Below are 115343 nucleotides of genomic sequence, written 5' to 3'. Positions count from 1 at the left end.
GGGTCGGAGAGGAGGTCGGCTTCCAGGAACGGCATGTGTGTGGGCATGTCTGATCACCTTGGGGTTCGTGGCGGATCGCCCGACGGCGGACCGGGCCGAGAGGCGCGGCCGACCGCTGTGCGGCGAGAGTTGGGTGGTCTTCGGGCTGTGCTCGCGGGCCGGTTGGGCACGGGTGACGGGCGGTGGCGTCGCGGAGCGGACTCCGCGAACGGGGTCTGGTTAACGGCCTGTTGTGTCGCGAGGGTGGGACCGGTGGTCACGGGGCCGCGCGAACCCCGGTTGGATACGGCCGGGGCCGGGACCGGTCAGGCCCGCCCTGAACAGTCCGTAGGTGATCCGGCGCTCGGCGGCCGCCAGGAGCTCGTCCCGCAACGCCCCGCCGCGCAGCACCGCGTCGGGGCCCAGCAGGCCCTCGACGACGGCCAGCGCGCCGGCGGTGTCGCCGTGGTGGAGGCGTTCACGGACCCCGGACAGACAGTGCGGACGCCGGTGCGCCTCGTCGATGGCCTGGAGGCAGGGCAGGGGGGTGCCGGTCAGCGCGACCAGCAGTTCCTCGCGCCGGATCTCGGCCCGGTCGTGATCCAGCGGTTGCAGGACGCCGTCGACCAGGCCGATCCGGTGCCGGTCGCCCCGGCACTCCACGATCCGGAGGCGGGCCGCCGGGTCGGGGGTCCGGGGGACGGCCACCGGGGTGTGCCCGGGTACGAGGGCCGCCGCGACCAGCGGATGCAGTCGCTCGGCATCGATCGCGCCGGTGCGGAGCAGGTGCAGGTCGGGCAGCACCCAGGTCGCCGCGTCGGGCAGGACCGGCAGCGGGGAGACGCCGCCCTTCGGCGCCGTTCCGATCCGCAGGCCGGGTGGTCCCTGCCGGGCCGGCGCCGGGGGCGTGTCCCTGTCCGCGCCCGAGCCCGTGTCCGGGTTCGGGTTCGGGTTCGGGTTCGGGTTCGGGTTCGGGTTCGGGTTCGGGTTCGGGTGGAGGGCCAAGTCCACGTCCAGGAGCAGCCGGTACCGGGATCCGAGTCGTACGGCGACCGGTCCGGTCGTCCGGCCCTCGGCACGCAGCAGGATCGCCGCCTCGGCCGCCCACCGGTCCACGGCACACCCGAGTTCCGCGGGCACGAGCCCGAGCGGATCGAGGTCCGTCGGCCGGGCAACGGCTGAGGAGACGTCGTCGCCGGCCCGGAACCAGAGGCCTTCGGCCCCGGACGGGAACCACGCTCCGTCGGGACCTGCCGGGGACCGAGGTTCTCCAGCGGGGGAGAACGGCGACCAGGGCGCGTCGCCATCGACACGGGACCGGGACCCGGGCCGTGACCGGAGCCCGGATCGCTCATCGTCGGTACCGGATCCGAGACCCGGCCCGGCGACTGCGGCCGCGATCCGAAGGCCGTCGGCGCCGGACCGGACCCGCAACTCGTCGGTCCTGCGCGCGTCCCAGAGGTGCCGGTGCAGGTCGAGACGGTAGCGTCGGCCGGGCCGGGCGTGGGGATGCCGGCGTGCTCCGTCGTCGAAGCACGGGCCGCGGGAACCGCCGTTCGGCGCCTGCCACAGCGCGAGGCTGATCCGCTGGCCGCCGTCGGCCCAGGCCGGTGGCGTGCGGACCACGAGGTGCAGCGGATGGACGGGGCCGGGCGCGGCCCGGTCGGAACGTACGGGCGTGCCGCCCTCGGGCGCGGCCCGGTCGTAGCGTGCCAGCGTCATGGTGATGCCGGGGCGCAGCAGTCCGTCGGGGCCGACGCGGGGCATGTGCCAGCGCAGCAGGTCGGGCGCCAAGTGGCGTAGGTCCGAGCGGACTTGGGATGCGAGGTCACGGCCGTGGGTCCGGGCCAGGGAGCGGAGGTCGAGGTCGGTGTCGACGCCCGCCGCGGCACACGCCCCCGCCCAGTCTCCGGATTGGCGGCGGGCGGTCGCGGTCTCGATCATGGAGGGCGGCACGGCGAAGTCCCGCACGCGCGGCCAGAAGGAAGCGAGGAGAGAGTCCTCGTACGCGGTCCGAGTGAGCATCAGCACTCACCTTGCGCGGACGGGGCCTCCGATCTGTCAGCGGAGTGGGTTGTCATCGCCGGGAGCATAGCCCGCTGCTCGGAGGGCTGTCAGGTGATTTCGACCGGGCCCCCACCGGCCACCGGTCCCCCCGCGGTGCCGGTGGTGTCGGTGCCGCCGGTCAGGTGCGGGGCCCCCTCGTCGTCCAGGTACTCGACCACGGCGAGCACCAGCAGGGCCACCACGGCGATCCAGACGGTGACGGCGGCCGTGGGGTAGTTCCAGATGAGCAGGGTGACGGCGGCGACCGCGACGACCGTCCAGTTGAGCCACGTCTTGGCCCGGTGCACCCAGGTCCCGACCCGTCCCAGATCGAAGCCCACCGCGTTGCGCACGGCGCCGATGCCGTCCCGCCAGGCGGCAAGGACCCGCGTGGCGGCCCGGCCGCTGCCGGTCAGCCAGGCGGCGAGGGCGACGACGATGCCGAGGGTGATCACCATGCGTACCGTCGTCCGCAGGAAGCGCACGAGGGTGTCGAAGACCGAGCCCGCGGCGGGCTGGGAGACCCCCGAGGGCAGGCCGTCGAGATAGATCCCCCGGAAGATCCAGAGCGCGATGCCGAGGACGGCTGCTCCCGCGGCCACCGCGAGTGCCGCCGTGACGAGGGCGCGGCGCCTGCGGATGGCGAGGAGCACACCGCCGGCCGCGAGGACCAGGGTGAGCACCGGCAGCCAGAACCCGACGATCTGCAGGAGCCGGTAGAGCTTCTTGGCCTTGCCGATGGACTCGGAGGTCATGACCGTGAAGTCGGTGTGCACCTCGGGGATCTTCGCGGCGATGCCGAGTCCCCTGTCGACGAGGGCCTGCTTGACGCGGTCGACGACGGGGGCGAGGTCGATGACGACGGCATCGTTGGTGAGTTTGACGGCCCCGCCACCCTTTCCGGTGAGCGCCTTGTCGACGGAGGCGTGGGCCGTCCTGTTGAGTTCGGTCCACAGGGTGGCGAACGCGTCGCTGCTGACGAACTTGTCCGCCGTGCTGTGCACGAAGTCGGTGAGGCCGCTGGTGATCGGACCGCTCAGCGGGCCGAGGGCCTTGGTCAGGCGGGGCCGGTCGGCGGGGGCGACGGAGGTGAGCAGCGACTCGATGTCGACGTGCTGCATGACGGCCTTCGTCACCCGGTCGGCGACGGCCTCCTGGACGTCGGGGTCGGAGGCGAGCGGCTTCATGGTGGACACGTAGCGGTCGGTGTCTCCGATCAGGTCGCTCGACCAGGCCGCCACGGCGCTGAGCGGGGTGAGCACGGCGGCGACGAGGATCAGCAGGACCGCGAAGAACGGCCGCACCCAGTGCCGCTGGCCTGTCGGGCGCCGCCGCTCCAGTTCCGCGACCCGGGCCCGCAGCTCGGCGATCTCCCGGGCGTCGTCGCCGTTCACGCCGCCTCCGCGGGGCCGGCCGCGGGACACGGCTGCCGTCGCGCGGACCGTTGACCGGCGTGTGTCCGGTCCATCAGGTCGTCCATGGCGCTCTCGTTCCGCTCGGTCCGCTGGGTGGTGTACGACGGCTACGCCGGCCCCTCCCCCGGCGCCGGATCGGCCACCGGGCTGAAGGGCCTCGTGGGTGCGGGTGCGTCACACCGCTGCCGTCACGTCGGGACGGCCGGAGCGGGGGACGGTTCAGCGCGGCTGCGGCTGTCGCGGGGACTGCGACGGTGACTGCGGCCGGGACGGCGACGGATGCCCGTGGGGCCGGTAGGCGGCGAGCGCCCAGATCACGAAGACGTCGATCGCGATCATGATCACGGACCAGATCGGCGCGTACGGCAGGAACATGAAGTGGAAGAGCATGCTCACCGCCGCCAGCGCGATACCGGTGACGCGGGCCCACGCGGCGCCCTTCAGGATGCCCGCACCGACGACGGCGGCGATCACGCCGACGACCAGCAGGATCCATCCCCAGCCGGTGAGGTTGATGCGGTACACGTAGTCGTCGACGCGTGTGTACACATCGTCCTTGGCGATCGCGGAGATGCCCTGGAGGATGTTGAGGACGCCGTTCACCAGCAGGAGCACACCCGCGAAGGTGACGCCGCCGGCCACCCAGGCGCCGTCACCCGACGGCGGCGGCCCGAGACCTCCGCCGGCGGGCGCCGCTCCGGACCACTGGTCTCCCCACAGCGGCATGTCGCCGCCGCTCGGCTGCGATCCCGTGCCGCCACCGGGCGGCGGGGTCGGGGGCTGCGAAGCGTCCTGGCTCATGCTCGACCACCTCGATGCGCTGTCGGCCGCTGGCCGTCCCCGGTGCGGGAGGCATCGGGGAATTCGAGCCTCCGCCGCCGTTCCCCGCCCCGCCAGAGGGCTGCCGCCGATCGGGTGACGGTACGACGACGGGCCTGCCGCCGACGGCAGGCCCGCACCCCCCGCTCCTCACACTCCGCTCCCCGCCCCTCGCCCTCGCCCCTCGCCTCAGGTGGCGTCCGCCTCGGCGTTCTGCCGGGTGACGAGGTCCAGTGCCCGCCCCAGCGTGGCGAGCCGGGCGTCGAGGGTCTCGCCGGCGGGGTAGAGACGGACGGTGTCGACGCCCGCGGCACGCCACACGCGGAGCCGCTCGCGGACCATGTCCTCGGTGCCGATCAGGGTCGTGCCGAGCACCATCTCGTCGGTCACGAGTCCCGCGGCGCCGTCCCGGTCGCCGGCCTGCCAGCGCTCGTGGACCTCGGCGGCGATGTCCGCCCAGCCCTGCCTGCTGTACGCGGCGTTGTAGAAGTTGGTGGTGGCGGAGCCCATCCCGCCCAGGCTGAAGGCGAGTTCCTTCTTCCGTCCCGCCACCATGGTGCGCAGCGTGTCCTCGTCCTCGGCGAACGCCACTTCGGCGCCCTGGCAGATGTCGAGGTCGGAGCGGGTCCGGCCCGCCGCCGCGAGACCCGCGTCCAGGTGGTCGAAGTACGCCTCCTTGGCCCCCTCGGGCACGAAACTGGTGCCCAGCCAGCCGTCGGCGATCTCACCCGTCAGCCGCAGCATCTTGGGCGAGAGGGTGGCGAGGTAGACGGGCAGGTCGTGTTCGGCGCGCATCGACAGCCGCATGGGGCGTGCCTCGCCACCCGGCAGCGGGATCGTGAACTCCCGTCCCTGGTGGTCGATCCTGTCCCCCGCCACGGCCTGCCGGACGATCTCCACGGTCTCCCGCATCCGGGTCAGCGGGCGCGCGAACGGCACGCCGTGCAGGCCCTCGATCACCTGGGGCCCGGACGGTCCGAGGCCGAGGAGGAACCGTCCGCCGGAGATGTTGGAGAGGGTGATCGCGGCGCGGGCGATGGCGGACGGGGTGCGGGTGCCGAGCTGGATGATGCCGGAGCCGAGCAGGATCCGCTCGGTCCGTGCCGCCAAGTAGCCGATGGGGGACGGCGCTTCGGAGCCCCAGGCCTCCGCGACCCAGCAGATGTCCATCCCCAGCTTCTCGGCCTCGACCACGAAGTCGACGGTCTCCCGCCAGTCGCCGCCGGACGCCTCGATCGTCGTGGAGGTACGCATCACACGCCCTCCCCTTCCGCGTCCTCCGCGCGCTCCCGGATCGCCTCGACGGTGCCCGTCATGCTCCGCTCGAACTCCCGCAGCCGCACGAACACGATCTTCTGCTCCTTGTCCGGCATCCGGTCGATCGCGTGGCAGAGGCCCGAACGGCCGGGCCCCATCCGCATCCACTGGGTCAGCTCGGTGCCGCCGTCCTTCTCCTCCAGGCCGAACCGCCAGACGGAGCTGGGATGTTCGGGGTCCTGCACCGCCCAGGCGAACGTGCGGTACGGATCGCACCGCACGATGTACGAGGTGGTCTCCCACTCCCCCAGCGACTCGTGCCGGCTGCGCCCCACGAACCGGGCACCGACCGAAGGGCCCGTCGCGTCGTCGAGCCACCGCACCGACTGGAGCTCTGCGCTCAGTTCCGGCATGAGCCCGATGTCGGAGACCAGCTCCCACACCCGCGGCGGTGGGGCGTCGATCCGTGTCCGCACCTCGACCGTCGGCTGGTCCGCGTAGCGCGCGCCCGTCCACTCCATGAGTTGCCCGGCCTTCCTCTCAGGTTCAGGAAATCTGCCCCAACAGGGCTCTGAGCTTGAGAGTTGCGTAGATGAACTGACCTGTCAAGGAAATCCGCCTCCGGCGCGCGGGCCGGGGGCGGCGGGGAAGAGGCACGTCGGGCGGGGAAGCGCACCGGGCTCGCGGTCGGTGAAGCGTCCGGTGAAGCGGACTCTCAGCCGGTGAAGCGGCTGCGGATGTCGGGCCGTTCCGCCAGGTGCGGCGGGTAGCCGGGGCCGAGGCGTGGCCGGGTGTCCTCAGCCGTCATCGGCTCCCCGCAGTCGGCGCACACCACGGCCGCCTCGCTCTCGTGCCCGCAGCGGTCGTGGTGGAAGACGACGGGCGGTCCCTGCTCACCGCTGAGCCAGCGGTTGCCCCAGCTGTTCATGGCGGCCAGTACCCCGAAGAAGTCGCGGCCCATCTCGGTGAGCACGTAGTCGTGGCGCACCGGCTCCGTCTGATAGGCCCGCTTCTCCATGAGCCCCTCGTCGACGAGCCGGCGGAGCCGGTCGGTCAGCGTGTTGCGCGCGATGCCCAGCTCCTGCTGGAACGCGTCGAACCGCTTGATCCCGTAGAAGGCCTCCCGCAGCACCAGTGGAGTCCACCAGTCGCCGAGGAGGTCCATCGTGCGCGCGATGGAACACGGCCAGTTCGCAAAAGAAGTCCGCCTCACGCATCCAGCATACGAGGGTCCAGGAAAAGGACCCAGCAGCTCGCACGGGGTGAATCGCGGCGAGGCACCGGATCCGCCTCCCCTCCTCACACGAGGCGCCTGATCTCTCCGCGCACCCGGTAGAAGCCGCCCACGGAGGAGTGCAGCGCGTCCACCACATAGCGAGCGCCGGGCTCGCGTATCGCCCGCGGGAACTGGACCTTCCAGGCGGTTTCGTACCCCTCCGAGACCACGTGGACCCGCACGCGTCCGCCCTCCTGGACGCATTCGACGAGTACGCCGTCCCCCGGCGCGGGGAGGACGCTGACCGTGGCGACGGACGCTGCGGTCGTCAGCGGTGCGTAGGTAGGCAGCGCCGCCGCCAGCTTGACGTCCGCCGCGACCGGGACGGTGCCGGACTCGGCGGCCCGGATGGCGCTCTCCGTCGCGTCGACGCAGGCGAGCGAACCGTCCGTGGAGACGATGTACAGCCGCTCGTCGCGGTATTGCATGGACAGCGCGGAGCCGCCACCGGTGCCGAGCTTCCACAGCCGGGTGCCGTCGGCCGTGAAGCAGTAGACGGAGGAGGCCGAGTCGCCCGCGAACACGTACTGGCCGCCGGGGGAAGTGGCGCACGAGTAGACGGGAGCGTCACAGAGATACGTGGCCTCGACCCGGCCGGTGGACTTGGCGAGCCGCTGGACCTGCCGCCGTCCGGTCCCCGCGTAGACCGCGTTCTCCTCCTGCCAGCCGAACAGCACGTTGCCGCCGGTGTCGGTGTGCCAGAGCAGGCCCGCGCCGTCCGCGGCGTACGCCGTCACCCCGCGGCTGTGCCCGTGGTACACGGCGTGGTCGTCGGCGCGCACCATCCAGGCGTGGTCACCTCCGGAGTTGCGCGACCACTGGAGCTCGTCCTCGTGGTCGATGACCGTCAGCCCGCCCCTGCGGTCGGACACGCTGAGCACGCCCGCGTGGATGTCCAGCCAGAAGATGTCGACCTCGGCCGCTATCTCGTAGGCCGCGAACGGCATCTTCGAGGAGAGGTCGTACACCCGGCCGTCGTCGCAGCCGGCGTAGATCCAGAAGTCGTCCGCCACCAAGCACTTGACGCCGTCGGGCAGTGAGTAGTGCGCGAGCACCTCGCCGGCGTGGCTCAGGGTGTACCCGTCGCCTTGCTGGTTGCCGACCCAGCAGCGGTCCTCGTCGACGTGGATACCGAACGCCGAGGCTCCCGTACGGAACCGCCACAGCACCGGTGCCGTGGCACGGGCCGTGGAAGGCGCCGACGTCACCTGCCGGCGCGTCACCGAACGCGCAGCGCGCTGTCCCTGGACCGCGGGCGCGTACCCCTTGCGGACCTTCTCCGCTATCTTCTTCGCCGCCGCGGCCCGGGCCTTGTCGGCGGTGGGGAAGCTGAAGGTCTGGCGCTGGCCGTCCACACCGATCCGGCCGTACCGCACGGAGACGGTGGTCTGCTCGACCGTCACCTCGTAGAACTTGTGGGCACCGCCGCTGTCCTGGGACAGCTCCAGATACGTCGTGTTCCCCGTCTCCCGCGCCTGCGCAGCGGACACAGCACACCCCTCCCCAAAGGCCCGGCCGGCCCACACGGGCCGTCTTCCAGTGACTCCAAACTAGAGGTCACCACTGACAACGGCGCCGAAGCGCGAACGGCCGAGGGGCTCCCCGGGTACCAACCCGGGGAGCCCCTCGATGGGCCACCAGCCGCGCGAACGGCGAGAAGACGATCACGTGCGGGACGCCGGTTCGCCCGCGGCGTCAGGGCGTGAGCAGCAGGCTGTCGCCGCGCTCCTTGGCCGCGGCGTAACGCCGGGCCACGTCCTGCCAGTTGACGACGGCCCACATGGCGTCGATGAAGTCGACCTTCTGGTTCTTGTACTGGAGGTAGAAGGCGTGCTCCCAGGCGTCGAAGACCAGGATCGGGGTCGAGCCCTGCCCGACATTGCCTTGGTGGTCGTAGACCTGCTCGACGATCAGGCGGCCACTCAGCGGCTCGTAGGCGAGGACGCCCCAGCCGGAACCCTGCGTGGTCGCGGCGGCCTTGGTGAGCTGCGCCTTGAAGCCGGCGAAGGAGCCGAAGGACTCGGTGATCGCGTCCGCGAGGTCGCCCACGCCGTCCGCGGCCAGCGGCTCGCCGCCGCCGTCGCCCGTCATGTTGTGCCAGTAGATGCTGTGCAGGATGTGCCCGGAGAGATGGAAGGCCAGGCTTTTCTCCAGGCCGTTGATGGACCCCCACGCCTCCTTGTCCCGCGCCTCCGCGAGCTGCTCCAGCGTGTCGTTCGCGCCCTTGACGTACGCCGCGTGGTGCTTGTCGTGGTGCAGCTCGACGATCTGGGGATTGATCACCGGTTCGAGCGCCGCGTAGTCGTAGGGAAGCTCCGGGAGCGAGTACACCGCCATGTCCAACATCCTCCGCCATAATTGCAATCAATGTGCAGTTGCACGCTAACAGCAAGAGAGGACCCAATGCAGGAGGGGCGCCGCTCGGGCATGCGGTGACGTCGGCCGTGGACGAGCACGCGCGCTTCGGCGGCGCCCTACGCGAGATCGCCACCGGGCCCGGCCCGCCTCGCCGCGTTCCGGCTGGCGGTCCGTCAGGCGCTGGACGACGTGGGGCTGCGACTGGCCGACGCTGGCGCCGTGGCCGTCGCCACGGTCGGGCCTGCCGGGCCGCGGGTCCGGCAGCCTGCCGTCAGTTCGTGTCAGTTCGGCTCGGCGGGCGCCGCCTGAGCGCTCCCGGCGGACCTGCGCCCGCGTGGATGAACCGCCTCAACCGCCTTACCGGGCGGGGGCGGAGAAGGTCAGCGCCCGCTCGACACTCCGTAGTACTGCAGGTCCTGCACGGTCGCCGTGCGCCGGGCGGGGTAGCGGGTCGTGACGGCTGCCGCGGTGTCGCCCGTGCGGCGGGCGATGACCTGGGTACGGCCCGGACTCAGCGGCAGGGCATGCGCGTTGACGCCGACCGGAGCCTGATAGGCGTGCGGCACGGAGCCCACGCGTGCGGACACGGAGGCGGGCGCGGTCAGGAAGGTGAGCAGCTCCACCTGGTCGCGCGGGCTCGCCGTGCCCGCGCGGGGCCGCATCAGCCGGGCCTGCTGGACGGCACCGCCGCCGGTGAACTGGACGCGGGAGGTGACGTACACGGTGTCGCGCACGATCCTCGGCCACGCGCCGGTCTTGAAGCGCGTGAGGTAGTACGAGGAGATGTCCAGGTACGTGTGGCCGTTGTGCAGCGAGGGCGCGAACTGGCTGCCCTCGGAGTAGTCGTTCCAGGTGGTGAGCTGCACCCAGTCCGCGCCGTCGGAGATCGCGTGGTTCCAGGTGGACCGCAGGGTGGCGGTGTTGCCGGCCTCGTCGTAGACGCCCTGGTTTGGCCGGGCGTCCTGCACGGACACGGCCTGCATCCACTTCTTGCCGAGCGAGTGGGCGAGCCGGACGTCACCGGGGACGTTGTCCTGTCGGGCGTAACTGCGGTTGCCCCAGGACGAGAAGGCGTGGCTGATGGGCGCGAAGCGCTCGGCGTTGGCGCGGAAGTTCAGGAAGACCGGGACGAGCGCGGTACGGACGCCGTGTTGGCGCAGCCGCGCGGTGACCTGGTTCCACCAGGCGGGGTCCTGGGCCTCGGCCTTGAACGGGGAGACCACGAGACGTCCGTCGGCCAGGCGGTACGCGGCGGGTGACGCCGCCAGCTCCGCCAACTGGTCGGCGAGCGTGCGCGGATCGGTGTGCAGGGAGGTCATGTCCGGCATGAGCACGATCCGGAAACCGGGGTCGACGCGGTGCGCGGCGCGCAGCAGCAGGTCGACCCGCTCGCGGTGGGGACCGGTCAGGGAGAGGAGGTCGACGGTGAAGCCGTCGATCCCGGCGTCCCGGGCGGTCCTCACCTCCCGTTCCAGGTTGGCGAGTTGCCAGTCACCGGTGGACGGGGTCACGGGTTCGGGCCGGTCGCGCAGCAGTCCGCCGTAGGCCGCGTGCTTGCCCTGTTCGCCCTGGGGTGTCAGGTAGTTGCGGGTGTAGTAGTCCCGGGACGCGGGCTGGTTGTCTAGGGAGAGCGGGTACGGCGTGAAGTAGTGCGCGAAGACCAGGTGGGGACTTGACCGCAGCACGTCGGCGGAGGGCTGGTCGAAGGGCAGCGCCGTGGCGTTCGCCCGCTCGGCGGAGGACGCGCTGCCCTGCCGGTCGAGGGCCAGTCCCGTGCCGGCGACGACTCCGATGAGAAGCAGGCCGAACAGGGCACCGAGCGCGGTGCGCCGCCGCCTCCCGGGAGACCTCCGGTGCTGGCGCGTTGGACGTGCGGGCTGATCCGTCATGGGTGTCCTCCGCGGACGCCGATGGGCCACCGGGGGCGAACTCTACTGCACGGCAGGCCTGTTGGGTGACAGAACGTCACCCAAGAGGCAACCGTGCGTGATCATCGCCGTGCGGTCAGGACGTCGTGGCACCGAGCCGGTCGACGTCGTGGGACTGGAGGTAGACGTCGAGGGCGTCCTCGCGCATCGCCCGCCACAGATCGGCGCCGGAGGTCGGGTCGAGAAGGACCACCGACTGGCCGGAGATGGTGTCGGTCCCCTTGGCCGGGGCGTTCATGAAGACCATGTTCCCGGGGCGGACCTTCTTGTTGTCCCAGAGCAGGTCGCGCAGGTCGCCGTCGCCGAGCCGGTCGTCGACGCTCACCGCGGCGGTGAGGTCGTCCAGCACCTCGCCGGCCTTGACCGGGTTCTTGAACGTGGACGGTTGCATGACCTTCGACAACAGCGTGCGCAGGAAGTACTGCTGACGGTGCGTCCGGTCGAAGTCGCCGCGGGCGAGGTGGTGCCGCTCGCGTACATAGGTCAGGGCCTGCGTGCCGTTCATGTGGCGGCTCGCGCCGTCCACGACGAGGTTCACGCCGCCCACGGAGTCGGTGAGCTTCTTGAACCCGTCCCAGTCGATGACCGCGAGATGGTCGACGCGCACCTTGGTGAGCCGCTGGACGGTGTCGATGAGGAGCGGCGGCCCGCCCCAGGAGAAGGAGGCGTTGAGCTTCGCCTTGCCGTGTCCTGGGATGTTCACCCACGCGTCCCGGGGCAGCGAGACGACGTACGCGCCGGAGTGGTCGGCCGGAAGGTGGACCAGCATCATCGTGTCGCTGCGCTGGGCCCCGTACTTCCACTCGGGCGCCTTGGCGTCACGGCCGGTGGTCGGCAGGTCGGAGCGGCTGTCGACACCGACGAGCAGGAAGGTCTGTCCGCCGTCGGAGGCGGCAGGCTGGGCCGCGGCGGGCACCTTCGGGAAGACCCCGGAGATGCGGTCGACCTTTCCGGTGTAGTGGTCGACGGCCCACCAGGCGACTCCGCCCATCAGCAACAGGGCCACCCCGAACAGCACGAGCGCCCCGAGGAGCACCCGTCGCGTACGGCTCCTGCGGCGCCGTGGACGCGCCGGAGGGGCGTCGACTCCCTTTGCCTGACCGTCTTCCGCCCGACCGTCCTCGTTCACCGGGTCGGATACATCCGAGCCCGTTCTGCCCAACTCGTCAGCCCGGTCCGCCGCTGCGTCCCGGCCCGTCACATCGGCCTCGGCCGTGTCCCTGTCCCCCACCACGTACCCCCCACCTCGCCCCGGCGCGGCCCCTTCCGCACCGGGCGCACACTGTAGCCAGCGCTTTCGACGATCGTACGGGTTTCCGGAAGTCCGGCGTCACGCAAGATCAACGGGCGGACCCGGGGCGCCATTTCGTACAGCTCGGCACTTCTCGGTGACGTTCACGTAAACGCTCACATGCGCACACAAGTTTGCCGTACTGTTCACCATCGTGCCGCATGTTCGACGAATAGGTGTTCGCGACATCCGGCGACTCGTGCAGCTGAATGTGCCTGGGGGGGTACATGTGGGATGTTCAGGCCACTGAATCCGACAGATCACGCAAAGCGCGCTCACGGGCGCGCTCATCACTTTGGATGGGACGCAAGTCCCGTTGGTATCTTCCCGCGTCGCTGATCACTGATCTCGTCGGCGCGGGCGTACCGGTCACCGTCATGTTCTCCACCGCGCGCCAGCCGTGGCCCGTGCCGAGCGGCATCATCGCCGGACTCGCCTGGGCGGGAGTCCAGTTGTTCCGCTCGCGGTACGCGGCGCGGACCATCGGGGAGAGCCGGGGCACCCTGCCCGTTCTTCACGACTGGTTCATCCTGCTGGGCGTGCTCGCGGTGGTGCACGCCTCGGCCGGGATCCGGCTGCGGGCACCGCTGTGCCTGGCGGCGTTGCTGCCGGCCCTGCTGCTCACCCTGTTGTGCCGCAAGGCGGTTCACCGTCACCTCGCCGCGGTGCGCCGCAACGCCCAGGCGGTGATCAAGGTCCTGGTGGTGGGCGAGGCCGCCGCGGCGGACGATGTCACCGCCCATCTCGCCTCGCGCACGGACCATCCGTACGTGGCGGTGGGTGCCGTGCCGGTGGGCTCGGGCCCGTTCGCCTCAGGCGTCAGGACCGGGGAACGCCTCGCCGCCACCGCACCGGAGGCATCGGCGGAGGACGCCAACCTGGTGATCAGCGCGGTGCACCGGCTCGGCGCCGACCTGGTGCTGGTCGTGCCCGGCGCCGCGACCTCCGGGGAGCGGCTGCGGCGGCTGTCCTGGGGGCTGCACGACGCCGGCATCGAACTGTTCGTCGCGCCCGGCCTGGTGGAGGTCTCCGTCAAGCGCCTGGAGACCGGATCGGCGGGCGGCATGTCACTGCTGCGCGTCGCCCCGCCCGTACGGGAGGGCATGCAGCCGCTGCTCAAGGAGGTGCTGGACCGGAGCACGGCTCTGGCGGGGCTGCTCGCGCTCGCCCCGGTGCTCCTGCTGGTCGCGATCGCGGTGAAGCTGTCCTCGCGGGGGCCGGTCCTCTACCTCCACGAGCGCATCGGCCGGTCCGGCCGACCCTTCGTGATGTGGAAGTTCCGCAGCATGCGGGTCGGCTCCGACCGGCTGAAGGCCGAACTGGCCGAGGAGAACGACAACGACGGACTGATGTTCAAGATGCGCCGGGACCCGCGGGTGACCCGGGTCGGCCACTGGCTGCGGCGCACCTCGCTGGACGAACTGCCCCAGCTCGTCAACGTTCTCAAGGGTGACATGTCCCTGGTGGGTCCACGTCCTCCGCTCGCGGACGAGGTGGCGCACTACACCCCCGTCGAGTGGCGGCGGCTCAGCGTTCGGCCGGGTATGACCGGCCTGTGGCAGATCAGCGGACGCTCGGACCTGTCCTGGGACGAAACGGTTCAGCTGGATCTCAGCTATGTCGACAACTGGTCCTTCACCAGCGATGTCGACGTCATGGCCCGCACGTTCCGCGCCGTCGTCGACGGCCGCGGGGCGTACTGAGAGGGCCGCCCGTGAGAGCACAGTTCCCCGGCGCGCGTCGCGCGCCGGGGTCCGTCGGCCCGTCGGGCCCGTCAGCCGTCGAGGCCGCCGCGCCAGTGGGCGTAGGTGGCGGCGATGCCGTCGCGCAGCGGGATCGCCGGCTTCCAGCCGAGGTCCGCGAGCCGGGAGATGTCGAGCAGCTTGCGCGGGGTGCCGTCGGGGCGCGTGGTGTCCCAGCCCGTCCTGCCGGTGAAGCCGGTGACCTCGGCCACCGTCGCGGCCAGTTCGCGGATGGTGAGGTCGTTGCCGCAGCCGACGTTCACCGGCTCGTCGCCGTCGTAGGAGCGCAGCAGCAGGGCGCAGGCGGCGGCGAGATCGTCCACGTGCAGGAACTCCCTGCGCGGGGAGCCGCTGCCCCACAGGGTGACCTCGTCACGCCCCTCGGCCGCGGCCTCGTGGAAGCGGCGGATCAGGGCGGGCAGGACGTGCGAGGTCTCCAGGTCGAAGTTGTCGCCGGGTCCGTAGAGATTGGTCGGCATGGCGCTGATGTAGGACGCGCCGTACTGGCGCCGGTAGGACTGCACCTGGACGATGCCCGCGATCTTCGCGAGGGCGTAGGCCTCGTTGGTGGGTTCCAGCGGCCCGGTCAGCAGGGCGTCCTCGCTGATCGGCTGGGGGGCGTGCTTGGGGTAGATGCACGACGACCCCAGGAAGAGCAGGCGGCCCACACCGGCGGCGTGGGAGCCGGCTATCACGCTGAGCTGGATCTGGAGGTTCTCCTCCAGGAACTGCACCGGCTGGGTGCTGTTGGCCATGATCCCGCCGACCTTCGCGGCGGCGAGCACCACGGCGTCGGGGCGCAGGTCGGCCAGTTCGGCCGCGGTGCGCGCGGCGTCGCGCAGGTCCAGTTCGGCGCGGGTACGGGTGAGCACCTCGTGCCCGTCGGCGGCGAGCCGGCGGGCCACGGCGGAACCCACCAGGCCACGGTGGCCGGCGACGAAGACACGGGCGCGTTCGGGCAGGAGCGATGCGGTCATATGCCGGATCATGCCAGGCGCCGCGCGGCTGGATCGCCCGTACCGGCAACTCTGCCGAAATTTCCTGTAGTTCATGACATGCGACCCGCGCACCGCGGGCGCACGGACCGGACCGGCCCTCTGGGCGGGTCCGGCAGGGAGGGGAACACCGCATGACCAAGACCGCGCTGATCACCGGCGTGACCGGGCAGGACGGCTCGTACCTGGCGGAGCTTCTGCTGGCGAAGGGATACCGGGTACACGGCCTGGTGAGGCGGTCGTCCAGCTTCAACACCGAGCGGATCGACCACATCTACCAGGGCCCCCAGGAGGCCGAGCGGCACTTCGTGCTGCACCACGCCGACCTCTCCGACGGGGTGGCGCTGGTGAACCTGCTGCGCGAGATACAGCCGGACGAGGTGTACAACCTGGGCGCGCAGTCGCATGTGCGGGTCTCGTTCGACGCGCCGCTCTACACCGGTGACGTGACCGGTCTGGGTGCGCTGCGGCTGCTGGAGGCCATCCGGGCGAGCGGGGTCGAGACCCGCATCTACCAGGCCTCGTCCTCGGAGATGTTCGGCTCGACGCCGCCCCCGCAGAACGAGGACACCCCCTTCCACCCGCGCAGCCCGTACGGCGCCGCGAAGGTCTTCGCGTACTGGACCACGGTCAACTACCGCGAGGCCTACGGGATGTTCGCGGTCAACGGCATCCTGTTCAACCACGAGTCCCCGCGCCGCGGCGAGACCTTCGTGACCCGGAAGATCACCCGTGCCGTCGCCCGTATCAAGGCCGGCCTCCAGGACCGCCTGTACCTGGGCAACCTCGACGCGGTGCGCGACTGGGGGTACGCGCCCGAGTACGTCGAGGCGATGTGGCGGATGCTCCAGCACGACGAGGCCACGGACTATGTGGTCGCCACCGGAGTCCCCGCCACGGTGCGGCAGTTCGTGGAGACGGCGTTCACCCATGCCGGGCTCGACTGGAACGAGCACGTGCGCTACGACCCCAAGTACGAGCGTCCCAGCGAGGTCGACGCGCTGATCGGTGACGCGTCCAAGGCCCGGAAGCTGCTCGGCTGGAAGCCCACCGTCCTGGTCGAGGAGCTATCGCGGATCATGGTCGACGCCGATGTGCAGCAGGTGGAGAAGGAGCTCGCGGGCGCCGTCGTGCGCATCGACCGCTGAGGCGGGCCACCCGCGAAGGAAGCCGGCCACCTGCGACAAGGAGGCCGCGCGCGTCCGGTGGGCATGCGGGGAGTCACGGGAACGCCGTGAACACCTTGAAATTTCCTACCAGATGAGTCAAGTGCGTTCCATGACGTGTCATGTACTCGTATGGTTCGCGAGCAAACAGTTCATGCGGCCCGTGCGGATCAGGGGAAACGCCGCCGGGCACGCCGAGGCAATGGGTCCGCAAGCGGGCCCGGAAGCCGGGGGGTTCATGCACAGATCCAGAGGGCTCAGCGCCGCCCTTGTCCTTTCCACAGCGGCAGGCCTGGGCCTGGTGGCCATGCCGCAACCGGCCGCAGCGCTCACCGCGCCGGTCGCCTTCACCGCCGACGACCTGCCGACCTGGCAGACCAACGGCATCGTGTGGGCGCTGGCGGAGGCGGGCGGCACCGTGTTCGCAGGCGGCACCTTCTCGCAGGTGCGTCCGCCCGAGGGGGGCAGCGGCACGGCGCAGAACGCGGTGAACTTCGTCGCACTGAACGCGGCGACCGGCAACCCGACGTCCTGCAACCTGTCCTTCACGATCGGAAGCGGCAGCGCGACGGTCCGTGCGCTCGCCGTCTCGCCCGACAAGAAGACGCTGTACGCGGGCGGTTACTTCGGGGCGGTCAACGGCACGCCGGTCAGCAGCCTCGCCGCGATCGACGTCGCCACCTGCACGCCCAAGGCGAACTTCCACCCGAGCGTCTCCGCCACCGTGCGGACGCTCGCGGTCACGAACGACACCGTGTACCTGGGCGGCGACTTCACCTCGGTCGGTGGCAGCGCGCACGCGCGGTACGCGGCGGTCGACGCCACCAGCGGCGCCGTCAAGCCCTTCCAGGCCGACGTCGACGAGCCCGGCCGGGCCGTCGCGGTCACCCCGGACGGCAACGACGTGATCCTCGGCGGTGACTTCTTCACCGTCAACGGCTCGAACTCGCACGCCCTGGCGGTCGTCGACTCCGGCACGGGCGCCAACGTCCGCACCTACCCGGGATTCATCGAGAACAACTCGGTGGTCAAGGCGCTCGACACGGACGCCACCGGCTTCTACACCGGCAACGAGGGCACCGGCGGCGGCGTCTTCGACGGCCGTATCGCGCTGGACCTGTCCACCCTGAACCAGCGCTGGCGCGACACCTGCCTGGGCGCCACCCAGGCCGTCAAGTCGTACCAGGACGTCGTGTACAGCGCCTCGCACGCGCACGACTGCTCCAGCGTCGGGGAGTACCCCGACGGGCGCCGTCACCACCTGCTCGCGGAGCCGACCTCCGGCACCAACAAGCTGGGCTGGTTCCCGGACACCAACGACGGTCTCGGCGAGGGCATCGGCCCGCGCGCCATGGCGATATCCGAGACCTCCGACAACAAGTACATGTGGGTCGGCGGCGAGTTCACCACCGTCAACGGCTCGGCGGCCCAGGGCCTGACGCGCTTCGCGGCGACCCCGGACGTCGGCGCGCCGACGGTGCCGTCGGCGAGCGCGGAGTCGGTCAAGCCGACCGAGGCGCACGTCCGCTGGCGGGCGAGCCTCGACACGGACGACACCAAGCTGACGTACAAGGTCTACCGCAACGGCGGTTCCACGCCGGTGTACACGGTCGACGGCGACTCCGTGGAGTGGTCGCGCCCGCAGCTGTCGTTCACCGACACCAACGTCACGGCCGGCTCCACCTACAGCTACCGGGTGACCGCGACCGACGGAGCGGGCAACGCCTCCGCGCTGTCCGCCACGGCCTCGGTGACGGTGCCCACCTCCGCCCAGAAGTACCCGGCGAAGGTGCTCGACGACGGCGCCAACCTGTACTGGCGCTATGACGAGTCCGCCACTCCGTTCGTCGGCGACACCTCGCCGGGCGACCAGAGCGGCATCCACGTCAACGGGCCCTCGCTGCGCCAGACTCCGGCCGCCGTGACCGGTCCGTCCACCGCCATCGGGTTCAACGGCACGGACCAGATCGTCTACAGCGACAAGCGCACCACGGTGCCGAGTCAGTACTCGATCGAGACCTGGTTCAAGACGACCACGACCAGTGGCGGCAAGCTCGTCGGCTTCGGCGACAACACCACGCGGGCCAGCGGTAATTACGACAAGCACGTCTACATGCGCAACGACGGCCGGCTGGTCTTCGGCGTGTGGACGGGCTCGGCCCGCACCATCACCTCGTCCAACGGTTACAACGACGGCTCCTGGCACCACGTCGTCGCCTCCCAGGGTTCCTCCGGGATGGCGCTGTACGTGGACGGCAGCCAGGTCGGCACGCTCGCCGAGTCCAACAGCCAGCCCTACAGCGGCTACTGGCACGTCGGTGGCGACAACCTCAACGGGTGGCCGAACCAGCCTTCCAGCAACTACTTCGCCGGGCAGATCGACGAGACCGCGATCTACCCGTCGGTGCTGAGCGCGGCCCAGGTGCAGAGCCACTACACCTTGGCCACGGCCCCGGCCGACAGCGTGCAGAGCGTCCGCGCGGCGGACGACACGTACGTCAACGCCGGTGCCGCGAGCACCAACTACGGCACCTCCACCTCGCTGGCGGTACGCGGCAGCGCGGCGTACGAGACGTACCTGCGCTTCGACCTGCCGGCGGCGCCGGCCGGAACCGTGCTCAAGAGCGCGCGCCTCGCCGTGAAGACGACCACGCTGTCCACCGCGGGCAGCACGGACGACTTCGCCGTACGGCCGGTGACCGGAAGCTGGACGGAGGCGGGAACCACCTTCACCTCCAAGCCCGCCCTTTCCTCGACCTCGGTCGGCACCCTCAGCGGGGCCACCGACCTGTCGACGGTCTACTCGGCGACACTCGACACCTCGGCGCTCTCCCCCGCTCTGGGGGGCAGCTACGGACTGGCGCTCACGAGCACCGGGACGGACGCGCTGTGGGTGTGGTCCAGTGAGGCGTCGGCCGCGGAGAACACCCCGCAGCTGGTGCTGACCTTCGGGGCGCCGTAACCCTCACGGCGTCCCCGTGGGCGGGGGGGGGGGGGGGGGGGGGCGCCCCCCCCCCCCCCCCCCCCCCCCCCCCCGGCCCTGCTGTCCTGCGCCCGCCGAGCGCCCGACCGGTCAGACGCGGCTGGGCTCGGCGTCCTCCGGGGTGACCTCCCGTCCGGCCGCGGACGCCCTGGGAGCTGAGGATGCCGTGGGTGCGGTGCGCAGGGAGACGAGCGCCGCCGCCAGGGACACCGCTCCCGAGATCGCGAAGCACCAGCCCAGGGACATCTGGCCCACCAGCAGGCCCACTCCGGCCGCGCCACCCGAACTGCCCGCGTTCACCGCGGTGTTGACCCACGCGCCCGCCTGGGTACGGAAGCCGGGCGGGGCGGCCGCGTCCGCGACCAGGTAGGACGTCGTGAGGGCCGGCGCGACGAAGAAGCCCGCACAGGCCACGGCCGCGGTCAGGGTCCCGAGGCCCGGGGCGAGGGCGGCGGCGAGGAGCGCGAGGCCCAGACCGCCCGCCGTCAGGGGCAGTCGTGCGCCCGGGGACAGGCGCCAGTCGACGGCGCCGTTGAGCAGGCCGCCCAGCGCGCTGCCCAGGGACAGGGCGGCGAGCACCCACGCCACGGTGTCGGTGCGGTGGTGGTGCTGTTCGACGAACGCCATGACCAGGAGGTCGACGGCGCCCAGGGACAGGCCGACGCCGAGCGCGACGACGACGGGCCGGGCGAGGGCGCGTCCGACCGGCCTGCGCCGCCCCGAATGCGCCGCCTTCCCCGTGGCCGGACGGACCCCGGCGACGGCCGGGGACAGGACGAACGCGAGGGTTCCCGACCAGACCAGCAGGGCGCTCAGCGCGACCGCCGCGGCGGGCGGCGCCCACTGCACGACCGCGCCGACGAGCAGCGGCCCGGAGACGAAGAGGATCTCCTCCAGGACGCCGTCGAGGCTGTACGCGCGCTGCAACAGCTTCTCGTCGGGGACCAGCTGGCTCCACACGGTGCGCATCGTGGGGCCGAGGGGCGGGGTGCAGGTGCCCGCGGCCACGGCCAGCGCGCCGATGGCGAGGGCCGGTGCGCCGGGCCGCCAGGCGGTCACCGCGAAGGCGGTGAGCAGGCCCGCGTAGAGCGAGGCCATGGGGATCAGGGCGCGGCGGGCGCCGTGCCGGTCGATCAGGGCCGCCCGGGCGGGCGACAGGAACACGCTCGCCGCGCCGAACAGGGCCATGACGGTGCCGGCCACGGCGTACGAGCCGGTGGCGTGCGTGGTGGTGAGCATCATGGCCAGCGAGACGAGGCCGTACGAGAGGCGGCCGGTCAGGGCGGCGGCGAAGGTGCGGCGGGCGTGGGGGATGCGCAGGAGCGCGGCGTACGAAGGCCGCGGGGATGACCCGGACATGGGTGTGGTTCCTCAACTGCGAGACGGGAAAGGGGACGCCGGAGTGCCGCGACGCCGGCCTCGGTGCTGCCGGTGCGTCGCGGGCCTGGACGGGCCCTATGCCAAGAGGAGGAACATGCGGCCAACGTAACAGCGGGCGCGGGGAGTCGGCCAGGGGATTCCCGGCCGCGCCGCATCACGGAGGGCGTGCCGGCGCGGAACCGCCTCGGGGCGGCCGGGTCCGGCATCGGAACCGGGTCTCCCCCCGTGATCGTGGCCGGGCAGCACGCAGGGCGCTCAGCGACCGCGGCCGGACGTCGGGGCAGGCTCCCCCGCGTCACCGCCGGAATGGCGGCCGGACCCTCGCGGCGCAGCGGCCCGGCGTCGGCACGTCCGCCCCCGACGTCGGGAGGCAGAGAACGGGCCGTCCCGTCGGGCGGGCGCGAACAACCCGCTCCAAGGGGGTCGTTCAGCTCTCCGTGAGGCCCTCGACGAGGGAGTCCGCCGCGCGGTAGGGGTCCAGTTCGCCGGCCACGATGCGTTCGGCGAGGGCGCTGAGGCGGCGGTCTCCGTGCAGGTCGCCGATGCGTCGGCGCAGGGTCGTCACGGCGATCGTCTCGACCTCCTGGGACGCCCGGGCCAGCCGGCGTTCGGCGAGGACGCCGTGCTCCTCCATCCACGCCCGGTGCTTCTCCAGCGCCTCGACGACCTCGTCGATGCCCTCGGAGCGGGCGGCGACCGTCTTGACGATCGGGGGGCGCCAGTCGCCCGGGCCGCGGGACTCGCCGAGGCTGAGCATGTGGTTCAGTTCGCGGGCGGTGGCGTCGGCGCCGTCGCGGTCGGCCTTGTTGACGACGTACACGTCGCCGATCTCCAGGATTCCGGCCTTGGCGGCCTGGATGCCGTCGCCCATGCCGGGGGCCAGCATGACGACCGAGGTGTCGGCCTGGCGCGCGATCTCGACCTCCGACTGGCCGACGCCGACGGTCTCCACGAGGACCACGTCGCAGCCCGCCGCGTCGAGGACCCGGATCGCCTGCGGCGCCGCCCAGGCGAGTCCGCCGAGGTGGCCGCGGGTCGCCATGGAGCGGATGTAGACGCCCGGGTCGGAGGAGTGGTCGGACATGCGGACGCGGTCGCCGAGGAGCGCGCCGCCGGAGAACGGCGAGGACGGGTCGACGGCGAGGACGCCGACCCGCTTGCCCTGCCGCCGGTAGGCGGTCACCAGCGCCGACGTCGAGGTGGACTTGCCGACGCCGGGTGACCCGGTGAGCCCCACCACGTAGGCGTTGCCCGTCAGCGGGGCCAGGGCCGCCATGACCTCACGGAGCTGCGGTGCCGCCCCCTCCACCAGGGAGATCAGCCGGGCCACCGCCCGCGGTCGCCCTTCTCTGGCTTGGGACACCAGCGAGGAGACGTCCTGCATCACAGCTCCGTTCACGAGAGATCAGGGTGGAACGCGTGTCAGGCCTTGGCTACCCGCACGATCAGCGCGTCACCCTGACCGCCGCCGCCGCACAGCGCGGCCGCGCCGACGCCGCCGCCGCGCCGCTTCAGTTCGAGGGCGAGGTGGAGGACGAGGCGGGCCCCGGACATGCCGATCGGGTGGCCGAGGGCGATGGCGCCGCCGTTCACGTTCACCTTGTCCGTGGACACCCCGAGGTCCTTCATCGACTGGACCGCGACCGCCGCGAACGCTTCGTTGATCTCGATCAGGTCGAGGTCTCCGGCCTCCAGGCCCTCCTTCTTCAGGGCGTGCAGGATCGCGTTCGAGGGCTGCGACTGGAGGGAGTTGTCCGGCCCCGCCACGTTGCCGTGGGCGCCGATCTCGGCGATCCACTCCAGGCCCAGCTCCAGCGCCTTGGCCTTGCTCATCACGACCACGGCGGCGGCGCCGTCCGAGATCTGGGAGGCGCTGCCGGCGGTGATGGTGCCGTCCTTGGTGAAGGCGGGGCGCAGCCTGCCGAGGGACTCGGCGGTGGTCTCGGCGCGGATGCCCTCGTCCTTGCTGAAGACGACGGCTTCGCCCTTGCGCTGCGGGATCTCGACGGGGGTGATCTCCGCCTCGAAGATGCCGTTCTTCTGGGCGGCGGCGGCGCGCTGGTGGGAGAGGGCCGCGATCTCGTCCTGAGCGGGGCGCTCGATGCCGAGACGGGTGTTGTGCTTCTCGGTGGACTCGCCCATGGCGATGTTCTCGAAGGCGTCGGTCAGGCCGTCGTGGGCCATGGCGTCGAGCATCTCGATCGCACCGTACTTGTATCCCTCGCGGGACTTCGGGAGCAGGTGCGGGGCGTTGGTCATGGATTCCTGGCCGCCGGCGACGACGACGTCGAACTCGCCGGCGCGGATCAGCTGGTCCGCGAGGGCGATGGCGTCGAGGCCGGAGAGGCACACCTTGTTGATGGTGAGGGCCGGGACGCTCATGGGGATGCCCGCCTTGACGGCGGCCTGGCGTGCCGGGATCTGCCCTGCCCCGGCCTGGAGCACCTGGCCCATGATCACGTACTGCACCTGGTCGCCGCCGATGCCCGCACGGTCGAGGGCGGCCTTGATCGCGAATCCGCCGAGGTCGGCCCCGGAGAAGGACTTCAGCGAGCCCAGCAACCGTCCCATGGGCGTCCGGGCGCCCGCGACGATCACCGAGGTCGTGCTGTTCGTTCCAGACATGAGGTGCGATCCCCTTACCGGCTTGCACAGCCGAGGAGTGAACGAGGGTTTACTGAGAATGTACTGAGCGGTAGGCCGCGCGTCATCCGGCCCGCAGTGTGATCGCGCGCACGTTGCGTAACCACGCCGGGAGCGCTGCACTGGCTGCATGCTGACGCGAATCGACCACATCGGGATCGCCTGTTTCGACCTCGACACGACTGTCGAGTTCTACCGTGCGACGTACGGCTTCGAGGTGTTCCACACCGAGGTCAACGAGGAGCAGGGCGTGCGGGAGGCCATGCTCAAGATCAACGAGACGTCCGACGGGGGTGCTTCCTACCTCCAGTTGCTGGAACCGACCCGGGAGGATTCGGCCGTCGGGAAGTGGCTGGCCAAGAACGGTGAGGGCGTGCATCACATCGCTTTCGGCACCGCGGATGTCGACGGCGAAGCGGCCGATATCCGGAGCAAGGGCGTCCGAGTGCTGTACGACGAGCCCCGGACGGGGTCGATGGGGTCCCGGATCACCTTCCTGCACCCCAAGGATTGTCATGGAGTCCTGACAGAACTGGTCACTTCGGCGACGGTTGAGTCACCTGAGCACTGACCTCCGTATATCTGGGCCGGTAGGGTTGGGGGCGGCCGTCACCTTCACGGGGGACGGCCGGGGTCCTGCTCGTCTTCGGGCGTGCGGGACCAAGGGCCGGGGTCCAGGTTTCGGGGGGCGAGCGTCGGGGCGACAGCCCGTGCTCCGCCGTTGATCTGACACCATTCCCCGGGGGCCCCGTTCAGCGGATGGACGGAGCTCGTTCGGAAAGACTTGCGACCAGGGGACGGATGGGACCGCGCAGTGCGGGGCTACGAACGCCAGGAGCGAGAGCCGGCGGCTGACGTCGACCACCTCTCTCGGTTCGAGGCCGAGATGGAACGGCTGAAGACCGAGCGGGAGAAGGCCGTCCAGCACGCCGAGGATCTCGGCTATCAGGTCGAGGTGCTGCGCGCCAAGTTGCACGAGGCGCGCCGCAGTCTGGCGACCCGTCCTGCCTACGACGGGGCGGACATCGGCTATCAGGCCGAACAGTTGCTCCGTAACGCCCAGATGCAGGCCGACCAGCTGCGCACCGACGCCGAGCGGGAGATCAGCCAGGCCCGCGCGCAGACGCAGCGCATCCTCCAGGAGCACGCCGAGCAGGCCGCCCGGCTGCAGGCGGAGCTGCACCAGGAGGCGGTCACCCGCCGCCAGCAGCTCGACCAGGAGCTCGCCGAGCGCCGGCAGACCGTCGAGTCGCACGTCAACGAGAACGTGGCGTGGGCCGAGCAGTTGCGGGCCCGTTCCGAGTCGCAGGCCCGCCGGCTCCTCGAGGAGTCGCGCGCGGAGGCCGAGCAGGCGCTGGCCGCCGCCCGTGCCGAGGCCGAGCGGGTCGCCTCGGAGGCCCGTCAGCGGCTCACGACCGACGCCGAGGCCGCCCGTGCGGAGGCCGAGGCGCTGCTGCGCCGGGCCCGTACGGATTCCGAGCGGCTACTGAACGCGGCGTCGACGCAGGCGCAGGAGGCCACCGACCACGCCGAGCAACTGCGCAGTTCCACGGCGAGCGAGTCGGACAACGCCCGCCGGCAGGCCACCGAGCTGAGCCGGGCCGCCGAGCAGCGGATGAGCTCCGCGGAGACGCGGCTGCGGGAGGCGCAGACCGAGGCCGACAAGGTGCTGTCCGAGGCCAAGGAGGCGGCCGCCAAGACGCTGTCCGCGGCCGAGTCGGCCAACGAGCAGCGCACGCGGACGGCCAAGGAGCAGGTCGCCCGGCTGGTCAGCGAGGCGACGAAGGAGGCCGAGACCACCAAGTCGGAGGCCGAGCAGCTCGTCGAGGACGCGCGGACGAAGGCCGAGACGATCGTCGCGGAGGCCGAGGAGAGCGCGCGCAGCCTCACCGCCGAGGAGACCGCCTCGCAGCTCGCGAAGGCCGCCCGGACCGCCGAGGACGTCCTGAACAAGGCGTCCGAGGAGGCCAAGCGGACGACGAAGGCGGCGGCGGAGGAGGCCGAGCGGATCCGCACGGAGGCGGAGACCGAGGCCGACCGGCTGCGGGCAGAGGCGCACGACATCGCCGAGGGGCTCAAGGGCACGGCGAAGGACGACACCAAGGAGTACCGCGCCAAGACGGTCGAACTGCAGGAGGAGGCGCGCCGGCTGCGCGGTGACGCCGAGCAGCTGCGGTCGGACGCGGTCGCCGAGGGTGAGCGCATCCGTGCGGAGGCCCGGCGCGAGGCCGTCCAGCAGATCGAGGAGGCGGCACGGACCGCCGAGGAACTGCTCGCCAAGGCCAAGGCGGACGCGGACGAACTGCGGCACGCCGCCACGGCGGACAGCGAGAAGGTCCGCACCGAGGCCATCGAGCGGGCGACCGGTCTGCGCCGGCAGGCCGAGGAGACGCTGGAGCGGACCCGCGCGGAGGCCGAGCGGCACCGTGCGGAGGCCGTCGAGCAGGCCGAGACGATCGCCGCGGACGCGGAGCGGGCCGCCGAGCGGCAGCGCGAGGAGACGGAGCGGGCCATAGAGGCCCGTCAGGCCGAGGCCGCCGAAGGACTCGCGCGGCTGCACACGGAGACCGAGGAGCGGCTGACGGCCGCCGAGCAGGCGCTGACGGACGCGCGTGCCGAGGCCGAGCGGATCCGCCGCGAGGCGGTCGAGGAGACGGAGCGGCTGCGGTCGGAGGCCGCGGAGCGCATCCGGACACTCCAGGCGCAGGCCGAGGCGGAGGCCGAGCGGCTTCGCGACGAGGCGGCGGCGGACGCGTCGGCGTCCCGTGCCGAGGGCGAGACCATCGCCGTGCGGCTGCGGTCGGAGGCGGCCGCGGAGGCCGAGCGGCTCAAGTCGGAGGCACAGGAGAGCGCGGACCGGGTACGGACCGAGGCGCAGGCCGCGGCCGAGCGGCTGGCCGTCGAGGGTGCCGAGACGCTGGCCGCCGCGCAGGAGGAGGCCGCACGGCGGCGCCGCGAGGCCGAGGAGACCCTCGGTTCGGCGCGCCAGGAGGCCGACCAGGAGCGTGAGCGAGCCCGCGAGCAGAGCGAGGAGCTGCTCGCCTCGGCGCGCAAGCGCGTCGAGGAGGCCCAGACCGAGGCCGTACGGCTGGTCGAGGAGGCCGACCGGCGGGCGAACGAAATGGTCTCGAGCGCCGAGCAGACCGCGCAGCAGGTGCGGGACGCGGTGGCGGGACTGCACGAGCAGGCGCAGGAGGAGATCACCGGACTGCGGTCGGCCGCCGAGCACGTGGCGGAGCGCACGCGCACGGAGGCGCAGCAGGAGGCGGACCGCGTCCGCGCCGACGCGTACGCCGAGCGGGAGCGCGCGTCGGAGGACGCGTCACGGCTGCGGCGGGAGGCGTCCGAGGAGACGGAGGCCGCCACCTCGCTCGCGGAGCGCACGGTCGCGGAGGCGATCGCCGAGTCCGAGCGGCTGCGTTCGGACGCCTCGGAGCACGCGCAGCGGGTGCGTACGGAGGCGTCCGACGCCGTCGCCAACGCGGAGCAGGACGCCTCGCGGGCACGAGCGGACGCCCGGGAGGACGCGAACCGGATCCGTTCCGACGCGGCGACGCAGGCGGACACCCTCATCACCGAGGCCGCGTCTGAGGCCGAGCGGCTCCAGACGGAGACGGCGGCGGAGGCCGAGCGGGTCCGCACCGAGTCGGTCACCAAGGCGGAGCGGCTCATCGAGGACGCGACCGGTGACGCGGAGCGGCTGCGTGCGGAGGCCGCGGAGACGGTCGGTTCCGCGCAGCAGCACGCCGAGCGGGTGCGTTCCGAGGCGGAGCGGGTCAGGGCGCGGGCGGCGGAGGAGGCCGAGCGGGTCACCTCGTCGGCGCGCGAGGAGGCCGAGCGGACTCTCGACGAGGCTCGTCAGGAGGCCAACAAGCGGCGCTCCGAGGCCGCCGAGCAGGTCGACACGCTCATCTCCGAGACGGCGTCCGAGGCGGACAAGCTGCTCACGGAGGCCCAGCAGAGCGCGCAGAAGACGACGGCGGACGCCGAGTCGCAGGCCGACACGATGGTCGGTGTGGCGCGCGGCGAGGCGGAGCGGCTCGTCTCGGAGGCGACCGTCGCCGGCAACACCCTGGTGGAACGGGCGCGTACGGACGCGGACGAGCTGCTGATCGGCGCGCGCCGGGACGCCACCGCGATCCGGGAGCGCGCGGAGGAGCTGCGGGACCGGATCACCTCGGAGATCGAGGAGCTGCACGAGCGGGCCCGCCGTGAGTCGGCCGAGGCGATGAAGAACGCGGGCGACCGGTGCGACGCGCTCATCAAGGCCGCCGAGGACCAGCTCGCGGAGTCTGAGGCGAAGGCCAAGGACCTGGTGTCCGAGGCGAACTCCGAGGCCAGCAAGGTGCGCATCGCGGCGGTCCGGAAGGCGGAGGGTCTCCTGAAGGAGGCCGAGCAGAAGAAGGCGTCCGTCATCGGCGAGGCCGAGAAGATCAGGTCCGAGGCCATCCAGGAGGCCAAGGCTGCCGTCGAGGAGGGCAAGCGGGACCTGGAGGTGCTGGTGCGCCGGCGGGAGGACATCAACGCGGAGATCTCCCGTGTCCAGGATGTCCTGGAGGCGTTGGAGTCCTTCGAGGCGCCGGGCGGCAAGGACGGTGGCGTCAAGGCCGGCGCGACGGTGGGGGCGCCCCGATCGGGTGGCAAGTCGTCGGAGAGCTAGCCAGAACCACCCATTCCGTGCTTTGGGCGGACCTTTGGTGCGGGGTCTGGCAAGCCATCCGGCAGCTAGCCACCCAAAAGGAGTGTCATTCTCCAGATCAAACACGTATCCGCTCGATGACACACCGCTTTGACCCCTAGGATTCCACCTATCACCTCACCGGTCTCATTCGACAGGAACCCCATGAGCGACACTTCCCCCTACGGCTTCGAGCTTGTGCGGCGTGGGTACGACCGCGCTCAGGTGGACGAACGCATTTCGAAGCTCGTCTCCGACCGTGACAGCGCTCTGGCCCGTATCACCGCCCTTGAAAAGCGCATCGAGGAGCTCCACCTCGAAACGCAGAACGCCCAGGCCCAGGTCAGCGACGCAGAGCCGTCGTACGCCGGTCTCGGCGCGCGTGTCGAGAAGATCCTCCGCCTCGCCGAGGAGGAGGCCAAGGACCTGCGCGAGGAGGCCCGTCGCGCGTCCGAGCAGCACCGCGAGCTCGCCGAGTCGGCGGCTCAGCAGGTGCGCAACGACGCAGAATCGTTCGCTGCGGACCGCAAGTCCAAGGCGGAGGACGAGGGCGTCCGGATCGTCGAGAAGGCCAAGAGCGACTCCTCGCAGCTGCGTTCCGAGGCGCAGAAGGACGCGCAGTCCAAGCGTGAGGAGGCGGACGCCCTCTTCGAGGAGACCCGCGCCAAGGCCGCCCAGGCCGCCGCGGACTTCGAGACGAACCTCGCCAAGCGCCGCGAGCAGTCCGAGCGTGACCTGGCGTCGCGTCAGGCCAAGGCCGAGAAGCGTCTCGCGGAGATCGAGCACCGCGCGGAGCAGCTCCGCCTGGAGGCCGAGAAGCTCCGTACGGACGCGGAGCGTCGCGCCCGTCAGACGGTGGAGACGGCCCAGCGTCAGGCCGAGGACATCGTCGCCGACGCGAACGCCAAGGCCGACCGCATCCGTTCGGAGTCCGAGCGCGAGCTGGCCGCCCTGACCAACCGTCGCGACTCGATCAACGCGCAGCTCACGAACGTCCGCGAGATGCTCGCGACGCTCACGGGTGCCGCGGTGGCCGCCGCGACCACGCCGGCCGAGGACGAGCCCATCTCGCGTGGGGTTCCGGCGCAGCAGTCCCGCTGAGCACACTGTTCGACACCAGGGCCCGCTCCCTCGTCGAGGGTGCGGGCCTTGTCGTACGGTCCGTCAGGTCGGTGCGGTGCGCGCGCCCCTCGGATGGCCGCGATTCTCGGGTGGCAGGCGCCGGGGGGCCGTCTTAGCGTGGCCGCATGATCGAGCTCGAGGGGCTGACCAAGCGGTACGGCGACAAGGTGGCGGTGAACAACCTGACCTTCGCCGTGAGACCGGGCATCGTGACCGGCTTCCTCGGCCCCAACGGCTCGGGCAAGTCCACGACGATGCGGATGATGCTGGGGCTCGACCGGCCCACCTCGGGCGACGTTCGGATCGACGGGCAGCACTACGACCGGTTGAAGGACCCCCTGAAGTACATCGGGGCGCTGCTCGACGCGAAGGCCATGCACGGGGGCCGCAGTGCCTTCAACCACCTGCTCTGTCTCGCCCAGAGCAACGGCATCCCGGCGGCGCGCGTCCACGAGGTCCTCGACACCGTCGGCCTCACCGGGGTCGCGAAGAAGAAGGCGAAGGGGTTCTCGCTGGGCATGGGCCAGCGGCTCGGCATCGCTGGCGCGCTCCTCGGCGACCCGCGGATCCTGATGTTCGACGAGCCGGTCAACGGTCTCGACCCCGAGGGCATCCACTGGATCCGCAACCTGATGAAGTCCCTCGCCACCCAGGGCCGTACGGTCTTCGTCTCCTCCCACCTGATGAGCGAGATGGCGCTGACCGCCGACCACCTCGTCGTCATCGGCCAGGGCAGGCTCCTCGCCGACACCTCGATGGCCGACTTCATCCGGCAGAACTCGCGCTCCTTCGTACGGATCCGCACCCCGCAACGGGAGCGGCTGCTCGACGTGCTGCACGACGCGGGCATCACCGTCGTCGAGACGGGCGGCGGTCCCCTCGAAGTGGACGGCGGGAAGCCGGAGCGGATCGGCGAGCTGGCCGCGCGGCACCAGATCGTGCTGCACGAGCTGAGCCCGCAGCAGGCGTCTCTGGAGGAGGCGTTCATGCAGCTGACGGCGGAGTCGGTGGAGTACCACGCGCACACCGGGCCACCCGAACCGCAGCACCCGCTCGGACCGCCCGACGGGTTCGGACCGCGGGACCCGCAGGACCCGCGGGGCGTTCCGGCGCCGCCCGGTCCGCAGGCGTCACCGAGCCCGCCCCCGGCCCCGCAGTGGGGCAGCGACTGGAAGAAGGGCTGACATGGCGGCCACCCAGGTCCTGAGGTCCGAGTGGACGAAGATCCGGTCCGTGTCGTCCACCGTGTGGACACTGAGTCTCGCGGCGGTCGTCACGATCGCGCTGGGCATCCTCATCTCGCTGCTGTCGAAGAACGAGTTCGACAACCTGAGCACACGGGACCAGCTGTCCTTCGACCCGACCTTCATCAGCTTCGCGGGCATGACCCTCGGTCAGCTCGCGATGATCGTCTTCGGTGTGCTGGTGGTCGGCAACGAGTACAGCACCGGGATGATCCGCACCTCGCTCGCCGCTGTCCCGCAGCGCGGCACGTTCCTGTTCGGCAAGGTCACGGTGGCGACCGGGCTCGCCCTCGCCGTCGGCATGGTCACCAGCTTCATCACCTTCTTCCTCGGCCAGGCCGCCCTCGGCTCGCACAAGGTGACGATCGGCGACCCGGGCGTGCTGCGCGCGGTGCTGGGCGGCGGGCTCTACATGACGCTCATCGCCATGTTCTCGATGGGCGTCGCGGCGATGCTGCGCAGTCCGATGCTCTCGCTCGGCATCCTGATGCCGTTCTTCTTCCTGATCTCCAACATCCTGGGCGCGGTGTCGGCGACGAAGAAGGTCGGCCGGTACCTCCCCGACCAGGCCGGCAGCAGGATCCTGCGGGTGGTCACGCCGCTCGACGACACGCCTTACGGACCCTGGGGCGGCCTCGGCATCATGGTGCTGTGGGTAGCCCTCGCGCTGATCGGCGGCTACACGCTGCTCAAGAAGCGGGACGCGTAGAGCCGGTCCGCGAGCGTCAGCGGCCGAACTTCTCGATCGCGGCCGGGGTGACCGGGGTGAAGAAGTTGACCAGGTTGCCGTCGGGGTCGCGGAACAGCAGCGAGCGGTTGCCCCACGGCAGGGTGGTGGGCTCGTTGACGAAGTCGGTGACGAAGCCGGCCAGGTTCGCGTACACCCGGTCCACGTCGTCGACCAGGAACTCGATGATCACGCTGTGGTTGTCGGCGGGGCGGGAGGAGCCCGGCGCGAACAGCGGGACGGTGGCCGTGCCGGCGATGGCCAGGGTGGCGCCGGAGGTCGTCAGTTCGGCGAAGTGCTCGGTCGACCAGGTCGCCGACAGGCCGGTGGCCTTCTCGTAGAAGGCGACGAGACGGGCGACGTCGTCGGTGATGACGCGGAGCGATACGAGGTTCATGACGTACTCCTGGGATCGGTGTGTCGTGCCCTGCGGACGCTAGACCCGATACCGGACAGAATCAGTCCACTATCGGCGCTAGGCTCGGAGCATGTCCCGACCCACCGGCCGCGTCCTGACCCTCCTGGAGCTGCTCCAGTCGGGCGGCACCCGGACGATGGCCGAGCTCGCGGAGCGGCTCGGCGTCGACGGACGCACCGTGCGGCGCTACGTGGACCACCTGATCGACCTGGACGTGCCGGTCGAGGCGGTGCGCGGCCGTTACGGCGGCTACCGGCTCGGCCCCGGCCACCGGTTGCCGCCGCTCATGCTCGGCGAGGACGAGGCGGTCGCCGTGCTGCTCGGTCTGGTCGCCGGGCGGCGCACGGGGCTGACGACGGCGACCGCCACCGCGGGTGAGACCGCGGCGGCGAAGATCCGGCGGGTCCTGCCCCGTCACCTGGCCGTCCGTGTCGAAGCGGTCCTGGAGTCCCTGGCCTTCACGGAGCCGGCCGGCGAGTTCGCCGCCCCGGACGCGGGGATCCTGCTCACGCTGGCCGACGCGGTACGCCACCGCCGGCCCGTGGCGATCAGGTACACCGACCGTGCGGGGCGGCGCGGGGACCGGACGCTGCACCCGCAGGGGGTCGTGGCGCACGCGGGCCGGTGGTACGTCACCGGCCGGGACCCCGGGATCGGTGAAGACCGCACCTTCCGGCTGGACCGTGTCGCCGACGCGCGCCTCCTGCCCGGGTCGTTCGAGGCGGTCGAGGGCCCCGATCCGGCGCAGCGGGTGCTGTCGGGGTTCGCCACGGCGGCGTACCGCCACGAGGTGACGCTGCGCATCCGCGGGACGGCCGAGCAGATCCGCACCCGCCTCCCGGCGAGTGTCGCGAGCGTGACCGCCCTCGCGGACACCGAGGCGCCCCCACCCGCCCGGGAGCCCATGCCGGCCGCCGAGGACGACGGTCCGCCCTGGCTGCGTGTCGAGGTGCGGGCCGAGCGGCTCGACTGGTTGCCGCCGGTGCTCGCCGCGCTCGATCTGCCGTTCGTCGTCGAGCGTCCCGACGAGCTCCGTGAGCTGGTCGTCGCGCTGGCGGACCGGTTCGCGCGCCGCGCGCGCCAGGCCTGAAGGGCCGGCGGGACGGCTCTCCTACGCGGGTCCGGTCCCGTCGCCGTCGGGCCGGGAACCGGTCAGGCCGTCGAACTCCGTCCAGCCCTCCCAGTGCCACACGTCCTTGTCGAGGTCCGGCTGGAGCGGCACGAACCGGCCGAGCTCGAAGTCGCCGCCCTCCAGGTCGAACCAGCGCTCGTCGGCGACCTCGGTGCCGAGGCCGACCGTCCGCGCGGTCAGCCGGACGAGGAGCTTCACGCCGTGCGAGCCCTCCAGGTCCTTGCCCTGGATCCGCCGGAACGGCAGCTCGCCCACCGGTGCCTCGACCGGTATCCACACGGTGAAGGGCGCCCCGCGTTCCACCGCGAGCCAGCTGCGCTCCTCGGCCGGCTCGCCCCGCGCGTCCAGGACCTTCAGCCACTGCTTGTAGATGACGAGGCTGCCGTCGTGCGGGGAGCGTTCGAGGTAGCGCAGGTGCGCGCGGGCCCGCAGGTCGACGACCGAGAGGTTGTCGAAGCGGTTGTAGAACCGGACGGCGATGATCGCGTCGTCGCTGTTGGCGTTGCTCCGCGAGTAGCCCGGGAAGTCGGCGGTCCAGGCGTGCGAGATGCTGGCCCGCCGGCGCCAGACGAAGGGCCGCAGCGCGAACATCTTGATCAGGACGATGCCGAGCAGAACGGCGGGCACCAGCGCTCCGGTGACGGAGGCGACCGTGGCGAGCGTCTGGTGCGCGGTGCTGTCCGGCTCGGGTTCGAGGTTGTCGGTGCCCACGCAGGCGCGCAGCACGGTGAGGCTGAGGTCGAGGAGCGCCTCCTCGTTCGAGAACCTGTCCGCCATGGAGCGCGGGGAGTGCTCGGTGAGCGTCCACGCCGCCGCGATGAGCACGGAGAGTGCGGCCAGGGCGCCGAGTGTCATCAGGAGCAGCGCGTGGACCGTGCGGCCCGCGATCCACCAACGAACGGACGTGCGGTAGCGCGGATGCGTACGGGTGCTGTCGGGCCGTCCCGGCCACCGCACCTCGCGTCCCATGAGCCTCAACTTGCTTCCCCCATAACCGACTTCGGGTCCCCTCGTACAATGGGGACGGCATGATTCCCGGTGCCGGTTCTGACCAACCCCGCTTCGTCGGGGAGACCGGGCCCCGTCCCGGGTAGACATCGCGTGAAAGGCTGTGCCCGTATTCGCGCGACCACCCCCGAAGGGCGTCACCGTGACGACGAAGGACCGAAGCCTTGAGGCGCTGGGCCTGGACGACGTGCCCGCGAAGAAACCCCTCACCTACCCCGGCCGGCCCACCACCGAGCCGTCGCTGCTGACCGGCGGTGAGCTGCTGCAGCTGGACGTGCGGCCACTGCGGCTCGGCGAGTGGTGGGTGGAGGAGCGGCAGGAGCAGCAGCGCCTCGACGAGGCCCTCGCCGATCTGGGGCAGGTCGGCACCGGCCGACGGCATCCGGTGATCGCGGTCGGGTCGAACGCCTCCCCCGGGCAGGTCGCGCACAAGCTGACCCGGCTCGGCATCCCGGCGACGGTGCCGATGGTCCCGGTGCGGGTGCACGGCATCGGCGTGGGCTGCTCGGGGCACATCAGCCCGGCGGGCTATGTGGCGGGGACGCCGTACGTCGACCGGGCGGCCGAGACGACGTTGGTGGTGACCTGGCTGGACTCGACGCAGCTCAAGGCGGTCGACGACACCGAGTTCCCGGACTACCGACGGGCGATACTCCCGGGCGACGAGTTCGCGATGACGATGCCGTCCGGGGAGCGCCTCGGCGGTGCGTACATCTACTTCAGCGCGCACGGCGTGCTCGCGGAGCCGGAGAGCGGGCGGCCCCGGCCGGGCGGCGGCGACCAGTCCGCGCTGCTGGCCTCCCTGCTCGCCGCCTCGGCGCGGCTGCGCGATCTGCTCGGTCCGGACCCGGCGGCCTGGGTGCGCGGCGCGGGCGCCGACCGTTCGCTGCGCGAGCGGGGCACGCTGATCTTCGGCGAGGAGGGCTGGGTGCTGCCGCAGACCGACTTCCTGACGTACATGGACGATTCGGCCGAGCTGCGGCTGTACGACGACCTGCCGCCGCTGGAGGACTCGCTGCCGCCGGGCCCCTGACGATCCGGCCACCGATCAGGAGGCGCCGGTTCCCTTTTCCGGGCCGGTCAGGGGCGGCGGGTACCTGACAGGACAGTCGTGCGAAATCGGCGTCCCTACTGGATCTTTGCCCTTCCGACCAGCACGGTTTTACTCTCTCTTGAGTGGAACCGTCAGCGCCCGGTTATCCTCCTAAGCCTTACGGGGGCGCGCGCCCCGCCGTCCTGAACCTTTCGATGGGTGCGGAGCATGATCGAGGCAGTCGGCCTGACGAAGCGCTACGGCGCCAAGACGGCCGTGTACAACCTTTCCTTCCAGGTGCGGCCGGGTGCCGTCACCGGATTCCTCGGGCCCAACGGCTCCGGCAAGTCGACGACGATGCGGATGATCCTCGGTCTCGACAACCCCAGCTCCGGGCAGGTGACGATCGGCGGCTTCCCCTACCGCAAGCTGCCGAACGCCCCCCGCCAGGTCGGCGCGCTCCTCGACGCCAAGGCCGTGCACGGTGGCCGGCACGCACGCAACCACCTGCTGTGCCTGGCCCAGCTGTCGGGCATCCCGGCCCGACGGGTGGACGAGGTGCTCGGCGTCGTCGGTCTGCAGGACGTGGCCAGGAAGCGCTCCAAGGGCTTCTCGCTCGGCATGGGCCAGCGCCTCGGCATCGCCGCCGCGCTCCTCGGCGACCCCCAGGTGCTGCTCTTCGACGAGCCGGTCAACGGACTCGACCCCGAGGGCATCCTCTGGGTGCGCAACCTGATGAAGTCCCTCGCCGCGGAGGGCCGTACGGTCTTCGTCTCCTCGCACCTGATGAGCGAGATGGCGCTGACCGCCGACCACCTCATCGTGATCGGCCGCGGCCAGCTCCTCGCCGACCAGAACATCAAGGACTTCATCTCGCACAACTCGGCCGACTTCGCCCGGGTGCGCACGCCGGACACCGAGCCGCAGCAGCGCGAGAAGCTGACCGCCGCGCTGACCGAGGCCGGCGGCCAGGTGCTGCCCGAGCAGGACGGCGCGCTGCGCATCACCGGCCTGCCGCTCGCCCGCATCAGCGACCTGGCGCACTCCGCCGATGTCCGCCTGTGGGAGCTGTCGCCGCACCAGGCCTCGCTGGAGGAGGCGTACATGCGGATGACGCAGGGCGCCGTCGACTACCGCTCGAGCATCGACCAGAAGGCCGGGCTCCAGCAGCAGCTCCCGCCGGGCGCCGTGCCGCAGCCGCACCTGCCGGTGGCGGGCCAGGGCCAGCCCGGCTGGTACGCGCCGCCGCCGCCCCAGCACGGCGGGCAGCCGCCCTTCGCGATGCCCCAGGGACAGCCCCAGGCCGGCCCGTACGCCGCTCCCGCCGCCCCCGGTGCGGGCCACGGTCCCTACGGCGCCCCGGCCGCCCCCGGCGCCACGGACGTCAACCCGTACGCCGCTCCGCAGGCCCCCGCGGGGACCCCGGCGCCCGCCGCCGCCCCGGCCCCCGCGCCCGCCGCCGACCTGACCAAGCCCGAGGACGCCCGATGAGCACGCCCCAGCCCCCGATGCCGCAGCAGAGCGCCGCTGCCCCCGCATGGCACCCGGCGCCCGGCACGTCGTACACCTCGCCGATCCCCGTCACCCGCACCCACCTCGGGCACGCGCTCAACTCCGAGTGGACGAAGATCCGGTCGGTGCGCTCCACGCTGTGGACGCTCGGGACGTTCCTGCTGCTGGTGATCGGCATCGGCTTCCTGGTCGCCGCGCAGACGACGAACGAGGACTTCGGCGACGTGCCGTACACGATCCCGGCGTTCTTCGGCCTGATGCTCGGACAGATCTGCCTGATCACGCTGGGCGTGCTCGTCGTCTCGTCCGAGTACGGCACCGGCATGATCCGCACGACGTTCACGGCCTCGCCGCAGCGCCACCGGGTGCTCGCCGCGAAGCTGATCATCTTCTTCGCGGTGGCGTTCGTCGTCTCGGCCTTCGCGATCGGGCTGGTCGGCCTGATCACCGAGGGGATGCACAGCGGACCGTCCCCGGTGCCGTGGGGCGGCACCGTCGTGATGGGCGCGCTGTACGTGTCGCTGCTCGGTGTCCTGGCACTCGCGGTGGGCTCGATGCTGCGTCACTCGGCGGGCGCGATCACCTCGATGCTCGGCGTCGTCCTGGTACCCGCGATCATGCCGGCGTTCCTGATGATGTCCGAGAGCATGCGGACGCTCGGCGAGAAGATGCAGGAGTACAACGCCCCGAACGCCCTCGCCCGGATCTTCCAGATCGACCGGGAGAGCGGCCACGGCGGCGCCCAGCTCGGCCTGCTCGCCGGAGTGACGGCGGCCGCCATCGTCGGCGCCTTCGTCCTCCTGGACCGCCGGGACGTGTGACGCCCCGAGCCCGACAGGAACCTGAAGTCGCCTAGAACCTGGGCGCGTTACGGGACCGCTGCACCCGCGAGGTGCGGCGGTCCTTCGCGTTCCAGCAGGCCTTGTGCCAGTGCCGCCGCTCGTCGACGCCCGAGTGCTCCGGCCACGCCACCACGTGCGGCACCCCGGAGGGGATCAGCTGGTCGCAGCCGGGGCAGCGGTAGGTCTTGCCCTGCGCGCTCGCGCCCGCCACATGGCGCACGCTCCACTCCTCGCCCTGCCAACTCTCCGTGGACTGCCAGCCGCCGTAGCGGTCCGACGGATCCGCCTCGGCGCTGCTGCCGGACGAGCCGGCGTCCTTCGGACGGTTGCGACGCGGGGACAAGGGACACCTCACGGAGCTATACAGGGAGCAGGGGCCACGTCCAGCCTACGCGGCGCACCCAGGGGTACGCGTACAGCGCCAACCCGCACAGATGCCCCATCGGACGGCCCATTTCCCAGACAATCCGCAAATCTCTCCGCCAAGCCGTGACTTCGGCACGTGTCAGGAGGTTATGCCGGGTGGGGGAGCTCCCTGTCGGAGCCGAGGAAGCAGGAAAGTTCGATGCACGTAGGAAGTTTTGTACTCGCCGCCCAGTTTCCGGGACAGGGCCAGGGAGAGGCCCTGCATCGCGCGGTGCGGTCGGCCGAGGTCGCCGAGGAGGCCGGCCTCGACGCGGTCTGGCTGGCCGAACACCACTTCGTGCCGTACGGGACGTGCCCGTCGGCCGTCACACTCGCCGCGTATCTGCTGGGCCGCACCAGCCGCATCCGCGTCGGTACCGCCGTCAGCGTGCTGCCCACGGCGCACCCCGTGGCGCTCGGCGAACAGGCCGCGCTGCTGCACCTGACGTCCGGCGGGCGGTTCTCGCTGGGCGTCGGCCGCGGCGGCCCCTGGGTCGACCTGGAGGTGTTCGGAGCGGGCCTGGAGGCGTACGAACAGGGGTTCCCGGAGTCTCTCGATCTGCTGATGCGCTGGCTGCGCGAGCCGTCCGTGGCGAGCACCTCCGAGCGGTTCCCCTTCCGTGAAGTCCCCGTCGTCCCACGCCCGTCGGAGGCGCTGTGCGAGGCCGCGGGGCCCGAGGTCGTGGTGGCCTGCACCTCACCGGCGAGCGTGCGGCTCGCCGCCGAGCGCGGGCTGCCGATGCTTCTCGGCATGCACGTCGGGGACGAGGAGAAGGCCGAAATGGTCGGGCTGTGGAGGAAGCACGCACGCGCCGCGGGCCGCTCCCACGACGAGATCCACACCGCCGCCCATGTGTCCGCCGGCGTCTGCCAGATCGCCGACCGCCGTTCGGACGCCGTGGAGACGCTCGTGAAGGCGATGCCGGGCTGGCTGAAGCAGGGGTTGGACGCCCATGTGACGGTCGACGGCCGCTCCCGTTCGATGCGCGACCCGGTGGCGTACACCGAACTGCTCTGCGGGCTGCACCCGGTGGGCACACCCCGACTGTGCGCGGACCGCCTCGCGGCCACCTCGGAGCGGACCGGCATCTCGCGGTTCGCCCTTCTCGTCGAGGGCTCGGGCGACCTGGCGGCGACCGAGGAGAACGTACGCCGACTCGGGGCCGAGGTCCTCCCGAACCTCGGATGACCGGTCGGTGGCCGGTCCGACGGACCGGCCACGCGGTGAGCTTGCCGCCCCGGTACCAGAGCACCTCCCGCGGACGGAGCGGCAAGCCAAGCGGTGTCAGCGCATCAGCAGTCCCGGAACTCCGGGGACTGATTGAGCAGTTGACTGCGTACCGAGGTGAAGCGTGCCAGCGTGTCGTCCACCGCGTCGTCCAGCGGGAACACCGCCACCCGGTGGCAGTTCTGGAAGGCCAGCCGCACACCGAAGTGCCGCTGCAGCGCGCCGCGTATCGCGTCACTCGCGAGCGCACGCAGCAGCTGGCCACGTGCCTGCTCGTCCGGCGGGGGCGTCTGGTTGTCGGCGAAGTTGCCGCCGTCGACCTTCAGCTGGGCCACCAGGGAGCTGATCATCTCCCACGCATAGGGCAGGGAGGTCCGGACGCAGTCGACGAAGTCAGCTTCGTCGACCTCGCCTCGCTCGGCCTGTTGGAGTAGGGCCGGTGAGACGTCGAGCGACATGGGTTCTCCTCTCGCACCCCCAGACCTCGGGGGTTGCCGGACAGGGATGGGGAGTTCGCGATGTCAGACACGCTGAGTACACGCGTCACGACCTCCCGCTTATACGGTAAGCAACGCCAGGTGACGGCACCAGGAGAATGGGCACATAGCGAACCACCAGTAGGCCGACAATCAGCCACCCCCGAACACGGAAGCTTCAGGATCAATGGGATGGCCCACCCGCGCCCGACCGGCCTGAACCCGGCGACCGCGAGAACAAAGCACGCGAACCGGCCTTTCCGGGATGATCGGTGGTGCGAGTGGGGCGGGAGAATCGCGTGCACCACCACCGGTCGAGTAGCGTTGCCGACCATGCGTCTCGTCATTGCCCGCTGTTCCGTGGACTACGCGGGCCGGCTCACGGCCCACCTCCCGTCGGCCCCGCGCCTCATCCTCGTGAAGGCGGACGGAAGCGTCTCGATCCACGCGGACGACCGGGCCTACAAGCCCCTCAACTGGATGTCTCCGCCCTGCACGCTGAAGGAGGGCTCCGGCGACGAGGAAGGCACCTGGACCGTCGTCAACAAGGCGGGCGAGAAGCTCATCATCACGATGGAGGAGGTCCTCCACGACTCCTCGCACGAACTCGGCGTGGACCCCGGCCTGATCAAGGACGGCGTGGAAGCACACCTCCAGGAGCTGCTCGCCGATCGCATCGACACGCTCGGCGAGGGCTACTCCCTCATCCGCCGCGAGTACATGACGGCCATCGGACCGGTCGACATCCTGTGCCGGGACGCCGACGGCGCGACGGTCGCCGTGGAGATCAAGCGACGCGGCGAGATCGACGGCGTGGAGCAACTCACGCGCTATCTGGAGCTGTTGAACCGCGACCCGCACCTCGCGCCGGTCCGCGGCATCTTCGCCGCCCAGGAGATCAAGCCGCAGGCCCGCGTCCTCGCCACCGACCGCGGCATCGGCTGCACGGTCCTGGACTACAACGCCCTGCGGGGCATCGAGGACGACAAGCTGCGCCTGTTCTGAACCGCGCGCCGGGTCGCGCGGGGCCACACCCCCGCGCCCCTGCCGTACGCACGACGAGGGAGGGCCGGGTCCGTCACAGGACCCGGCCCTCCCTCATGTCGTACGGCCTGCGGTCAGATCACCGCGCCGCTCGGCGATCCCGCTGCACCACTCGCCGGCCCGCTGCTCTCCGGCACCCCGGCCGACGTGCTCGCGGGCGCGCCCGTCGTCACGGGGCCGCTCGCGGAGTCCGAGGTGGACGGCTCGGTCGACTCCGTCGCCGACGGAGAGGGGGAGCCGCTGTCCGAAGGCGTCGCGGACGTGCTGTTCGACGGCTTCGGGGAGGTCGACGGCTTGGTCGACTTCGACGGCGACTTGGACGGGGTCGGCGACTTCGACGGCTTGCCCGACGTGTGGGTGCCGGTCGGGTCGTCGGAGGGCCCGCGCGTGGCCGAGGCCGTGGGCGTCGGATCGTCCGTCGTGCCGTACGTGCCGTCGGGCCCGGGGTCGGTGGGCACGGCCGGGGTGCCGGCGGTGGGACTGGAGTCGCCGGCCTTCTTCGCCTTGTCGGCGCCGAGGCTGTCGTCCTCGCTGCCCTGACTGGCCGACGGGTTGACGCCGACCTTCTCGGACGGGGTGTCGCTGTCGTGGTTCGAGGTCGCGCCGAGGGTGACCACGGTGCCGAGGACGGCGACGAGGAGCGCGCCGGCGCCCGCGGCGACCAGGTTGCGCCGGGTGCCGGTGACGAGGCGCCCGGTGACGCTCTGGCGCTTCTCCGCGGGGAAGCCCGGGTCGGCGGGGTGGGCGAGCACCGTCACGGCGCCGCCCGAGGTGTCGACGACCGTCGGGAAGGGCGCCGGGACGCCGCCGGGCGGCGACATCGACTCCTCGTGCCGCGCGTCCGGCACCTCCTCCCCCGCGGTGCGTCCGCCGATGGCGTACGGGGTCCCCGAGCGGTCGGCGACCAGGGCGAGGGCGCGGCGGCCCGCGGTGGTGCCGCGCTTGTCGGCCAGGGCGCCGCGCAGGCCTATGGACGCCTCCAGCTCGGCGCGGGCCCGGTCCAGCTGGCCGCCGCAGAGCGCGAGGATGCCCAACTCGTGGTGGAAATAGGCCTGTTCCCCGACCTCGCCGGAGAGCCGGGAGGCCTCGGCGCCGGAGCGCAGGGCGCGTTCCCAGGCGCTCCAGTGCAGCCCGGCGGCGAAGGCGGGTCCGGCCGTGCGGGCCAGCCGGACGGCGGGGCTCTCGTCCTCGTCGTCGAGCGGGGCGGTGGTGCCGGGCACGAGGCAGGTGAGCGCGGCGAGCACGGCGTCGGCCTCGGCGCAGACCCGCTCCGGGGTGACCGAGGGGTGCCCGGCCCACCAGGTGTAGTGCTGGGCGGCGGCGAGGGCCTGCTCCTCCAGGGTGTCCGCGTAGCCGGAGGCCTCCAGCTGCGCCTGCACACCGGCGGCGAGCCGGTAGCGGGAGCCGACCGGGGAGATCAGGGCGCAGCCGGCGAGTTCGGCGAGCGCGGCGTCGGCGTGGGTGTCGCCCACGAGGGCGGGCAGGTGCGCCTGGTGGGGCACCTCGCCGCCGAGCGCGACGGCGAAGCGCAGCGTGGCGCGGGCCGACTCGCTGAGCCGGGACGCGAGCAGCGCTGCGGGTGCGGCGCCTTCGGCGAGGGAGGGCAGCGGCACGTCGTGGCCGTCGCCGGCCTCGAAGGGCGCGTCGGCCGGGACCTCCTGGAAGACCCCGTACTCGTCGAAGGCGTCCTCGCCCGCCTGCAGCCGGTCGCGCTGACGCAGCAGGGCGCCGGCCTGCATGAAGCGCAGGGGCAGTCCCTCGGACTCGAACCAGAGGTCACCCGCCCAGTTCGACTCCTCCTCGGTCAGGACACGTCCGACGGAGCGTTCGAGGAGTTCGAGGCCGCCGCTGCGGTCGAGGCCGCCGAGGACGACCTCTTCGAGGAGTGCCTCGCCGGAGGGGGCCGGCACGTCGGGAGTGGCGGCGACGACGAAGGCGCACTCGGGAGTGGCGTCGAGGAGCTCGTCGAGGGCGCTGCCGCCGAGCTCGATGTCGTCGATGACGACGACGGCGCCGACGTCGCGGACGAGGCGGAGCAGTTCGTCGCGGTCGGGGCGGTGCAGCGGGGCGTCGTAGACGGCCGCGAAGAGGTCGTGGAGCAGGTCGGCCGCGGTGCGCCGGTGGCCGCAGAGGCGGACGACGCCGTCGGGGGCGAGGTCCGCGCAGTCGTCGGCGACGGCGTCGAGGAGGACGGTACGGCCGGATCCGGAGGGTCCGGTCAGCCGTATGGAACGACCGCGGGCGAGGAGGCGTACGAGCCGCTCGCGTTCCTCCTGGCGTTCCAGGAGGGGCAGCCGGGGCTGCGCGGGGCCGGGCGGCACGGGCGGGCGGGCCGCGCGGGCCAGTTCGGCGCGTGCGGCGGCGCCGTGCTTCACCGGCGGCTGCGGTCGCTCGTGCGGCGGGCAGTTCTCGATCTCGCTGCCGTCGACGGGGTTGACCGTGAGCAGGAAGTCGCCCGAGACGAGCCGGACCGTGCGGACGAGCGCGGGTGCGTGCTGGCCCAGGTCGGTGGCGAGCGGGTCGCGCGGCGGGCGCGCGCGAGGCGCCTGGCCGTCGTCGTCATGGCCGTACTCTTCGGGTCCCCGGTTGGTCGGGTCCATGTTCCAAGCCCCCCAAAAGCGTCGTGTGCCAAGCCCTCCCGGCCGTGCTGCACACCGCGCTGTCGCTTCTGGTCCGGTGCCCGCTCGTAGGGTTTCAGGCGGCGGGCAGCCGAACCCTAAACCTTCGCACAGTATCTACGAACAGGCGGGGTACCGCGCCGTCCGAACCGTCACAGCTTCGTGAGGATTGTGCACGTGGTGCGTTTCCCACGCCGGTCAGGGCGCGGTCACGCGGCGCGGTGAGGTGCTCGCACGGGTCAGACGCGGGGCAGGGACTCGACCCCGATACCACCCTCGATCGCCAGGATGCGGTGCAGCCGGGTGGCCACCAGCAGGCGCTGCATCTGCGGTGGGACCCCGCGCAGCACGAGCCGTCTGCCGCACCGCCCGGCGCGTCGGTGGGCCCCCATGATGACACCGAGTCCGGTGGCGTCCCAGGAGTCCAGCTCGGACAGGTCCAGCACGAGGTCGCCGACTCCGTCGTCGACGGCCGAGTGCAGGACCGTGCGGGCGTCCGCCGCGCTGCGCACGTCGAGGCGGCCCCCGACGACCAGCTCGGCGTGGTCGCCCCTGATGTACATATGCGCTCCCCGAGAATGCGTCTCGTAACTCCGCGTGTGTCTGTTACCGCGTCTTCGCGTCTGTATGTTGTGCACCGTCTGACTGCCCGAGGGCCGCAGAGGTTGCCGTCTGTAAGCGAACCGATACCGAATTCACCTCATGGGGTGACACCCGAGAGGCGCGTGCGGTTTCCGTGCCGAATGCGGCGACGGGGTCGTCCGTCGCCGCGGTGATCGTTCAGTGCTTGTAGAAGCCCTGCCCGCTCTTGCGCCCGATGTCACCGGCGTCAACCATCCGGCGCATCAGCTCGGGCGGCGCGAACTTCTCGTCCTGGGTCTCGGTGTAGATGTTGCCGGTGGCGTGCAGCAGGATGTCGACGCCTGTGAGGTCGGCGGTGGCGAGGGGTCCCATCGCGTGGCCGAAGCCCAGCCGGCAGGCGAGGTCGATGTCCTCGGCGGTGGCCACGCCGGACTCGTACAGCTTGGTCGCCTCGACGACCAGCGCCGAGATGAGACGGGTGGTCACGAAGCCGGCGACGTCGCGGTTGACGACGATGCAGGTCTTGCCGACGGACTCGCTGAACTCCCGTGCGGTGGCGAGTGTTTCGTCGCTCGTCTTGTAGCCGCGGACCAGCTCGACGAGCTGCATCATCGGCACCGGCGAGAAGAAGTGCACGCCGACGACGCGCTCCGGGTGCTCGGTGGCCGCCGCGATCTTGGTGATCGGGATGGCGGAGGTGTTCGAGGCGAGCACGGTGTCGGGGCGGACGATCTTGTCGAGGGCCCGGAAGATCTCGTGCTTGACCTCGAGCTTCTCGAAGACGGCCTCGACGACGATGTCCGCGTCGGACGCCGCTTCCAGGTCGGTGGTCGCGGTGATGCGCGCGAGCGCCGCCTCGGCGTCGGCCGCCGCCAGCTTGCCCTTGCCGACGAACCTGTCGTACGAGGCCTTGATGCCGTCGAGGCCACGGCCGAGCGCCTCGTCGGTCACATCGCGCAGGACCACGTCCCAGCCCGCCTGCGCGGAGACCTGAGCGATGCCGGACCCCATGAGTCCGGCTCCGATGACGGCGAGCTTCCGTGCCACTCCGACTCCCTTAACACGCTTGAATGAGTTGCTCTCCGGCGGACCCTAGCGCCCGGGTACGCCTGTGTGACCGGTAAGTAACGCGCGTCACGTCTCATCTGACGGACATCACACCGGCACGGCTCATTCGACCGCCCGTACGGCGTAGTTGAGCACCTTGGGGCTCAACAGGTCCTCCATGTCGTCGAGGAGCAGAAGCAGCTCGCGTGACACTTCGTCCGGATTGCGGCCGGCCATCATCTCCCGGCCGATGACCGACATGACGGTCTGGTGCACCCAGTTGATCTGGCCCGCGACGAGGCCCGGCAGCGGATCCCCGGGGGCCGCGGCGACCTCCTCGCGCAGCGCCTCCTCCAGGTTGACGAGGATCTCCTGGCCGATCGCCCAGAGCCGTGAGCGGAGCGCGGCCGCGTCCTGGATGACCTCCATGAAGCGGGCGTACCCGGTCATCAGACCGAGCCGCGGGGAGACCGCCTCGACCTCGTGGCGCAGTTCACGCAGGACCGCGGCGGCGGCCGACTCGCCCTTCGCCCGGCCGCGGACCCAGCCGGCGAGGCGGTCGACGATGCCCCGCGAGCGGTCGAGGAAGAGGTCCTCCTTGGCCGGGAAGTAGTTGTAGACGGTGTTCACGGAGACGTCCGCGGCGACCGCGATCTCCGCGACGGTCACCGCGTCGAAGCCCCGCTCCAGGAACAGGCCCGTGGCGACGTCGGAGATGTACTGCCGCGTCTGCCGTTTCTTCCGCTCCCTGAGCCCTTCCGCCATGTCCGCATCCTAACTTTCGCTGGGCCCGCTGAAATCTTGGTGTCATTGCAAAATTTAAGAGACTCTGTTTTTCTGACGGCATGGCAATCATCAGTACGGCCGGACTGGCCCGCACCTTCGCGACCAAGCGGGGGCCGGTGGAGGCGGTGCGCGGCATCGACCTCACCGTGCGGCCCGGCGAGATCCTCGGCCTTCTCGGACCCAACGGCGCCGGCAAGACCACCACGCTCCGGATGCTCACCACCCTGCTCGCCCCCACCGGCGGCGCCGCGACCGTCGCGGGCTGCGACCTCGCCGGCGACCCGGCGGGCGTACGCCGCGCCTGCGGCTACGTGGCCCAGTCGGGCGGCGTCGACCCGCACGTCACCGTGCGGGAGGAGCTGGTCACCCAGGGGCGGCTGTACCGGCTGCCCAGGCCGCGCGCGGTCGAGCGGGCCGACGAACTGGCCCACGAACTCGGCCTCACCGGCCTCATGGACCGCCGCACCGCCGCGCTCTCCGGCGGGCAGCGACGCCGACTGGACATCGCGCTCGGCCTCACCCACCGGCCCGTGGTGCTCTTCCTCGACGAACCGACGACCGGACTCGACCCCGGCAGCCGCGCCGACCTCTGGGACCTCGTGCGCCGGCTGCGCGACACCCACGGCACGACGGTCTTCCTCACCACCCACTACCTCGACGAGGCGGACGCGCTCGCCGACCGGCTGGTGATCGTCGACCGGGGCGTGGTCGTCGCCGACGGCACGCCCGGCGCGCTGAAGCGGGCGCACGGCGGCTCCCCCGACGCGACCCTCCAGGACACGTTCCTCGCCATCACCGGACGCGGCCCCGAACCGGCCGACGCCACACCCGTGGCCGTCTGAGACCGCCCCGCAGCCGACCCACCCGTCGAACAGGACCGAGGACCGATGCTTCTCCACGACACCGCGCTGATCTTCGGGCGCTACGCCCGCCAGACCCTGCGCTCCCGCTTCGCGATGCTCTTCGGCGCCCTGATGCCGTTGCTGTACCTGCTCTTCTTCGGACCGCTCCTGACCGGCCTGCCCCTCGCCTCCCGAGGCACCTCCTGGCAGGTCCTCGTCCCCGGCCTGCTGCTCCAACTCGGCCTTTTCGGCGCCGCGTTCGCCGGTTTCACGATCATCATCGAGAAGAACCTCGGCATCGTGGAACGCATGCGGGTCACCCCCGTGAGCCGTCTCGCGCTGCTGCTCGGCCGGGTGCTGCGCGACGCCGCCGTCTTCGTCCTCCAGGCGGTGCTGCTGGTCCTGGCGGCCCTGGTGATGGGACTGCGCGCCCCGCTCGCCGGCATCCTGATCGGCTTCGCCTTCGTCGCCCTGCTGACCGTCTCCCTCGCCTCACTGTCGTACGCCCTCGCCCTGAAGGTCAGCACGCCGCAGGCGTTCGGACCCGCCGTGAACGCGCTGACCATGCCGTCCATGCTGCTGTCCGGGCTGATGCTGCCGATGGCCCTGGCCCCCGGCTGGCTGGACGTGCTCTCGCACTTCATGCCGTTCCGCTATCTGGTGGACGCGGTACGGGACGCGTACGTCGGCTCCTACGCCACCGCGCACATGCTGTACGGCGTCCTGGTGGCCCTGGGCTTCGCCGCTCTCGCCGTGACAGTGGGCACACGCGTCTTCCGCAGGGCGGGGGCATAACTAGGCTGACCTCATGGTCAATCTGACGCGCATCTACACCCGGACCGGCGACCAGGGCACCACCGCCCTCGGCGACATGAGCAGGGTCGCCAAGACCGACCTGCGGATCTCGGCGTACGCCGACGCCAACGAGGCGAACGCGGTGATCGGCACGGCCATCGCGCTGGGCGGCCTGGAGACGGAGGTCGTCGAGGTCCTCACCCGGGTCCAGAACGACCTGTTCGACGTGGGCGCGGACCTCTCGACACCCGTGGTCGAGGACCCGAAGTTCCCGCCACTGCGCGTGGAGCAGTTCTACGTCGACAAGCTGGAGGCGGACTGCGACCGCTTCAACGAGCGGCTGGAGAAGCTCCGTTCCTTCATCCTGCCCGGCGGCACCGCGGGCGCGGCCCTCCTGCACCAGGCGTGCACGGTCGTCCGCCGTGCCGAGCGTTCCACCTGGGCGGCGCTGGAGGTCCACGGCGAGGCGATGAACCCGCTCACCGCCACCTATCTGAACCGCCTCTCCGACCTCCTGTTCATCCTGGCGCGCACGGCCAACAAGGACACCGGTGACGTCCTGTGGGTCCCCGGCGGAGAGCGCTAGAGCCCGAGCCGATCCGAAGAGCACCCCTCGCCCGCAAGGACGGGCGAGGGGTCTCGGGCGACCCCTGACGGAGAGCCGCCCGGAGTTTTTTCCCGGCCGGGGCAGGCCCGCGGCGCCCAAGCATCGCGGCACCGCCCCGCAGCCCCGGGACGGCCGAGCGCGCACGTCAGCCCGCCTGCCGGGCCCACCGGACACCGGGGGCCGGGCCCAAGCGACCCTCCCCCCAACGGAGTTGAGTGATCGCTCCCGGCACATTGCACTGGTCCAGACCTATTGACCCGTGGTCCAGACCTTTCTATTCTCGCCGCACTGCGCTTAGCCATGCCCACGACACCCCCGGCCGAGGGGGCGCGAGGGCGGCGGGAGCGCGAGCGAGCGCACGCCCACCGGGCTGAGCACGGTCGCGGTTCCTCCGCTCGTCACGGCGCCCCGGAGGCACCAGACGAAAGAGGAGAGGCATCATGCGCTTCCGGCAGAGAGCCAGACACAGAACCGTGGCGGGGCTCACCACCCTGCTCCTCCCCCTCGCCGCACTCGTCGGCCTCGCTGGCCCCGCACAGGCGGCCACCAGCGCCACCGCGACGTACACCAAGACCCAGGACTGGGGCACGGGGTTCGGCGGCCAGTGGACCGTCAAGAACACGGGCACGGCCGCCATCAGTTCGTGGGCCATCGAGTGGGACTTCCCCACCGGCACGTCCGTCACCTCGGCCTGGGACGCGGACGTCACCCACTCCGGCAACCACTGGACCGCCAAGAACAAGTCCTACAACGGCACCCTCGCCGCGGGCGCCTCCCTCTCCTTCGGCTTCAACGGCGCCGGCTCCGGTTCGCCCACCAACTGCACCCTCAACGGCGGCAGTTGTGACGGCGGCACCACCGTCCCCGGCGACAGCGCGCCCTCCGCGCCCGGCACGCCCACCTCCTCGGCCATCACCGACACCTCGGTGAAGCTCTCCTGGAGCGCTGCCACCGACGACAAGGGCGTCAAGAACTACGACGTCCTGCGCGGCGGCACCAAGGTCGCGACCGTGACGACCACCTCGTACACGGACACCGGCCTGACCGCCGGCACCGACTACTCGTACACGGTCCAGGCCCGCGACACCGCCGACCAGACCGGTCCGGTCAGCGGCGCGGTCTCCGTGCACACCACCGGCGGCGGCACCACTCCCCCGCCCACCGGCAACGCCGTCAAGCTCGGCTACTTCACCGAGTGGGGCATCTACGGCCGCAACTACAACGTCAAGAACCTGGTGACGTCCGGCTCGGCCGCGAAGATCACGCACATCAACTACGCCTTCGGCAACGTCACCGGCGGCAAGTGCGCGATCGGCGACTCCTACGCCGACTACGACAAGGCCTTCACCGCCGACCTGTCGGTAAGCGGCGTCGCCGACACCTGGGACCAGCCCCTGCGCGGCAACTTCAACCAGCTGCGTGAGCTGAAGGCCAAGTACCCGAACATCAAGGTGCTGTGGTCCTTCGGCGGCTGGACCTGGTCCGGCGGCTTCGGTGAGGCGGCCAAGAACCCGGCGGCCTTCGCGCAGTCCTGCTACGACCTGGTCGAGGACCCGCGCTGGGCCGATGTCTTCGACGGCATCGACATCGACTGGGAGTACCCGAACGCCTGTGGTCTGACCTGCGACACCAGCGGTGCCGCGGCCTACAAGAACGTCATGCAGGCGCTGCGTGCCAAGTTCGGCACGAACAACCTGGTCACCGCCGCCACCACGGCCGACGGCACCTCGGGCGGGAAGATCGACGCCGCCGACTACGCGGGCGCCGCGCAGTACGTCGACTGGTACAACGTGATGACGTACGACTTCTTCGGAGCGTTCGACGCGGACGGCCCGACCGCCCCGCACTCCCCGCTCACCTCGTACAGCGGCATCCCGCAGGCCGGGTTCACCACGGCCGACGCGATCGCCAAGTTCAAGTCCAAGGGCGTACCGGCAAGCAAGCTGCTGATCGGCATCGGCTTCTACGGGCGCGGCTGGACCGGCGTCACCCAGGACGCCCCGGGCGGCACCGCCACCGGTCCCGCGCCGGGCACGTACGAGCCGGGCAACGAGGACTACAAGGTCCTCAAGACGTCCTGCCCCGTCACCGGCACCATCGCCGGCACGGCGTACGCCCACTGCGGCAGCAACTGGTGGTCGTACGACACCCCGTCCACCATCGCCGGCAAGATGTCGTGGGCCAAGACCCAGGGCCTGGGCGGCGCGTTCTTCTGGGAGTTCAGCGGCGACACCAGCAACGGTGAACTCGTCAGCGCCATCAACAGCGGCCTGAGCTGACCCCCCGCACCACCTCGCACGAACGCCGCGGGCAGACCTCCGGGTCTGTCCGCGGCTTTCTTCTCGGCTCCGAGCGGCCGACCGGCCGGGTACGGGTCAGGCCACGTTCACGCGCTGGCCGGGCGGGGCCGCCTCCAGCCACGCGAGGAAACCGGTGAGCGCGTCCTCGCTCATCGCCAGTTCGAGACGGGTACCGCGATGGAGACAGGTCAGGATGATCGCGTCGGAGAGCAGCGCGAGTTCCTCCTCGCCCTCGGCGGCACGGCGGCCGGCCACCTCGATCGCCGAGCGCTCCAGAACGCGGCGCGGCCGGGGGGCGTAGGAGAAGACGCGGTACCACTCGACGCGGTCGCCGTTGTAGCGGGCGACTCCGTAGCTCCAGCCCTTGCCGCCGGCGTCGCCCTTCTCGGGGACGTCCCAGCGCAGGCTGCAGTCGAACGTTCCGCCTGAACGCTGGATCAGCCGGCGGCGGAGGCCGAAGACGAACAGCCCCACCACGACAAGCGCCACTACCAATCCGCACACAGTCAGAGCGAGGACCATCGACACCGACCTCCTCGTCTCCTAGGTAACGGAAAAGAAAAAACTTCCGGATTCGCCTCAGCCGCGGCCAGGGCCGGAGTGATCCGGTCCCAGCCGCGGCTGAGGCAAAGCTTCACACAGTGCGGCCCCAGCGCCTAAGGGCCTGGGGTCGCACGGTCGTCAGCGCGTCGACACCGCACGCAGGCGGACATCCGCGCGACGCTCGGCGGACGCGTCGGCGTCCGACTTCGCGCGCTCGAGCGCCCGCTCCGCACGCTGGACATCGATCTCGTCCGACAGCTCGGCGATCTCGGCCAGCAGCGACAGCTTGTTGTCGGCGAACGAGATGAAACCCCCGTGCACCGCCGCGATGACCGTCCCGCCATCGCTCGTACGAATGGTCACCGGGCCCGACTCCAGCACACCGAGCAGCGGCTGGTGACCGGGCATGACGCCGATGTCGCCGGACGCGGTACGCGCGACGACCAGGGTGGCCTCGCCGGACCAGACACTACGGTCCGCGGCGACGAGCTCGACGTGCAGCTCAGCAGCCAAGGTGGGCTCCTCGGGTCACCACCCGGCGTTGCTGCCGGGTGTTGGGTCAAAGTCTAGTAGGCGAACGGAGGGGGACGGACCGCACCCCGCGAGGCGCGGCCCCGCCCCCCTCACTCAGAACACGAGGTTCAGGAGACGCCGAGTTCCTTGGCGTTGGCCTTGAGGTCCTCGATGCCACCGCACAGGAAGAACGCCTGCTCCGGGAAGTGGTCGTACTCGCCGTCGATGATCGCGTTGAAGGCCACGATCGACTCGTCCAGCGGGACGTCCGACCCGTCGACGCCGGTGAACTGCTTGGCGACGTGGGTGTTCTGGGACAGGAAGCGCTCCACGCGACGGGCACGGTGGACGGTGAGCTTGTCCTCTTCGCCCAGCTCGTCGATACCGAGGATCGCGATGATGTCCTGGAGGTCCTTGTACTTCTGGAGGACCGACTTCACCCGCATGGCGGCGGCGTAGTGGTCCGCCGCGATGTAGCGCGGGTCCAGGATGCGGGACGTGGAGTCCAGCGGGTCCACGGCCGGGTAGATGCCCTTCTCGGAGATCGGACGGGAGAGAACCGTCGTCGCGTCGAGGTGGGCGAACGTGGTGGCCGGGGCCGGGTCGGTCAGGTCGTCCGCGGGGACGTAGATCGCCTGCATCGAGGTGATCGAGTGACCGCGGGTCGAGGTGATGCGCTCCTGGAGGAGGCCCATCTCGTCGGCCAGGTTCGGCTGGTAGCCCACCGCGGAGGGCATACGGCCGAGCAGGGTCGAGACCTCGGAACCGGCCTGCGTGAAGCGGAAGATGTTGTCGATGAAGAACAGCACGTCCTGCTTCTGCACATCGCGGAAGTACTCCGCCATGGTCAGACCCGCGAGGGCCACGCGCAGACGGGTGCCCGGGGGCTCGTCCATCTGACCGAAGACAAGCGCGGTCTTGTCGATGACGCCCGACTCGGACATCTCCTCGATGAGGTCGTTGCCCTCACGGGTGCGCTCGCCGACACCGGCGAACACGGAGACACCGTCGTGGTTGTTGGCGACGCGGTAGATCATCTCCTGGATGAGCACCGTCTTGCCGACACCGGCACCACCGAACAGACCGATCTTTCCACCCTTGACGTACGGGGTGAGGAGGTCGATGACCTTGACGCCGGTCTCGAACATCTCGGTCTTCGACTCGAGCTCGTCGAAGCGCGGGGCCTTGCGGTGGATGGACCAGCGCTCACCCGAGTACTTCTCGTCGGAGTTCAGCACCTCACCGAGGGTGTTGAACACCTTGCCCTTGGTGAAGTCACCGACCGGGACGGTGATGCCCGCTCCGGTGTCGGTGACCGCGGCCTGGCGGACCAGACCGTCGGTGGGCTGCATGGAGATCGTGCGGACCAGGCCGTCACCCAGGTGCTGGGCGACTTCCAGGGTCAGCGTCTTCTTCTCGCCGGCGTTGGCCGGGTCGGCCACCTCGACGTGAAGGGCGTTGTAGATGTCCGGCATCGCGTCGACGGGGAACTCCACGTCGACGACCGGGCCGATGACCCGGGCGACGCGGCCCGTGGCAACGGCCGTCTCAGAAGTCGTCGTCATTACTTGTCACTCCCCGCGGTCGCGTCGGCAAGGGCTGCGGAGCCACCGACGATCTCGCTGATTTCCTGGGTGATTTCGGCCTGGCGGGCCGCATTGGCAAGTCGGGAGAGCGTGGTGATCAGGTCTCCCGCGTTGTCGGTCGCCGACTTCATCGCGCGGCGCGTGGCGGCGTGCTTGGAAGCAGCCGACTGGAGCAGCGCGTTGTAGATACGGCTCTCGACGTAGCGCGGCAGCAGGGCGTCTAGGACGTCCTCCGCCGACGGTTCGAACTCGAACAGCGGGAGGATCTCGCCCTTCGGCGTCTCCTCCGCGACCTCTTCGAGGCGAAGCGGCAACAGGCGGCCGTCGATGGCCGACTGCGTCATCATCGAGACGAACTCGGTGTAGACGATGTGGAGTTCGTCCACGCCGCCGTCCGCCGTCTCCTTCTCGATGGCCTCGATGAGCGGACCCGCAACCTTCTTCGCGTCCGCGTACGTGGGCTCATCGGTGAAACCCGACCACGACTCCACGACCTTGCGCTCGCGGAAGTTGTAGTGGGCCAGACCGCGGCGGCCGACGATGAACGTGTCGACCTCCTTGCCCTCGGCCTCGAGGCGCGCCGTCAACTGCTCGGCGGCCTTGATGGCGTTGGAGTTGAAGGCGCCGGCCAGTCCGCGGTCGCTCGTGAGGAGCAGCACCGCGGCACGGGTCGCCGTCTCCGCCTCCGTGGTCAGCGGGTGCTTGGTGTTCGAACCGGTACCGACCGCCGTGACCGCGCGGGTGAGCTCGGTCGCGTACGGCGCGGAGGCCGCCACCTTGCGCTGCGCCTTGACGACACGCGAGGCGGCGATCATCTCCATCGCCTTGGTGATCTTCTTGGTCGCGGTGACGGATCGGATGCGACGCTTGTAGACCCGGAGCTGGGCTCCCATGAGTCAGGTCCCTTCCTTACGTCACTTGGCCGCGGCCGGAGCGTCCTCGCCGAGAAGCTTCCCGTCCGAGGTCTCGAACTGCTTCTTGAAGTCCGCGATGGAGTCAGCGACGGCGGTGAGGGTGTCGTCCGACATCTTGCCGCCCTCCTTGATGGAGGTCATGAGGCCCTGCTCCTTGCGGTGCAGGTACTCCAGGAGCTCCTTCTCGAAGCGCCGGACGTCGGCGACCGGAACGTCGTCCATCCTGCCGGTGGTACCGGCCCAGACGGAGACGACCTGGTCCTCGGTCGGCATCGGCTGGTACTGAGCCTGCTTGAGCAGCTCGACCAGACGCTGACCGCGCTCCAGCTGCGACTTCGACGCGGCGTCCAGGTCGGAACCGAAGGCGGCGAACGCCTCCAGCTCGCGGTACTGGGCCAGGTCGAGGCGAAGCCGGCCGGAGACCTGCTTCATCGCCTTGTGCTGGGCGGAGCCACCGACGCGGGAGACCGAGATACCGACGTTCAGGGCCGGACGCTGGCCGGCGTTGAACAGGTCGGACTCCAGGAAGCACTGGCCGTCGGTGATGGAGATGACGTTGGTCGGGATGAACGCCGACACGTCGTTCGCCTTGGTCTCGACGATCGGCAGACCCGTCATCGAACCGGCGCCCAGGTCGTCGGAGAGCTTCGCGCAGCGCTCCAGCAGACGGGAGTGCAGGTAGAAGACGTCACCGGGGTAGGCCTCGCGCCCCGGCGGACGGCGGAGCAGCAGGGACACGGCGCGGTAGGCGTCGGCCTGCTTCGAGAGGTCGTCGAAGATGATGAGGACGTGCTTGCCCTCGTACATCCACTGCTGACCGATGGCCGAACCGGTGTACGGCGCCAGGTACTTGAAGCCGGCCGGGTCGGACGCCGGGGCGGCGACGATGGTCGTGTACTCCAGGGCGCCGGCCTCTTCGAGCGCACCACGCACGGAGGCGATGGTGGAACCCTTCTGACCGATGGCGACGTAGATGCAGCGGACCTGCTTCTTCGTGTCGCCCGAGCGCCAGTTGTCGCGCTGGTTGATGATCGTGTCGACGGCCAGCGCGGTCTTGCCGGTCTGACGGTCACCGATGATCAGCTGACGCTGGCCACGGCCGATCGGGGTCATCGCGTCGACGGCCTTGTAGCCCGTCTCCATCGGCTCGTGGACCGACTTGCGGATCATGACGCCCGGGGCCTGCAGCTCGAGGGCGCGGCGGCCGGTGGTCTCGATGTCGCCGAGGCCGTCGATCGGGTTGCCGAGCGGGTCGACGACGCGGCCGAGGTAGCCCTCGCCCACGGCGACGGACAGCACCTCACCGGTGCGCTGCACCGGCTGGCCCTCCTCGATGCCGCTGAACTCGCCGAGGACGACCGCACCGATCTCGCGCTCTTCCAGGTTCAGTGCGAGACCGAGGGTTCCGTCCTCGAACTTCAGCAGCTCGTTCGCCATGGCCGAGGGAAGACCCTCGATCTTGGCGATACCGTCGCCGGCAACGGTGACCGTACCGACCTCCTCGCGCGAGGCCGCGTCCGGCTTGTACGACTGGACAAAGTTCTCCAGCGCATCCCGGATCTCCTCCGGCCGGATCGTGAGCTCCGCCATCTGGGTTCCCTGCTCTCCTTGTTGGGCCCGAAGTTTCACTTTGGGGGGATGGGGACTCCCCCCTATGAGAGGTGAATCCTCTGCACGGCCCAACATGGGCCGTCCTTGCGTTCTGCTGATGGGCTTGCTAGCTCGCCATGCGGCGAGTGGCGTCCTCGAGACGGTCCGCGATCGAACCGTTGATGACCTCGTCACCGACCTGCACCCGGATCCCGCCGAGGACATCGGGGTCCACGTCGAGGTTCAGGTGCATCGGGCGGCCGTAGAGCTTCGCCAGCGCGGCGCCGAGGCGCTGCTTCTGGCCGTCACTCAGCGGCACCGCCGAGGTGACCACGGCGACCATGCGGTTGCGGCGCTCGGCGGCGAGCTTGGACAGGGACTCGAGTCCCGCTTCCAGGCTACGTCCGCGCGGCGCGGTCACAAGGCGCGTCACGAGACGCTCGGTCGTCACGTTGGCCCGGCCGCCGAGCAGGCTGCGCAGCAGCTCGCTCTTGGCCGCCGTGGTGGCGGCGCGGTCGGTCAGCGCGGCGCGCAGCTCGGTGTTCGAGGAGACGATCCGGCCGAAGCGGAACACCTCGTCCTCGACATCGTCGAGCGCACCCGCACGCTGGGCCGCCGTGAGGTCGGCGGTCGCGGCGATCTCCTCGAGCGCGTCCACCAAGTCGCGGGGCTGCGACCAGCGGGACCGCACCATGCCGGTGACCAGGTCGGCGGTGGTACCGCTCACCTGGGCGCCGAGCAGGCGCCGGACCAGCTCGGCCTTGGCCTCGCCGGGCTGCGCCGGGTCGGTGAGGACCCGACGCAGCGACACCTCGCGGTGGAGCAGCGCGGTGACCGCGGCCAGCTCGTCGGCGAGCTGCGCCGCGTCCACGGACGTGGAGTCCGTCAGCGCGTCGAGACGCTCACGTGCGGCTGCGGTTGCCTCGCGGCTCGCTCCGTGCGCAGTCATCGAGCCGCCTCGGCCTTCTCCTCAAGCTCGGAGAGGAAACGGTCGATGACGCGGCTCTGGCGGGCGTGGTCCTCGAGGGACTCGCCGACCAGCTTGCCGGCCAGGTCGGTGGCCAGGTGGCCGACGTCCTGACGCAGCGCCTGAGACGCGGCCTTGCGGTCGGCCTCGATCTGCGTGTGACCGGCGGCGATGATCTCTTCGCGCTGCCGCTGGCCTTCCGCGCGCATCTCGGTGATGAGCGTGGCGCCCTGCTCCTGTGCCTCCTGGCGCAGGCGCGCGGCCTCGTGACGGGCCTCGGCGAGCTGAGCCTTGTACTGCTCAAGCACGCTCTGGGCCTCGGTCTGAGCGGCCTCGGCCTTTTCGATACCGCCCTCGATGGCCTCGCGACGCTGCTCCAGAACCTTGTTGATGTTCGGGAGAAGCTTCCACGCCAGGAAACCGAAGACGATGACGAAGGCGAGCAGGCCGATGACAAGCTCGGGAATCGGCGGGACGAGGGGGTTTTCCGTCTCCTCGGCCGCCAGAATGAGCAGCTGGCTCATGTCAGTGCCTTTCGTCTAGTGGGCTGTCGTGGATCCGAAGATCACTTGCCGTAGACGAACGGCATGACCAGACCGATGAGGGCGAGCGCCTCACAGAAGGCGAAGCCGAGGATCTGGTTGGCGCGGATCAGACCGGCGGCCTCAGGCTGACGGGCGAGGGCCTGGGTGCCGTTACCGAAGATGATGCCGACGCCGACGCCGGGGCCGATGGCCGCGAGGCCGTAACCGATCGAGCCGAGCGAGCCGGAGACAGCGGCAAGGGTCTGGGACATGCCAGTTCTTCCTTTTCTTTACGGACCGGTGGGGGTTGGCCACCGGACGACTGCGGGGTCGAGAGGGAAGGCGCTCAGTGGTTCTCGGCCAGTGCGCCCTGGATGTAGGTGCAGGTCAGCAGGACGAAGACGTAGGCCTGCAGGGCCTGGATGAACAGCTCGAACGCGGTCATGACGAGAGTCATGACGAACGAGACGCCCGCGTACGCGATGCCGATGCCGTTGAGCAGGTACCAGCTGGCGATCGTGAACAGCAGCAGCAGCGTATGACCCGCGAACATGTTCGCGAACAGTCGCACCGCGTGCGTGAACGGGCGGACGAGCAGGTTCGAGAAGAACTCGATGACCATGGCGAGCGGCAGAACCGGGCCCAGCGACTTGTCGTATCCGGTGACGTTCTTGAAGAAGCCCACGAAGCCGTGCCGCTTGAAGGTCAGCGAGACCCACAGGACATAGACGATCAGGGCCAGCACCAGCGGGTACGAGATGATCGCGGTGACCGGGAACTGGGCGAGCGGAATGATCGACCAGAGGTTCATCATCCAGACGAAGAAGAACAGCGAGACGATCAGTGGAACGTACTTCTCGCCTTCCTTCTTGCCGATCGTCTCGTAGACGACGCCACGACGGACGAAGTCGTAGCCCGCCTCGGCAATCATCTGCAGCTTGCCCGGGACGACCTTCGGCTTACGGAAGGCGGCCCAGAAGAAGCCGACGATGACGATCGAACCGAGCAGCGCCAGGAGCATCGTCTTGTTGAAGTAGACGTTGCTGTCACCGTCGCCCCAGAGGGGCTCGAACAGGAACGAGTGCAGGCCGGGAGCCGGGAAGCCACAGCCGTCGAAGATGTGGCAGTCGGTCTCGAAGGCGAGCACCTGCGTCGGGTCAGCACTCACCGCGGGCTCCTTCAGCGTGGCGCATAGGTACGGCAACCTCGTTGTGTCGGCGCGGCACACAGCCGCGGTTCGGCACTGGACTGGTGTTACGGATGTGGGGGCGGCTGTGGGGCATCAAGCCTCGCGATTGAGCAGGCGTCAGCTCAGATGCCCGCGCCCGCGATGCCGCAGTTGGCACCGGACGATAGCAGGATCTCTTACGCGCACTTATCCCGGCCCTACCCCTCACGACGAGTGCCCTGTCTTCTCGGGCTTGTCGCCCTTCGAGGACTCGGGTTCGACGTAGAGGATCTTGGCCTTCATGTGGGCACGCGCCTGTGCGCCGATCCACGCGAGCGTGGTGACGACCAGGGTGAGCGCGAAGGACTTGGGGTTGAACAGCGACGTGTCCCTGAAAACGGCGACGAAGACGAACAGCAGAAGAATCTGCGTCGTGTACAGCAGGAGACCCATCGCCTGGAACAGGTGCGGAAGCGATTTGGCGGTGCGCTGCAGAACGTAGAGACCGAGCCCCATGAAGAGGATCACGACCAGCGTCGCGACGACCGCCCCGATCGCTCCCTTGCCGCCGGCGACCACACCACTGACCGCGGCGGCAATCGCGCCGACGGCAGCTGTGGGTACAGCGGCTTGAAGGAGAATCCGGGCGTCATTGGACGGCATGGCGGCAACTCCGCTTGCTCAGGGGGGCAGGGTGTCGTCATGGACGAGCGTAGTCCCGGGTGGAGAGAGAACCTCACGCCAAGAGGCCGTCGCACGAGGGTCCTTCGGCTCTGTTCCCGGGTTCTCGTGAACCGTATCACAAACTATTTGATGAGGTCTTTACCTGGTTGGTGTGCTCGCTGTCACACATGAGAGTGACAGTGCGCGTCTGCGCGCCCAAGGGGTCAACTTGTCTGGTATTGGGACTCTTTGTTACCCCACGACTTGGTCACGCGTTAGTCAGATTCTTACCTTCACGTCAGCGCGACGACTCGGCCTCGCGCCGGTCCAGGAGTCGCGAACGGGTACCAATTGCCGTTGCCCCGTTGACTCCTGAGACTCCGGCGACCGCCCCGGCACAGTGTTCGCGCGCCTCGTCCGGCCCCTCCGTGACAGCCGTCTCGTGCGTGACCTGCGCCCCCTCCACGGCGGCCGCGGCAGCGGCCCTGCGACGGCGGTAGCGCGGCGGCAGGAGGTGCTCGGCCCAGCGCGGGGCACGCGGTGTGAACCGCGGCAACAGGAGCAGCACCAGGCCGACCGCGCTGAGTGCCGCGATGGCCAGCACGCTCCACATGGCACCGGAGTTGACCGAGTAGGCGAGAGCGCCGAACGAGATCAGCGCCGACCAGAAGTACATGATCAGCACAGCGCGGCTGTGCGAGTGGCCGACCTCCAGGAGGCGGTGGTGCAGGTGCCCGCGGTCCGCCGCGAACGGCGACTGTCCGCGCCAGGTGCGCCGCACGATGGCGAGCACGAGGTCGGCGGCCGGGATCGCGATGATCGTCAGCGGCAGCAGCAGCGGGATGAACACGGGCACCGTCTGGTGCACGGTGTTGCGCTCGGAACCGGAGAAGAGGTTCATCACGTCGGGGTCGATCTGCCCGGTGATGGAGATCGCGCCGGCGGCCAGCACCAGCCCGATGAGCATCGACCCGGAGTCGCCCATGAAGATCCGGGCGGGGTGCATGTTGTGCGGCAGGAAGCCCAGGCACATCCCCATCAGGATCGCCGCGAACAGCGTCGCCGGGGCGGCCGCCTCGATGCCGTACGAGTACCAGATGCGGTAGGCGTACAGGAAGAACGCGGCGGACGCGATGCAGACCACTCCGGCGGCCAGTCCGTCGAGGCCGTCCACGAAGTTGACCGCGTTGATCGTGATGACGACGAGCGCCACCGTCAGCAGCGTGCCCTGCCACTGGGTCAGCGCGACCAGCCCGACGCCCGGGATCGGCAGCCACAGGATCGTCAGACCCTGCACCACCATCACGCCGGCGGCGATCATCTGGCCGCCCAGCTTGATCAGGGCGTCGATCTCGAACTTGTCGTCCAGCACGCCGATCAGCCAGATCAGCGCGGCTCCGGAGAGCAGGGCACGCGGTTCGTTCGAGTTGGCGAAGACCTCGTTGAGGTTCGTCAGGTGGTCCGCGACCAGCAGACCGGCGCACAGGCCGAAGAACATCGCGATGCCGCCGAGCCGCGGCGTGGGCTCACGGTGCACGTCGCGCGCACGGATTTCCGGCATGGCTCCGGCCACGATCGCGAACTTCCGTACCGGCCCTGTCAGCAGATACGTCACCGCGGCCGTGATGCAGAGCGTCAGCAGGTATTCACGCACGGGCTTCCCCACAGGTCTCGCTGGCCATCACAGCCCCACACCCTAGCGATGCACGCATATGGTTGGGGACTTCCGGGTAGCGACGATGGTTGCACGAGTGGCTGTGCACCTGTGCACATGTACCCGCGGTCAGTCCGGGTATGGGGGAAATCTTCCGGTCAGCTCCCGCACTTCTTCACGGACCCGCTTGGCCTCGACCTCGTCCCGCAGCACCCCCGCGAACAGCACTGCGACCCGCGCGGCCTCGGCCTGGCCCATGCCCTGCGTGGTCAGCGCCGCGGTGCCCAGCCGCAGGCCACGGGTGTCGCCGTGGGGCAGCGCACACGTGTCGAGGACCATACCGGCGGCGGCGAGCCGGCCACGCGCGGTGCGCCCGTCGACACCGAGCGGCGCCGGATCCACCGTGACGAGATGGGTGTCGGTGCCGCCCGTGGTGACGGCGAGCCCTTCCGCGTCCAGTCCCGCGGCCAGCACGCGCGCGTTCTCGATCACCTGATGGGCGTACGCCGTGAACGCCGGGGTTGCCGCCTCGCCGAACGCGACGGCCTTCGCCGCGATGGTGTGCATCTGCGCGCCGCCCTGGGTGAACGGGAAGACCGCCCGGTCCACGCGCTCGGCCAGCTCGCTCCCGCACAGGATCATGCCGCCGCGCGGCCCCCGGAGCACCTTGTGGGTCGTGGCGCACACCACGTCGGCGTACGGCACCGGGTTGGGGGCCGCTCCCCCGGCGACGAGCCCGATGGGATGGGCGGCGTCCGCGATCAGATAGGCGCCGGCCTCGTCGGCGACCTCCCGGAAGAAGGCGTAGTCGATGTGCCGGGGGTAGGAGATCGATCCGCAGACGACGGCCTTGGGGCGGTGGGCGCGGGCCAGCGCTCGCACCTCCTCGTGGTCGATGAGTCCGGTCTTCGCATCGACCCCGTAGCCGACGAAGTCGAACCAGCGGCCGGAGAAGTTCGCGGGCGATCCGTGGGTCAGGTGACCGCCGGAGGACAGGCTCATCGCCAGCACGGTGTCGCCGGGGCGCAGCAGGGCGGCGTACGCGGCGAGGACGGCCGAACTCCCCGAGTGGGACTGCACGTTGGCGTGGTCGGCGCCGAACAGGGCCTTGGCGCGGTCCACGGCCGCGCGCTCGGCGACGTCCACGAGTTCGCAGCCGCCGTGGTGGCGGGCGCCGGGGTATCCCTCGGCGTACTTGTTGGCCATCGGGGAGCCGAGCGCGGCCAGCACGGCGGGGGAGGTGAAGTTCTCGGCGGCGATCAGCTGGAGGGTCGTCGACTGGCGGTCCAGCTCACCCCGCAGGATCTCCGCCATCTCGGGATCCTGGCGCAGGAGGACATCCGCTTCGGGCATCTGGGTGACCGGCATGGTGGACTCCGGGCTCGGCGGGGACGCGCGCTACGTCCAATGTAGAACCGCGGACCCCGCGACGCCTGGTGTCAGGCTCCCGGGGCGCCTGGCGTCAGGTGCGGGCGCGTACCCCCGTCAGCGCGGTGACGACCGGGTCGAGCGCCTCGTTGATCTCGTCGCCGATGGACCGGAAGAACGGCAGCGGCGCCCCGTAGGGGTCGAACACCTCGTCCGCCTCCGCCGTCGGGGCCAGCAGCCAGCCGCGCAGCGCGGCGGCGGCGCGCACCAGGGCGACGGCACGTTCGATGACGCCGTGCTCCAGGGGCGGCAGGGTTGCCGGGTCTATGGCGCGGACGAGGCGGGTGAACTCCTTCAGGGTGAAGGTGCGCAGGCCCGCCGAGTGCCCCATCGAGATGACCTGGGCGCGGTGGTCGCGGGTGGCCGTCAGGACGAGGTCGGCGCGGATGACGTGGTCGTCGAGCAGTTCACGCCCGACGAAGCCGGAGGGGTCCGCGCCGAAGTCGGCGAGGACGGTCGCGGCGTTGGCCTCCATGGGGGCGCCCTCGTGGCCCCAGGTGCCGGCGCTCTCCACGATGAGGCCGCCCCACCGGGGGTCGCCGAGCCGGTCCGCGAGGGCATGCCGGGTCAGCCGCTCGGTGATGGGCGAGCGGCACACATTGCCGGTGCTGACGTGGAGGATGCGGAAGGACTCCCTGGGGGACCCGTCGGTCCCCGTGATCCCCGTGCCTATGCCACGCATGGGGGTGCCCCCTGGTCGAGCGGAGCGGGGGGCCGGGAGGAGTCAGGGGCTGTCAATTCGCCACCTCGAGGTCGGGTACGACCTTGCGGAGCTCCTCCGCCGACAGGGCGCCCGCGCGCAGCAGCACGGGGACCTTGCCGGTCACGTCGACGATCGAGGAGGGCACGTTGCCCGGGGTGGGGCCGCCGTCCAGGTAGACCGAGATGGAGTCCCCGAGCATGTCCTGCGCGGCGTCACAGGTCTCCGGTGACGGGTGGCCCGTGAGGTTGGCGGAGGAGACGGCCATCGGGCCGACCTCGGTGAGGAGCTCGATGGCGACGGGGTGCAGCGGCATGCGGATCGCCACGGTGCCGCGGGTGTCGCCGAGGTCCCACTGGAGGGACGGCTGGTGCTTGGCGACGAGCGTGAGGGCGCCGGGCCAGAAGGCGTCGACGAGTTCCCAGGCCATCTCGGAGAAGTCCGTGACGAGGCCGTGCAGCGTGTTCGGGGAGCCGATGAGGACGGGGGTGGGCATGTTGCGGCCCCGGCCCTTGGCGTCGAGCAGGTCGGCCACGGCCTCGGAGGTGAACGCGTCGGCGCCGACGCCGTAGACGGTGTCCGTCGGGAGGACCACCAGTTCGCCACGGCGGACGGCGGACGCTGCCTCGCGCAGACCGGTGGTGCGGTCGGTCGCGTCGTTGGTGTCGTATCGCCGTGCCATTTAGCGGGCCTCCTCGTACACGTACAGCTGGTGGGGAAACGGGGGGAACACGATGCGTGCGCGCGCCCTGTCGCCGGGCGCCGGGACGCGGTGGGCCGCGCTCACGGCATCGCCTTGCGGGCGGTCGCGAAGCGGGGCCGGTTGTTGAGGTCGGGGTGGTCGGCCGCGTCGGCCCAGCCCCGCTCCTCGGTGAAGATCCACGGAACCTGTCCGCCCTGGGTGTCGGCGTGCTCGACGACGACGACGCCGCCGGGACGCAGCAGCCGGTGCGCGGTGCGCTCGATGCCGCGGATGAGGTCGAGCCCGTCCTCCCCCGAGAACAGGGCGAGTTCGGGGTCGTGGTCACGGGCCTCCGGCTGCACGTACTCCCACTCGGTGAGCGGGATGTACGGAGGGTTGGAGATCACCAGGTCCACCTGGCCGTCGAGGTCCGGGAAGGCCTCCAGGGCGTCTCCCTGGCGCAGGTCGACCCTGGACCCCTCGACGTTCTTGCGCGTCCACCTGAGGGCGTCCTCGGACAGCTCCACGGCGTGCACACGGGAGCGCGGGACCTCCTGCGCGAGGGCGAGCGCGATGGCGCCGGAGCCGGTGCACAGGTCGACGATCAGCGGTTCGACGACGTCCATCGCGCGGACGGCGTCTATGGCCCAGCCCACGACCGACTCGGTCTCCGGCCGGGGCACGAACACACCGGGCCCCACCTGGAGTTCGAGGTAGCGGAAGTAGGCGCGCCCGGTGATGTGCTGGAGCGGTTCGCGGGCCTCGCGGCGCGCGGTGACCTCCCAGTAGCGGGCGTCGAAGTCGGAGTCCTTGACGGTGTGCAGCTCGCCCCGCTTCACCTCGTGCACGAAGGCGGCGAGCTCCTCCGCGTCGTTGCGCGGCGAGGGCACGCCGGCGTCGGCCAGCCGCTGGGTGGCCTGGGCGACTTCCGCGAGCAGCACGCTGCGGGAGTTCGGGGGTCGACCCCCAAAATGTTGCTGCACGCTGGTCCTCCGGGGCTGAGCTGTTGTCGTGAGCTTCTTACGCGGCGGCGAGCTTGGCTGCCGAGTCCGCGTCGACGCAGGCCTGGATCATCGTGTCGAGGTCGCCGTCCAGGACCTGGTCCAAGTTGTACGCCTTGAAGCCGACGCGGTGGTCCGAGATGCGATTCTCCGGGAAGTTGTACGTACGGATCTTCTCGGAGCGGTCGACGGTGCGGACCTGGCTGCGGCGGACGTCCGCGGCCTCCCGTTCCGCTTCTTCCTGGGCCGCCGCGAGGAGCCTGGAGCGCAGGATACGCATCGCCTGCTCCTTGTTCTGCAGCTGGCTCTTCTCGTTCTGGCAGGAAGCGACGACTCCGGTGGGAATGTGCGTGATGCGCACGGCGGAGTCGGTGGTGTTGACGGACTGCCCGCCGGGGCCGGAGGAGCGGTAGACGTCGATCCGCAGGTCGTTCGCGTGGATCTCGACGTCGACCTCCTCGGCCTCGGGCGTGACGAGCACGCCGGCGGCGGAGGTGTGGATGCGGCCCTGCGACTCGGTGGAGGGCACGCGCTGCACGCGGTGCACGCCGCCCTCGTACTTGAGGCGGGCCCAGACGCCCTGGCCGGGCTCGGTGGCACCCTGGCCGCCCTTGGTCTTCACGGCGACCTGGACGTCCTTGTAGCCGCCGAGCTCGGACTCGGTGGAGTCGATGATCTCGGTCTTCCAGCCGACGCGCTCGGCGTAGCGCAGGTACATGCGCAGGAGGTCACCGGCGAACAGGGCGGACTCGTCGCCGCCGGCGCCCGCCTTGATCTCCAGGATGACGTCCTTGTCGTCGCTCGGGTCGCGCGGGACCAGCAGCAGGCGGAGCTTCTCGGTGAGCCCCTCGCGCTGCTTCTCCAAGTCCTTGACCTCGGCGGCGAAGTCGGGGTCGTCGGCGGCGAACTCCTTCGCCGTGCCGATGTCGTCCCCGGTCTGCTTCCAGGAGCGGTACGTCGCGACGATCGGGGTCAGCTCGGCGTAGCGCTTGTTGAGCTTGCGCGCGTTGGCCTGGTCGGCGTGGACCGACGGGTCAGCGAGCTTCGTCTCCAGATCGGCGTGCTCACCGATCAGTTCCTCGACCGCCTCGAACATCTCCGGCTCCAATGGACTGTCCCCGTCATGGTCTCGGGGACGTGGGGTACGGCATGGGGGCCCCTGTTCCGGCGTCGCCGGAGCCCGGGGAAAGGGCTGCACCGCAAAGCGCCGGCCCCGGCGTCCCCGTGCCGGGGACGCCGAAGACCGGCGCTGTGGGCTCGCTACTTGTTGGCAGCGGCAGCCTTGCCGAAGCGGGCCTCGAAGCGGGCCACGCGGCCACCGGTGTCGAGGATCTTCTGCTTGCCCGTGTAGAACGGGTGGCACTCGGAGCAGACCTCGGCACGGATGGTGCCGGAGTCGATGGTGCTCCGGGTGGTGAACGACGCGCCACAGGTGCAGCTGACCTGGGTATCGACGTACTCGGGGTGGATGTCGCGCTTCAAGGTGTCTCCTAGTTTCGGGAGGGCTCCGGGTCGCCGCCGCGGGATGCGGGTGCGTGAACCGGGGCCGACGTACCAGTCTGCCAGCACTGGCCGTATCCCCCAAAACGGGGGGACGCGATGATCTATTCCCGGGGCGCCGACAGGCCGGCCCGGGCCCCCGCGAACGGGGGCCGGCCGGGGCCGGACGGCGCCCTGTGCGGGGTCAGCCGGAGCTGACGACGCCCTTCGCGGAGCCGGTGGCGGTTCCCTCGGTGGCCGCCTTCGGGATCGGCTGGTCGTTCTTGAGCGCCTTCCAGACCTGCGCCGCCTTGTCCTTGTCGACCAGGACGCGGTTGGCGTCGGCGCTGTCGTACTGGACCGGCATCGTCACCATGTTCATGTGCGACGAGCTGATGCCCTTGAGGCCGTTGGCGAAGGACGCGAGGTCGGTGACCGAACCGATGTCGGAATCGGTGGTGACCGTCTTGGTGGCGGTGTCGGCCAGCTCGTAGAGCTTCTTCGGGCTGGACAGCACGCCGAGGTGCTTGACCTGGTTGACCAGGGCCTTGATGAACGCCTGCTGGAGCTGGATGCGGCCGAGGTCGGAGCCGTCGCCGACGCCGTGCCGGGTGCGCACCAGACCGAGCGCCTGCTCGCCGTCCAGGGTGTGCGTGCCGGCCTTCAGGTTCAGGTGGCTGTCGGGGTCCTTGATGCTCTTGCTCGTGGTGACCGAGACGCCGCCGAGGTCGTCGATCAGCTTCTGGAAGCCGGTGAAGTCGACCTCGACGTAGTGGTCCATGCGGATGCCGCTGACGGACTCGACGGTCTTCACCGCGCAGGTGGCGCCGCCGGTGGAGTAGGCGGAGTTGAACATCACGCCGGAGGCCGCGTCGTGGGTGGTGCCCTGCGTGTCGGTGCAGGACGGCCGGTCGACCAGGGTGTCGCGCGGGATCGAGACCACGCTGGCCTTCTTGTGGCCCTTGTACACGTGGATGATCATCGCGGTGTCGGAGCGGGCGCTGCCGTCGTCGGTGCCGCCGCCCAGCTTCTTGTTCCCGCCGGCACGGGTGTCCGAGCCGAGGACCAGGATGTTCTCGGAGCCGTTGTCGACCTTCGTGGGCCGGTCGCTGCCGAGCGCCTGGTTGATGTCGACGCTCTTGATGTTGCCGTTGAGCTTGAAGTACAGGTAGCCGGCTCCGGTGCCCCCGAGCACCACGATGCCCGCGGCGCTCCAGGCCGTGATGAGCAGGGCCTTGCTCCGTGTGCCGCGCGCCTTACGGCGGCGGCCCTTCGCGCCACGGCGCGGGGCGCTCTTGCCCGGTTCTCCCGGTATCTCGGGCTCCGGTGTGCTCTCGGCAGGCATGTGCTCCTCAGTCCCTCTGCGGTCGGTTACCCCCTGCTTTCAGGGCCAGGCCCATCTGGTCGTGACGAGGCGTACCGCTCCATGGTCACTCCGTACGGTCAGACGGGGAAACTCGGGAAAGGGTTGCACAACGCTCTGTGCCCACCATGTGGCTCGATGGGCACAGAGCGTCACCGGTGAGGCCGGGTGCGAACCCGCTCACCTGCGGTTTCAGCCGAAGATGTCGTACTGATCGAAACCGGTACCGACCGAGATCCTTGTGGCAAAGATCTCGCTGGTGGCCTTTCCGGTCCCCGGGTACAGGTAGAGCGTGCCGCCGGAGGTGCGGGCCAGGAAGTCGGCCTTGCCGTCGCCGGTCACGTCACCGACGGCGTCGAAGGCGTTGTAGCTGCTCCAGGTGCGCACCTTGATGCGGCTGGAGAAGGCGCCACTGCCGGTCCTGCCGGTCCCCTTGTAGAGGTAGACGTACGAGCCGGACTTGCTGCGCGCGATCAGGTCGGCCTTGCCGTCACCGGTGAAGTCCCCATGTCCGCGTACGGAGTTGTACTGGCTCCAGCCGGTGCCGACCTGGACCCGCGAGGAGAAGGTCCCGTTGCCCTTGCCGGGGTACTCCCACATCGTTCCGGAGGAGTCGACGGAGAGCATGTCGGGCAGGCCGTCGCCGTTGAGGTCGCCGGGGGCGATGATGCGCAGGCGGGTCCCCCAGCTGCTGAAGATCTTGTCCGTGGACCAGCTGGAACTCGCCGCTACGTAGTGCATCCAGTAGACGTCGCCGCTGGCGCTGTCGCGCACCACGAGGTCCTGCAGGCCGTCCCGGTTCAGGTCGGTCTGGAGCACGACGTTGACGCCGTCCCAGTCGCCCCAGGAGACGCGCGTGGCGAGCGAGGTGCCCTTGGAGTCCTTCTGGTAGCCCTTTTTGCTGGAGGCGCTGCGCAGCCACAGGTCGGCCTTGCTGTCGCCGCTGAGGTTGGTGTCCTCGACGTGCGGCCAGGCGGCGCCGAGGTAGGTGCTGACCTTCGAGAAGACGCTGTACGCGCCCTTCGCGACGCAGTCCTCGACGCCCCAGGAGACGACGCCCACGATGCGGTTCACGCCGGCTGAGTCCTTGACGATCAGCGGGCCGCCGGAGTCGCCGTTGCAGGCCGTCGTGGTGCCGGCGTCGGTGCCCGTCGCCTTGGTGCCCGCGCAGACCATGTGCCCCGCCACGAAATCGCTGCCGTAGGCGCTCTTGCAGGTGGTGTCCGAGTTGATCGGCAGCGTGGCCGTCTTCAGCGTCTGGGAGATGTCGTCGGTGGTGGAGCTGGTGCGGCCCCAGCCGAAGAGCTTCGCGTCCGCGGACGTGTACGAGGCGGTGTCACCGGACGTCGTCATGCGGATCGGCTTGGCGGAGACGGGGTTCGCCAGCGTGATGACCGCGATGTCGTTGTCGATGGTCGTCGAGCTGTACGACGGGTGGTTCCACTGTCGCCAGGGAGCGCTGACCGTGGCCCCTTGCGGCAGGGTGCTGCCGCTCGCCAGCTGGGAGGTGCCGGTGATGACGGCACCGTTGGCCTTCCAGTCGTAGCCCTTGACGCAGTGCGCGGCGGTGAGGATCTTCGTCGGCGACACGACCGAGCCACCGCAGAAGAAGCCGATGTCGTTGGCCTCGTCGTAGTACCAGAGCTGGGCCATGAACGGCGCCGTGCCGATGCTGGTCGTGGTGCCGCCGATGATCTTCGGGTCGATCTTCGCCGTGCTCGTACCGGCGCTCAGGGACGTCTTCTGCGCCGTCCGGCCCGCGATGTCGTCACCGGCGACGGCGCCGGCCACCCGCTTCTCCAGCTCGGCCAGCGACGGCGTCGAGTGGGTGGGCCTTACGGTCGGTGTGGGCGGCGTCGAGCCGGGTGCGGCGTTCGCGGACGACATCAGGAGCGCGCCCGCGACGGCGGCGGCGAGGCCGGCCGCGGCGACCGGGACGGCTATCCGTATGCGGCGTCTGTGACGACCGCCTCCGGCCATGGGTGTGTCCACTCAAGTCCCCCCTCAGAGTCAAGAGTTCAGATCTGCTTCAGCAGACGTTCAGGGGCGCGATCGTACATGTGTCCCCATCAGCGCAAAGGGCCGCCCCCGTCACTCGCGTGACGGGGGCGGCCCTGGTGCTACTGGCCCGGAGGACCTCAGTCGTTGCCGTTGCCCGGCGACGGGGTGGTCTTCTGGATCTGGAGCAGGAACTCCGCGTTCGACTTCGTCTGCTTCATTTTGTCGAGCAGCAGCTCGATCGCCTGCTGCTGGTCGAGCGCGTGGAGCACGCGGCGCAGCTTCCAGGTGATGGCGAGCTCGTCGCTGCCGAGCAGGATCTCTTCCTTACGGGTACCGGACGCGTCGACGTCCACTGCGGGGAAGATGCGCTTGTCGGCGAGCTTGCGGTCGAGCTTGAGCTCGGCGTTGCCGGTGCCCTTGAACTCCTCGAAGATGACCTCGTCCATGCGCGAGCCGGTGTCGACGAGCGCGGTGGCCAGGATCGTCAGCGAACCGCCGTCCTCGATGTTGCGCGCCGCACCGAAGAACCGCTTCGGCGGGTAGAGCGCGGTCGAGTCGACACCACCGGACAGGATGCGGCCGGAGGCCGGGGCGGCGAGGTTGTACGCACGGCCCAGACGCGTGATCGAGTCGAGCAGCACGACGACGTCGTGGCCCAGCTCCACCAGACGCTTGGCACGCTCGATGGCGAGCTCGGCGACCGTGGTGTGGTCCTCGGCGGGACGGTCGAAGGTCGAGGAGATGACCTCGCCCTTCACCGACCGCTGCATGTCGGTGACCTCTTCCGGACGCTCGTCGACCAGGACGACCATCAGGTGGCACTCGGGGTTGTTGATGGTGATCGCGTTGGCGATCGCCTGCAGGATCATGGTCTTGCCGGTCTTCGGCGGGGCCACGATCAGAGCGCGCTGTCCCTTGCCGATCGGCGTGACGAGGTCGATGATCCGCGTCGTCAGCACGCCCGGGTCCGTCTCCAGACGGAGGCGGTCCTGCGGGTAGAGAGGCGTCAGCTTGTTGAACTCCGGGCGCCCGCGGCCGGATTCGGCCGCCATGCCGTTCGCGGAGTCGAGGCGGACCAGCGCGTTGAACTTCTCGCGGCGCTCGCCGTCCTTGGGCTGACGGACGGCGCCGGTGACGTGGTCACCCTTGCGCAGACCGTTCTTGCGGACCTGGGCGAGGGAGACGTACACGTCGTTGGGGCCGGGGAGATAACCCGACGTCCGGATGAACGCGTAGTTGTCGAGGATGTCGAGGATGCCCGCGACGGGGATCAGCACGTCGTCGTCGGCGACCTGCGGCTCGGCGATCTCGTCGCGTCCACGACGCCCACGGCGGTCGCGGTAGCGTCCGCGCCGGCCGCGGCGTCCGCCGTCGAAGTCGTCGTCGTCCTGCGGGCCGTTGTCACGCGGACCGTTGTCACGCGGGCCGTTGTCACGCGGCTGCTGGCGGTCCTGACGACCGGCGCCCTGCTGCTGACGGTCACGGTCCTGCCGGTCCTGCCGGTCCTGGCGCTGTCCGCCACCCTGCTGCTGACGGTCCTGGCCGCCCTGACCGGCCTGGCCACCCTGCTGCTCGTCACCCTTGCCACCGCGGCGGTCACGGCCGCCCCGGTCGCGGTCACGGCGGTCACGGCGCTCGCGACGACCCTCGGCGCCGTCGGCGTCGACCTGCGTCTGCGTGTCGCCCTTCGCCTCGGCGACGACCGTCTCGGGGGTGCCCGCCTCGGCGGTGGCACGGCGACGGCGGCGCTCGGCGGGGGCGTCGTCGCCCGCACGCTCGGTGTCGCCCGAACGGGCGGGGCCGCCGGCCGGCTGGCCGGGAATCTCGATCTGCTGCTGGGCCACGGCCTTCTCGGCGGCGACCTTCTCCGCCTTCTTCTCGGCCGGAGCGTCGGCCTCGTCGCCCGTACGCGCCTTCGAGGTGGTGCGGCGCTTCGGCTTGGTCTCCGTGGCCGCGTCGGCGGATGCCGCCTTGGCCGGAGCACCGCCGCCCGCCTGCGCCTCCTTGATGACCTCGATCAGCTGGCTCTTGCGCATACGCGCCGTGCCCCTGATCCCGAGGCCGGATGCGACCTGCTGCAGCTCGGCCAGCACCATGCCGTCGAGGCCGGTACCGCGGCGTCGCCTGGAGCCGGCACCGGTGGCAGGCGCGGAGGCGTCCGTGGCGGGCGCGGCAGCGGTCTCCTCGACACGTGCGCCCATCAGATCGGTGGTGTCGCTCACGAAGGGTCCTTCCCTGGAGCGGACGTCGGCCTGTCTGGCTCGGCGACCGGTTGTGCTGTCCGGCTTTGGTCCTTGCTGTGTGGACCGTGCCGGGGCGGTGGTCCGCCAAAGCGGCGGAAGAAATATCTGATGATGACGATTCCGGAGCCGAGGCACTGAATTACGGTGTCATCGGCATGGTCTCGCCGGTTCCGGAGCGTGCTCAGCACTGCTCAGCGCATAGCACCCAATGCAAGGCACAAAGCAGCTTGGGAGGCTCCCGGAAGAATGGGTGTCCCGGACGGGGACGCGAAGCACCTCGCCATGGTGGGGTCGGGTGCAGACTTGAGGTTAACACTACCGGATCCAACAAACATTCCCCCTCTCGAAATCCCGCAACCGTGCGTCGTCAACTGACGCCGACAGGTGCGAGCGGCAGCACGCACGCCCCCTGTGCATCGAGGTCCAGTCGGTTCGCGGCCCACCCCTGACCTGCGAGATCAGCGACCTTGTCGGCCGAGGCGCGGTCCGCGAGAGCGAGCACCGTGGGGCCCGCGCCGGAGATCACCGCGGGGATGCCGTCGGCGCGCAGACGGTCCACGAGCGCCGCGCTCTCCGGCATCGCGGGTGCCCGGTAATCCTGGTGCAACCGGTCCTCGGTCGCGGGCAGCAGCAACTCGGGACGCCGGGTCAGGGCCTCGACGAGCAGTGCGGCGCGGCCCGCGTTCGCGGCGGCGTCGACATGCGGAACGGTGCGCGGCAGCAGACCCCGCGCGGTCTCCGTGAGTACGGGCTTTCCCGGCACGAAAACCACCGGAACGATGGAATCGGTGGGCTCCATCCTGATCGCCCGGGCAGCGCCGGACTCCATCCAGGAGAGCGTGAAACCGCCGAGCAGACAGGCCGCGACATTGTCGGGGTGTCCCTCGATCTCGGTCGCGAGCTCGAGGAGCGCGGTGTCGTCGAGCCGGCTGTCCCCGCCTATCGTCACCGCGCGGGCGGCGACGATGCCTGCACAGATGGCGGCGGAGGAGGAGCCCAGACCGCGGCCGTGCGGGATGCGGTTGGCGCAGACGATCTCCAGGCCGCGCGGCTGGCCGCCCAGCAGGTCGAAGGCGGTGCGCAGGGAACGTACGAGGAGATGACTCTCGTCGCGCGGCAGCGTCTCACTGCCCTCACCTGCGATGTCGATGTGCAGCCCGGAGTCGGCCACCCGGACGACCACGTCGTCGTACAGCCCCAGTGACAGGCCGAAGGCGTCGAAGCCCGGGCCGAGGTTGGCGCTGGTGGCGGGGACGCGCACCCGGACGGCGGCGGCACGGAACGCTGGACCGGCCATCGCTCGATGACTCTCCTTGAGCTGCGTGATGTACGAGGTTTTCGATGAACTGCGGGAGGAACTGCGGCAGACGGGCACGAGGACCCGGAGGCCGCGGGGACGTCACGGCGCCGCGGCATATGCGGCGGGCGGGTTCGGTACAGCCTATCGAAGGAAGGTTCTGTGGCGACATAGGGCGCACGGGAGGCGCACGATGCGTGTCGTAAGCCCCCTGTGCACCCCCCGTCGGGTCACCTGGCGAACAGCTCTCGAAGCGGCCGGTTTTCATCGGCTTCCGACGGTTTTCCGCCCGCTTCCTCCGAGCTCCACGCCGTGTCCGACGTGGTCGGCGGGGCCACTGGGCCCCGCCTGGCGGGTTTACGCCTGGCGGCTTTACGCCAGACGAGATCGCCCGCGTTAGGCCAGACCGAGCCGCTCCGCGGCCGTCGCCGCGTCCACGGGGACGGTGACCGGCTGCGGAGCACCCGCGACCGCCCAGTCGGGGTCCTTCAGACCGTTGCCCGTGACGGTGCAGACGATGCGCTGGCCCGGGTCGACCTTGCCCTGCTCGGCCGCCTTCAGTAGACCGGCGACGGACGCGGCCGACGCGGGCTCGACGAAGACACCCTCCTGAGCGGCCAACAGCCGGTAGGCGCGCAGGATCTCACGGTCCGTCACCTCGTCGATGAAGCCGCCCGACTCGTCCCGCGCGGCGAGCGCGAACTTCCACGAGGCGGGGTTGCCGATCCGGATCGCGGTGGCGATCGTCGACGGGTCCTTGACGATCTCGCCGCGCACGATGGGCGCGGAGCCGGACGCCTGGAACCCCCACATGCGCGGGGTGCGCCGGGCGATGCCGTCGGTGGCGTACTCGGTGTACCCCTTCCAGTACGCGGTGATGTTGCCCGCGTTGCCCACCGGAAGGACGTGGATGTCGGGCGCGTCGCCGAGCATGTCCACGATCTCGAAGGCGGCGGTCTTCTGGCCCTCGATGCGCACCGGGTTGACCGAATTGACCAGCGCCACCGGGTAGTTGTCGGACAGCGAGCGCGCCAGCGTCAGACAGTCGTCGAAGTTCCCGTCGACCTGGAGGATCTTGGCGCCGTGCACGAGGGCCTGGCCCATCTTGCCGAGCGCGATCTTGCCCTGCGGCACGAGGACGGCACAGACCATCCCGGCGCGCACGGCGTAGGCGGCGGCGCTCGCCGACGTGTTGCCGGTGGAGGCGCAGATGACGGCCTTCGCGCCCTCCTCCTTCGCCCGCGTGATCGCCATGGTCATCCCGCGGTCCTTGAAGGACCCGGTCGGGTTGGCGCCCTCCACCTTGAGGTGGACCTCGCAGCCCGTGCGCTCGGAGAGCACCTGCGCGGGCACGAGCGGCGTACCGCCCTCGCGGAGCGACACGACCTCCGTGCTGTCGGATACCGGCAGCCGGTCCCGGTACTCCTCGATGATTCCGCGCCACTGGTGGGTCATTGCTGGTTACTCTCCTTCAACCCGCATGATGCTGGCGACGCCCCGCACGGTGTCGAGGCCGCGCAACGCCTCGACGGTCCCGTCGAGGGACGCGTCGGACGCACGATGGGTGACGACGACGAGGGATGCCTCGCCGTCCTTGCCGGACTGGCGCACGGTGTCGATGGACACCCCGTGCTCGGCGAAGACGGTGGCCACCTGGGCGAGGACGCCCGGCTTGTCGGCCACGTCCAGGCTGATGTGGTAGCGCGTCACGACCTCGCCCATGGGCGAGACGGGCAGTTGGGTGTACGCCGAGTCGCCGGGCCCGGTCGCACCGCCGAGCCGGTTGCGGCAGACGGCCACCAGGTCGCCGAGGACCGCGGAGGCGGTCGGGGCGCCGCCCGCGCCCGGCCCGTAGAACATCAGCTGGCCGGCGGCCTCGGCCTCGACGAACACGGCGTTGTACGCGCCGCGCACGGAGGCGAGCGGGTGGGTCAGCGGGATCATCGCGGGATGCACGCGCGCCGTGACGGACCCGCCGTCCGCGGCCCGCTCACAGATGGCGAGCAGCTTGATGGTGCAGCCCATGCCCCGCGCCGAGGCGAAGTCCGAGGCGGTGACCTCGGTCATGCCCTCGCGGTAGACGTCGTCGAGGCGCACGCGCGTGTGGAAGGCGATCCCGGCGAGGATGGCGGCCTTGGCGGCGGCGTCGAACCCTTCGACGTCGGCGGTCGGGTCGGCCTCGGCGTACCCGAGCGCGGTGGCCTCGTCGAGGGCCTCCTGGTAGCCGGCCCCGGACGAGTCCATCTTGTCGAGGATGAAGTTCGTCGTGCCGTTGACGATGCCCATCACGCGGTTGATCTTGTCGCCGGCGAGGGACTCGCGCAGCGGGCGGATCAGCGGGATGGCGCCGGCGACGGCGGCCTCGTAATAGAGGTCCCGGCCGTTCTCCTCCGCGGCCGCGTGCAATGCCGCGCCGTCCTGGGCGAGCAGCGCCTTGTTCGCGGAGACGACGGAGGCGCCGTGCTCGAACGCGGTGGTGATGAGCGTACGGGCGGGCTCGATACCGCCGATGACCTCGACGACCACGTCGATGTCGCCGCGTTTGACGAGGGCGGTCGCGTCGGTGGTGACCAGGCCGGGATCGATGCCCTCGCGCACCTTGGAGGGGCGGCGGACGGCCACGCCCGCCAGCTCGACGGGGGCACCGATGCGGGCGGCGAGGTCGTCGGCGTGCGTCGTCATGATGCGCGCCACCTCTGAGCCGACAACCCCGCAGCCCAGCAGCGCCACCTTCAGCGGACGCGTACGCATCATCCGACCTCGTTTCCTCATACCGTCTTCGGTTGGACCAGTCTCACTCACCGGACGGGAGTTTCTACCCTTCGTCCGGATCGTGAGACGTCTATTTCATTTTTCTGGTAGGTGGCGACAGGAGATCTTCCACCCGGTTCATCCGGTCAGCCGACGTCGAGACGCAGCAGGTCGTCCTCCGTCTCGCGGCGCACGATCACCCGGGCCGCGCCGTCCTTCACGGCGACGACCGGCGGGCGCAGCGCGTGGTTGTAGTTGCTGGCCATGGACCGGCAGTACGCGCCGGTCGCCGGCACCGCGATGAGGTCGCCCGGCGCCAGGTCGGCGGGCAGGAACGCGTCCTTCACGACGATGTCGCCGCTCTCGCAGTGCTTGCCGACGACGCGCGCGAGCATCGGCTCGGCGTCCGAGGTACGCGAGACGAGCGCGACGCTGTACTCGGCGTCGTAGAGCGCGGTCCGGATGTTGTCGGACATCCCGCCGTCGACGGAGACGTACGTCCGCAGCCCTTCGAGCGGCTTGATCGTGCCGACCTCGTACAGCGTGAACGCGGTGGGCCCGACGATGGCACGCCCGGGCTCGACGGAAATACGCGGCGTGCTGAGCCGGGCCGCCTCGCACTCCCGCGTGACGATCTCGCTCAACGCCTTCGCGATCTCGTGCGGCTCACGGGGGTCGTCGTCACTGGTGTACGCGATGCCGAGACCGCCGCCGAGGTCGATCTCGGGCAGCTCGACCCCGTGCTCGTCGCGGACGGCGGCCAGCAGCCCGACGACCCGCCGCGCGGCGACCTCGAAGCCGGCCATGTCGAAGATCTGCGAGCCGATGTGCGAGTGGATCCCGACGAGCTCGAGACCGTCGAGCGTCAGCGCCCGCCGTACCGCCTCGGCCGCCTGCCCGTCCGCGAGCGCGATGCCGAACTTCTGGTCCTCGTGCGCGGTGGCGATGAACTCGTGCGTGTGCGCCTCGACGCCGACGGTGACCCGGATCTGCACCCGCTGCCGCCTACCGAGCGACTGCGCGATGTGCGCGACCCGCACGATCTCCTGGAAGGAGTCGAGCACGATCCGCCCGACACCCGCCTCGACGGCCGCGTGGATCTCCGCGGTCGACTTGTTGTTGCCGTGGAAGGCGATGCGGTCGGCGGGCATCCCGGCGGACAGCGCGGTCGCCAGCTCACCCCCGGAGCAGACGTCCAGGTTGAGCCCCTCCTCGTGCAGCCACCGCACGACGGCACGCGACAGGAAGGCCTTGCCCGCGTAGAACACGTCGGCGTCCTGCCCGAACGCCGTACGCCACGCCCGCGCCCGCTCCCGGAAGTCCGCCTCGTCGACGAAGTACGCCGGCGTGCCGAACTCCTCGGCGAGCGCGGTGACTTCGAGCCCGCCGACGGTCACGACCCCGTCGTCCGCACGACGGACGGTGTGCGACCACACCTTCGGGTCGAGGCCGTTGAGGTCGGCCGGCGGGGCGCTGTAGTGGCCCTCGGTGAAGACGTCGGCGTGACGGGGCCCGGCGGGGTGTGCGGAACGGCTCATGTCGGTAGGGCTTTCTGCTTCAGAGATATTCGGGTGCGCTGATGCCGAGCAGGGACAGGCCGCCGGCCAGCACCGTCCCGGCGGCTTCGGCGAGCGCGAGCCGGGCGCGGTGGGCGGCCGAGGGTTTCTCGTCCCCGAGCGGCAGCACGAGGTGCTGGAACAGCAGAAGGGCGTCAGCGACAACGACGAGGTGCCGAGCCAGCCGATCGGGCGCCCGGTGCGTGGCGGCGAGACGAAGGACGTGGGGGTACTCGGCGAGGGCGGTGAGGAGGTCGGTTCCGGTCCGGGGGCGGTCCGCGCCGTCTTCATCGCCGGCGTCGAAGAGCTGTACGTCATTGCCGGGACGGCCGACGATTCCGAGGGCGGCGGCGTTCCTGCGCAGGGCCCGCGTGCGGGAGTGGGCGTAGCGGACCCGGAAGAGGGGGTTGCTCTCGCGCTGGAGAAGGTGATCGGCGCTGATCCGGGGCCGGTCGTGGGACGCCGGGTGCAGCAGCGCCCAGCGGGCGGCGTCGGCACCGAGCGGTGCGGGATCCTCCGGAGCGGGCACGGGCCGCAGGTTCACCGGCTCGGCGTGCAGTACCTCGGCCCGTCCACCCTGGGTGGCGACGATCCGTACGAGGGTGTCGGCCACGACCTCCGCACGCGTGTCATGTGGGACGCGCAGCTCCACGACCTGGCCGGCGAGGGCGTCGCCGTACCCGTACCGCGCGCCCTGCGTCAGTACCTCGTCCACCAGAGCGGCGGCGGCTCCACCCCCGAGGGTGATGTTGAGGAAGCCGGGCCCGGTGACGGTCACGTCGGCGACACCGGGATCGTCACCGATGTGCGGCCGCAGGATCTCGGCGACTTCCAACGCCGGCAGGCCGGCGGGCCCCGCGAGCCGCAGAGCGACGTTCGTGGCGTAGTCCCCGCGTCCCCCGGGCCCGGGCGGACTCACACCCGCACTCACCGGCACGGAAACGCTCAGCTCCCCCACGTCGACAGCACGACGCACCGCGCGCAGCACGGTACGGGAGAGCTCGACGGGGGTCACGGGACAAGCCTAGGGGAGAAGGGGGGTGGGGATGCGACCCGATTTGGGGGATCGTCCGGGATGTGGACGGGGGCTGCAGCGGGCCTTGAGCGAGGAGACCCGCGGGGTGGCCATTGCTCCGACGCACGACAGCTGCGGAGAAAGCAGAGACAGGGGAACAGGAAACAGAGAACGGGAAATAGAGAACTGGGAACAGAGAACGAGGAGCGGGCGAGGGAGTGACGACGAGGGGCTCATCGAGGTGGACCTCGCGGGGACTCGTCGATGTGGAGCCCGGGGCTCACGGGACTACGCGGCTTCGCCGACCTGCCCGTGGCGGATGGGGACGTCGAGGGAGCGGGGTCGTCAGGGCCCTGTTCGGCCGGCACGCTCGGCTCGGTCGACATCTTCGCCGACGACGCCACCGAGCCCGTCACCGTCACGGCCGGTCGCCTGTCCGCGCTCCACCAACTGCTTGACGAGCCGCACGAGTTCGGAGGGCTCGAAGGGCTTGGCGAGGAAGGCGTCGACTCCGACATCGAGGCCGCTCTCGACCTCGTACTGGGTACAGGCGCTGACGATGGCGAGCGGAAGGTTCCGCGTGCGGGGGTCGGCGCGGAGCCGGGCGGCGGTGCGCAGTCCATCGAGGCGGGGCATCACGACATCGAGGGTGACGACATCGGGCCGAACCTGGTGGACGACGTCCAGACATTCGGCACCGTCAGCGGCGGTCACGACCTCGAGACCCTCCAGTTCGAGGTTGACCCTGATCAGCTGCCGGATGACCTTGTTGTCGTCCACAACAAGCACCCGGCCGGACGCGCCTGGCACAACTCGAGAGTAGGTCCGGGCGAGCCGCCGCGTCCGGGTTTTCCCCACTTCCACCCCGTGCGGGCTCGACCACCCTCCGCGAACGGGCACCCCTCCCCCACGCCTCCCGACGCGCCCCGGCCGGGCACCAAAACCGGTGGCGATCACCCCGGAAAGAGCTGGTAGGGTTCTACCCGTCGCCGCACAAAGCGCCCGACACGCCCCCGTAGCTCAGGGGATAGAGCAACGGCCTCCGGAGCCGTGTGCGCAGGTTCGAATCCTGCCGGGGGCACTCGCCAAACCACCTACCAAAACTGGTACGTGAGCAGGGCGGATGCCTAGACGAGAGAGCGGGAGTCAGTCTCACTGACTCCCGCTCTTTCTCGTTCTCTCTCACTGTTCGCGACACACCTCCGACACACTCACGGCTCCGGTGGAGACGACGACCTACCTACTGTCCGTGCCTTCGTGTAGCGTCCGAGGCCGGTTGAAGGTAGGGGGTGCCTGTGATCGACTTCACGGTTCAAGCAAACGGTCAGGACTACTTCCTCGCGCCTGGCAGGTACCAGGTCGACGGTGACGAAGCCCGTGCACTGCTGGTCGATGGCGAGCGGTTCGCAGACTCGGCGACTCGCCAGCAAATCTGGAACGGCTTCGAGCTGTACATGGGCCACTTCTTCCGTTTGGACGAGCACTTCAGCGAAGAGCTGAAGGGGGAATCGCTCGTGCACTGCGTGTGGCTCGGGGGTAGCTTCGTCAGCTCTCGACTCGATCCCAGGAATGCCGATCTCACCATCTTCGTCAATGACGGGGCCGCTCGCGCGATCAAGGGGAAACCTCGGTCGGGGTGGATGACCAAGGCCTTCACACGGATACACACTGAGAGGGAGTACCTGCTCTCAGCTCTTGAGGTGCGCTACCAGCCCATCAGCTCTGTTTTTGACCTTGACGCCCTGGAACACCCCCAGCTTGAGTACCTACGCCAGCGCGGAGCATGGGATGACTGGTGGCAGCGTTGCAGACCTGCCGGCCAGAAGGATGCGCCTACGCTGGAGAGTGCAGTTCCGAAGCGAGGCTACTTGGAGGTGACGCTGTGACCACTAGCTGGCGGCAACGCATCTTGGAGAGCCACCGCACCGACCTGGATCAGTGGCTCGAGCATGAGGACTCTGCAGAGCAGGACGAGGACACAGTCGACTCGGAGCAGCGGGCCGAGTGGCTATCGTCCGTACAGCGCTGGAATCCAGAAGCGCGCCTTCGCGATGAACTGACCATCCGGCTCACCGGAGATGAGGCAGGCAAGGGCGGTCTTAGGTTCTCCGTCGGCAATGCCCTCCTGAAACCCCTTCAGGACGGAGTCACAGCCTCAACTGACGAAGACGTGGAACTTGAACTAGTCGGCATCTCGTCGGGCAGCACCGTTCTGCACGTTCGTCCCACGATACGTAAAACGCACAGCGAAGAGGAATTTCCGGACGTTGGAGCGTCGACAGAAGAGAATAGCGCCGAGGTAGCAGAGCAAGCTATTGGCGTATTGTTCGACGCTGTCAAAACAGTCGAGGCCAGAGAAGACGTCACCGAGTGGACGCCTATGCTCTCAAGCCTCTCAAAGCTGGTGAGCGCACTCGATCGTTTCGATCTTGCCGTGCAACTACGCTGGTTCTCGGGCGACGGCTCTGTCCAAAGCTCAGCGCTTTCTGAAACCGGCAAGCAATACGTCCGCGAGCTGCGCAGAACTCACGCTGAAGCATTCACTCACGTGCGACGCAACATCTCAGGGCGCGTTACTGAATTGAAGCTTGCAGGTGTGGCCGTGATCAAGCCGCCAGCAAGCCCGGCCGTATCCATCAAGTTCGAGCCCGGCCAGATCACTGAGGTCCCATGGGGCCTGGGTGACGAGGTACATCTGGTCGTGGAGGAACGCCGCCGATTGACCCGCGGCGGCGGGAGAACTGTAACCGAGTACCTTTTCCAGAGCACCTATGGAGATAGCGACGGAGTGGAATTCGTGGAACCGCCTGGCGGTTTCTCGCTTGACACACCAGTCGGTCTCCATCGGGACATCGAATCCGGAGAGCAGTAAATTGATCAGCGGGCGTAGCAGCGGGTCGTCGGGAAATTCCCTGACGACCCGCTTCCTTTCGTTCAATCACCTTCATCCTGCATAGCGAGCTCAATCCTCGCGTTCGCGATTTCCTCATGTCCGTCAACACAACCGTGGTAGCGGCGGTGAATTACCTCCGGCGAGTTGCCCACCCGCCGGGCCACTTCAGCAATCGGGACTCCAGCATTCAGCCAGCGTGTGATACAAGCGTGTCGCAGGTCGTACGGGCGCCCAGCCAAGGACGAGTCAACGCGCTCCGGCGGCAACGCATACTCCCGCGCTTCCTCCCACACGCGCCAGTACGTGGATGAGCCGACGACTGCCCCGCGCTCGTTCCCGAAGACGCGTCTCTCCTTGGCAGTCCCGAACTCCGCCAGGTGCGCTCGGAGGATGGCGACCAGGACAGGAGGGACGGGAACTGCTCGGTCCGCGGCTGCCTCGCGTGCCTTCAGGCCTCGGCGGTCGTGCCGCTCCCCGGAGTCCGTCCACTGCTTGCCAGAGACGGGACGTGTTTCCCGCAGCGTCAACTTGCCCCATCCCGCCTCCGGCAGGTGACAGTCCGAGAGCCGGAGTCCGACCGCCTCAGCGGGCCGGAGACCCGCGTAGTAGAGCACGGCGTAGAACGCGGCCAGGCGCCGCCCACGACTCCGGCCCCATGACCCGACATACGAAACAGCAATGAGCAACTGCCGTCCCTGCACGGCGTTCACGAGGACACGTGGGTCCACTACGTCGTCAGAGCCCACACGCTTCTTGCTGGCTCGCTGAAGCGGATTCTCCAAGAGCTCCCCGCGGTCCACCGCGTGTTCGAGCGCGGTGTTGAGGGCACGGCGACGCCGTTTGTACGTCTCACCCGCCGCACGGACGCCATCGAGGCGGTAGCTCAGGCGGTACTGAACGTCCTCGAAGACCCCGGCATCGGTCAGATCCCGGACCGGCCGGTCCGACGTCGTCAGCCACTCGTATGCAGCCTGCAACTCCGTCGGCGGCGCCTCCCCCGCGTTGGCGGGCACGATGCCCCAACGGAACGCCAGACGGAGGTCCGTGTCCGCCGGAACGCCCTCTCCGCGACGGACCATTGCGAGGGTGACGGCCGCGAGTCCGTCCGCCATGCTCTCGCGCGATTTGGCCGCGCTAGTACGCCATCGGCCTGCGATGTACTTTCGGCAGAACTCGAACCACCGCAAGAGATTCTTGGCATCAGCGGTTTCTGCTGCCGCGCGGACCTCGGCCTCCGGCAGTCCCGATTCCTTGTGGAACGCTTCGCCGCGCCGCATGGCCTGCCACAGCTCCGATCGGCGGCTGTCGGCGAGCGCGGTCGTGGCGAAGGTGTCACCGTGCACCTGTCCAGCGACCACCCAACGCAGACGGTAGGGGCGGGACTTCCGGCCGGTCTTCGTGACTTTCCACAGTCGGATGTCGAGGGAGTAGCCCGGCCGGGCGGATCCCCGAGGGCGCCCGGCCGGGATGTCGTTGTGCGTGCTCACGCGGCGTCCTCTCGCTCCGAAAGCCAGCGCTCGTATTCGGAGCGGCGGATGCGTACGTCACCGTTTGGCAGCTTGATCGCGCGAGGGCCCTTCCCGAGCTGGCGCCACCGGTAGAAGGTCGACGGAGCCACCTTCAGATCAGTGATGACCTCCTTGACGGTCATCTTCTCGTCGACCGTGCGGGCGCTCATTCCGCCGTCCCTTCGGCTTCGTCCGCACCGGACAGGCCGGACAGCTCCAGTTCTGACTGTCCGGGGTGTTCGGGCTGGTCAGGTGGGGTAACCGGACAGCCGGACAGTCCGGACACCTCCGGGGCACCCTGTGTCCGGGTCTCGGTGTCCGGGTAGTAGCGGCCGCCGGCGTCCTTGGTGAGCTGTCCGGCGTCGGCCATGCGGGAGCACGTCCGCCGGATCGTGTCCATGTCGACCTGCGGCAGCTCTCCCGCCATGTCCTTGGGCTTCGCACCGGGATGGGCCCGGACGTACCGCAGGATCGCGGCTCGGGTGTCCCCCACGGTGTGATCGGAGACCGGACCGTCCAGCAAATGCCAAGCACCGGAGGCAGCTTGGAAGCTGAGGGCGTACTCGGCTTCGTCCACGTCGCGGCCGGTGACGTGCAGGATGCCGTCCGCCTGCCCGCGGGCCCGCTTCAGCACGAGGGTGGCGTCTGCCGCGCCCGCGATGCCGTTGGTCCCGGACACCTCGGTCAGGAAATCGTCCGAGCCTGCCTTGCGGACGTGGTGGACCAGGACGACAGCAATGCCGTAGTGATCCGCGAGCCGCTTCGCGTAGCCGACGGAGACATAGTCAGCGTCGTACGCCGATACGCCCTGCGGGGCCTGTCCGCGCATTTTGGCGAACACGTCGATGACGACCATGCGGGCGTCGGGGTTGCGGTCCAGCCACTGCGCGATGGCTTCGGTTCCGCCCTGGGGAAAGGGTGGGCATTCGGTGACCAGGGTCAGACCGGCGGGTGCCGGCTGGCCTCCGAGCAGTTTGCCCATGCGGGTCTGGAGGCGGCGCGGGGTGTCCTCCAGTGCGAGGTAGAGCACGGGTCCGCCCTGGACGGGCACGGAGTCGAACGCCTGCCCGCCGGCCGCGACCGCGAGGGCGAGGCCGAGGGAGAGCCAGGATTTGCCGACCTTGGGCGGTCCGGCGAGCAGGCTGACGCCCTCGGCGAGGATGCCGGGCACGGCCCATTTCGGCTCGGGGAAGTTGGCGGCCATGAGCTGATCGGCCGTCCATGCTGTCCGCGGGCGCTCCCGCTTCGGCGGCGGGACCGGGACCGCTTCGGTGTCGCTGGGCACGGAGTACAGGTGCAGGGGCGGGATGGGGTTGGCGCTCATGCCGCCACCGTCCGAGGTCGCCGGGCTCCGGCCCGGAGCCCGGAGGCAATGGTGCGCCGCGCCTCCCGCTCGCTCTGGCCGACTTGGAGCGCTGCCGTTAGGAGCCAGCCGGTGACCTCGGTTTCGCTCAACTCGGCTCCGGTGACGAGCTGTCCGAGGGCGACCGCGGCGACGTAGAGCGCGTTGTTGTGCTCGTGCGGCCCGGAGTCGGTGACCCGCTGCACTTCGCCGTTGATCGCGGACCGGAGAAAGGCTGTGCGCCGGCCGCGCCCGGTGAGGGTAACCGTGATGGGTGTCTGAGGGGGCAGCGGCGCCGGGCGCAGGAGTTCGGCAAGCCAACCTGGCAGGGGTGCCACGGGGGCGTTGTGGGTGACCTCGTACAGGTGTCCGGCGAAGGTGCTGCCCGCGCCGACCACGAGTCCGCCCCACGCGCGGGTGTCGACCTTCCATCCCAGCCCGCGGGCGCTGTCCCCGGCGGTGTTGCGCAGGGGCTCGCCCTCGGGGGCGAGGAAGTACAGGTGGGTACCGCCGCTCCAGGTGCGGACGGTGTACGTGTCGGTGGGGAAGGGCTGGCCGTGGCGCTCGCAGAGTACGGCAAGGACGTCGGCGCCGTCGGTGACTCCGTACTCGGCCCAAGCATCCGGCGGAGTGTCGCCGGGGTGCTTGGGCTTGTCCAGGTCGATGACGATCAGGCCGGAGGGGCCGGTGGCGATGCCGACGTTCAAGGCGGCGACGGACCAGGCCCTGGTGATGCGGTCCGGGTCGGTGGTGGCGCGGGTCTCCCAGTCGGAGATGGCCGGGCGCTTGTCGCCAGGGATGAGGGGGAAGACGCGCCAGTCACGGGACGCTGCGTCAAGCGCGGCGGTGAGCTGGGCAGAGCCGTCCGGGTACGACATGCTGGGGTGCTCCTGTTCTGTCTTCGGATGGGCAGGGAGAACCGCGGCGGCGGGCGACCTTGCTGGGGAGTCCCGCCGCCGCGGTGTTGCTATTGGTTCTTGGCCCAACGGGCGTACTGCTGGCGGACGTAGTGGCGCGCGTCGCAGATGGCGGCCGCGTCGTCCAGAGCCGCCAACCGCTGGGCAGCCCTGGTAGCGAGGTCGTCCGCGTCGCTGGGGATGTGATCGCCTTCGTCGCACAGGGCGATGCGATCCAGGACGGCAGCCTTGCGAAGCCAGAACTCCCGGCCCGATCCGTCGTAGAGCGGCCTATCGGCGGCTGTCCGGGCAACCCACCCGATCTCACTGATGATGCTGGGGGCGAGCGTGTAAGCCCCTTCCGGTGCAGGCCAGAGCTGCGGCTCGGGACGGTGGTCGGCCGTCAAGTAGAGATGGGTGCGATTGCTGTCGCGGGCGGGATGCTGCCGTACGGGTCCGGTGGTGAAGGCTGCGGACAGGGCCGCGTTGACGCGGTCACTGTCGTCCGGGTCGCAGATGATGCGGATCTCGAACACGGATGGGTTCCCTTTCTCAGGCGGCGTGGTTGGGGGTGTCGTTGGCCAGGGGTGGTTGGTGCCAGGGCGGCAGGGCGTTCAGGGTTCGGGTGCGCCATTGGAGGGCGTAGGGAAGGCAGTTGGCGCAGTTTTTGTGGCTGTGTCCGGGCAGTGGGGGCTTGCGGCGGGCGTCGTAGGACCAGGCGAGGGAGTCCGCTGAGGTGAGGGCGTAACCGCAGCTGCGCAAGCCGAGGGTCTTGAAGCCGAAGCCGTGCAGGTTGAGGTCTCGTTCGGCGAGGGTGGTGACGATTGCCGCGGCCTGGCTGGTGGCTTGGCGGCGGCAGACGGAGCCGAGGCCGACGACGGGTTCGGCGGTCAGGTCGATGCCGGCCCGCTCGTAGGCGTCAGCGCAGGTGAGGTAGTCGTCCAGCTCCCAGCCTTGGAGCACCGGGATGATGGGCAGATCCGGAGCCGCGGTGCGCAGGTGAAGGAAGTTGTCGATCGTGCGTCGCTGGTGTTCGCGCACGCTCAGGCCGGTCAGTCCGGTGATCCAGGGCTCGCACATCCAGTCCATGGGCGCGGCCCAGGTCATGAGGCCTATCTCGTCGCGGTAGCGGCGCACCGCGACGAGATAGGTGTGGGCGGGGGTGCGCCAGGATCCGTGCATGGACAGTTCGGTGAATCCGCCGGAGTCCAGCGCCCAAGGCGCTATGGCGCGAGGCAACGTGCGGCGGGCCGCGAGACGGCGGTAGGAGACGAACAGCGGCACGTTCGCGGTGCCCAGCCACTGGGGCTGATGGGTTCCCAGGAAAAACTTCACCGACCCTCCCACTGGTCGACGGAGGGCAATTGCGGCAGGCCTACGGACTCCAAGACGGTGGGGTCGAAGCCAGGCAGGGCGGCGCGGGTGAGGAGTGCCTGTGCGAGCTGTTCGGCGTAGGCGGCGCCGGTGCGGGCGACCTCGATCTGTGTGGTGCCGCGAATGGTCTCGACGCGCTCGATGTGGGCGCGTTCCTCGCGCCGGTCGCTCACGTGCCGCTCGTAGGTGACACGGTCGCGTCGGTCGGTGCGCCAGTAACGGGCAGCGAGCCCGTAGGCGATGGCTATCGTCAGCACCCACAGCAGTAGCGGCAGGGAGAAGCCGTCGGCGTATCCGGCGACGCCTGCGAGGGCGAGTCCGCCGGAGGCCGCGAACGCCGTCCCGGCTATGACGGGGTCTCCGGAGCGACCGATGCTCGCGCACACGCCGGCCGCCGCCGCGGCGAGGGACAGCGCGGTCATCAACACGGCGTTGCCGAGGGAGTGTTCGGCGCCATTAGCGTTCCAGATGCGGGCCAGGATCAGCACGGTGGATGTGGCAATGGCGGGCGCGGCTTTGGGCGCGATGATGGCGAGCCAGTGCCGGGCGATAATCTGTTCGTTCACGTGCCCACTCCTCACGAGTGCGGGATGGCGTCGATGACGGCCACGGCGAGCTGGTTGATGGGTCCGGCGGCGCCGGTGGAGGCGAGGAAGAAGCCGAACCCGGCGGCGGTGAACGCGGCGCCGTAGCCGAGAGCCTTGGAGCGCAGCAGGAAGAACAGGACGAGTCCGAACAGGGCCACGAGCGAGACGGTGACGGCCACAGCGGGAATCTCCTTTGACGGCTGGTCGGGAGGGTTGGTTGGATACGACTGGCCCCGGGGTGCTGGCAGCTCTCGGCGGCTGGCCGACGGTTGCGCCCGCCTAGCTCCTACAAAGAGCGGGGTACGTCTTATGACGGGCACCGTCGGCCGTCTTGCGTCCGCGGTCAGTGCGTTCCTTCGCGGTAGATCCGCTGGGCGCGGTTGTAGATCCAGCGGCCGATTCGGACGCGCTTGCCGCGGCCCTTGCAGCGGCGGCAGTGCTTGCCGCGCTTGGGGCGTCCCTTGCGGTCGGTGGTGGTCGCGAAGCCGAAGCCGTTGCACTTGCGGCAGGTGCCGAACGGGCTCCCCGCACACACACCCGCGTAACACAGCGTGATGGCGAGTAGGCAGGCGATAGCAAGGGCTATGAGGGTCATCAGGGGCCCTTTCTCGGGCTTTTCGGGGTTTCCGCAGGTGGGGTGCTATCTGCTAGTCAGCAGATCAGGTAGCAGATGGGGTGCTAGCGGGGGTGCTACCGGTAGCAGGTGACCCCGCTACCGGTAGCAGCGCTCGGGGCTAGGCGGCGCCCCGGTTTTCGTTACGCTCCGCAATCGTCTTGGTGAGGTCGTCGCGGGCGATGCCGCGGCGGGTGGTGCGCTCTCCGTCGTCGGTCGTCCCGGCCACGCCGGTGGTGCGGATGCCGTGCGGCTTGAGGGCGCTGGTGACGTTCTCGCCCTTCCATCCGCCGTAGACCTCCGGCCGCAGCTCTGCGAGCCGGGCGGCGATCCGCTCGTTCCACACCCGCTGTTCGGAAACGGGCACGACTGCGGCAACGTCGGCGAGCAGGTCGTACGACGGCCCCGAGACCGCTTCGGCGTCCTGTCCGAGGGCGTGGCCGGACAGGGTGCCTTCGGCCTTGCGCAATGCGAGGGCGCGCTGAGCTATGGCGTTGGTGGCCGGGTCGTCCAGGTAGGCGGTGCGGACCACGACCGGCAGCGTGCTTGCTCCGGCGAGGTAGCCGTTTCCGGCGTCGATCTCGGGGCGGAACGAGGTGGCCCGTACGCCGTTCTTGTACGCGGACGTTCCGAGGATCATGTCGTTCTCGACCTGGCCGGCGACCCTGAGGGCGAAGCGGATGGACACGTTGCCGCTGATCCCTGTGGGCAGCGATTCCTTGTCCGGGCGCTGCGTGGCCAGCACCAGGATGACCCCGAGCGCGCGGCCGAGCTTGATGATGAACTCGGCGTCCTCACCTGCCTGTTTGCCGTACTTCGGGTGAGCGAACAGGTTCTGGCACTCGTCGAACACCGCCAGCAGCGGCCACAGCTTCAGCGAGCGCTTGTCGGCGATCGAGCGGGTGATGCGCTTGTCCGGGCACAGGTCCCGCGGCAGCTTCTTGATGGCCCCGGCACGGCGCATGACTTCCTCGCGCAGCAGCTTGAGGGAGTCGGCCGCGTACTTGATCGAGTCGTCATCGATGCCGGACACGAACCGGTGGGAGACGGCTTCGAGGGCGTCCAGGTCGCCAGTGCCCTTGTTCTCGTGCAGCCACAGTTCCACGCTCGGATCCATGGCCGCGCCACAGGCGAGCACCCGCACGGAGGCGGTCTTGCCCTGGCCGGGCAGTGAGCCGATCAGGATGTTGTGCTGGATCATCGGCACCGACTGGGCACGGCCGCGCGGGTCGATGCCGAAAGGGACCCGCTTGAAGATGTCGTGCCGGCGCGCGTTGGCGAGCGGCCACTTGACGATGCCGGTCTTGGACAGGTCCCGGTCACCGACCCACAGGACGAGCCGTCCCTCGTGCTCGTTGGGATCGGCGTCCGGCCACACGCACCCGAGCGGGCGGCGCAGGCCGGACGCGAGCCGGGCACGCCGGTCGGCCACGTCCGACACGGTCACCCCGAGCGGCAGGTCGATGTCCGCACGCCAACCGGGTCCCTCGCGGGTGATGGGCGAGACGAACCTGATGCCGTCCAGCCCCTTGGCGACCGCACTGGCGATCTGGCCGATGCCGATGGACGCCATGGCCTTGACCACGATGTCGCTGGTCAGCTTCTGCACCTCGGTCTTGATAACCGCCCGGGTGGCGAGCGGCACGTCCGCCGGCGCCCCGGCCAGACCGCACCCGAGCACCGCCACCACCGCGGCGATGAACTGCGTCATCGGCTGCGCACCGTAGACCAGGAACAGACCGAGCCCCAGGGCGAACACGGCGCCGATGACGGTCAGGATCATCCGCAGGCGCACCCGCCGGTCCCGCTGCCGCGAGAGCTTCAGGTATTCGTCCACCTGCTCGTTCGTGGCCGTGTACTGCCGCAGTGCCCCGCCTTCCGCGTCCACGGACCAACGGCCCACCCTGCCCAGGATGGTGAGCGCACCGCGCGGCGAGCGCCACACGAGTTTGGGCAGGTAGACGAACGGCACGCGGACCGCGTGGAAGGCGACGGTGTGCCAGGCGTGCCCGGCCAGCCAGCCGAGCGCTTCCTTGAACTCCGCACCCGACTTCAGCCAGGCCGGGAAGACGTCCAGTCGCTTGGAGTTCTTGAGTCGGTCGATCACGCCGGGGCCCGACACGGTCGGCACGGCGGTGTCGACCAGGGTCGGCCGTGCGTCGGCCGACTCGGTCGGCTCCGGGTCGGGCGACCGAGTCGGCTTGGAGTCGGCCGACGGGTCGGGAGCAGGGTCGGCCGACTCGCCCCGCGCGGTGCGGGCCTTGTCGAGGTCGACCACGTCGCCCCCGGACGGGGCGCCCAGGTCGGTCATCTCGGCTTCGAGGCGGTTGAAGAGTTCGTTGTCGTCGTCGGGGTGTTTCACTGACTGTTCCTTCTCTCAGGGAGGGATGGCGGGGCCCGGCCGCTGCTTTGGTCGGTTGAGACCGGGCCCCGTCGCTGGTCAGGCGGCGCGCTGTTCCTCGGGGTAGGCGCACGGGATGCACATCCCGAGCGAGGTCGGGAGGCAGTAGCTGTAGGTGATCCGGCACTGGGGGCAGGTGCGGCGGGCGAGCATCGCCAGGGCGAGCGCGCCCCGCTTGCGGGAGGTCATCGGCCGCACTGGCTTCGCGTGGTCGACTCGGTAGAGGTAGGCGACCTGCACCCCTGCCTTGCGGCCGCGGTGGCGGCGCATCACCTGCGCTGCGACCGGCTGTCCGCCCGGCCGCAGCCCGGCCGCACGGAGCTGACGGCGGGTGGCGTAGCCGTCCGGGGCGAACCGCCACGGGTACGTCGGTATGCCGAACCGGGCGCCGGACGGGTCGAAGCACTTGCCGTAGGCGGACATCAGGCAGCCACCCCCACGACCGGAGCATCGGTCCGGGCCCCGGTGCGCCCGGCGCGCCGTCCGGTAATGGTGGCGAACAGCCAGCCCAGCCCCGCCCGGCGCAGTCCGGCGCGGCCCTGCTTGGCCGCGTACATCGCCTCATCCGCCCGTCGCAGCAGCCCGGACAGGTCATCTGCGGGGAAGTCGGCGGCGCGTACCCAGCCGAGCGAGACCGTGGTGCAAACGTCCGGGTCCTGGCCGTCGGCCTGACGGGCGAGTACGCCGTGCAGCGCGGCGAGCAGGTCGCCCGCGGTGCCGTGGTCGTCGATGACGACGGCGGCGAACTCATCGCCCCCGAGCCGCCCGGCAACCCCGTTGCGGCCGACGTGGTGGGCGAGGCGGTCCGCGGTCGCCTTCAACAGCGCGTCCCCGGCCGCATGCCCGAAGGCGTCGTTGATGTCCTTGAAGCGGTCGACATCGGCCAGCACGACGACCGCGCGCGGGTCCTTGAGCAGGGCCGTGGCCCTACGGGTGAACCCTTCACGGGTCCGTAAGCCGGTCAGCGGGTCACGCCGCGCCGTGTCCAGGCGGGCGCCAAGCCACCACACGTGGACCGCCCAACCGGCCATCAGGGGCAGTGCGGACAGCAGAGCCGTGGCAACGGTGCTCATGCCGCAACCCCCTCGGCGTGGTCGGCACCCTCGATCGCGTGCAGGCGCAGGCCGTCCGCACGCTCGTTGAGCAGCAGGTCCCGCAGCACACGGGAGTTGGCTGCCGAACAGTGCAACGTGGTGCGGATCGCCTCGGCGTTGATCGCGTCATCCGCCCACCCGACCGTGGCCTCGCGGGCTTCGGCGAGCAGCTCCGCAGGGGTCCGCGGCGCCTTGCTGGTCTTGCGCTTAGCGGTGCGCTTGCGCGGCGGCTGGGGCGTCTCCTGCTTCGGCGGCTCCGGGTCCTGCGGCGGAACGGGCATCGGGTCGTCACTGGCCGGGGCCAGCTCGCCCAGCTTCAACAGCACCCGCTCGGGGCGCGGTGTCTTGGACCGCCACCGCCGGCCGAACCGCTCGCGCAGCTCCGCGCGGGCCAACTGCCGCTCACGCTCGCGCCCCAAGGCTTCGGAGTAGGAGGTAACCTCCCAAAGCGTCATACGGCGCCACAGGGCGAACGTCGACAGCGGGGCGAGCAGCCAGCGAGAGCGGCGGATCTTCTCCATCCGCCGGCCCGTGACGGCGCCGATCCGGGAGGCGTAGACGTGCGCGGCCACCTCGGACAGGACCACCCACAGCAGCGGCATCGTGCCGTGCGCGAGCTTCGCAGACAGCGAGTGGCCGGCCGCGATGTTCAGCCAGCACGTCACCCCGGTCAGCGCCCACGGCACGAACCGCACCCAGCCCAGCGGCATGTCCGTACGGATCAGCAGCAGGAACGCCGCGGTGAAAACCGGAATCGCCGTGTCGATACCGACCGGCAGCATCCACGGGGAAGCAAACCCCCAGCGCGCCCCAGCCGCGGACACCGCCTCGAAGGAAGAGGCCAGACCCAACCCTCCGACTCCGGCCGCGAGGACGGCGACGGCGCCTAAGAGCCACAGTTCCGGCGTCGTCAGCGGCGGCACAGCCGGACGCTCGACGGTCTCCAGCGCGCTCATGCGCTCTCGCCGTCCTGCGATACCCGGAGCTGGGCCTCCATCAGTTCGGCTTCCACATCGCTCACCTGGCCGTCGAGAATGCGCTGATAGACGGCCTCGCTCTCCAAGAACATGCGGTCCTGAAAGTTCGAGTCCTCGCTCATGCCGCCGCCCCCTTACGCACCGGGCGACGGCCGCCGGGACGGGCCAGCGGGACCACGTTGAACAGCTCCGGCGCGTACGCCTCGATCGCCTCAGCAGCGATCCGGCTCACGTCGTCGGGCAGCTCCGGGTTGTCGGCGAGGATGTCGCGCGCCGCATCCAAGCGAGCCGCACGCTCTTCGTCCGTCTCACCCTCCACCCCGAGCCACAGCTCAACCGGGGTGCCAAGGGCGAGTTCTACGAAGTCATCAGCGGAAACCGCCTGTTGATGGCCTACGTATGTGCGCATGGACGTTCTCCAGGATCGAAGGAGCAGGGAGGACTGCGACGTCGGGCGACCTTGCTGGGGAGTCCCGGCGTCGCAATTTCAGATTGACCTATGTCAATCTGACTGTCAACAGGGTCGGTCCAAGAACCAGAGATTGACCTAGGTCCAGCTACTCTCGGACCTATGGAGCAGAGTCCAGACGCGCACAGGCAGCCACCCACGGCCAAGGAGATCGCTGCGGAATTCCGCGAGAAGATCACGGGACCGCGCCCCGGATACGACCCGGGAGATCAGCTCCCCGCCGCCCGCAAACTTGCCAAAGACCTCGGCGTACAGCTCATGACTGTGCAGAGCGCGTATGGCCAACTCCGCGACGAGGGACTGGTTCTCACTCAACAGGGCCGCGGAACGTTTGTCCGTGACCCATCGCTGCCGCTCGGGACCGAGCCAGGCAGTAGTCCGGCGTTCACCGCCCTCGCGGCAGAACTCAGCTCGATTCATGACGCACTTCGTCTGCTCGGTGAGCGGCTGGACCGCCTGGAACACCTTGTTGGCGACGAGACTCCACCCTCGCAGTGAGCTCATCCGCACGCCTCACCAGCTGCTCTGCCGTGGCGCGCGCCTTGCTCAAACTCGCTTCGATCACGGCAAGTTCCGCAGGAGTTAAGCCTCCTAACTCGCCGATCCGGTTATTGATCCCTGACATGCCAACGAGCATGCGGCCCTCAACAGGCGAGGACCCGGACAGAGTGTCCGGGTCCTCTTTGTCTTGCAGGTCGCGGAGGTTGACGGAGCGTCAGAGAGTGGCCGCATCCACGGCGTCCAGCACGGCCGCCCACGGCAGGTCCCGTCCGGCCGGCGCTTCCCTTGGCTCGTACAACGGCCAGACATCGGGGCCATAGACGATACGAACTCCCCCGGCAACGAGGACGTCCACATGGCCCTGCCACGCGGGATGGCGAGCATGCGCCGCGTTCACGCGCGGGAAGACGACAACCGGTAGACCGAGGGTGCCGATAGCCTCACCAACCTGGGTCAGAGCCTGGTTGTCCATCAGGCCGACCGCGAGCTTGGCAACCATGTTGGCCGAAGCAGGAGCGACCGCGTAACAGTCAACCGCTGGATGTGGTCGAGCCTCACCAGGCAGACGCGGTTCGTCACGCACGGGCAGGCCGGTGAGCTTTTCCAGCCGGTCAACCTCGCCGCTCATTCGCAGCCACTGACCAGCAATCGGTGTCAGGGTGACAGCCACCTGCCAACCTCGCGCCATCGCTGGCTCGACAAGGCCAGTACGCAGCGCCTCTACACCTCCAGCCGCCGATCCGACCACGCCGAGCACCCCGCGCCTGCCTGAACTCACTGCACCGCCCTGCATCGCTGAGCCATCACGAGCACCTCGGATGAACGCGATCCACTGGTCACGGGGGACTGCTTGATCAGGTCCCTGAGCGTCTCGCGCACTCTCGGATTGTTGCGCACGAGCTGCGGCGAAGTGCGCTCGGCCATACGTAGCGCAGTGAATGCTTCGTCACCCTGGCCGGCGAGCGACAGGGCGCGCGCGTAGTCGATGCGGTGCGAGACGCTGCGCTCCTGCGGCATGTGGTCGACGTTGATTCGGCCGTGCTCCACAACGTACGAGACATTGTCGAGATCCAGCTCAATGGACAGGCGATGGAGCAGGACATTCGTCGGGCCAAAGCCGGTCTGCCAGTGGTTCTCATCCGACCCGAGGTCGCCTGCGAGCTCTTCGGCACGATCTAACAGACCCGCGGCTGTCGGCCTGTCCTGATGCCGTGCCGCCGCGACAGCCGCTCGGAGATGGATCATCCCCAGCAGACTGAGCGCCTCTGGATCGCGCACGGACACCTGGGATGCCAGCCAGACTGCGGCCGCGTTGCCCAGTTCGAGGGCGTCGTCGTAACGCCCGTTGGCGAGTAGGGCATGGGTGCCGGACCGCGCCGCGGACGCCAGCACGAGCGGGTCGTCCGACTCGTCAGCGGCTCGCATCGCACGCTCGGCAGCGAGCCAAGAGATATCCGATTCACCGATCTTCGCCAACGTTGTAGCGGCGAGATGGTGTGTACGGGCCGACACTGCCCAGCAATCGCCGCGCTCTTCGCCGCGCCGCGCTGCTCGCTCTTCCAACTCCTGTGCAGTCTGAAGCAACGCAGGAAGCGCAGCGACGACAGTGCCGAGCCGTCCGCCCTGGTAGTCGCTCCACGCCTGTTCCACGCGTACGGCCACGGGGGCGGGAGTCGGGAGCTGAGCCTCAGCATCGGGACCAAACAGCAGGCGTGAGAGGCGACGCGGGCTCATGAGGGCGTCACGCACAGCGGGGACGTCATCCTGTTGCCGCTCATCCTCCATGAGGACGGTCTGCCCAAGCAGATCCCCGAGCTGGACTCGCAGGATGCGGGACAACTCCGCGAGCATGTCGATGCGCGGCGGCTTCCGCCGTCCCGTCTCGATCTTCGCGAGCCAGTCAGTGCTACGACCAACCAGGCCGGCCAGCACCTCCTGCGTATAGCCGCGGCGCTTGCGGTAGAACGCAATGCGCTCGCCGATGCTGAGGTGATCTCCAAGACCACGCATGGGGTGTGCCTCCCGCTGCCGAGTAGGGGCGCCTCTCACGGTACCGAGGCGGCGGGGAGCCAGTAAATGATCTGGACTTCTATCAGCCCCCACGGAGAGCGTGAGGCACTGAACAGGAGCGGACCCGGACAGACTGTCCGGGTCCGACGGACTCGCGCTTGTAGGTGTCCGGGCTGTCCGGCTGTCCGGTTAGCGCTCTCACCTGTACAAACGGTCCGGACACCTCATTGGTCCGCTGTCCGGGCTGTCCGGTCACGGACTGTCCCTGGAGGCACCGCGGCAGATCGAGGTGCGCAATCCGGACCTAGCCCAAGGTCTGGTTACGCCTGACGCAAACGGCTTCCAACGGGCACGCAGGTGGCAGGCAGCGTAGTGAGCAGTAGTTCTTCCGCGCGATCATTACGACCATGCCCCGACACAGAATAGCTAAGATTAACTACTCGCTTCGAGATGTACCAGCTCTTAACCCCGAGCAGGTCCCGCTCGTTAGAGTCTGGGTTCATCCGACCGGCGGCATAGAGATCTGGGTCGGCCAACAAAGAAGGATGACTGTCATACGAGAGGAGCCATCGATGTTGCGCCCGGCGACGCAAATATTCCGCCAGCCGATAATGTTCTAGACCTCGATTCCACTCCGTGACTAGCGATCCAGAACGCGCTGCGGAATAGCCACCGGAGGGGTCAAAAGATTTACCGTACAACTTTTCCGATTTCGCCACATACGGAGGGTCTAGATACGCCAGAACGCGATTGGGAAGCAGCTCTGGATACCATTCGACAACATCACTAAGAGTGTCTTGCCAATCCTTACACCAAACATCAACGATGCGATTTGCCTTATACAAGGCGCCGATGAACCTCAGGCGGTCGGCAAGGGCGTCCTTGTTGAAGCGGCAATCGATCGTATATTGACTCGTCTGGGCCCGGCCACCGATCGGTCCGGCCCTTCCGTGAAGGATCCCGGAAAAGGTAGTTCTATTCAAGAATAGACACTTTACAGCCAGTTCTCGATCGCTGAACCCATTCGGAAGCCATTTCCTCCAATAGTCCCAACGCTCTAGCGTTACTGGCTCCTCGTACATCCGATCTATCAGCCACTCAGTCTCGGCAGCCGCTACTTGCCAGAACTTCGCGACCAAGGGGTCGGCGTCAGAGAGTAGAACGCGCTCAACCACGCCGCTCGCCACGAGGCGGAGCGACGTCGAAGCTCCGCCCGCAAACGGCTCAACAAGGAGTTGTACGGGCCCCAGAGCGGCCCGAGCCGCAAGGACGATGCCCTCGATCACAGGGACCAGATTGCTCTTCGCTCCCGGGTAGCGGAGGGGAGAGAGATACCGGCTGGGAGCAGGCATACCCACGAGCTCCGTCACCGGCCCGATCACACGCGGCGACCGATCCCGCACTGCGTCGACTGGAGCAGTTTCAGTCGCAGCCAAGACCACTCCGTGGGGGTTGGCTACGATTGTCATCATTTGCTCCGAAAATTCTAGTTATTCCTCATGGGATCTGCCAGCCCGAGCTTCTCCCTTGCCGCAAGCCGCAGGACGTCCGTTCCGACGCCGATGGGATAGGCGGCCTTAGAGTGAGCCAAAGAGACCGGGATAATACCATTGCGATACATGGAAGATCCAGTACGGTCAACTACATCGAGGATGGCCGGCAGACTTGGGTACGCGGCCGGTAGGGGTTGCCCGCCTCGGTCGTCGTATGGGTTGCCTTCAGGAGGCAACACCGTCAAAACCACTGTTCTGCCATCGATTGACCTATAGGCAAACTTTCGCCCCCAATAGGTTTCTGCACCATACGCAGCCGGGTTCTCAGTATTCGTAATCGCCGAGATAACATCGGCATCGACTGACAACAGGTCACCCGGCTTTAGAACGTCATGCCTTGCAAGCGTGGTTGCGTAGTCTACGACTGTCCCAGTTTTCTCAATGCCGCAAATGTAGGGCGCAGATCCCGGCGTAGTGCTCGCCATCGACTGAAAGAACTTGAGAGCGCGGGATCGTAGTTTGGCGGGGGGCCCATAGACGGCCATCGGTCCGTCCATGATGAACATGGTGCTCGCAAAGAGCGCTGACCTGGACTGCTCCCACAGCAGGGTTGCAAGCCCAGTAACGACGAGGAGTTCAACCACCTGCATGAGGCGACCTAGTGCGCTCTCGTTGCTACCGTCCTCGACTACCTCTTCGTGAATCCTCAGTACATCTGTTGGATACAAGTGCGTATTGCATGTGGGGCAGCAAGTACCAGGCTGAGGAACCGGAATTTCTTTCTGTCCACACCCACCCGAAGGACAGTTCACAGGAACGTGTTTCGCTGGTGCTCCGGGAATTCCGTGAAGAAGATACAGCAGCGAGAGTAGCGACTGGTTCATCCTGTTTACTTCAATCTTCTTAGTCCGGAAGATTGAGTCGATTGTTTCTCGCCAGGAGTCCGCAATAGATACGCCTTGGCGCACGTAGGCGCCAGCGACAGGTAGGTCGTAGGAGACTAGTGCCGAGTTGACTGCCTGGCCCAGCGCTACAGGATCAACAAAGCGCTGCTTCTTTTGGTGCTCCATCGCAGAGATGTCAAGCCAGATAGCAGCCGACTGCGCATAGCCGTACCGCACAGACGGCAGTCCATCCCTCACGGGCACCACCATCAGAGAGCCGTCAACAGCGATCGCGCTCTGAAGCTTTGCTTCACTACTTTCAGCGGATGAACGAGGATAGATCTTCTCTTCTAGCCACTTCGTATCGCCGAGATGATCCGCTGGGATATAAAAGGAGGCCTTCTCGGCCATTGCGCGAACAATGGCGTTACTGTGCCCCAGGCGGGAGGCACGCTCGAACCCGCCGGAGATCGATTCGTAGGGCAACTACGACACCTGCTCAATCTGCAGTGGGGGCTCGCCAGCTGCTTCACGAGCCTCATTTACCAGCCCTGCACCATACTTATCAATGTGCACGGGAACAATAAACGGCGACGACATGGTCTTAAGCCGGACGTACCCCTTGTCTTCGTGGCTGATGATTGAATCACCAAATGCCTTGAAGTCGTAGAATCGCGCCAACTCGTTTACTTCGCGAGTGTTGTTTAGGTGAGCGACAACCCAGTTCTTGGTGTTAGCAAGAACTTGATGGGCCACACCGGTTACTTCCTGTGTAGCGTAGATCATACCGAGCTTGAGCTTGCTCGCTTCTTTGGCCAGCCGGATCCAAACATCTAGGTCATCTTTGTACTGATCGGAAGAGAAGAGATTGTGCGCTTCTTCGATAACAATCTGGATGTCGGGAGGAGTCTTACCAGATGTGAACACCTCGGTCTGTTTGTCCATTAGGCTCGCCGCGAGATTCTCGGAAAGGCTTCGGATTACCTTTTCCGGACCCAAGTGAAGGTCCATAATCACGATGCGCCCATTTTTGAGCTCTCGATAAATATCATTCCGGTAATCGGAGCGAGAAGTCGGCGCATGGAAGCCCTTAAGGCCCTTCAGCTTGGTATATCCGGAAACCATGCGATTCCCAGACCTCTGCGTGTAAATCGGAAGTGCGGACTTCCATGCATCTCCATCCACGATGCTGGCAAGTCCCTCGGCAGCTGCACCCGAGAGGTCCTGAGCCTCGGAGCGCTCAACGATCCAATCGATTACCTGAGTCAGCGAGTCGCGCTCGACACCGACGCTGCCATATTTACCGCTGATGACATGACCGGCGCCGAGGTCCGACTCGAGCTTGGCGACCAATTCCTTGCGCATCGAAATCCATGCACGCCACGGATAGCGGCCATCAGCATCTTTCTGGGGTACGGAGAAATCCGCCTTGCGGAGGGCCCCGTAAAGTAGAAGCCGTCCACGAGCAGCATGAATCTCCCGCTTCTTACCATCCTGCGCTGTTTCGCCCTCAACGGCCGTACCGGAAAAGTCTGCTTGCACAAATGACTTAACGTAGTCGGAGGAAGCATCTACCAGCGCCGTGGAGATGACCCCCTTGACTGCATCAATTTGTGCCGGATCAAAGAAGTTGAAACCAAGCGGGCGGACATTTGCCGCGGTGGACTCTCCTGTCCCCCCGAACTTGTAGATGACGACGTGTTTTTCGCCGATTGCAGCGAGCTCTTTGCCGTCTTGCGTATTCGGATTCGCGTACTCACCTTGCGGGTCGAAGATCAACTGCCCCACAGGCGAGCCCCCTTCGCTGCGACGGTTTTCTGAAACGACGAAGATTCGTGACACCACCGTCTTCATCGTGTTGGACTTACCCATACGAGTCATGCCAAACATACCGGTCTTGTTGCCGATGAAGTCATACACGTTCACCTTTACAGCGGCATTATTTTGGCCGGAAGCAATGGCCCTCCTCCGTGTCGAGGAGTACCGCACGGCGCCGATCCTGACTCGCTCAACGGGATCATCGCTTGGCTTCAGATAGGAGGCAATCTCCGCAAGGCCGTCACCAACTGGTTTAAAAACGCGATACGTCGACGTCGCGTAGAAATTATCCACATCGTGGCCAAAGTGGAGTGAGAGTTGCCCGTTCTCGATCTGCTCGTAGAAGGTTCCCAAAATCCGGCAGTTGAGGCCCGTGAATGAGATTCGGTTCTTCGTAAACGGATCCATATCCAAGTCCAGAACCACCGACGGAGACGGACTGTCATGCCTTGACAGGGCATCCCTCAGTGCTTCTTCGCGAACTCCGAGGAGATCTTTCTCGAGACTGAGCGGGGCTGTTCCTTCAACCCTTAGAAGAAGGACTTCGTCGTCATCTCCACCGTCAGCCCCTACTTCGCGAGCTGTCGCCAACAGGAACGAGTACTGCGGGATCCCCCCAGTATCTGACTTCCACCGGTCGTGAGTGATCACAATTGCTCGGTCGTAGTCGAGGGCTTGGATGGCGCCGATCCTGACAGCTCTCTCGTCAGAAATCAGCAGAGATTCCAGCAGTGTGCCGGCGCCAACGTTAGGAATTAGATCGCCCATTGCAGCCCCCAGATGCATTGCAGTGAAGATCATCACCCTAGCCGCTTCAAGTGCGGCTCGTAGGGCACTTCAAGGCACAGGCTTAAAAGCTCCTGGATTCCATGCGCATAAGGTGTAATTTGTTACGAATATGAATGAAATTAGCAGAAGGCGCAAATCCCCCATAAGGCACTCTGGCTAGCGTGGTGTTCGGCGAGCGGCGGGACAGCTGGCAGCACCGGATGGGCCAACTGTGGTGCGCGGCAGCCACCACGCGCAATATCCATATCCTCCGGCCATGAGAGTCTTCCGATCGTGCGCCAAGCGGACGACTGAACCCCCTGTGTCCCGGGCCATGGCCCTGTACAAGGCCGGGCGCTACGCAGAGGCGGTGACCGAGGCCCGTGCCGTGGCCCGGTCGCTGCCACACGATGACCTGTACTCACCGCCGGCACTGAGCATCACCGCAAACGCGACGAGCGCCCAGGGCCGCCACGCGCCGACGCTCTCGCCATATACGACGAAGTGCTGCCAGCCGTCGGAAAGACTTTCGAAGCTGATCACTGGCAGATCCTGAAACTGCGCTCCGACCGTTCCCAGACGCTGGCCGAGCTCGGTCACGCTACGCCGCGGCACCGAAGCTCGCCTTCAGGCCGCAGCTGTTCACGATGCCTGTCTGGCCTCATTCGGCCCGGGCCATCACCGCACAGTCGAGGCTCAGGCTCCGCTCGACCGAATCGACGGCGCTTGATCGGACGCGCACCGCGACTCCGGACAGGGGTGTCCCAGGTGTCCGACTGTCCGATTATGGCTCTGAACTGCACGGACACCCCGGACAGCTATGTTTCCAGCTGTCCGGGGTGTCCGGTCTGATGGCCTCAGATGTCGGTTAGAGCCCGAGGTCGCGGGTACGACCGGTTCCCGGTGTCAAGGTGCCCGCACGACTTACCCCTGTTAGTGAAGGCGGCACCGGTCTCCCGCGCCACGGCCGGGAAGAACAGTTGCGCCTCAGACGACTGGCCCGAAGTAACCCAGTCGCAGCCTGGGCTTTCCCGCAAGGCCCACAGCAAGAGCCGTCGCCCGAGGCCCTGCCGTTGCCATTCGTCGATGATCGAGATTTTCGCGATCATCCCGAACCGGCAGTCGTGGCAGACGTTCCAAATCAGGATTGCGTGATCGAGCCCGTCCCGATCACACACCCGGATCACCTTGCAGTCCGTACGCGCGCTGTTCGGGTAGTACAGGAAGATCTTCTCTTCCTTCGGCTTGGTCACCTTGATCCACCACCATCGGAACTCGCTCACGTCTTCCGGCATTTGCCCTCCATCAGCCAATAGAGAAACCGTACGGTCCTCCACTGACAGCCCGGGCACGTCACCAGCACGGGCCTGACGACAGCAGACAGACACAAGCGGCTGCAACACCTGGGGTGTTGCAGCCCGTCGGCGAAGCCGACTCCCGAAGGGCGTAGGAGCCGGCGGCGACTTCCTCATTTGCCTCTCTGGGGCGCCTCGCGACACACCTCCGACACACTCGACGTCGCGGCACACGCGCTGCCCGGCTCCGCCGCAGCTCAGAAGGGGCCCACGAGGTCAATCCGGCATCCACTCCGGAGCCGTGTGCGCAGGTTCGAATCCTGCCGGGGGCACCCTTCATACGGTGCCCAAAGACCCCGTCACCAGCGGAAACGCTGAGGCCGGGGTCTTCGCGTATCTGCAGCCCTGCGCAGCCGTATGCCGCCCGGAGCGGCCCTGTGTCTCTGCGGCGTGCGTATTCGTGGACAGCATCCACGTAGCTCGGCCCTGGCGAGCGGCCCCTCGCCCCCTCGTCCCTGCGTGCATCAGACCGCGCTCCCATCCTGTGCGGCCTGCGCTGATCAGTCGAAAGCTCAGGTGGGGTCGCCGAACGCCAGGGAACGGCCTTCGTATAGCGTCCCGCCGACATAGAACAACGGGGAGGGGGGCTTGTCATGAAGGTGGGCCGACGAAGACTGGCTGCCGTAAGTGTGGCTGTGGTTGCGAGTGGGGCGCTCCTGGCCGCTTGTGGACCGGTTGCAGGCGCAGGGAACGATGCAGGCAGGTCCGGGGTCACCCATGGGAACATCGTGCCGCCCAAGGCGTTGTCGTTCGACTATGTCGGCGACTCCGGCGTGGACGAGACCATGAATCAGACCTTGAATCTGACGAACGACTACCCCGCCTCCGTGGTCCCGGTCCTGTCGTTCAGGGCATTGGACAAGCATCATCACGTGCTGCAGGAGGTGAAGGTGAGCACGGTGTACGGAAGCGACCGGGGAGAACTGGTAGTGCCATATGGCACGAGCCTCGACATCCTGCGGTTCTCCGGTCCGGGGGAACACGACGTGGCGGATGTGCGGGTGACGGTACGGAGCAACACGATCGCTTCGATACCCGCCGGTATGCACGGCGTGACCACCCAGGCGCTCGACAGCCACGGGCGCGAGATCGAGAGGTTCGCACGCTTCTCTGCGGTCAGGGTGACCAACGCGGACGGCATCCCCGTTTCCGTAAGGATCGCCTACGTTCTGTGGGACCAGCCGCCCAAGGGCGTCACCCAGCAAGCCATCGAGGTCACCGCGATCGGTGGTCTGACGCGAGTACCGGCCCACGGCACCGCAGTCATTCAGGTGACGGGCAAGGCGTCCGCCGCGGTAGTCCGCAACTCCAACGGCCCGGCAGTGAGCATCAAGGCCTACAACTCTCAGTAACTCTGGACGCCTGCGCAGCGGCCCGCTCTGGGTGCTCGCCCCATTCGAAGAGCGGGCGCCCCGCCCGTTGATCATTCGCACTCAACCACCCAGCAGGCTGGTCCCGAGAAGCGTCGCCACGAAACGCGGCGGGGTCGAGGTGCGGTGCGGGCCCCGCGACGGGCCGTCCCCGGTGTCATGGGGCCCGTTGCCTCATCCGAGTACTCGCCGAGTCCCGCTCGTTCCTGCCGCTCGCTAGGGACCTCGGTCAAAACCGGCTGAGCTCCGGGCCGACAACCGCCGTTCCCTCGTGGTCGACGCAACGGGGCCGACGCCGATTCCGACCCCGAGCCTCGTGCGCGAGTTCTCCCGGCAGGGTCCCTCATGGCACCCGCCCCTCATCCCCTCCCCCCAACCGGAACATCACGGCCCGAGGTGTGGCATGGGTAAGGATTGGTATCGAACGGCAACCCTTTGGGGGTTGCGTTCGTCTAGTACGGCATGAAGATCTCGTTCTTGATCCATAACGCCTATGGGATAGGGGGCACGATCAGTACCACCTTCAATCTGGCCGCTGCGTTGGCGGGGCGGCACAGTGTGGAGGTTGTTTCGGTCTTGCGGACGCGGGAGCGTCCCAGCCTCGTGTTGGATCACCGGGTTTCGTTGCGTGGGCTGGTCGATCTGCGGGAGGAGAAGGAGCATCCGCTGCATCTGCGGCCCGCGCGGGTGTATCCCGACTCGGAGCGGCGGTACGAGCAGTACAGCGAGTTGACCGATCAGCGCATCGGGGCGTTCCTGGAGAAGGTCGACGCCGATGTGGTCGTGGGGACGCGGCCCGGGCTCAACGTGCATCTCGCCCTCCAGGGGCCCGAGCGGGTCGCTCGGGTCGGGCAGGAGCACCTCACGCTCGACAGTCATTCCCCGGAGCTGCGCACGGTCCTTCGGAGTGCCTATCGGCGGCTCGACGCCCTCACGACCGTCACCTCCGCCGACGCTGCCTCCTACGCGCGCAAGATGCGGTTGCCCGGTGTGCGGGTCGAGGCTCTGCCCAACAGCGTCCCCGACCCCGAACTGCCGCCCGCCGACGGGAGGTCGAAGGTGGTCGTGGCGGCCGGCCGGCTGGTCAGGGTCAAGCGGTACGACCTGCTCGTCCAGGCGTTCGCCCACGTGGTCGCTGAACGTCCCGACTGGCAACTGCGTATCTACGGCAAGGGTGAGGAACACGCCCGGCTGCGGGAGATCATCACCGACCTGGGGCTCGTCAACAACGTGTTCCTCATGGGGGCGGTGCCCCACATGGAAGGGGAATGGGTGAAGGCGTCGATCGGTGCGGCCTCCTCCAGTTTCGAGGCCTTCGGCATGACGATCGTCGAGGCGATGCGCAACGGGCTGCCCGTCGTGAGCACCGACTGCCCGCACGGCCCCGGCGAGATCATCCGCGACGGCGTCGACGGCCGGCTGGTTCCGGTCGGGGACCCGAAGGCCCTGGGCGGGGCCCTGTTGGAGCTGGTGAACGACGACGAGAGACGGCGGCGTATGGGGCAGGCCGCCCGGGAGAACTCCCGTCGGTTCGCCCCCGAGCCCGTAGTGGAGCAGGCCGAGCGGTTCTTCACCGAGGTGCTGGCCGCCAAACGGGACGGACGGCCCGCCCAGCCGCGCCGTGACGGGCTCTACCAGAGCCTCGTGGCGCAGCGCTTCGCCTTCCGCGACGCCCGTGACGCCCGGAAGAACAAGGGCAAAAGCAGTAAGAGCAGCCAGGACGACGCGAGCCGGAAGGTGGAGCTATGACCACGTCGATCGAGCCGGAGCCTCGTGTCGGTTGCACGGTGGATGCCGACGGACGGATCACCTTCGGTGTGCGGCTGCCTTCGGCCGCCCGTCCCCAACTGCTCCTGCAGCCGCGGCCCAAGAAGGGGCGGCCCGAGAAGGCGCCGCACGTGCTCGATCTGGAGCCCTCCGGCGACGGGCGTCTCGTGGGTGTCCTGGAGGACGGGACGTCGCTCGATGAGGGGCGTTGGGACGTCTATCTTCTCGACGAGCCGGGCGGGGAGCGGCAGCGGCTGCGCCCGGGGCCGAGAGACCTTCGGGTGCTGGTCGACGGTGGTGCCCGGGACCGGTCCTCACCCGTCCAGGTGCGGGTGCCGTACGTGACCAAGTCCGGCTATCTGTCGGTCCGTACGTGGCTGCGGGCCGCGCACGCCGAGGCCGACCGGATCGTGGTCAGCGACGACGGGGCGATCGATGTCACGGGCCGGCTGCACGGAGCGTCCTTCGGCGCCGGTGCCGTCGTACGAATGCGGGTGCGCGGGACCGACACGGTCCGGAAGGTCGAACCGCGGGTCGAGGACGACGGGCTCGGCTTCTCCTTCACCGTCGGCTGCGACGAGTTGGCCGGGCCCGTGTCCGGTGACGGCGTCTGGGACGTGCACGTCCGGCCGGACGCCTCCGCGCCTGCTGTCCGGGTCGGCCGCCTTCTCGACGATGTCGCCGACCGCAAGGAGGTCTTCGTCTACCCGTCCATCGATGTCGACGGCAGCGAGGTCAGGCCGTACTACACCATGGACAACGACCTGTCCGTGGAGGTGGCGCGGATCCGGGCCGCCTGATGCCCGCGCTGGATGCCCGCATTGATGTCCGTGTTGATGATGCCCGCATTGATGGCAACGCTCGATGCCGTGACTCGTCTCACTGCCCCTCCTCGATGCGACACTCCGCATTCCGCACTCCGGCACTGCCGGGCCGATTTCGGCGCCTTTATCGATGAGTCCCACGTCACGTCACGCATATGCGTTCGACATATGTGAATCCGCTTGACAGGACCAGGGATCATCGCGCCGCGCGAGCCGTCACAAGGTCACTCACCTGGGGTTCCGTCGCGTTGGTTCGGAATTAATTTGCCAATGAAGGTGCGTCGGGATCAATTCTTGCGAGCATGCAATTAAGCGTGCGCTTTCGTGAGCTTTCGCACAAATACGGGGGGTACGTCTAGGCAAATTCGGACTTATCGCCGACTGTTGTGGCGGGATTTCTCCCACCCCCCACAGCGAAGGCAGGCGAACCCATGCGCAATTCTTCCGACGTGCCCGTGCAGCCTCACGCCGTCTCTGTCGCCGAGCTCGTTCCGGGTGACCTTCTCGCCCTGTCCGAGAGCGATGCGACGCGGGACGAGTGGTACGTGGTGATGCACACGCTTCCCGAGACGCCGCACACGATCCGGGTGACCCTGCGGCCCCCGCTCGGGGGAAGAGACCACGACCGGGTCTTCGACCGGGGGCACCAAGTGACCGTGGCCTGTCGGCGGATGGACGTCGCCGGCATTCCCGAGATCGCCTCGGCCGACCTCGACGGGGTGGAGTTCCGCGACGGTGACCGGGTCAGCTCGCTGCGCGTCGTCGACCCCGACGCCGTCGAGGTGTCGTACACCCGGCGCTGGGGCCGCTGGCACCGGGACCTGGAGGACCGGGGCGAGGAGCCCGTCTCCGACACCGGGCTGCGCGAGGAGGTCGGGCGGGCCGTCGAGAGCGGTCACGTCGTACGGCACTTCCCGCGTCCGCGTCGTAGCGTCGCCGGCGGTGTCGTGCCCCGGCGGGTCGTCGTCACCGGGGTGGGTGCGGTGACCCCGCTCGGCGTCGGCGTCGGCGAACTGTGGCAGGGACTGATCGACGGGCGGTGCGGGATAACGGAGTTGGCGGACGAGGAGTTCGACGGCCTGCCGGTACGGATCGCGGGCCGCGTGCCCGTCGATCCCGCCGAACTGCTGCCGAGGCCCCAGGCGCGACGGATGAACCGGGCCGCGCAGTTCGCGGTGCTCGCCGCGCGCGAGGCGTGGCGCGACGGCGGCTTCGACGAGGCGGGGACCGTCGAGAGCGGCCTCGATCCCGAGCGGGTCGGCGTCAGCGTCGGCGCCATCCTCGGGGACGCCTCCGTGCTCGTCGGCGGCGACCGCAAGCTGCGGGACAAGGGGCCGCGTGCGGTGTCCCCGCTCACCACGCCGATGACCGTGCCGTCGCAGCCCGCGTCCCAGGTTTCGCTGGCGCTGCGGATCACCGGCGAGGCCCGCACGGTGACGAGCGCGTGCGCGTCGGGCACGGAGGCCATCGGACAGGCCATCGACCGCATCCGGTACGGGCGGGTCGACGTGGCGCTCGCCGGCGGTGCGGAAGCCGTGATCACACCGGCGATCATGGCCTCGTTCGCCTCGATGCGGGCGCTGTCCACCCACGAGCTGGGGTCCGTCAGTCCGTCCCGGCCGTTCGCCAGGGACCGCGACGGCTTCGTGAACGGGGAGGGCGCGGGCTTCCTGCTCCTGGAGTCCGAGGAGCACGCGCGGGCCCGGGGCGCGCGGATCTACTGCGAGGCCGCCGGCTGGGGGCTGTCCGCCGACGCCCACCACATGGCCGCGCCGGACCCGTCCGGCGGCGGGGTCGCGCTCGCGCTGCGGCGCGCGGTGCGGGACGCGGGCGGCCACGCCGTCGACGTCGTGCACGTCAACGCGCACGCCACCGCCACCACCGAGGGCGACCTCGCCGAGGCGGGCGCGGTGCGGGCCGTGCTGGGCGGCGACGTACCGGTGACCGCGCTCAAGGGGCACCTCGGGCATCTGCAGGGCGCGGCGGGCGGGGTGGAGGCGGTCGCCACCGTTCTCACGCTCCACCACGGGCTCATCCCGCCGACCATCGGGTGCGAGGAGCAGGACGAAGCCATCGGGCTGGACGTGGTGACCGGGTCCCCGCGGTCCCTGCCCGCGCGGGGCGACCTCGCGCTCAGCAACTCGTTCGGCTTCGGCGGCCACAACGCGGTCCTGGCGCTGCGCCGCACGGCCTGAGGGGCGACAGGGGCTCCGCGCGCGAGGACCCGCTCGCGCGCGGACGCCCCTCATCGGCGAGAACGGCCGTCGGCGGGCTGCTCCGCTCACCGGCGCCAACGGACGTGCACATCCCACCGTGCACATCCCAGCCGAACAGCCGTGGTACATCGCCTGCTCCAAGGTCCCGCCCGGGCCGGACGGACACCCCCGACCAGGCCCCGGAACCCGATGTCCGCGCGGAGCCTTACGCCGACGCCCGTTTCCTCGCCGTCGTCTTCTTCGCCGTCGCCTTCTTCGCTGCGGTCTTCTTGGCGGCGGTCTTCTTGACCCCCGTCCGGGAGGCGGCGGTGCCTCCGGAGGACTTGGCCGAACCCGCGGAGGACTTGGCCGCCGTCTTGGTGGTCGCCTTCCGGGCCGGGGTCTTCTTCGCCGCGGTCTTCTTGGCGGACGTCTTCTTCGCCGTGGACGTCGACTTCTTGCCGCCGACCTCCTTGGGTGCCGTACGGGCCGACCTGCGGGTCGCCGCCCTGCCGGCCGGCAGGGGGTGGACCTCGGCGTCCTCGCCCCCGGCGCCCTCCCCGGCGTCCCCGCCCCTGGACTGCTTGGCGGCGCTCACGCTCTTCTCCAGGGCGGCCATCAGGTCGAGCACCTTGCCGCCGCTCTTCTCCGCGGGGGCCGCCGGAGCCTCGTGGCCCTCGGCCTTGGCGGTGATGAGTTCCTCGACGGCCTCGCGGTAGTCGTCGTGCAGGCTGTCGAGGTCGACCTCGCCGAGCGTGTCCATCAGAGCGTCGGCCAGGTCGAGTTCCTTGTCGCGGATGGTGACGCCGTCGTCCGACGCGACGTCGTCGGTGGCGCGGATCTCGTCCGGCCAGAGCAGGCCGTGCATGGCGATCACGTCGTCGACGACGCGCAGCATGCCGAGCCGCTCGCGACCGCGCAGCGCGAACTTCGCCACGGCCACCTTCTGGCTGCGCTTGAGTGCCTCGCGGAGCAGGACGTACGGCTTGGCCGCCGGGGCGCCGTTCACCGCGAGGTAGTACGCCGTGTCCATCTGGAGCGGGTCGATCCGGTCTTCCGGCACGAAGGCCACGATCTCGATGGTCCGGGCGGTCGGGAGGGGCAGCGAGGCGAGGTCCTCGTCCGTGATCGGGATCAGGGTGCCGTCGGCCTCCTCGTAGGCCTTCCCGATCTCGGCGCTCTCGACCTCGGTGTCCTCCAGCTCGCAGACCTTGCGGTAGCGGATGCGGCCGCCGTCGTCGAGGTGGATCTGACGGAAGGAGACCGCGTGGTTCTCCGTGGCGTTCATGAGCTTGACGGGGATGCTGACCAGGCCGAAGGAGATCGCGCCGTTCCATATGGATCGCACGTGCAGCACCCTTCCGATCACCGTGAGCCGTTTTTGTACCGCTTTCGTGGGATTCTCATCGTATGACGCCGATCACGGAGGTGGAGGGGCGACGGCTCGCGCTGAGCAACCTGGAGAAGGTCCTGTATCCGGCCACCGGGTTCACCAAGGGCGAGGTGCTGCACTACTACGCCACGGTGGCGGACGCGCTGCTGCCCCACCTGCGCGACCGCCCCGTCTCCTTCCTGCGCTATCCCGACGGACCCGACGGGCAGGTGTTCTTCACCAAGAACGTTCCTCCCGGTACGCCCGGCTGGGTCGGGACGGCCGAGGTACCGCGCACCGAGGGGCCCGCGCGGATGGTCCTCCTCCAGGACCTGGCCTCGTTGATGTGGGCGGCGAACCTCGTGACGGAGTTCCACACGCCGCAGTGGACGATCGGCACACCGGGGGTCGCCGACCGGATCGTGTTCGACCTCGACCCGGGGGCACCGGCGACGGTCGTGGAGTGCTGCGAGGTCGCGCTGTGGCTGCGTGAGCGGCTGGCCGCGGACGGGTTCGAGGCGTACGCCAAGTCGTCCGGGTCGAAGGGGCTGCACCTGCTGGCCGCCGTCGCGCCGACGCCGTCCGACGAGGTCAGCGACTACGCGAAGGATCTGGCCGTGGAGGCGGAGAAGGCGCTGCCACGCCTGGTCGTGCACCGGATGACGAAGAGCCTGCGGCCCGGCAAGGTGTTCGTCGACTGGAGCCAGAACGCGGGCCGGAAGACGACGGCCACGCCCTACACGCTGCGGGCCCGTGCCGAGCCGACGGTGTCGGCACCCGTGACCTGGGACGAGGTCGAGGAGTGCCGGAGGCCGGCGGTCCTGACGTTCCAGGCGCCGGACGTCACGGAGCGCGTGGCGGAGCTCGGCGACCTGATGGCACCGCTGCTCGACCCGGAGCACGCGCGCCCGCTGCCCTGAGCGGCGGTCCCAGAGGGGCGGCGCTGGCGCCCCGCCTTTCTCACACCCGCAGCCAGGTGTGACGGTCCCGGGCCATCGCGTGCAGGGCCTCCACGTCAGCCGGTTTGAGGACGCCGCCGAGCCGGGCGAGACCGGCCAGGTCGGTGTCTCGCAGGACGCGGATCTGCCGCGGTGGGGCCAGGACGTCGAGCCGCGTCGCCTCGACCACCGCGAGGACGGCGTGGACCTGGGCGGTCAGGGCGTGGGAGGCGCGGTCGGCGTCCGCGCGGACCCGGCGGAGCAGCGGCTGCGGTTCGCGGCGGCCGACGGTGACCATCGGGTCGGCGACCAGGACGCGCTGCCTGCGGGCGTACAGGGCCCGGACGCAGAAGAGTCCCGCCGGGCCGACGACCAGGTGGTGGACGCGGTCGCCGCCCGGCAGGGGAAGCGAGTGCAGGGTGTGCCAGCCGCCGCCCTCCAGGGCGTCCAGGGCCGCGCCGACGGCCTGTTCCGCGGCCAGCGCCCGGCGGCGCGGGTCGGGGCGCAGCCGGTGCGCAGGACCCGGGTCGCGGTCGAGGTCGATCACCAGGGCCTCTCCGGGCCGGTTCGGCGCGAGGTCGTCGTCCGGGTGGAGGGTGAGTCCGGCCAGTTCGGCCGGGGTCGGGACGGGTGGCGGGCCGACCGTCACGGGGCCGGCCAGGAAGGGGCCCAGTGCGTGCAGGACGTCGTCGCGGCGGTCCTCGCTGAGCAGGTTGACCCGGGCCGCCTCACGGTCGTACCAGGCGATGTTCCTTCCGTCGGTCCCGCACACGTACAGGCGCTCCTGTCCGTGGCGCCGGGCCGGTACGACGCGCAGTCCGTTCATGCACCATCACCCCCGTCCATGGGAACAGGCGGGGTGCTCCAGGGGCAAGAACCCGGTTACCTTTGAGGGGAGTTGGGGGAGTTGAGCGGGAGGCGCCGTTGCGGGGTCGCAGAAAGCATCCGGATGTTCCGGCTCCGGACAGCCCGTGGAGCGAGATCGTGCCGGGCCTGTGGATGGGCGGGCACCAGTTCGCGGGACGGGCCGGACCGGCCGAGGCCGTGGTCGTACGGGACGAGTTCGACCTGGTCCTGACGCTGCTGCGGCTGCCGGGGCACGGGCCCGACCCGGGCGTCGAGCACCATGTGTGGGCGATACCGGACGGGCCTCTGGACGGGACGCAGCTCACCGGGGTCATGCGGCTGGCGCGGGCGGCGGACGACGCGCTGGAGGACGGGCGGCGGGTGCTGGTCCGCTGTTATCACGGGTACAACCGGTCGGGTCTGGTCGTCGCGCACGCGCTGGTCCTCGCCGGACACTCCGCCGACGACGCGATCCGGCTGATCAGGGCCCGGCGCTCGCCGTGGGCGCTGCACAACCAGTTGTTCGTGGAGTACCTGCGGGCCGGGCTCGCCACGGCGCGGCTCCTCGAAGAACTCGCGGAGTAGAAGAGCTCACGGGGCCGGCGTTCCGCGCGGGTCGAGCGGCGGGGCGGTTCCGGGGACCTGCCCGGCGGCGGTGCGGTCGCGGAGGGCTGCCCGGCGGCGGGGCGGGAGGTCTTGCGGGCGGGCCCGGGTGAACAAAAAGGACTTCCGTATGAATAAGGTGTGCAGGGCGACCGGCCGTCCCGGGTCGCGCCCGGACGTCCGTGGCGGGCCCGTCGAGGACGGCCGCCGCCCCGGCGACAGCATTCTCTTCGTCGACCACGTGCGGTAGCGGCGCGCCCGCGCCCCCCGACGGTCGGCCCGGACGCAGGAGCGCAGTGATCCACAGCCGCCCCGCGCGCACGGCCCGCGGGCCGGCGCGCGCCGCTCTCGGAGCCGCCGTCACCGCCGTGCTGGCGGTCGCCCTGACGGCCTGCGGGGACTCCGGCGACCTGCGCGGCGCGGGAGCGACCCCGACCGCCGTGGGCCCGAGCAGGCTGTGGCCGCAGCTCGCGCCCGCCTCGACGCCCGCGATCGACTACGGCGAGGCGGACACCGAGACCGTCAAGGGCGTCACCGCACCCGGCGACGACATCCACGAGGTCGATCCGGTCGCGGTGGTGCGGGCCGAGGTGGCCGCCCATCCGGACGACTACACCGGAGCGCACGCGCCCTACGCGGAGACGGTGAAGCAGCTCAAGGACTGCGGGGAGCGCGGGGCGCAGGGCAAGAAGTGCCCGATCCTCCAGGCGTACTACCGCGACCTGACCGGGGACGGCAAGGACGACCTGGTGCTCGGCATCCGCTTCCCGAAGGACCAGCTGGCGGTCCGTGTCTACACGTTTCTGCACCACAAGCTGGTGGAGGTCATGGGTACGTCGGACAGCGTGGTCAGCGTGGAGCTGGCCGGCCGGGACGTGATCATCCGGTCGCCCTCGACGCTGCCCGGCTACGAGTTCCGTACGGTCTGGTCCTGGGATCCGCACCAGAACGCGATGCTCGCGACCCGCGACGAGATCCTGCGGGTCGGACCCGGGACTCCGCGCGGCTCCCGCACGACGCCGCCGGCCCTCGTCCCCACCCCCTCGCACTCCCCCGCGGCGTCGCCGGCCGCCACTCCCCCTGCGAGCGGTTCATGAGCCCCCGGCTGCGGCTGCCGGACTGGACCGCCACGCTGACCTGGAAGGCGGCCGCGTTCATCGCGGTGATGTGCTGCGGGCTCGCCGCCCTGCTCGGCGTCCTCGTGCACGTCTCGGTGACCGACCAGACCGTCGGTGAGGCGCGCAACCGCGCGCTCGACCGGCTGACGGACGTCACGGCGGCCTACGAGGCGGGCGACCGGCTGCCGCCGGGCGCGGCCGTCGACCCGCCCGGGCTGCCCGCGCGGTTGCGCGAACTGGCGGTGACGGGCAGGCGCGGCTCGATGGTCGGCGAGCACGACACCCATCCGACGATGTGGGCCGCCGGGCCGGCCGACGGGGGCCGGGCGCTGGCCGTGCAGTACGACTACGCGCAGGGCGCGCACACCATCGACGCCCTGGACCGGGCGATCGTGTGGTCGTCGGCCCTGGCGATCGGTGCGACGCTGCTGGTCGGCGCGTTCGCGGTGACGCGGGTGACACGGCGGCTGCACGCGACCGCTCGGGTGGCGCGGCGGATCAGCGCGGGCGACCTGGACGCGCGGGTCGACGACCCGCGGGCGCAGAATCCGCGGCGGGCGCAGGACGAGGTGGCGGCGGTGGCCGGCGCGCTCGACACGATGGCGTCGTCGTTGCAGCGCAAGCTGCTGAGCGAGCAGCGGTTCACCGCGGACGTGGCGCACGAGCTGCGGACGCCGCTGACCGGGCTGCACGCGGCGGCCGAGCTGCTGCCGCCCGGGCGGCCGACGGAGCTGGTGCTCGACCGGGTGGCGACGCTGCGCACCCTCACGGAGGACCTGCTGGAGATCTCGCGGCTCGACGCTCGCAGGGAGCGTCTGGAGCTGGACTCGGAGCCGTTGGTTCCGTTGGCCGAGCGGGTGGTGCGGGCGTCGGGGACGGACACGGAGGTGCTCGTGGTGCGCGCGGCGCGGGTGGAGACGGATCGGCGGCGGCTGGAGCGGGTGCTCGGGAATCTGGTGGCGAACGCGCACAAGCACGGCGCAGGGCCGGTGGTGCTGACGGTCGACGGGCCGGTCGTCACCGTCCGGGACCACGGGGAGGGCTATCCGGACTACCTCGTGGAGGACGGGCCGCAGCGTTTCCGCACCGAGGGCGGCGCGACGGGGCACGGTCTCGGGCTGACCATCGCGCTCGGCCAGGCGGAGGTCCTGGGCGCGCGTCTGGAGTTCGCGAACGCGCCGGACGGCGGCGCGCTGGCGACGCTGACACTCCCTCAGGACGGGCAGGGAGAGCCCGGCGTCCCCGATGGCGGAGTGTGACCTGCGGTCTCCGGCCACCCCTCCTAATGTGGCGAATAGTCAGCTTCGCCCCCTTTCTGGAGGAGCCCCCCATGTCCCTGCGGTCCACGCACACCCGAATCGCCATAGCTCTCGCCGCCGGCAGCATGGTCGCGCTCACGGCGGCCGGCCCCGCCCTCGCCGACGGGGATGGGGGTTTCGCGAGCAACAGCAACAGCAACAGCAACCAAGAGTGGAACAACAACGGCGGCGGTGACGGCGGCGGCAATGGCAATGGCAATGGCAATGGCGACGGCCGCGAGTGGAACAACGGCAGCGGCGGCGACGGCCGCGAGACCGGCAACGGACGCGGGGACGGCCGCCAGGACAACCCGCGCCGGTACAAGGGCAGGATCACCGCGCGCGGCGGCCTCGCTCTGCGCAGCGCGCCCAACCGCGGCAGTCAGCTGATCCGGGTCGCACGGCAGGGCGAGATCGTCTCGATCTTCTGCAAGACCCCGGGTCAGAGGGTCGACGGCAACCCGCTCTGGTACCTCCTCACCGACGGCACCTGGGCCTGGGGCCCCGCCCGCTACATCGACAACATCGGTCCGGCACCTCGCTGGTGCTGACGGCCCGGCATCCCGGCAGGTGAACCGGAACGGCCGGTTTGTCAGTTCATAACGGGACATCAGGTCGACCACTTGCTACGTTCCGGACATGACCCAGCCCGGAATGTCCGGAACGGCCGTGGCGGTGGAACCGGCCCCTCCCGCTGTACGGCTGCCCAGGCGCCGTGGCATCGAGTTCACCCTCATCGTCCTCGCCGTCCTGCTCAGCGTGTACGGATACTGCGCTGTCGGTCTCGCCAAGAACGGCACCGTCCCGCCCGGCGCCGCCGGTTACGGCGCCGGGCTCGGTGTGCTCGCGCTCCTCGCGCATGTGGCCGTGCGCGTCCGGGCCCCGTACGCCGATCCGCTGCTGCTGCCGATCGGCGTCCTCCTCAACGGTCTGGGCCTGGTGCTGATCTACCGGCTGGATCTGGAGACCCCGGACGACCAGGCGGCGCCGATCCAGCTCGTCTGGTCGACGCTCGGTGTCACGTTCTTCATCGTGGCCGTGCTCGTGCTGCGCGATCACCGGGTCCTGCAGCGCTACACCTACGTCTCGGTGGTCAGCGCGCTCGCCCTGCTCGTCCTGCCGATCTTCTTCCCGGCGGTGAACGGCGCCCGCATCTGGATCCGGATCGCCGGGTTCTCCATCCAGCCGGGCGAGTTCGCGAAGGTGCTGCTCGCGGTGTTCTTCGCCGGCTACCTCGCCGCCAACCGCAACGCGCTCGCGTACACCGGCCGGCAGATCTGGCGGTTCCGGCGGCTCCAGCTGCCCACCGGCCGGGTCCTCGGCCCGATCGTGGCGATCTGGCTGCTGAGCGTGCTGGTGCTGGTCCTGGAGCGGGACCTCGGGACCTCGTTGCTGTTCTTCGGCCTGTTCGTGATCCTGCTGTACGTCGCCACCGGCCGCACCGGCTGGATCGCGGTCGGGCTCATGCTGGCCTCCGTGGGCGCGGTGGCGGTCGGCCGGCTGGAGCCGCACGTGCACAGCCGGGTGGAGGACTGGCTGGACCCCTTCGCCTCGATCACCGCGGGGGACGGCCCGAACCAGCTGGCCCAGTCCCTCTTCGCGTTCGCCTCCGGCGGGCTGCTCGGCACCGGCCTCGGGCTCGGCCACTCGATCCTCATCGGCTTCGCCGCCAAGTCCGACTTCATCCTCGCGACCGCGGGCGAGGAACTGGGACTGGCCGGCCTGTGCGCGATCTTCCTCCTCTACGCGCTCCTCGTGGAACGCGGCTACCGCGCGGGCCTTGCGGTGCGCGACCCCTTCGGCCGGCTCCTCGCCATCGGGCTCGCCTCGATCGTGGCCCTCCAGGTCTTCGTCATCGCGGGCGGGGTGACCGGCCTGATCCCGCTGACCGGCATGGCGATGCCGTTCCTCGCCCAGGGCGGCTCCTCGGTCGTCACCAACTGGATCATCGTGGCGCTGCTGATCCGGATCAGCGACAGCGCCCGCGGCCGGCACGACGGGACGGAGACATCGTGACGAAGTACATCCGGCGGGCCATCGGGCTGTGCGCCGTGCTGCTGGTGGCGCTGCTCGTCAATGCCGCCCGCGTCCAGGTCGTCCAGGCCCCGTCGTACGACGGCAACCCCGCCAACCGCCGTCAGGCGATCGCCCGTTACGGCCAGCCGCGCGGGGACATCGTCGTCGACGGCAGGACCGTCACCGGTTCCAAGGACACCGGTGAGCAGCTCCGCTACGAACGCACCTACCGGGACGGCCCGTTGTTCGCGCCGGTCACCGGGTTCGCCTCGCAGGTGTACGGGACGACGCTGCTGGAGGGCACCGAGGACGGCGTTCTGTCCGGCGCCGACCCGATGCTCGCGCCGTTCCCGCTGTGGAACGACTTCACGCGGGCCCACAGCCCCGGCGGCAAGGTGGTCACCACGCTGAACGGGGCGGCGCAGCGGGCGGCGTTCGAGGGACTCGGGGCGCGGCGGGGCGCGGTCGCGGCGATCGAGCCGTCCACCGGCCGGATCCTGGCGCTGGTCTCCACCCCGTCGTACGACCCCGGCGCGCTGTCCGGGACGGGACCGGCCGTCTCCAGGGCGTGGGAGCGGCTCAACGCCGAGGACGACAAGCCGATGCTCAACCGGGCGATCCGGCAGACGTATCCGCCGGGGTCGACCTTCA

Annotated in this window: 105 protein-coding genes and 1 tRNA gene (2 of these 106 cut by a window edge); 33 read left to right on the top strand and 73 right to left on the bottom strand. The window is 69.6% G+C overall.

The genetic code is table 11. The annotated features are described in order from the left end of the window. The 11 genes from ACIRQH_RS26545 to ACIRQH_RS26495 form a co-directional block, all read right to left on the bottom strand. Positions 1–47: the beginning of an AAA family ATPase gene (locus ACIRQH_RS26545; RefSeq protein ID WP_388867466.1), read on the bottom strand. The gene continues 1228 nt to the left of window position 1, outside the view; only the first 47 of its 1275 coding nucleotides appear in the window; its start codon is at positions 45–47; its stop codon lies beyond the left edge, outside the window. 172 nt (positions 48–219) lie between these two features. Further along, a complete protein-coding gene (locus tag ACIRQH_RS26540) occupies positions 220–2004 on the bottom strand; it encodes a hypothetical protein (RefSeq protein ID WP_388867469.1) in 1785 nt (594 codons plus the stop codon). Positions 2005–2093: 89 nt separating this feature from the next. After that, on the bottom strand, positions 2094–3419 hold the full coding sequence (locus ACIRQH_RS26535; RefSeq protein WP_388867472.1) for a hypothetical protein: 1326 nt from the start codon (positions 3417–3419) through the stop codon (positions 2094–2096). A gap of 240 nt (positions 3420–3659) precedes the next feature. Then, positions 3660–4241, bottom strand: coding sequence for a hypothetical protein (locus ACIRQH_RS26530; RefSeq protein ID WP_358818470.1), 582 nt, complete (start codon positions 4239–4241; stop codon positions 3660–3662). A gap of 207 nt (positions 4242–4448) precedes the next feature. After that, positions 4449–5513, bottom strand: coding sequence for an LLM class flavin-dependent oxidoreductase (locus tag ACIRQH_RS26525; protein WP_358818471.1), 1065 nt, complete (start codon positions 5511–5513; stop codon positions 4449–4451). Beyond that, positions 5513–6037, bottom strand: a complete 525-nt coding sequence (locus ACIRQH_RS26520; RefSeq protein WP_388867476.1) for an SRPBCC family protein — start codon at positions 6035–6037, stop codon at positions 5513–5515. Before ACIRQH_RS26520 ends, ACIRQH_RS26525 begins: the two co-directional genes overlap by 1 nt. Before the next feature lie 194 nt (positions 6038–6231). Next, the gene (locus ACIRQH_RS26515; RefSeq protein WP_404227115.1) at positions 6232–6729 is read right to left on the bottom strand and encodes a winged helix-turn-helix transcriptional regulator; all 498 of its coding nucleotides are present in this window, start codon (positions 6727–6729) and stop codon (positions 6232–6234) included. An 86-nt stretch (positions 6730–6815) separates the two neighbouring features. Continuing rightward, positions 6816–8282, bottom strand: a complete 1467-nt coding sequence (locus tag ACIRQH_RS26510) for a WGR domain-containing protein (protein WP_404227114.1) — start codon at positions 8280–8282, stop codon at positions 6816–6818. A 205-nt stretch (positions 8283–8487) separates the two neighbouring features. Next, positions 8488–9129, bottom strand: a complete 642-nt coding sequence (locus ACIRQH_RS26505; RefSeq protein WP_388867486.1) for a superoxide dismutase — start codon at positions 9127–9129, stop codon at positions 8488–8490. A gap of 401 nt (positions 9130–9530) precedes the next feature. Further along, the gene (locus ACIRQH_RS26500) at positions 9531–11039 is read right to left on the bottom strand and encodes a glycoside hydrolase family 71 protein (protein ID WP_388867489.1); all 1509 of its coding nucleotides are present in this window, start codon (positions 11037–11039) and stop codon (positions 9531–9533) included. A gap of 115 nt (positions 11040–11154) precedes the next feature. Beyond that, positions 11155–12114 (bottom strand): LCP family protein, encoded by a 960-nt coding sequence (locus tag ACIRQH_RS26495; protein WP_358818477.1) that lies wholly within the window; start codon positions 12112–12114, stop codon positions 11155–11157. 554 nt (positions 12115–12668) lie between these two features. On the opposite strand from ACIRQH_RS26495, the gene ACIRQH_RS26490 reads away from it, so the two are divergent. Next, complete coding sequence (locus tag ACIRQH_RS26490) at positions 12669–14072, top strand: exopolysaccharide biosynthesis polyprenyl glycosylphosphotransferase (RefSeq protein ID WP_358818478.1); 1404 nt, start codon at positions 12669–12671, stop codon at positions 14070–14072. A 71-nt stretch (positions 14073–14143) separates the two neighbouring features. On the opposite strand, the gene ACIRQH_RS26485 is transcribed toward ACIRQH_RS26490, so the two are convergent. Further along, positions 14144–15088: a GDP-L-fucose synthase family protein gene (locus tag ACIRQH_RS26485; protein ID WP_388867495.1), complete on the bottom strand. Its 945-nt coding sequence runs from the start codon at positions 15086–15088 to the stop codon at positions 14144–14146. A 152-nt stretch (positions 15089–15240) separates the two neighbouring features. Here ACIRQH_RS26485 and gmd point away from each other — a divergent pair, with 152 nt between their 5' ends. Both gmd and ACIRQH_RS26475 read left to right on the top strand, forming a co-directional pair. Next, entirely contained in the window at positions 15241–16254 is a 1014-nt protein-coding gene (gmd, locus tag ACIRQH_RS26480) for a GDP-mannose 4,6-dehydratase (RefSeq protein WP_358818480.1), read from the top strand. A 256-nt stretch (positions 16255–16510) separates the two neighbouring features. Continuing rightward, the gene (locus ACIRQH_RS26475) at positions 16511–19234 is read left to right on the top strand and encodes a DNRLRE domain-containing protein (protein ID WP_404227113.1); all 2724 of its coding nucleotides are present in this window, start codon (positions 16511–16513) and stop codon (positions 19232–19234) included. Between the two features lie 111 nt (positions 19235–19345). Here ACIRQH_RS26475 and ACIRQH_RS26470 read toward each other — a convergent pair whose 3' ends face one another. From ACIRQH_RS26470 to ACIRQH_RS26460, 3 genes are all read right to left on the bottom strand, one after another. Continuing rightward, entirely contained in the window at positions 19346–20614 is a 1269-nt protein-coding gene (locus tag ACIRQH_RS26470) for an MFS transporter (RefSeq protein WP_388866566.1), read from the bottom strand. A gap of 448 nt (positions 20615–21062) precedes the next feature. Continuing rightward, on the bottom strand, positions 21063–22019 hold the full coding sequence (gene meaB, locus ACIRQH_RS26465; protein ID WP_358819446.1) for a methylmalonyl Co-A mutase-associated GTPase MeaB: 957 nt from the start codon (positions 22017–22019) through the stop codon (positions 21063–21065). A 38-nt stretch (positions 22020–22057) separates the two neighbouring features. Then, positions 22058–23260, bottom strand: coding sequence for an acetyl-CoA C-acetyltransferase (locus ACIRQH_RS26460; protein ID WP_358819409.1), 1203 nt, complete (start codon positions 23258–23260; stop codon positions 22058–22060). Between the two features lie 148 nt (positions 23261–23408). Between ACIRQH_RS26460 and mce the strand changes: the two genes are divergently transcribed. The 5 genes from mce (at position 23409) to ACIRQH_RS26435 (ending at position 31031) form a co-directional block, all read left to right on the top strand. Continuing rightward, positions 23409–23849: a methylmalonyl-CoA epimerase gene (mce, locus tag ACIRQH_RS26455; RefSeq protein WP_358819410.1), complete on the top strand. Its 441-nt coding sequence runs from the start codon at positions 23409–23411 to the stop codon at positions 23847–23849. A 243-nt stretch (positions 23850–24092) separates the two neighbouring features. Next, positions 24093–27938, top strand: a complete 3846-nt coding sequence (scy, locus tag ACIRQH_RS26450; RefSeq protein WP_358819411.1) for a polarized growth protein Scy — start codon at positions 24093–24095, stop codon at positions 27936–27938. 183 nt (positions 27939–28121) lie between these two features. Then, entirely contained in the window at positions 28122–29057 is a 936-nt protein-coding gene (locus tag ACIRQH_RS26445; protein WP_355875681.1) for a cellulose-binding protein, read from the top strand. Positions 29058–29203: 146 nt separating this feature from the next. Next, positions 29204–30262 carry an ABC transporter ATP-binding protein gene (locus ACIRQH_RS26440; protein WP_358819412.1) on the top strand — a complete coding sequence of 353 codons (1059 nt, stop codon included), beginning with the start codon at positions 29204–29206 and terminating at the stop codon, positions 30260–30262. A gap of 1 nt (position 30263) precedes the next feature. After that, positions 30264–31031, top strand: a complete 768-nt coding sequence (locus ACIRQH_RS26435) for an ABC transporter permease (protein ID WP_388866573.1) — start codon at positions 30264–30266, stop codon at positions 31029–31031. Positions 31032–31047: 16 nt separating this feature from the next. Here ACIRQH_RS26435 and ACIRQH_RS26430 read toward each other — a convergent pair whose 3' ends face one another. Beyond that, positions 31048–31446, bottom strand: a complete 399-nt coding sequence (locus ACIRQH_RS26430; RefSeq protein WP_388929740.1) for a VOC family protein — start codon at positions 31444–31446, stop codon at positions 31048–31050. 91 nt (positions 31447–31537) lie between these two features. On the opposite strand from ACIRQH_RS26430, the gene ACIRQH_RS26425 reads away from it, so the two are divergent. Then, positions 31538–32557: a WYL domain-containing protein gene (locus ACIRQH_RS26425; protein ID WP_358819415.1), complete on the top strand. Its 1020-nt coding sequence runs from the start codon at positions 31538–31540 to the stop codon at positions 32555–32557. Between the two features lie 21 nt (positions 32558–32578). Here ACIRQH_RS26425 and ACIRQH_RS26420 read toward each other — a convergent pair whose 3' ends face one another. Continuing rightward, the gene (locus tag ACIRQH_RS26420) at positions 32579–33568 is read right to left on the bottom strand and encodes a hypothetical protein (RefSeq protein ID WP_358819416.1); all 990 of its coding nucleotides are present in this window, start codon (positions 33566–33568) and stop codon (positions 32579–32581) included. 181 nt (positions 33569–33749) lie between these two features. Here ACIRQH_RS26420 and ACIRQH_RS26415 point away from each other — a divergent pair, with 181 nt between their 5' ends. The 3 genes from ACIRQH_RS26415 to ACIRQH_RS26405 all read left to right on the top strand — a co-directional run bounded on the left by ACIRQH_RS26415 (position 33750) and on the right by ACIRQH_RS26405 (position 36973). Beyond that, positions 33750–34640, top strand: a complete 891-nt coding sequence (locus ACIRQH_RS26415) for a hypothetical protein (protein WP_358819417.1) — start codon at positions 33750–33752, stop codon at positions 34638–34640. A 228-nt stretch (positions 34641–34868) separates the two neighbouring features. Further along, on the top strand, positions 34869–36131 hold the full coding sequence (locus ACIRQH_RS26410) for an ABC transporter ATP-binding protein (RefSeq protein ID WP_388866580.1): 1263 nt from the start codon (positions 34869–34871) through the stop codon (positions 36129–36131). Continuing rightward, on the top strand, positions 36128–36973 hold the full coding sequence (locus ACIRQH_RS26405; RefSeq protein ID WP_388866583.1) for an ABC transporter permease: 846 nt from the start codon (positions 36128–36130) through the stop codon (positions 36971–36973). The genes ACIRQH_RS26410 and ACIRQH_RS26405 overlap by 4 nt, the downstream gene beginning before the upstream one ends. A 31-nt stretch (positions 36974–37004) precedes the next feature. Here the strand turns inward: ACIRQH_RS26405 and ACIRQH_RS26400 are convergent, their stop codons facing one another. Beyond that, positions 37005–37337: an ATP/GTP-binding protein gene (locus tag ACIRQH_RS26400; protein WP_358819419.1), complete on the bottom strand. Its 333-nt coding sequence runs from the start codon at positions 37335–37337 to the stop codon at positions 37005–37007. Positions 37338–37559: 222 nt separating this feature from the next. Here ACIRQH_RS26400 and ACIRQH_RS26395 point away from each other — a divergent pair, with 222 nt between their 5' ends. After that, a complete protein-coding gene (locus ACIRQH_RS26395; protein ID WP_388866587.1) occupies positions 37560–38588 on the top strand; it encodes an LLM class flavin-dependent oxidoreductase in 1029 nt (342 codons plus the stop codon). Between the two features lie 104 nt (positions 38589–38692). On the opposite strand, the gene ACIRQH_RS26390 is transcribed toward ACIRQH_RS26395, so the two are convergent. Continuing rightward, the gene (locus tag ACIRQH_RS26390) at positions 38693–39085 is read right to left on the bottom strand and encodes an SCO5389 family protein (protein ID WP_081219465.1); all 393 of its coding nucleotides are present in this window, start codon (positions 39083–39085) and stop codon (positions 38693–38695) included. 351 nt (positions 39086–39436) lie between these two features. Between ACIRQH_RS26390 and nucS the strand changes: the two genes are divergently transcribed. Beyond that, positions 39437–40108, top strand: a complete 672-nt coding sequence (gene nucS, locus ACIRQH_RS26385; protein ID WP_358819421.1) for an endonuclease NucS — start codon at positions 39437–39439, stop codon at positions 40106–40108. Positions 40109–40221: 113 nt separating this feature from the next. On the opposite strand, the gene ACIRQH_RS26380 is transcribed toward nucS, so the two are convergent. The 4 genes from ACIRQH_RS26380 to ACIRQH_RS26365 all read right to left on the bottom strand — a co-directional run bounded on the left by ACIRQH_RS26380 (position 40222) and on the right by ACIRQH_RS26365 (position 45159). After that, positions 40222–42747 carry an ATP-binding protein gene (locus tag ACIRQH_RS26380; protein ID WP_404227112.1) on the bottom strand — a complete coding sequence of 842 codons (2526 nt, stop codon included), beginning with the start codon at positions 42745–42747 and terminating at the stop codon, positions 40222–40224. Between the two features lie 257 nt (positions 42748–43004). Next, positions 43005–43328, bottom strand: coding sequence for an STAS domain-containing protein (locus ACIRQH_RS26375; protein WP_030672301.1), 324 nt, complete (start codon positions 43326–43328; stop codon positions 43005–43007). A gap of 217 nt (positions 43329–43545) precedes the next feature. Continuing rightward, positions 43546–44394 carry a 3-hydroxyacyl-CoA dehydrogenase family protein gene (locus ACIRQH_RS26370; protein WP_358819423.1) on the bottom strand — a complete coding sequence of 283 codons (849 nt, stop codon included), beginning with the start codon at positions 44392–44394 and terminating at the stop codon, positions 43546–43548. 123 nt (positions 44395–44517) lie between these two features. Next, positions 44518–45159: a TetR/AcrR family transcriptional regulator gene (locus ACIRQH_RS26365; protein WP_388866594.1), complete on the bottom strand. Its 642-nt coding sequence runs from the start codon at positions 45157–45159 to the stop codon at positions 44518–44520. Positions 45160–45239: 80 nt separating this feature from the next. On the opposite strand from ACIRQH_RS26365, the gene ACIRQH_RS26360 reads away from it, so the two are divergent. From ACIRQH_RS26360 to ACIRQH_RS26345, 4 genes are all read left to right on the top strand, one after another. Beyond that, complete coding sequence (locus ACIRQH_RS26360; RefSeq protein WP_388866597.1) at positions 45240–46022, top strand: ABC transporter ATP-binding protein; 783 nt, start codon at positions 45240–45242, stop codon at positions 46020–46022. A 45-nt stretch (positions 46023–46067) separates the two neighbouring features. Beyond that, a complete protein-coding gene (locus ACIRQH_RS26355; RefSeq protein ID WP_358819426.1) occupies positions 46068–46817 on the top strand; it encodes an ABC transporter permease in 750 nt (249 codons plus the stop codon). A 13-nt stretch (positions 46818–46830) separates the two neighbouring features. Further along, positions 46831–47403, top strand: a complete 573-nt coding sequence (locus tag ACIRQH_RS26350; protein ID WP_358819427.1) for a cob(I)yrinic acid a,c-diamide adenosyltransferase — start codon at positions 46831–46833, stop codon at positions 47401–47403. A 461-nt stretch (positions 47404–47864) separates the two neighbouring features. Beyond that, on the top strand, positions 47865–49703 hold the full coding sequence (locus tag ACIRQH_RS26345; protein ID WP_358819428.1) for a glycoside hydrolase family 18 chitinase: 1839 nt from the start codon (positions 47865–47867) through the stop codon (positions 49701–49703). Positions 49704–49799: 96 nt separating this feature from the next. Here the strand turns inward: ACIRQH_RS26345 and ACIRQH_RS26340 are convergent, their stop codons facing one another. From ACIRQH_RS26340 to ACIRQH_RS26215, 26 genes are all read right to left on the bottom strand, one after another. Further along, positions 49800–50246: a DUF2550 domain-containing protein gene (locus ACIRQH_RS26340; protein WP_388866603.1), complete on the bottom strand. Its 447-nt coding sequence runs from the start codon at positions 50244–50246 to the stop codon at positions 49800–49802. A gap of 159 nt (positions 50247–50405) precedes the next feature. Next, positions 50406–50780 carry a F0F1 ATP synthase subunit epsilon gene (locus ACIRQH_RS26335; protein WP_081219455.1) on the bottom strand — a complete coding sequence of 125 codons (375 nt, stop codon included), beginning with the start codon at positions 50778–50780 and terminating at the stop codon, positions 50406–50408. A 128-nt stretch (positions 50781–50908) separates the two neighbouring features. Then, complete coding sequence (gene atpD / locus ACIRQH_RS26330) at positions 50909–52345, bottom strand: F0F1 ATP synthase subunit beta (protein ID WP_328553381.1); 1437 nt, start codon at positions 52343–52345, stop codon at positions 50909–50911. Further along, a complete protein-coding gene (locus tag ACIRQH_RS26325) occupies positions 52345–53259 on the bottom strand; it encodes a F0F1 ATP synthase subunit gamma (protein WP_404227111.1) in 915 nt (304 codons plus the stop codon). The genes atpD and ACIRQH_RS26325 overlap by 1 nt, the downstream gene beginning before the upstream one ends. A gap of 21 nt (positions 53260–53280) precedes the next feature. After that, the gene (gene atpA / locus ACIRQH_RS26320; RefSeq protein WP_358819431.1) at positions 53281–54870 is read right to left on the bottom strand and encodes a F0F1 ATP synthase subunit alpha; all 1590 of its coding nucleotides are present in this window, start codon (positions 54868–54870) and stop codon (positions 53281–53283) included. Between the two features lie 127 nt (positions 54871–54997). Next, positions 54998–55819 carry a F0F1 ATP synthase subunit delta gene (locus ACIRQH_RS26315; RefSeq protein WP_358819432.1) on the bottom strand — a complete coding sequence of 274 codons (822 nt, stop codon included), beginning with the start codon at positions 55817–55819 and terminating at the stop codon, positions 54998–55000. Next, entirely contained in the window at positions 55816–56361 is a 546-nt protein-coding gene (locus ACIRQH_RS26310; RefSeq protein ID WP_164371801.1) for a F0F1 ATP synthase subunit B, read from the bottom strand. Before ACIRQH_RS26310 ends, ACIRQH_RS26315 begins: the two co-directional genes overlap by 4 nt. 41 nt (positions 56362–56402) lie before the next feature. Beyond that, a complete protein-coding gene (gene atpE, locus ACIRQH_RS26305; RefSeq protein ID WP_024884520.1) occupies positions 56403–56633 on the bottom strand; it encodes an ATP synthase F0 subunit C in 231 nt (76 codons plus the stop codon). A 74-nt stretch (positions 56634–56707) separates the two neighbouring features. Beyond that, positions 56708–57529 carry a F0F1 ATP synthase subunit A gene (gene atpB / locus ACIRQH_RS26300; protein WP_404227110.1) on the bottom strand — a complete coding sequence of 274 codons (822 nt, stop codon included), beginning with the start codon at positions 57527–57529 and terminating at the stop codon, positions 56708–56710. Between the two features lie 225 nt (positions 57530–57754). After that, the gene (locus tag ACIRQH_RS26295) at positions 57755–58192 is read right to left on the bottom strand and encodes a hypothetical protein (protein WP_358819433.1); all 438 of its coding nucleotides are present in this window, start codon (positions 58190–58192) and stop codon (positions 57755–57757) included. Between the two features lie 298 nt (positions 58193–58490). After that, the gene (locus ACIRQH_RS26290; RefSeq protein ID WP_404227109.1) at positions 58491–59846 is read right to left on the bottom strand and encodes an MraY family glycosyltransferase; all 1356 of its coding nucleotides are present in this window, start codon (positions 59844–59846) and stop codon (positions 58491–58493) included. Positions 59847–59975: 129 nt separating this feature from the next. Beyond that, positions 59976–61214 carry a serine hydroxymethyltransferase gene (gene glyA / locus ACIRQH_RS26285; protein WP_358819435.1) on the bottom strand — a complete coding sequence of 413 codons (1239 nt, stop codon included), beginning with the start codon at positions 61212–61214 and terminating at the stop codon, positions 59976–59978. Between the two features lie 94 nt (positions 61215–61308). After that, the gene (locus ACIRQH_RS26280; protein ID WP_358819436.1) at positions 61309–61956 is read right to left on the bottom strand and encodes a protein-tyrosine-phosphatase; all 648 of its coding nucleotides are present in this window, start codon (positions 61954–61956) and stop codon (positions 61309–61311) included. 52 nt (positions 61957–62008) lie between these two features. Continuing rightward, positions 62009–62656: an L-threonylcarbamoyladenylate synthase gene (locus tag ACIRQH_RS26275; RefSeq protein WP_081219444.1), complete on the bottom strand. Its 648-nt coding sequence runs from the start codon at positions 62654–62656 to the stop codon at positions 62009–62011. Between the two features lie 101 nt (positions 62657–62757). Beyond that, a complete protein-coding gene (gene prmC / locus ACIRQH_RS26270; protein WP_358819437.1) occupies positions 62758–63597 on the bottom strand; it encodes a peptide chain release factor N(5)-glutamine methyltransferase in 840 nt (279 codons plus the stop codon). 79 nt (positions 63598–63676) lie between these two features. After that, positions 63677–64753 carry a peptide chain release factor 1 gene (gene prfA, locus ACIRQH_RS26265; protein ID WP_358819438.1) on the bottom strand — a complete coding sequence of 359 codons (1077 nt, stop codon included), beginning with the start codon at positions 64751–64753 and terminating at the stop codon, positions 63677–63679. A gap of 164 nt (positions 64754–64917) precedes the next feature. After that, positions 64918–65139, bottom strand: a complete 222-nt coding sequence (gene rpmE / locus ACIRQH_RS26260) for a 50S ribosomal protein L31 (protein WP_355875773.1) — start codon at positions 65137–65139, stop codon at positions 64918–64920. A gap of 202 nt (positions 65140–65341) precedes the next feature. Next, positions 65342–66481, bottom strand: a complete 1140-nt coding sequence (locus tag ACIRQH_RS26255; RefSeq protein WP_358819439.1) for an LCP family protein — start codon at positions 66479–66481, stop codon at positions 65342–65344. A gap of 210 nt (positions 66482–66691) precedes the next feature. Then, entirely contained in the window at positions 66692–68479 is a 1788-nt protein-coding gene (locus tag ACIRQH_RS26250; protein ID WP_388867067.1) for a trypsin-like serine protease, read from the bottom strand. Between the two features lie 158 nt (positions 68480–68637). Continuing rightward, the gene (gene rho, locus ACIRQH_RS26245) at positions 68638–70722 is read right to left on the bottom strand and encodes a transcription termination factor Rho (RefSeq protein ID WP_404227108.1); all 2085 of its coding nucleotides are present in this window, start codon (positions 70720–70722) and stop codon (positions 68638–68640) included. Between the two features lie 388 nt (positions 70723–71110). Next, the gene (thrB, locus tag ACIRQH_RS26240; RefSeq protein ID WP_356166730.1) at positions 71111–72040 is read right to left on the bottom strand and encodes a homoserine kinase; all 930 of its coding nucleotides are present in this window, start codon (positions 72038–72040) and stop codon (positions 71111–71113) included. Positions 72041–72436: 396 nt separating this feature from the next. Then, positions 72437–73495: a threonine synthase gene (thrC, locus tag ACIRQH_RS26235; protein ID WP_388866617.1), complete on the bottom strand. Its 1059-nt coding sequence runs from the start codon at positions 73493–73495 to the stop codon at positions 72437–72439. A 6-nt stretch (positions 73496–73501) separates the two neighbouring features. Further along, positions 73502–74794 (bottom strand): homoserine dehydrogenase, encoded by a 1293-nt coding sequence (locus ACIRQH_RS26230; RefSeq protein ID WP_358815771.1) that lies wholly within the window; start codon positions 74792–74794, stop codon positions 73502–73504. Positions 74795–74937: 143 nt separating this feature from the next. After that, the gene (gene lysA / locus ACIRQH_RS26225; protein WP_404227107.1) at positions 74938–76329 is read right to left on the bottom strand and encodes a diaminopimelate decarboxylase; all 1392 of its coding nucleotides are present in this window, start codon (positions 76327–76329) and stop codon (positions 74938–74940) included. A gap of 19 nt (positions 76330–76348) precedes the next feature. After that, positions 76349–77362 (bottom strand): ArgS-related anticodon-binding protein NrtL, encoded by a 1014-nt coding sequence (gene nrtL, locus ACIRQH_RS26220; RefSeq protein WP_404227106.1) that lies wholly within the window; start codon positions 77360–77362, stop codon positions 76349–76351. 345 nt (positions 77363–77707) lie between these two features. Then, positions 77708–78220, bottom strand: coding sequence for a response regulator (locus ACIRQH_RS26215; RefSeq protein ID WP_388866627.1), 513 nt, complete (start codon positions 78218–78220; stop codon positions 77708–77710). A gap of 151 nt (positions 78221–78371) precedes the next feature. On the opposite strand from ACIRQH_RS26215, the gene ACIRQH_RS26210 reads away from it, so the two are divergent. The 3 genes from ACIRQH_RS26210 to ACIRQH_RS26200 all read left to right on the top strand — a co-directional run bounded on the left by ACIRQH_RS26210 (position 78372) and on the right by ACIRQH_RS26200 (position 80234). Then, positions 78372–78443, top strand: a tRNA-Arg gene (locus ACIRQH_RS26210). Between the two features lie 214 nt (positions 78444–78657). Then, positions 78658–79248 carry a DUF6932 family protein gene (locus ACIRQH_RS26205; RefSeq protein WP_404227105.1) on the top strand — a complete coding sequence of 197 codons (591 nt, stop codon included), beginning with the start codon at positions 78658–78660 and terminating at the stop codon, positions 79246–79248. Then, the gene (locus ACIRQH_RS26200) at positions 79245–80234 is read left to right on the top strand and encodes a hypothetical protein (protein WP_404227104.1); all 990 of its coding nucleotides are present in this window, start codon (positions 79245–79247) and stop codon (positions 80232–80234) included. Before ACIRQH_RS26205 ends, ACIRQH_RS26200 begins: the two co-directional genes overlap by 4 nt. 62 nt (positions 80235–80296) lie before the next feature. On the opposite strand, the gene ACIRQH_RS26195 is transcribed toward ACIRQH_RS26200, so the two are convergent. The 15 genes from ACIRQH_RS26195 to ACIRQH_RS26125 form a co-directional block, all read right to left on the bottom strand. Continuing rightward, a complete protein-coding gene (locus ACIRQH_RS26195; protein WP_404227103.1) occupies positions 80297–81742 on the bottom strand; it encodes a tyrosine-type recombinase/integrase in 1446 nt (481 codons plus the stop codon). Continuing rightward, a complete protein-coding gene (locus ACIRQH_RS26190) occupies positions 81739–81933 on the bottom strand; it encodes a helix-turn-helix transcriptional regulator (protein ID WP_404227102.1) in 195 nt (64 codons plus the stop codon). The genes ACIRQH_RS26195 and ACIRQH_RS26190 overlap by 4 nt, the downstream gene beginning before the upstream one ends. Next, entirely contained in the window at positions 81930–83087 is a 1158-nt protein-coding gene (locus tag ACIRQH_RS26185) for an AAA family ATPase (protein WP_404227101.1), read from the bottom strand. Before ACIRQH_RS26185 ends, ACIRQH_RS26190 begins: the two co-directional genes overlap by 4 nt. Continuing rightward, positions 83084–83983, bottom strand: coding sequence for a bifunctional DNA primase/polymerase (locus ACIRQH_RS26180; RefSeq protein WP_404227100.1), 900 nt, complete (start codon positions 83981–83983; stop codon positions 83084–83086). Before ACIRQH_RS26180 ends, ACIRQH_RS26185 begins: the two co-directional genes overlap by 4 nt. Positions 83984–84072: 89 nt before the next feature. Then, a complete protein-coding gene (locus ACIRQH_RS26175; protein ID WP_404227099.1) occupies positions 84073–84537 on the bottom strand; it encodes a hypothetical protein in 465 nt (154 codons plus the stop codon). Positions 84538–84553: 16 nt separating this feature from the next. Further along, positions 84554–85336 carry a hypothetical protein gene (locus ACIRQH_RS26170; protein ID WP_404227098.1) on the bottom strand — a complete coding sequence of 261 codons (783 nt, stop codon included), beginning with the start codon at positions 85334–85336 and terminating at the stop codon, positions 84554–84556. Then, positions 85333–85941: a hypothetical protein gene (locus ACIRQH_RS26165; RefSeq protein WP_404227097.1), complete on the bottom strand. Its 609-nt coding sequence runs from the start codon at positions 85939–85941 to the stop codon at positions 85333–85335. The genes ACIRQH_RS26170 and ACIRQH_RS26165 overlap by 4 nt, the downstream gene beginning before the upstream one ends. Before the next feature lie 11 nt (positions 85942–85952). Beyond that, positions 85953–86141, bottom strand: coding sequence for a hypothetical protein (locus ACIRQH_RS26160; RefSeq protein WP_404227096.1), 189 nt, complete (start codon positions 86139–86141; stop codon positions 85953–85955). A 164-nt stretch (positions 86142–86305) separates the two neighbouring features. Then, entirely contained in the window at positions 86306–86557 is a 252-nt protein-coding gene (locus ACIRQH_RS26155) for a hypothetical protein (RefSeq protein WP_404227095.1), read from the bottom strand. A 139-nt stretch (positions 86558–86696) separates the two neighbouring features. After that, positions 86697–88937: an FtsK/SpoIIIE domain-containing protein gene (locus ACIRQH_RS26150; RefSeq protein WP_404227094.1), complete on the bottom strand. Its 2241-nt coding sequence runs from the start codon at positions 88935–88937 to the stop codon at positions 86697–86699. A 78-nt stretch (positions 88938–89015) separates the two neighbouring features. Then, the gene (locus ACIRQH_RS26145; RefSeq protein ID WP_404227093.1) at positions 89016–89399 is read right to left on the bottom strand and encodes an RRQRL motif-containing zinc-binding protein; all 384 of its coding nucleotides are present in this window, start codon (positions 89397–89399) and stop codon (positions 89016–89018) included. Beyond that, positions 89399–90049, bottom strand: a complete 651-nt coding sequence (locus tag ACIRQH_RS26140; RefSeq protein WP_404227092.1) for a GGDEF domain-containing protein — start codon at positions 90047–90049, stop codon at positions 89399–89401. Before ACIRQH_RS26140 ends, ACIRQH_RS26145 begins: the two co-directional genes overlap by 1 nt. Beyond that, on the bottom strand, positions 90046–91026 hold the full coding sequence (locus tag ACIRQH_RS26135; RefSeq protein ID WP_404227091.1) for a DUF2637 domain-containing protein: 981 nt from the start codon (positions 91024–91026) through the stop codon (positions 90046–90048). The genes ACIRQH_RS26140 and ACIRQH_RS26135 overlap by 4 nt, the downstream gene beginning before the upstream one ends. Further along, positions 91023–91169, bottom strand: a complete 147-nt coding sequence (locus tag ACIRQH_RS26130) for a hypothetical protein (protein WP_404227090.1) — start codon at positions 91167–91169, stop codon at positions 91023–91025. Before ACIRQH_RS26130 ends, ACIRQH_RS26135 begins: the two co-directional genes overlap by 4 nt. Beyond that, positions 91166–91456 carry a hypothetical protein gene (locus tag ACIRQH_RS26125; protein ID WP_404227089.1) on the bottom strand — a complete coding sequence of 97 codons (291 nt, stop codon included), beginning with the start codon at positions 91454–91456 and terminating at the stop codon, positions 91166–91168. Before ACIRQH_RS26125 ends, ACIRQH_RS26130 begins: the two co-directional genes overlap by 4 nt. Before the next feature lie 162 nt (positions 91457–91618). Here ACIRQH_RS26125 and ACIRQH_RS26120 point away from each other — a divergent pair, with 162 nt between their 5' ends. After that, positions 91619–92014, top strand: a complete 396-nt coding sequence (locus tag ACIRQH_RS26120) for a GntR family transcriptional regulator (RefSeq protein ID WP_404227088.1) — start codon at positions 91619–91621, stop codon at positions 92012–92014. Positions 92015–92231: 217 nt separating this feature from the next. Here ACIRQH_RS26120 and ACIRQH_RS26115 read toward each other — a convergent pair whose 3' ends face one another. The 7 genes from ACIRQH_RS26115 to ACIRQH_RS26085 form a co-directional block, all read right to left on the bottom strand. Further along, positions 92232–92810 carry a flavoprotein gene (locus ACIRQH_RS26115; protein ID WP_404227087.1) on the bottom strand — a complete coding sequence of 193 codons (579 nt, stop codon included), beginning with the start codon at positions 92808–92810 and terminating at the stop codon, positions 92232–92234. Then, positions 92792–94027, bottom strand: a complete 1236-nt coding sequence (locus ACIRQH_RS26110) for a helix-turn-helix domain-containing protein (protein WP_404227086.1) — start codon at positions 94025–94027, stop codon at positions 92792–92794. The genes ACIRQH_RS26115 and ACIRQH_RS26110 overlap by 19 nt, the downstream gene beginning before the upstream one ends. A gap of 320 nt (positions 94028–94347) precedes the next feature. Continuing rightward, positions 94348–95379, bottom strand: coding sequence for a DNA adenine methylase (locus ACIRQH_RS26105; protein ID WP_404227210.1), 1032 nt, complete (start codon positions 95377–95379; stop codon positions 94348–94350). Positions 95380–95513: 134 nt separating this feature from the next. Then, positions 95514–96815, bottom strand: coding sequence for a hypothetical protein (locus tag ACIRQH_RS26100; protein ID WP_404227085.1), 1302 nt, complete (start codon positions 96813–96815; stop codon positions 95514–95516). 75 nt (positions 96816–96890) lie between these two features. Further along, positions 96891–99023 carry a helicase HerA domain-containing protein gene (locus ACIRQH_RS26095; protein WP_404227084.1) on the bottom strand — a complete coding sequence of 711 codons (2133 nt, stop codon included), beginning with the start codon at positions 99021–99023 and terminating at the stop codon, positions 96891–96893. 324 nt (positions 99024–99347) lie between these two features. After that, the gene (locus tag ACIRQH_RS26090; protein WP_404227083.1) at positions 99348–99590 is read right to left on the bottom strand and encodes a hypothetical protein; all 243 of its coding nucleotides are present in this window, start codon (positions 99588–99590) and stop codon (positions 99348–99350) included. 257 nt (positions 99591–99847) lie between these two features. Further along, the gene (locus tag ACIRQH_RS26085; protein ID WP_404227082.1) at positions 99848–100285 is read right to left on the bottom strand and encodes a hypothetical protein; all 438 of its coding nucleotides are present in this window, start codon (positions 100283–100285) and stop codon (positions 99848–99850) included. 788 nt (positions 100286–101073) lie between these two features. Between ACIRQH_RS26085 and ACIRQH_RS26080 the strand changes: the two genes are divergently transcribed. The 4 genes from ACIRQH_RS26080 to ACIRQH_RS26065 all read left to right on the top strand — a co-directional run bounded on the left by ACIRQH_RS26080 (position 101074) and on the right by ACIRQH_RS26065 (position 106501). After that, positions 101074–101697 (top strand): hypothetical protein, encoded by a 624-nt coding sequence (locus ACIRQH_RS26080; RefSeq protein WP_388866630.1) that lies wholly within the window; start codon positions 101074–101076, stop codon positions 101695–101697. Between the two features lie 480 nt (positions 101698–102177). Further along, complete coding sequence (locus ACIRQH_RS26075; RefSeq protein WP_404227081.1) at positions 102178–103464, top strand: glycosyltransferase family 4 protein; 1287 nt, start codon at positions 102178–102180, stop codon at positions 103462–103464. Then, entirely contained in the window at positions 103461–104282 is an 822-nt protein-coding gene (locus tag ACIRQH_RS26070) for a transferase (protein ID WP_404227080.1), read from the top strand. The genes ACIRQH_RS26075 and ACIRQH_RS26070 overlap by 4 nt, the downstream gene beginning before the upstream one ends. A gap of 455 nt (positions 104283–104737) precedes the next feature. After that, positions 104738–106501: a beta-ketoacyl-[acyl-carrier-protein] synthase family protein gene (locus tag ACIRQH_RS26065; protein WP_358815746.1), complete on the top strand. Its 1764-nt coding sequence runs from the start codon at positions 104738–104740 to the stop codon at positions 106499–106501. Between the two features lie 226 nt (positions 106502–106727). On the opposite strand, the gene ACIRQH_RS26060 is transcribed toward ACIRQH_RS26065, so the two are convergent. Beyond that, positions 106728–107858, bottom strand: a complete 1131-nt coding sequence (locus ACIRQH_RS26060) for a Ku protein (protein ID WP_404227079.1) — start codon at positions 107856–107858, stop codon at positions 106728–106730. A gap of 53 nt (positions 107859–107911) precedes the next feature. Here ACIRQH_RS26060 and ligD point away from each other — a divergent pair, with 53 nt between their 5' ends. After that, entirely contained in the window at positions 107912–108793 is an 882-nt protein-coding gene (ligD, locus tag ACIRQH_RS26055) for a non-homologous end-joining DNA ligase (protein ID WP_358815744.1), read from the top strand. A 40-nt stretch (positions 108794–108833) separates the two neighbouring features. Here ligD and ACIRQH_RS26050 read toward each other — a convergent pair whose 3' ends face one another. Continuing rightward, on the bottom strand, positions 108834–109637 hold the full coding sequence (locus ACIRQH_RS26050; protein ID WP_404227078.1) for a nuclease-related domain-containing protein: 804 nt from the start codon (positions 109635–109637) through the stop codon (positions 108834–108836). A 98-nt stretch (positions 109638–109735) separates the two neighbouring features. Here ACIRQH_RS26050 and ACIRQH_RS26045 point away from each other — a divergent pair, with 98 nt between their 5' ends. From ACIRQH_RS26045 to ACIRQH_RS26020, 6 genes are all read left to right on the top strand, one after another. Then, positions 109736–110242, top strand: a complete 507-nt coding sequence (locus ACIRQH_RS26045; RefSeq protein ID WP_358815742.1) for a dual specificity protein phosphatase family protein — start codon at positions 109736–109738, stop codon at positions 110240–110242. A gap of 314 nt (positions 110243–110556) precedes the next feature. Beyond that, positions 110557–111357, top strand: a complete 801-nt coding sequence (locus ACIRQH_RS26040; RefSeq protein WP_388929725.1) for a hypothetical protein — start codon at positions 110557–110559, stop codon at positions 111355–111357. Beyond that, complete coding sequence (locus ACIRQH_RS26035) at positions 111354–112637, top strand: ATP-binding protein (RefSeq protein WP_388866652.1); 1284 nt, start codon at positions 111354–111356, stop codon at positions 112635–112637. Before ACIRQH_RS26040 ends, ACIRQH_RS26035 begins: the two co-directional genes overlap by 4 nt. Before the next feature lie 71 nt (positions 112638–112708). Continuing rightward, complete coding sequence (locus ACIRQH_RS26030; protein ID WP_404227077.1) at positions 112709–113227, top strand: SH3 domain-containing protein; 519 nt, start codon at positions 112709–112711, stop codon at positions 113225–113227. Between the two features lie 88 nt (positions 113228–113315). Beyond that, the gene (locus tag ACIRQH_RS26025) at positions 113316–114692 is read left to right on the top strand and encodes an FtsW/RodA/SpoVE family cell cycle protein (protein WP_388866658.1); all 1377 of its coding nucleotides are present in this window, start codon (positions 113316–113318) and stop codon (positions 114690–114692) included. Then, positions 114689–115343, top strand: the start of a protein-coding gene (locus tag ACIRQH_RS26020; protein ID WP_404227076.1) for a penicillin-binding transpeptidase domain-containing protein. It continues 821 nt past the right edge of the window; only the first 655 of its 1476 coding nucleotides appear in the window; the start codon lies at positions 114689–114691; the stop codon falls past the right edge of the window. The genes ACIRQH_RS26025 and ACIRQH_RS26020 overlap by 4 nt, the downstream gene beginning before the upstream one ends.

The organism is Streptomyces sp. NPDC102279 (assembly GCF_044766365.1).
In the GTDB taxonomy this organism is placed as follows: domain Bacteria; phylum Actinomycetota; class Actinomycetes; order Streptomycetales; family Streptomycetaceae; genus Streptomyces.
Note: the sequence above shows the minus strand (reverse complement) of the source record. Positions and strands in the feature narration are given on the sequence as shown.

Coding starts and splice junctions, on each gene's coding strand:
- ACIRQH_RS26540 (WP_388867469.1), bottom strand. CDS start 2,004: ATGCTCACTCGGACCGCGTACGAGGACTCTCTCCTCGCTTCCTTCTGG.
- ACIRQH_RS26530 (WP_358818470.1), bottom strand. CDS start 4,241: ATGAGCCAGGACGCTTCGCAGCCCCCGACCCCGCCGCCCGGTGGCGGC.
- ACIRQH_RS26525 (WP_358818471.1), bottom strand. CDS start 5,513: ATGCGTACCTCCACGACGATCGAGGCGTCCGGCGGCGACTGGCGGGAG.
- ACIRQH_RS26520 (WP_388867476.1), bottom strand. CDS start 6,037: ATGGAGTGGACGGGCGCGCGCTACGCGGACCAGCCGACGGTCGAGGTG.
- ACIRQH_RS26505 (WP_388867486.1), bottom strand. CDS start 9,129: ATGGCGGTGTACTCGCTCCCGGAGCTTCCCTACGACTACGCGGCGCTC.
- ACIRQH_RS26500 (WP_388867489.1), bottom strand. CDS start 11,039: ATGACGGATCAGCCCGCACGTCCAACGCGCCAGCACCGGAGGTCTCCC.
- ACIRQH_RS26490 (WP_358818478.1), top strand. CDS start 12,669: ATGGGACGCAAGTCCCGTTGGTATCTTCCCGCGTCGCTGATCACTGAT.
- ACIRQH_RS26485 (WP_388867495.1), bottom strand. CDS start 15,088: ATGACCGCATCGCTCCTGCCCGAACGCGCCCGTGTCTTCGTCGCCGGC.
- gmd (WP_358818480.1), top strand. CDS start 15,241: ATGACCAAGACCGCGCTGATCACCGGCGTGACCGGGCAGGACGGCTCG.
- ACIRQH_RS26475 (WP_404227113.1), top strand. CDS start 16,511: ATGCACAGATCCAGAGGGCTCAGCGCCGCCCTTGTCCTTTCCACAGCG.
- ACIRQH_RS26470 (WP_388866566.1), bottom strand. CDS start 20,614: ATGTCCGGGTCATCCCCGCGGCCTTCGTACGCCGCGCTCCTGCGCATC.
- meaB (WP_358819446.1), bottom strand. CDS start 22,019: ATGCAGGACGTCTCCTCGCTGGTGTCCCAAGCCAGAGAAGGGCGACCG.
- ACIRQH_RS26460 (WP_358819409.1), bottom strand. CDS start 23,260: ATGTCTGGAACGAACAGCACGACCTCGGTGATCGTCGCGGGCGCCCGG.
- mce (WP_358819410.1), top strand. CDS start 23,409: ATGCTGACGCGAATCGACCACATCGGGATCGCCTGTTTCGACCTCGAC.
- ACIRQH_RS26445 (WP_355875681.1), top strand. CDS start 28,122: ATGAGCGACACTTCCCCCTACGGCTTCGAGCTTGTGCGGCGTGGGTAC.
- ACIRQH_RS26440 (WP_358819412.1), top strand. CDS start 29,204: ATGATCGAGCTCGAGGGGCTGACCAAGCGGTACGGCGACAAGGTGGCG.
- ACIRQH_RS26435 (WP_388866573.1), top strand. CDS start 30,264: ATGGCGGCCACCCAGGTCCTGAGGTCCGAGTGGACGAAGATCCGGTCC.
- ACIRQH_RS26430 (WP_388929740.1), bottom strand. CDS start 31,446: ATGAACCTCGTATCGCTCCGCGTCATCACCGACGACGTCGCCCGTCTC.
- ACIRQH_RS26425 (WP_358819415.1), top strand. CDS start 31,538: ATGTCCCGACCCACCGGCCGCGTCCTGACCCTCCTGGAGCTGCTCCAG.
- ACIRQH_RS26420 (WP_358819416.1), bottom strand. CDS start 33,568: ATGGGACGCGAGGTGCGGTGGCCGGGACGGCCCGACAGCACCCGTACG.
- ACIRQH_RS26410 (WP_388866580.1), top strand. CDS start 34,869: ATGATCGAGGCAGTCGGCCTGACGAAGCGCTACGGCGCCAAGACGGCC.
- ACIRQH_RS26405 (WP_388866583.1), top strand. CDS start 36,128: ATGAGCACGCCCCAGCCCCCGATGCCGCAGCAGAGCGCCGCTGCCCCC.
- ACIRQH_RS26395 (WP_388866587.1), top strand. CDS start 37,560: ATGCACGTAGGAAGTTTTGTACTCGCCGCCCAGTTTCCGGGACAGGGC.
- ACIRQH_RS26390 (WP_081219465.1), bottom strand. CDS start 39,085: ATGTCGCTCGACGTCTCACCGGCCCTACTCCAACAGGCCGAGCGAGGC.
- nucS (WP_358819421.1), top strand. CDS start 39,437: ATGCGTCTCGTCATTGCCCGCTGTTCCGTGGACTACGCGGGCCGGCTC.
- ACIRQH_RS26380 (WP_404227112.1), bottom strand. CDS start 42,747: ATGGACCCGACCAACCGGGGACCCGAAGAGTACGGCCATGACGACGAC.
- ACIRQH_RS26375 (WP_030672301.1), bottom strand. CDS start 43,328: ATGTACATCAGGGGCGACCACGCCGAGCTGGTCGTCGGGGGCCGCCTC.
- ACIRQH_RS26365 (WP_388866594.1), bottom strand. CDS start 45,159: ATGGCGGAAGGGCTCAGGGAGCGGAAGAAACGGCAGACGCGGCAGTAC.
- ACIRQH_RS26360 (WP_388866597.1), top strand. CDS start 45,240: ATGGCAATCATCAGTACGGCCGGACTGGCCCGCACCTTCGCGACCAAG.
- ACIRQH_RS26355 (WP_358819426.1), top strand. CDS start 46,068: ATGCTTCTCCACGACACCGCGCTGATCTTCGGGCGCTACGCCCGCCAG.
- ACIRQH_RS26350 (WP_358819427.1), top strand. CDS start 46,831: ATGGTCAATCTGACGCGCATCTACACCCGGACCGGCGACCAGGGCACC.
- ACIRQH_RS26345 (WP_358819428.1), top strand. CDS start 47,865: ATGCGCTTCCGGCAGAGAGCCAGACACAGAACCGTGGCGGGGCTCACC.
- ACIRQH_RS26340 (WP_388866603.1), bottom strand. CDS start 50,246: ATGGTCCTCGCTCTGACTGTGTGCGGATTGGTAGTGGCGCTTGTCGTG.
- atpD (WP_328553381.1), bottom strand. CDS start 52,345: ATGACGACGACTTCTGAGACGGCCGTTGCCACGGGCCGCGTCGCCCGG.
- ACIRQH_RS26325 (WP_404227111.1), bottom strand. CDS start 53,259: ATGGGAGCCCAGCTCCGGGTCTACAAGCGTCGCATCCGATCCGTCACC.
- atpA (WP_358819431.1), bottom strand. CDS start 54,870: ATGGCGGAGCTCACGATCCGGCCGGAGGAGATCCGGGATGCGCTGGAG.
- ACIRQH_RS26315 (WP_358819432.1), bottom strand. CDS start 55,819: ATGACTGCGCACGGAGCGAGCCGCGAGGCAACCGCAGCCGCACGTGAG.
- ACIRQH_RS26310 (WP_164371801.1), bottom strand. CDS start 56,361: ATGAGCCAGCTGCTCATTCTGGCGGCCGAGGAGACGGAAAACCCCCTC.
- atpE (WP_024884520.1), bottom strand. CDS start 56,633: ATGTCCCAGACCCTTGCCGCTGTCTCCGGCTCGCTCGGCTCGATCGGT.
- ACIRQH_RS26295 (WP_358819433.1), bottom strand. CDS start 58,192: ATGCCGTCCAATGACGCCCGGATTCTCCTTCAAGCCGCTGTACCCACA.
- glyA (WP_358819435.1), bottom strand. CDS start 61,214: ATGCCGGTCACCCAGATGCCCGAAGCGGATGTCCTCCTGCGCCAGGAT.
- ACIRQH_RS26280 (WP_358819436.1), bottom strand. CDS start 61,956: ATGCGTGGCATAGGCACGGGGATCACGGGGACCGACGGGTCCCCCAGG.
- ACIRQH_RS26275 (WP_081219444.1), bottom strand. CDS start 62,656: ATGGCACGGCGATACGACACCAACGACGCGACCGACCGCACCACCGGT.
- prfA (WP_358819438.1), bottom strand. CDS start 64,753: ATGTTCGAGGCGGTCGAGGAACTGATCGGTGAGCACGCCGATCTGGAG.
- ACIRQH_RS26255 (WP_358819439.1), bottom strand. CDS start 66,481: ATGCCTGCCGAGAGCACACCGGAGCCCGAGATACCGGGAGAACCGGGC.
- ACIRQH_RS26250 (WP_388867067.1), bottom strand. CDS start 68,479: ATGGCCGGAGGCGGTCGTCACAGACGCCGCATACGGATAGCCGTCCCG.
- thrB (WP_356166730.1), bottom strand. CDS start 72,040: ATGGCCGGTCCAGCGTTCCGTGCCGCCGCCGTCCGGGTGCGCGTCCCC.
- thrC (WP_388866617.1), bottom strand. CDS start 73,495: ATGACCCACCAGTGGCGCGGAATCATCGAGGAGTACCGGGACCGGCTG.
- ACIRQH_RS26230 (WP_358815771.1), bottom strand. CDS start 74,794: ATGATGCGTACGCGTCCGCTGAAGGTGGCGCTGCTGGGCTGCGGGGTT.
- lysA (WP_404227107.1), bottom strand. CDS start 76,329: ATGAGCCGTTCCGCACACCCCGCCGGGCCCCGTCACGCCGACGTCTTC.
- ACIRQH_RS26190 (WP_404227102.1), bottom strand. CDS start 81,933: ATGAGCGCCCGCACGGTCGACGAGAAGATGACCGTCAAGGAGGTCATC.
- ACIRQH_RS26185 (WP_404227101.1), bottom strand. CDS start 83,087: ATGAGCGCCAACCCCATCCCGCCCCTGCACCTGTACTCCGTGCCCAGC.
- ACIRQH_RS26180 (WP_404227100.1), bottom strand. CDS start 83,983: ATGTCGTACCCGGACGGCTCTGCCCAGCTCACCGCCGCGCTTGACGCA.
- ACIRQH_RS26155 (WP_404227095.1), bottom strand. CDS start 86,557: ATGACCCTCATAGCCCTTGCTATCGCCTGCCTACTCGCCATCACGCTG.
- ACIRQH_RS26145 (WP_404227093.1), bottom strand. CDS start 89,399: ATGTCCGCCTACGGCAAGTGCTTCGACCCGTCCGGCGCCCGGTTCGGC.
- ACIRQH_RS26140 (WP_404227092.1), bottom strand. CDS start 90,049: ATGAGCACCGTTGCCACGGCTCTGCTGTCCGCACTGCCCCTGATGGCC.
- ACIRQH_RS26135 (WP_404227091.1), bottom strand. CDS start 91,026: ATGAGCGCGCTGGAGACCGTCGAGCGTCCGGCTGTGCCGCCGCTGACG.
- ACIRQH_RS26130 (WP_404227090.1), bottom strand. CDS start 91,169: ATGAGCGAGGACTCGAACTTTCAGGACCGCATGTTCTTGGAGAGCGAG.
- ACIRQH_RS26125 (WP_404227089.1), bottom strand. CDS start 91,456: ATGCGCACATACGTAGGCCATCAACAGGCGGTTTCCGCTGATGACTTC.
- ACIRQH_RS26120 (WP_404227088.1), top strand. CDS start 91,619: ATGGAGCAGAGTCCAGACGCGCACAGGCAGCCACCCACGGCCAAGGAG.
- ACIRQH_RS26115 (WP_404227087.1), bottom strand. CDS start 92,810: ATGCAGGGCGGTGCAGTGAGTTCAGGCAGGCGCGGGGTGCTCGGCGTG.
- ACIRQH_RS26110 (WP_404227086.1), bottom strand. CDS start 94,027: ATGCGTGGTCTTGGAGATCACCTCAGCATCGGCGAGCGCATTGCGTTC.
- ACIRQH_RS26105 (WP_404227210.1), bottom strand. CDS start 95,379: ATGCCTGCTCCCAGCCGGTATCTCTCTCCCCTCCGCTACCCGGGAGCG.
- ACIRQH_RS26100 (WP_404227085.1), bottom strand. CDS start 96,815: ATGGCCGAGAAGGCCTCCTTTTATATCCCAGCGGATCATCTCGGCGAT.
- ACIRQH_RS26095 (WP_404227084.1), bottom strand. CDS start 99,023: ATGATCTTCACTGCAATGCATCTGGGGGCTGCAATGGGCGATCTAATT.
- ACIRQH_RS26085 (WP_404227082.1), bottom strand. CDS start 100,285: ATGCCGGAAGACGTGAGCGAGTTCCGATGGTGGTGGATCAAGGTGACC.
- ACIRQH_RS26075 (WP_404227081.1), top strand. CDS start 102,178: ATGAAGATCTCGTTCTTGATCCATAACGCCTATGGGATAGGGGGCACG.
- ACIRQH_RS26070 (WP_404227080.1), top strand. CDS start 103,461: ATGACCACGTCGATCGAGCCGGAGCCTCGTGTCGGTTGCACGGTGGAT.
- ACIRQH_RS26065 (WP_358815746.1), top strand. CDS start 104,738: ATGCGCAATTCTTCCGACGTGCCCGTGCAGCCTCACGCCGTCTCTGTC.
- ligD (WP_358815744.1), top strand. CDS start 107,912: ATGACGCCGATCACGGAGGTGGAGGGGCGACGGCTCGCGCTGAGCAAC.
- ACIRQH_RS26050 (WP_404227078.1), bottom strand. CDS start 109,637: ATGAACGGACTGCGCGTCGTACCGGCCCGGCGCCACGGACAGGAGCGC.
- ACIRQH_RS26035 (WP_388866652.1), top strand. CDS start 111,354: ATGAGCCCCCGGCTGCGGCTGCCGGACTGGACCGCCACGCTGACCTGG.
- ACIRQH_RS26030 (WP_404227077.1), top strand. CDS start 112,709: ATGTCCCTGCGGTCCACGCACACCCGAATCGCCATAGCTCTCGCCGCC.
- ACIRQH_RS26025 (WP_388866658.1), top strand. CDS start 113,316: ATGACCCAGCCCGGAATGTCCGGAACGGCCGTGGCGGTGGAACCGGCC.